The sequence below is a fragment of the Thauera sp. SWB20 genome, from assembly GCF_000831325.1.
Taxonomy (GTDB): domain Bacteria; phylum Pseudomonadota; class Gammaproteobacteria; order Burkholderiales; family Rhodocyclaceae; genus Thauera; species Thauera aminoaromatica.
Genome location: NZ_JTDM01000014.1, coordinates 112,625 through 224,221 on the forward strand (window position 1 = coordinate 112,625; position 111,597 = coordinate 224,221).

General features: G+C 68.2%; 107 protein-coding genes, 2 CRISPR repeat arrays and 1 riboswitch (2 of these 110 only partly in view). Of the genes, 50 read left to right on the plus strand and 57 right to left on the minus strand.

The window, feature by feature from the left end; translation table 11 throughout:
- The 8 genes from PO78_RS05480 to PO78_RS05515 all read left to right on the plus strand — a co-directional run.
- Positions 1–572, plus strand: partial view of a potassium transporter Kup gene (locus tag PO78_RS05480; RefSeq protein ID WP_012584515.1) — the final stretch only. 1,291 nt of this gene lie to the left of the window's left edge; 572 of the gene's 1,863 nt are visible here — the last part of the coding sequence; the start codon falls outside the window, past its left edge; it ends in the stop codon at positions 570–572.
- 119 nt (positions 573–691) lie between these two features.
- Positions 692–2,005, plus strand: coding sequence for a glutamate--cysteine ligase (gshA, locus tag PO78_RS05485; RefSeq protein WP_043742592.1), 1,314 nt, complete (start codon positions 692–694; stop codon positions 2,003–2,005).
- A 49-nt stretch (positions 2,006–2,054) separates the two neighbouring features.
- Complete coding sequence (gene gshB / locus PO78_RS05490) at positions 2,055–3,011, plus strand: glutathione synthase (protein ID WP_004323530.1); 957 nt, start codon at positions 2,055–2,057, stop codon at positions 3,009–3,011.
- The gene (locus PO78_RS05495; RefSeq protein WP_004323532.1) at positions 3,002–4,036 is read left to right on the plus strand and encodes an FAD:protein FMN transferase; all 1,035 of its coding nucleotides are present in this window, start codon (positions 3,002–3,004) and stop codon (positions 4,034–4,036) included. Before gshB ends, PO78_RS05495 begins: the two co-directional genes overlap by 10 nt.
- A gap of 30 nt (positions 4,037–4,066) precedes the next feature.
- Positions 4,067–4,774 carry a YhcB family protein gene (locus PO78_RS21850; RefSeq protein ID WP_197068737.1) on the plus strand — a complete coding sequence of 236 codons (708 nt, stop codon included), beginning with the start codon at positions 4,067–4,069 and terminating at the stop codon, positions 4,772–4,774.
- A 64-nt stretch (positions 4,775–4,838) separates the two neighbouring features.
- Complete coding sequence (locus PO78_RS05505; protein WP_043742595.1) at positions 4,839–5,726, plus strand: DUF6279 family lipoprotein; 888 nt, start codon at positions 4,839–4,841, stop codon at positions 5,724–5,726.
- 49 nt (positions 5,727–5,775) lie between these two features.
- A complete protein-coding gene (locus PO78_RS05510) occupies positions 5,776–6,657 on the plus strand; it encodes a DMT family transporter (RefSeq protein ID WP_004328264.1) in 882 nt (293 codons plus the stop codon).
- 124 nt (positions 6,658–6,781) lie between these two features.
- Positions 6,782–7,390, plus strand: coding sequence for a 2-hydroxychromene-2-carboxylate isomerase (locus PO78_RS05515; RefSeq protein WP_043742598.1), 609 nt, complete (start codon positions 6,782–6,784; stop codon positions 7,388–7,390).
- Between the two features lie 323 nt (positions 7,391–7,713).
- Here the strand turns inward: PO78_RS05515 and PO78_RS05520 are convergent, their stop codons facing one another.
- Positions 7,714–8,448, minus strand: coding sequence for a hypothetical protein (locus PO78_RS05520; protein ID WP_156147775.1), 735 nt, complete (start codon positions 8,446–8,448; stop codon positions 7,714–7,716).
- 126 nt (positions 8,449–8,574) lie between these two features.
- Between PO78_RS05520 and PO78_RS05525 the strand changes: the two genes are divergently transcribed.
- Positions 8,575–10,506: an ATP-binding cassette domain-containing protein gene (locus tag PO78_RS05525; RefSeq protein ID WP_043742764.1), complete on the plus strand. Its 1,932-nt coding sequence runs from the start codon at positions 8,575–8,577 to the stop codon at positions 10,504–10,506.
- Positions 10,507–10,716: 210 nt separating this feature from the next.
- Here the strand turns inward: PO78_RS05525 and PO78_RS05530 are convergent, their stop codons facing one another.
- Complete coding sequence (locus PO78_RS05530) at positions 10,717–11,904, minus strand: HD-GYP domain-containing protein (RefSeq protein WP_043742601.1); 1,188 nt, start codon at positions 11,902–11,904, stop codon at positions 10,717–10,719.
- A 178-nt stretch (positions 11,905–12,082) separates the two neighbouring features.
- On the opposite strand from PO78_RS05530, the gene thrH reads away from it, so the two are divergent.
- The 4 genes from thrH to PO78_RS05550 are packed head-to-tail and all read left to right on the plus strand — an operon-like array spanning position 12,083 to position 14,230.
- On the plus strand, positions 12,083–12,691 hold the full coding sequence (gene thrH, locus PO78_RS22160) for a bifunctional phosphoserine phosphatase/homoserine phosphotransferase ThrH (RefSeq protein WP_043742604.1): 609 nt from the start codon (positions 12,083–12,085) through the stop codon (positions 12,689–12,691).
- Positions 12,692–12,737: 46 nt separating this feature from the next.
- Entirely contained in the window at positions 12,738–13,613 is an 876-nt protein-coding gene (purU, locus tag PO78_RS05540) for a formyltetrahydrofolate deformylase (RefSeq protein ID WP_043742607.1), read from the plus strand.
- A gap of 37 nt (positions 13,614–13,650) precedes the next feature.
- Positions 13,651–13,998, plus strand: a complete 348-nt coding sequence (locus tag PO78_RS05545) for a cupin domain-containing protein (protein ID WP_043742610.1) — start codon at positions 13,651–13,653, stop codon at positions 13,996–13,998.
- A complete protein-coding gene (locus PO78_RS05550) occupies positions 13,991–14,230 on the plus strand; it encodes a hotdog domain-containing protein (RefSeq protein ID WP_043742613.1) in 240 nt (79 codons plus the stop codon). The genes PO78_RS05545 and PO78_RS05550 overlap by 8 nt, the downstream gene beginning before the upstream one ends.
- Before the next feature lie 35 nt (positions 14,231–14,265).
- Here PO78_RS05550 and PO78_RS21855 read toward each other — a convergent pair whose 3' ends face one another.
- Both PO78_RS21855 and PO78_RS22785 read right to left on the minus strand, forming a co-directional pair.
- On the minus strand, positions 14,266–14,628 hold the full coding sequence (locus tag PO78_RS21855; RefSeq protein WP_052484368.1) for a hypothetical protein: 363 nt from the start codon (positions 14,626–14,628) through the stop codon (positions 14,266–14,268).
- Positions 14,629–14,645: 17 nt separating this feature from the next.
- Positions 14,646–14,783 carry a hypothetical protein gene (locus PO78_RS22785; RefSeq protein ID WP_156147777.1) on the minus strand — a complete coding sequence of 46 codons (138 nt, stop codon included), beginning with the start codon at positions 14,781–14,783 and terminating at the stop codon, positions 14,646–14,648.
- A 343-nt stretch (positions 14,784–15,126) separates the two neighbouring features.
- Here PO78_RS22785 and PO78_RS05560 point away from each other — a divergent pair, with 343 nt between their 5' ends.
- Positions 15,127–15,408: a hypothetical protein gene (locus tag PO78_RS05560; protein WP_156147778.1), complete on the plus strand. Its 282-nt coding sequence runs from the start codon at positions 15,127–15,129 to the stop codon at positions 15,406–15,408.
- Between the two features lie 111 nt (positions 15,409–15,519).
- Positions 15,520–17,739: direct repeats of the CRISPR family, unit length 37 nt; unit sequence GTCTCAATCCCTTTGATATCAGGGCATCAGTCCGGAC.
- Positions 17,740–17,875: 136 nt separating this feature from the next.
- Positions 17,876–19,237, plus strand: a complete 1,362-nt coding sequence (locus tag PO78_RS05565; RefSeq protein WP_004300513.1) for an IS1380 family transposase — start codon at positions 17,876–17,878, stop codon at positions 19,235–19,237.
- A gap of 233 nt (positions 19,238–19,470) precedes the next feature.
- A CRISPR array of direct repeats spans positions 19,471–21,190; the repeat unit is 37 nt; unit sequence GTCTCAATCCCTTTGATATCAGGGCATCAGTCCGGAC.
- 119 nt (positions 21,191–21,309) lie between these two features.
- Here the strand turns inward: PO78_RS05565 and cas2 are convergent.
- The 20 genes from cas2 to PO78_RS05665 all read right to left on the minus strand — a co-directional run bounded on the left by cas2 (position 21,310) and on the right by PO78_RS05665 (position 38,901).
- Positions 21,310–21,639, minus strand: coding sequence for a CRISPR-associated endonuclease Cas2 (gene cas2 / locus PO78_RS05570; protein WP_043742619.1), 330 nt, complete (start codon positions 21,637–21,639; stop codon positions 21,310–21,312).
- Positions 21,630–22,430 (minus strand): CRISPR-associated endonuclease Cas1, encoded by an 801-nt coding sequence (locus PO78_RS05575; protein ID WP_004359741.1) that lies wholly within the window; start codon positions 22,428–22,430, stop codon positions 21,630–21,632. The genes cas2 and PO78_RS05575 overlap by 10 nt, the downstream gene beginning before the upstream one ends.
- A gap of 2 nt (positions 22,431–22,432) precedes the next feature.
- A complete protein-coding gene (cas1, locus tag PO78_RS05580; protein ID WP_004359743.1) occupies positions 22,433–23,416 on the minus strand; it encodes a CRISPR-associated endonuclease Cas1 in 984 nt (327 codons plus the stop codon).
- 4 nt (positions 23,417–23,420) lie between these two features.
- Entirely contained in the window at positions 23,421–23,705 is a 285-nt protein-coding gene (locus PO78_RS05585) for a CRISPR-associated endonuclease Cas2 (RefSeq protein WP_004359746.1), read from the minus strand.
- 124 nt (positions 23,706–23,829) lie between these two features.
- Positions 23,830–24,249: a type II toxin-antitoxin system VapC family toxin gene (locus PO78_RS22790; protein WP_004359749.1), complete on the minus strand. Its 420-nt coding sequence runs from the start codon at positions 24,247–24,249 to the stop codon at positions 23,830–23,832.
- Positions 24,246–24,494 carry a ribbon-helix-helix protein, CopG family gene (locus tag PO78_RS05595; protein ID WP_004359751.1) on the minus strand — a complete coding sequence of 83 codons (249 nt, stop codon included), beginning with the start codon at positions 24,492–24,494 and terminating at the stop codon, positions 24,246–24,248. Before PO78_RS05595 ends, PO78_RS22790 begins: the two co-directional genes overlap by 4 nt.
- Before the next feature lie 96 nt (positions 24,495–24,590).
- Positions 24,591–25,556, minus strand: a complete 966-nt coding sequence (gene cas6 / locus PO78_RS05600; protein ID WP_043742626.1) for a CRISPR system precrRNA processing endoribonuclease RAMP protein Cas6 — start codon at positions 25,554–25,556, stop codon at positions 24,591–24,593.
- A gap of 12 nt (positions 25,557–25,568) precedes the next feature.
- Positions 25,569–27,056, minus strand: coding sequence for a CRISPR-associated protein Csx16 (csx16, locus tag PO78_RS22165; RefSeq protein ID WP_082047693.1), 1,488 nt, complete (start codon positions 27,054–27,056; stop codon positions 25,569–25,571).
- Complete coding sequence (csx16, locus tag PO78_RS05610) at positions 27,053–27,382, minus strand: CRISPR-associated protein Csx16 (RefSeq protein WP_043742629.1); 330 nt, start codon at positions 27,380–27,382, stop codon at positions 27,053–27,055. Before csx16 (PO78_RS05610) ends, csx16 (PO78_RS22165) begins: the two co-directional genes overlap by 4 nt.
- A 37-nt stretch (positions 27,383–27,419) precedes the next feature.
- Entirely contained in the window at positions 27,420–27,833 is a 414-nt protein-coding gene (locus PO78_RS05615; protein WP_043742632.1) for a type II toxin-antitoxin system VapC family toxin, read from the minus strand.
- The gene (locus PO78_RS05620; protein ID WP_043742634.1) at positions 27,830–28,075 is read right to left on the minus strand and encodes an AbrB/MazE/SpoVT family DNA-binding domain-containing protein; all 246 of its coding nucleotides are present in this window, start codon (positions 28,073–28,075) and stop codon (positions 27,830–27,832) included. Before PO78_RS05620 ends, PO78_RS05615 begins: the two co-directional genes overlap by 4 nt.
- A gap of 174 nt (positions 28,076–28,249) precedes the next feature.
- Positions 28,250–29,257 (minus strand): RhuM family protein, encoded by a 1,008-nt coding sequence (gene rhuM / locus PO78_RS05625; RefSeq protein WP_043742767.1) that lies wholly within the window; start codon positions 29,255–29,257, stop codon positions 28,250–28,252.
- A gap of 5 nt (positions 29,258–29,262) precedes the next feature.
- On the minus strand, positions 29,263–30,630 hold the full coding sequence (cmr6, locus tag PO78_RS05630; protein WP_043742636.1) for a type III-B CRISPR module RAMP protein Cmr6: 1,368 nt from the start codon (positions 30,628–30,630) through the stop codon (positions 29,263–29,265).
- A gap of 1 nt (position 30,631) precedes the next feature.
- Positions 30,632–30,994, minus strand: coding sequence for a type III-B CRISPR module-associated protein Cmr5 (cmr5, locus tag PO78_RS05635; protein ID WP_043742638.1), 363 nt, complete (start codon positions 30,992–30,994; stop codon positions 30,632–30,634).
- 2 nt (positions 30,995–30,996) lie between these two features.
- Positions 30,997–31,911 (minus strand): type III-B CRISPR module RAMP protein Cmr4, encoded by a 915-nt coding sequence (gene cmr4, locus PO78_RS05640; RefSeq protein ID WP_043742640.1) that lies wholly within the window; start codon positions 31,909–31,911, stop codon positions 30,997–30,999.
- A gap of 21 nt (positions 31,912–31,932) precedes the next feature.
- The gene (locus PO78_RS05645) at positions 31,933–33,084 is read right to left on the minus strand and encodes a type III-B CRISPR module-associated Cmr3 family protein (protein WP_043742642.1); all 1,152 of its coding nucleotides are present in this window, start codon (positions 33,082–33,084) and stop codon (positions 31,933–31,935) included.
- Positions 33,081–36,131, minus strand: a complete 3,051-nt coding sequence (gene cas10 / locus PO78_RS05650; RefSeq protein WP_043742644.1) for a type III-B CRISPR-associated protein Cas10/Cmr2 — start codon at positions 36,129–36,131, stop codon at positions 33,081–33,083. Before cas10 ends, PO78_RS05645 begins: the two co-directional genes overlap by 4 nt.
- A 3-nt stretch (positions 36,132–36,134) precedes the next feature.
- Positions 36,135–37,196: an RAMP superfamily CRISPR-associated protein gene (locus PO78_RS05655; RefSeq protein WP_043742646.1), complete on the minus strand. Its 1,062-nt coding sequence runs from the start codon at positions 37,194–37,196 to the stop codon at positions 36,135–36,137.
- 77 nt (positions 37,197–37,273) lie between these two features.
- On the minus strand, positions 37,274–38,395 hold the full coding sequence (gene csm6 / locus PO78_RS05660) for a CRISPR-associated ring nuclease Csm6 (protein WP_043742649.1): 1,122 nt from the start codon (positions 38,393–38,395) through the stop codon (positions 37,274–37,276).
- A gap of 83 nt (positions 38,396–38,478) precedes the next feature.
- Positions 38,479–38,901 (minus strand): Lrp/AsnC family transcriptional regulator, encoded by a 423-nt coding sequence (locus tag PO78_RS05665; protein ID WP_004359791.1) that lies wholly within the window; start codon positions 38,899–38,901, stop codon positions 38,479–38,481.
- A 144-nt stretch (positions 38,902–39,045) separates the two neighbouring features.
- Here PO78_RS05665 and PO78_RS05670 point away from each other — a divergent pair, with 144 nt between their 5' ends.
- From PO78_RS05670 to PO78_RS05690, 5 genes are all read left to right on the plus strand, one after another.
- The gene (locus PO78_RS05670; protein WP_043742652.1) at positions 39,046–40,134 is read left to right on the plus strand and encodes an ornithine cyclodeaminase; all 1,089 of its coding nucleotides are present in this window, start codon (positions 39,046–39,048) and stop codon (positions 40,132–40,134) included.
- A 201-nt stretch (positions 40,135–40,335) separates the two neighbouring features.
- A complete protein-coding gene (locus PO78_RS05675; protein ID WP_043742655.1) occupies positions 40,336–41,736 on the plus strand; it encodes an aspartate kinase in 1,401 nt (466 codons plus the stop codon).
- Between the two features lie 246 nt (positions 41,737–41,982).
- A complete protein-coding gene (locus PO78_RS05680) occupies positions 41,983–43,779 on the plus strand; it encodes an acyl-CoA dehydrogenase C-terminal domain-containing protein (protein ID WP_043742658.1) in 1,797 nt (598 codons plus the stop codon).
- Positions 43,780–44,002: 223 nt separating this feature from the next.
- Positions 44,003–44,494, plus strand: a complete 492-nt coding sequence (locus PO78_RS05685; protein ID WP_043742661.1) for a thioesterase family protein — start codon at positions 44,003–44,005, stop codon at positions 44,492–44,494.
- Positions 44,495–44,501: 7 nt separating this feature from the next.
- Positions 44,502–44,864, plus strand: coding sequence for a cupin domain-containing protein (locus PO78_RS05690; RefSeq protein ID WP_043742663.1), 363 nt, complete (start codon positions 44,502–44,504; stop codon positions 44,862–44,864).
- 61 nt (positions 44,865–44,925) lie between these two features.
- On the opposite strand, the gene PO78_RS05695 is transcribed toward PO78_RS05690, so the two are convergent.
- From PO78_RS05695 to PO78_RS05730, 7 genes are all read right to left on the minus strand, one after another.
- On the minus strand, positions 44,926–45,633 hold the full coding sequence (locus PO78_RS05695) for a PEP-CTERM sorting domain-containing protein (RefSeq protein ID WP_043742665.1): 708 nt from the start codon (positions 45,631–45,633) through the stop codon (positions 44,926–44,928).
- Positions 45,634–45,952: 319 nt separating this feature from the next.
- Complete coding sequence (locus PO78_RS05700) at positions 45,953–47,314, minus strand: IS1380 family transposase (protein WP_004357889.1); 1,362 nt, start codon at positions 47,312–47,314, stop codon at positions 45,953–45,955.
- Positions 47,315–47,700: 386 nt separating this feature from the next.
- A complete protein-coding gene (locus PO78_RS05705) occupies positions 47,701–48,480 on the minus strand; it encodes a bestrophin-like domain (RefSeq protein ID WP_043742667.1) in 780 nt (259 codons plus the stop codon).
- A gap of 175 nt (positions 48,481–48,655) precedes the next feature.
- Entirely contained in the window at positions 48,656–48,889 is a 234-nt protein-coding gene (locus PO78_RS05710) for a hypothetical protein (protein ID WP_043742768.1), read from the minus strand.
- A gap of 460 nt (positions 48,890–49,349) precedes the next feature.
- Positions 49,350–50,576 (minus strand): ammonium transporter, encoded by a 1,227-nt coding sequence (locus PO78_RS05720; protein WP_004326123.1) that lies wholly within the window; start codon positions 50,574–50,576, stop codon positions 49,350–49,352.
- A gap of 110 nt (positions 50,577–50,686) precedes the next feature.
- Positions 50,687–51,025 carry a P-II family nitrogen regulator gene (glnK, locus tag PO78_RS05725; protein ID WP_004326122.1) on the minus strand — a complete coding sequence of 113 codons (339 nt, stop codon included), beginning with the start codon at positions 51,023–51,025 and terminating at the stop codon, positions 50,687–50,689.
- A 29-nt stretch (positions 51,026–51,054) separates the two neighbouring features.
- A complete protein-coding gene (locus tag PO78_RS05730) occupies positions 51,055–51,759 on the minus strand; it encodes a TorF family putative porin (RefSeq protein WP_004326120.1) in 705 nt (234 codons plus the stop codon).
- A gap of 423 nt (positions 51,760–52,182) precedes the next feature.
- Between PO78_RS05730 and PO78_RS05735 the strand changes: the two genes are divergently transcribed.
- From PO78_RS05735 to metH, 11 genes are all read left to right on the plus strand, one after another.
- Positions 52,183–52,434 (plus strand): accessory factor UbiK family protein, encoded by a 252-nt coding sequence (locus tag PO78_RS05735; protein WP_004326118.1) that lies wholly within the window; start codon positions 52,183–52,185, stop codon positions 52,432–52,434.
- Positions 52,435–52,705: 271 nt separating this feature from the next.
- A complete protein-coding gene (locus tag PO78_RS05740; RefSeq protein ID WP_041589606.1) occupies positions 52,706–54,208 on the plus strand; it encodes a YifB family Mg chelatase-like AAA ATPase in 1,503 nt (500 codons plus the stop codon).
- A gap of 66 nt (positions 54,209–54,274) precedes the next feature.
- On the plus strand, positions 54,275–55,492 hold the full coding sequence (locus PO78_RS05745; protein WP_052484369.1) for a multidrug effflux MFS transporter: 1,218 nt from the start codon (positions 54,275–54,277) through the stop codon (positions 55,490–55,492).
- A gap of 175 nt (positions 55,493–55,667) precedes the next feature.
- Positions 55,668–56,507 (plus strand): ABC transporter ATP-binding protein, encoded by an 840-nt coding sequence (locus PO78_RS05750; protein ID WP_043742671.1) that lies wholly within the window; start codon positions 55,668–55,670, stop codon positions 56,505–56,507.
- Positions 56,507–57,211, plus strand: coding sequence for an ABC transporter ATP-binding protein (locus PO78_RS05755; RefSeq protein WP_043742673.1), 705 nt, complete (start codon positions 56,507–56,509; stop codon positions 57,209–57,211). The genes PO78_RS05750 and PO78_RS05755 overlap by 1 nt, the downstream gene beginning before the upstream one ends.
- A 15-nt stretch (positions 57,212–57,226) precedes the next feature.
- Positions 57,227–58,096 carry a branched-chain amino acid ABC transporter permease gene (locus PO78_RS05760; RefSeq protein ID WP_004310394.1) on the plus strand — a complete coding sequence of 290 codons (870 nt, stop codon included), beginning with the start codon at positions 57,227–57,229 and terminating at the stop codon, positions 58,094–58,096.
- A complete protein-coding gene (locus PO78_RS05765) occupies positions 58,096–59,040 on the plus strand; it encodes a branched-chain amino acid ABC transporter permease (RefSeq protein ID WP_043742675.1) in 945 nt (314 codons plus the stop codon). The genes PO78_RS05760 and PO78_RS05765 overlap by 1 nt, the downstream gene beginning before the upstream one ends.
- A gap of 93 nt (positions 59,041–59,133) precedes the next feature.
- The gene (locus tag PO78_RS05770) at positions 59,134–60,339 is read left to right on the plus strand and encodes an ABC transporter substrate-binding protein (RefSeq protein ID WP_043742677.1); all 1,206 of its coding nucleotides are present in this window, start codon (positions 59,134–59,136) and stop codon (positions 60,337–60,339) included.
- 285 nt (positions 60,340–60,624) lie between these two features.
- On the plus strand, positions 60,625–61,116 hold the full coding sequence (bamE, locus tag PO78_RS05775) for an outer membrane protein assembly factor BamE domain-containing protein (RefSeq protein ID WP_043742679.1): 492 nt from the start codon (positions 60,625–60,627) through the stop codon (positions 61,114–61,116).
- Between the two features lie 13 nt (positions 61,117–61,129).
- Positions 61,130–61,753, plus strand: a complete 624-nt coding sequence (locus tag PO78_RS05780; RefSeq protein WP_043742681.1) for a hypothetical protein — start codon at positions 61,130–61,132, stop codon at positions 61,751–61,753.
- Positions 61,754–61,799: 46 nt separating this feature from the next.
- Positions 61,800–61,874, plus strand: a riboswitch (S-adenosyl-L-homocysteine riboswitch).
- A gap of 75 nt (positions 61,875–61,949) precedes the next feature.
- Positions 61,950–65,648 (plus strand): methionine synthase, encoded by a 3,699-nt coding sequence (gene metH, locus PO78_RS05785; RefSeq protein WP_043742683.1) that lies wholly within the window; start codon positions 61,950–61,952, stop codon positions 65,646–65,648.
- A 102-nt stretch (positions 65,649–65,750) separates the two neighbouring features.
- On the opposite strand, the gene fghA is transcribed toward metH, so the two are convergent.
- Both fghA and PO78_RS05795 read right to left on the minus strand, forming a co-directional pair.
- On the minus strand, positions 65,751–66,599 hold the full coding sequence (fghA, locus tag PO78_RS05790; RefSeq protein WP_043742772.1) for an S-formylglutathione hydrolase: 849 nt from the start codon (positions 66,597–66,599) through the stop codon (positions 65,751–65,753).
- Between the two features lie 14 nt (positions 66,600–66,613).
- On the minus strand, positions 66,614–67,726 hold the full coding sequence (locus PO78_RS05795; RefSeq protein ID WP_043742685.1) for an S-(hydroxymethyl)glutathione dehydrogenase/class III alcohol dehydrogenase: 1,113 nt from the start codon (positions 67,724–67,726) through the stop codon (positions 66,614–66,616).
- A gap of 119 nt (positions 67,727–67,845) precedes the next feature.
- Between PO78_RS05795 and trxA the strand changes: the two genes are divergently transcribed.
- A complete protein-coding gene (trxA, locus tag PO78_RS05800; protein WP_004310378.1) occupies positions 67,846–68,223 on the plus strand; it encodes a thioredoxin in 378 nt (125 codons plus the stop codon).
- 30 nt (positions 68,224–68,253) lie between these two features.
- Here the strand turns inward: trxA and PO78_RS05805 are convergent, their stop codons facing one another.
- Positions 68,254–69,171 (minus strand): LysR family transcriptional regulator, encoded by a 918-nt coding sequence (locus PO78_RS05805; protein ID WP_004310377.1) that lies wholly within the window; start codon positions 69,169–69,171, stop codon positions 68,254–68,256.
- A gap of 154 nt (positions 69,172–69,325) precedes the next feature.
- On the opposite strand from PO78_RS05805, the gene PO78_RS05810 reads away from it, so the two are divergent.
- The 3 genes from PO78_RS05810 (at position 69,326) to PO78_RS05820 (ending at position 71,324) form a co-directional block, all read left to right on the plus strand.
- The gene (locus PO78_RS05810; protein ID WP_004310375.1) at positions 69,326–69,718 is read left to right on the plus strand and encodes a TerB family tellurite resistance protein; all 393 of its coding nucleotides are present in this window, start codon (positions 69,326–69,328) and stop codon (positions 69,716–69,718) included.
- 80 nt (positions 69,719–69,798) lie between these two features.
- On the plus strand, positions 69,799–70,272 hold the full coding sequence (locus tag PO78_RS05815) for a phosphate-starvation-inducible PsiE family protein (protein WP_004310373.1): 474 nt from the start codon (positions 69,799–69,801) through the stop codon (positions 70,270–70,272).
- Between the two features lie 140 nt (positions 70,273–70,412).
- Positions 70,413–71,324 (plus strand): bestrophin family protein, encoded by a 912-nt coding sequence (locus PO78_RS05820; RefSeq protein ID WP_040829102.1) that lies wholly within the window; start codon positions 70,413–70,415, stop codon positions 71,322–71,324.
- Positions 71,325–71,336: 12 nt separating this feature from the next.
- Here PO78_RS05820 and PO78_RS05825 read toward each other — a convergent pair whose 3' ends face one another.
- Positions 71,337–72,281 carry a ribose-phosphate diphosphokinase gene (locus PO78_RS05825; RefSeq protein WP_004310369.1) on the minus strand — a complete coding sequence of 315 codons (945 nt, stop codon included), beginning with the start codon at positions 72,279–72,281 and terminating at the stop codon, positions 71,337–71,339.
- A 278-nt stretch (positions 72,282–72,559) separates the two neighbouring features.
- Between PO78_RS05825 and PO78_RS05830 the strand changes: the two genes are divergently transcribed.
- Positions 72,560–74,182 (plus strand): SulP family inorganic anion transporter, encoded by a 1,623-nt coding sequence (locus tag PO78_RS05830; protein WP_043742688.1) that lies wholly within the window; start codon positions 72,560–72,562, stop codon positions 74,180–74,182.
- Here the strand turns inward: PO78_RS05830 and PO78_RS05835 are convergent.
- From PO78_RS05835 to PO78_RS05845, 3 genes are all read right to left on the minus strand, one after another.
- On the minus strand, positions 74,170–75,393 hold the full coding sequence (locus tag PO78_RS05835) for an exo-beta-N-acetylmuramidase NamZ family protein (RefSeq protein WP_043742690.1): 1,224 nt from the start codon (positions 75,391–75,393) through the stop codon (positions 74,170–74,172). The genes PO78_RS05830 and PO78_RS05835 overlap by 13 nt on opposite strands.
- Positions 75,394–75,397: 4 nt before the next feature.
- Positions 75,398–76,018 carry a DOMON-like domain-containing protein gene (locus PO78_RS05840; RefSeq protein ID WP_043742774.1) on the minus strand — a complete coding sequence of 207 codons (621 nt, stop codon included), beginning with the start codon at positions 76,016–76,018 and terminating at the stop codon, positions 75,398–75,400.
- Positions 76,019–76,269: 251 nt separating this feature from the next.
- A complete protein-coding gene (locus tag PO78_RS05845) occupies positions 76,270–77,175 on the minus strand; it encodes a PEP-CTERM sorting domain-containing protein (protein ID WP_231570628.1) in 906 nt (301 codons plus the stop codon).
- 241 nt (positions 77,176–77,416) lie between these two features.
- Between PO78_RS05845 and PO78_RS05850 the strand changes: the two genes are divergently transcribed.
- Together PO78_RS05850 and PO78_RS05855 are read left to right on the plus strand one after the other, a co-directional pair.
- On the plus strand, positions 77,417–77,821 hold the full coding sequence (locus PO78_RS05850) for a hypothetical protein (RefSeq protein ID WP_004304834.1): 405 nt from the start codon (positions 77,417–77,419) through the stop codon (positions 77,819–77,821).
- Between the two features lie 103 nt (positions 77,822–77,924).
- Positions 77,925–79,232 (plus strand): tryptophan--tRNA ligase, encoded by a 1,308-nt coding sequence (locus PO78_RS05855; RefSeq protein WP_043742694.1) that lies wholly within the window; start codon positions 77,925–77,927, stop codon positions 79,230–79,232.
- 42 nt (positions 79,233–79,274) lie between these two features.
- On the opposite strand, the gene PO78_RS05860 is transcribed toward PO78_RS05855, so the two are convergent.
- A complete protein-coding gene (locus PO78_RS05860; RefSeq protein WP_043742776.1) occupies positions 79,275–81,866 on the minus strand; it encodes a penicillin acylase family protein in 2,592 nt (863 codons plus the stop codon).
- A 347-nt stretch (positions 81,867–82,213) separates the two neighbouring features.
- Positions 82,214–83,065: a LysR substrate-binding domain-containing protein gene (locus PO78_RS05865; protein WP_004304840.1), complete on the minus strand. Its 852-nt coding sequence runs from the start codon at positions 83,063–83,065 to the stop codon at positions 82,214–82,216.
- Between the two features lie 132 nt (positions 83,066–83,197).
- On the opposite strand from PO78_RS05865, the gene gcvH reads away from it, so the two are divergent.
- The 7 genes from gcvH to gcvT all read left to right on the plus strand — a co-directional run bounded on the left by gcvH (position 83,198) and on the right by gcvT (position 92,417).
- Complete coding sequence (gcvH, locus tag PO78_RS05870) at positions 83,198–83,566, plus strand: glycine cleavage system protein GcvH (RefSeq protein WP_004304841.1); 369 nt, start codon at positions 83,198–83,200, stop codon at positions 83,564–83,566.
- Between the two features lie 40 nt (positions 83,567–83,606).
- Positions 83,607–86,489, plus strand: a complete 2,883-nt coding sequence (gcvP, locus tag PO78_RS05875) for an aminomethyl-transferring glycine dehydrogenase (RefSeq protein WP_043742696.1) — start codon at positions 83,607–83,609, stop codon at positions 86,487–86,489.
- A 12-nt stretch (positions 86,490–86,501) separates the two neighbouring features.
- Positions 86,502–87,026 carry a glycine cleavage system protein R gene (locus PO78_RS05880; protein WP_043742698.1) on the plus strand — a complete coding sequence of 175 codons (525 nt, stop codon included), beginning with the start codon at positions 86,502–86,504 and terminating at the stop codon, positions 87,024–87,026.
- 118 nt (positions 87,027–87,144) lie between these two features.
- Positions 87,145–88,536 carry an alanine/glycine:cation symporter family protein gene (locus tag PO78_RS05885; RefSeq protein WP_043742700.1) on the plus strand — a complete coding sequence of 464 codons (1,392 nt, stop codon included), beginning with the start codon at positions 87,145–87,147 and terminating at the stop codon, positions 88,534–88,536.
- Between the two features lie 66 nt (positions 88,537–88,602).
- On the plus strand, positions 88,603–89,856 hold the full coding sequence (gene glyA, locus PO78_RS05890; RefSeq protein WP_004304852.1) for a serine hydroxymethyltransferase: 1,254 nt from the start codon (positions 88,603–88,605) through the stop codon (positions 89,854–89,856).
- Positions 89,857–89,872: 16 nt separating this feature from the next.
- Positions 89,873–91,252: an L-serine ammonia-lyase gene (locus PO78_RS05895; protein WP_004304854.1), complete on the plus strand. Its 1,380-nt coding sequence runs from the start codon at positions 89,873–89,875 to the stop codon at positions 91,250–91,252.
- Between the two features lie 31 nt (positions 91,253–91,283).
- Positions 91,284–92,417, plus strand: a complete 1,134-nt coding sequence (gcvT, locus tag PO78_RS05900) for a glycine cleavage system aminomethyltransferase GcvT (protein WP_004304856.1) — start codon at positions 91,284–91,286, stop codon at positions 92,415–92,417.
- A 102-nt stretch (positions 92,418–92,519) separates the two neighbouring features.
- Here the strand turns inward: gcvT and PO78_RS05905 are convergent, their stop codons facing one another.
- From PO78_RS05905 to PO78_RS23505, 5 genes are read right to left on the minus strand one after another with little or no spacing between them, the layout of a single operon-like run.
- Positions 92,520–93,446, minus strand: a complete 927-nt coding sequence (locus tag PO78_RS05905) for a CysB family HTH-type transcriptional regulator (RefSeq protein ID WP_043742702.1) — start codon at positions 93,444–93,446, stop codon at positions 92,520–92,522.
- Positions 93,443–94,540, minus strand: coding sequence for a sulfate/molybdate ABC transporter ATP-binding protein (locus tag PO78_RS05910; RefSeq protein WP_043742704.1), 1,098 nt, complete (start codon positions 94,538–94,540; stop codon positions 93,443–93,445). Before PO78_RS05910 ends, PO78_RS05905 begins: the two co-directional genes overlap by 4 nt.
- Positions 94,537–95,445, minus strand: coding sequence for a sulfate ABC transporter permease subunit CysW (cysW, locus tag PO78_RS05915; protein ID WP_043742706.1), 909 nt, complete (start codon positions 95,443–95,445; stop codon positions 94,537–94,539). The genes PO78_RS05910 and cysW overlap by 4 nt, the downstream gene beginning before the upstream one ends.
- A gap of 1 nt (position 95,446) precedes the next feature.
- Positions 95,447–96,283, minus strand: a complete 837-nt coding sequence (cysT, locus tag PO78_RS05920) for a sulfate ABC transporter permease subunit CysT (protein ID WP_004304864.1) — start codon at positions 96,281–96,283, stop codon at positions 95,447–95,449.
- Positions 96,283–96,408 (minus strand): hypothetical protein, encoded by a 126-nt coding sequence (locus PO78_RS23505; RefSeq protein ID WP_269429723.1) that lies wholly within the window; start codon positions 96,406–96,408, stop codon positions 96,283–96,285. The genes cysT and PO78_RS23505 overlap by 1 nt, the downstream gene beginning before the upstream one ends.
- 274 nt (positions 96,409–96,682) lie before the next feature.
- On the opposite strand from PO78_RS23505, the gene PO78_RS05925 reads away from it, so the two are divergent.
- The 5 genes from PO78_RS05925 (at position 96,683) to PO78_RS05945 (ending at position 100,979) form a co-directional block, all read left to right on the plus strand.
- A complete protein-coding gene (locus PO78_RS05925; RefSeq protein ID WP_004304866.1) occupies positions 96,683–96,940 on the plus strand; it encodes a hypothetical protein in 258 nt (85 codons plus the stop codon).
- 118 nt (positions 96,941–97,058) lie between these two features.
- Entirely contained in the window at positions 97,059–97,379 is a 321-nt protein-coding gene (locus tag PO78_RS05930; protein ID WP_004304869.1) for a c-type cytochrome, read from the plus strand.
- A 10-nt stretch (positions 97,380–97,389) separates the two neighbouring features.
- A complete protein-coding gene (locus tag PO78_RS05935; RefSeq protein ID WP_004304871.1) occupies positions 97,390–98,673 on the plus strand; it encodes an NAD(P)/FAD-dependent oxidoreductase in 1,284 nt (427 codons plus the stop codon).
- Between the two features lie 41 nt (positions 98,674–98,714).
- Positions 98,715–99,563: an EAL domain-containing protein gene (locus PO78_RS05940; protein WP_043742708.1), complete on the plus strand. Its 849-nt coding sequence runs from the start codon at positions 98,715–98,717 to the stop codon at positions 99,561–99,563.
- Between the two features lie 18 nt (positions 99,564–99,581).
- Entirely contained in the window at positions 99,582–100,979 is a 1,398-nt protein-coding gene (locus tag PO78_RS05945) for an FAD/NAD(P)-binding protein (RefSeq protein ID WP_043742710.1), read from the plus strand.
- 70 nt (positions 100,980–101,049) lie between these two features.
- Here PO78_RS05945 and PO78_RS05950 read toward each other — a convergent pair whose 3' ends face one another.
- The 12 genes from PO78_RS05950 to sfnG form a co-directional block, all read right to left on the minus strand.
- Positions 101,050–101,253, minus strand: coding sequence for a hypothetical protein (locus tag PO78_RS05950; protein ID WP_231570630.1), 204 nt, complete (start codon positions 101,251–101,253; stop codon positions 101,050–101,052).
- 88 nt (positions 101,254–101,341) lie between these two features.
- Positions 101,342–102,556, minus strand: a complete 1,215-nt coding sequence (locus PO78_RS05955) for an MFS transporter (RefSeq protein WP_231570631.1) — start codon at positions 102,554–102,556, stop codon at positions 101,342–101,344.
- Positions 102,553–102,702 carry a chromate resistance protein ChrB domain-containing protein gene (locus PO78_RS22170; protein ID WP_004304881.1) on the minus strand — a complete coding sequence of 50 codons (150 nt, stop codon included), beginning with the start codon at positions 102,700–102,702 and terminating at the stop codon, positions 102,553–102,555. Before PO78_RS22170 ends, PO78_RS05955 begins: the two co-directional genes overlap by 4 nt.
- 36 nt (positions 102,703–102,738) lie before the next feature.
- Positions 102,739–104,085 carry a chromate efflux transporter gene (gene chrA, locus PO78_RS05960; protein WP_004304884.1) on the minus strand — a complete coding sequence of 449 codons (1,347 nt, stop codon included), beginning with the start codon at positions 104,083–104,085 and terminating at the stop codon, positions 102,739–102,741.
- Between the two features lie 79 nt (positions 104,086–104,164).
- Complete coding sequence (locus PO78_RS05965; RefSeq protein ID WP_043742712.1) at positions 104,165–104,914, minus strand: ABC transporter permease; 750 nt, start codon at positions 104,912–104,914, stop codon at positions 104,165–104,167.
- Positions 104,915–104,919: 5 nt separating this feature from the next.
- Complete coding sequence (locus PO78_RS05970) at positions 104,920–106,158, minus strand: ABC transporter substrate-binding protein (protein ID WP_043742713.1); 1,239 nt, start codon at positions 106,156–106,158, stop codon at positions 104,920–104,922.
- A gap of 16 nt (positions 106,159–106,174) precedes the next feature.
- Positions 106,175–107,023, minus strand: a complete 849-nt coding sequence (locus PO78_RS05975) for an ABC transporter ATP-binding protein (RefSeq protein ID WP_052484370.1) — start codon at positions 107,021–107,023, stop codon at positions 106,175–106,177.
- Positions 107,020–108,105, minus strand: coding sequence for an acyl-CoA dehydrogenase family protein (locus PO78_RS05980; RefSeq protein ID WP_004302310.1), 1,086 nt, complete (start codon positions 108,103–108,105; stop codon positions 107,020–107,022). The genes PO78_RS05975 and PO78_RS05980 overlap by 4 nt, the downstream gene beginning before the upstream one ends.
- A complete protein-coding gene (locus PO78_RS05985) occupies positions 108,102–108,662 on the minus strand; it encodes a carboxymuconolactone decarboxylase family protein (RefSeq protein WP_004302312.1) in 561 nt (186 codons plus the stop codon). Before PO78_RS05985 ends, PO78_RS05980 begins: the two co-directional genes overlap by 4 nt.
- Positions 108,663–108,856: 194 nt before the next feature.
- Complete coding sequence (locus tag PO78_RS05990) at positions 108,857–109,699, minus strand: amidohydrolase family protein (protein WP_004302314.1); 843 nt, start codon at positions 109,697–109,699, stop codon at positions 108,857–108,859.
- Positions 109,696–110,844 (minus strand): FMNH2-dependent alkanesulfonate monooxygenase, encoded by a 1,149-nt coding sequence (ssuD, locus tag PO78_RS05995; protein ID WP_043742715.1) that lies wholly within the window; start codon positions 110,842–110,844, stop codon positions 109,696–109,698. Before ssuD ends, PO78_RS05990 begins: the two co-directional genes overlap by 4 nt.
- A 14-nt stretch (positions 110,845–110,858) precedes the next feature.
- On the minus strand, positions 110,859–111,597 hold the 3' portion of the coding sequence (gene sfnG / locus PO78_RS06000; RefSeq protein ID WP_043742717.1) for a dimethylsulfone monooxygenase SfnG. It continues 374 nt past the right edge of the window; the window shows 739 of its 1,113 coding nt (coding positions 375–1,113); the start codon falls outside the window, past its right edge; the stop codon is at positions 110,859–110,861.

Sequence of the window (111,597 nt, forward strand, 5' to 3'; positions counted from 1 at the left end):
TCTCGTTCACCGTGCTCACCACCTGGCGCCAGGGGCGTCGCCTGGTGCAGCAGGAGATCGCCGCCCAGGGCCTGCCGCTGAACGTGTTCATCGACATGGTCGGGGAGGTGCATCGGGTGCAGGGCACGGCGGTGTTCATGACCAGCACCAAGGATGGCGTCCCCGCCGCGCTGCTGCACAACCTCAAGCACAACCAGGTCCTGCACGAGCGGGTCGCGCTGGTGACCGTGGAGACCGCCGACACCCCGCATGTGAGCGAGCTCGACCGCATCTACCTGCATCGCATCAGGAACGGGTTCATGCGCGTGATCGTGCGCTACGGCTTCATGGAGGATCCCGACATCCCGAGTGCGCTGAAGCACTGCAGCCGCTTCGGCGAATCGTTCGAGATGATGGAGACCACCTTCTTCGTCTCGCGCGAGACGGTGATCCCCAGGCTCAGCCGCAGGCTGTTTTCCGACTGGCGGGCGCGGCTGTTCGCCTTCATGTCCAAGAACGCCACCAGCGCGACCGACTTCTTCCGCATCCCCAACAACCGGGTGGTCGAACTCGGCACGCAGTTGGTGATCTGACGCGGCCACGCGCCATCGGGGCGGCCGGAAGGCGCCCCCGGGCTTTGGTGTAACATTCCGGCCAAAGCATCGGCTGCCGCCCGCCGGGTGGCGGCCCCCTCACGAGAGACACCCAATCCATGGTTCCGCACCTCACCACCGCGCTTACCGGCCCCCTGCTGGAGCTGGAGCGCCAGTTCCTCGACAACGCCTGCGACATCGAAAAGTGGTTCCGTACCCAGTGGCAGGACCACATGCCGCCTTTCTACGGTTCCACCGACCTGCGCAACTCGGGCTTCAAGCTCGCGCCGGTCGACCTGAACCTGTTCCCGGGCGGCTTCAACAACCTCAACGACGTCTTCATGCCCCTGTGCGTGCAGGCGGCGCAGGCGGCGATCGAGCGCATCTGCCCGGACGCCAGCAAGCTGCTGTTGATCCCCGAGAACCACACCCGCAACCAGTTCTACCTGCAGAACGTCGCCAAGCTGGCGTCCATCCTGCGCCTCACCGGCCTCGACGTGCGCATCGGCAGCCTGCTGCCCGAGATCGCCGCGCCGACCGTGCTGGAACTCGCCAACGGCGCCACGCTGACCCTGGAGCCGCTGCGCCGCAGCGGCAGCCGTATCGGGCTCGACGACTTCGATCCCTGCGCGGTGCTGCTCAACAACGACCTGTCTGCGGGCATTCCGCAGGTGCTCAAGGGCCTCGACGAGCAGTGGCTGATCCCGCCCCTGCATGCCGGCTGGCACAAGCGCCGCAAGTCGAAGCACGCCGAGTGCTACGACCGTGTCGCGCGTGAGTTCGCCGCCGCGATCGGCATCGATCCGTGGCGGATCAACCCCGAGTTCGGCGTGTGCGGCCAGATCAACTTCCAGGAACGCACCGGCGAGGAGTGCCTCGCCGCTCAGGTGGATTCGCTGCTCACCCGCATCCGCGCCAAGTACAAGGAATACGGCGTCACCGACGAGCCCTTTGTGGTGGTCAAGGCCGACGCCGGCACCTACGGCATGGGCGTGATGACGGTGAAGGACGCCTCCGAGGTCGTCGGCCTCAACCGCCGCCAGCGCAACAAGATGGCGGTGGTGAAGGAAGGCCTGCAGGTGCACGAGGTCATCATCCAGGAGGGCGTGCACACCTTCGAGACGGTGGAGGACGGCGTCGCCGAGCCGGTCGTCTACATGATGGATCACTACGTGGTGGGTGGCTTCTACCGCGTCCACACCGAGCGCGGCCGCGACGAGAACCTCAACGCGCCGGGCATGCACTTCAAGCCGCTCGCCTTCGACACCAGCGGCACCATGCCCGATGCCGCGCAGGGGCCCGATGCGCCGCCGAACCGCTTCTACGCCTATGGCGTGGTGGCCCGCCTGGCGCTGCTCGCGGCCTCGGTGGAGATCGAGGAGACCGCCCCGGGCGAGGAAGAGGATGCAGGTGGAGACGCCCTGGCGGCCTGAAGTCTCGCGCCGCCTCCGACGGGAATCGACACGAACCGGTGATGAATCCATGACCCGCAAGCTCAAGCTTCTTTTCATCCTCGACCCGCTCGAGGGTCTCAAGGCCTACAAGGACTCGAGCATCGCGATGATGCGCGCCGCCGCGCGGCGCGGGCACGAGGTGTGGGCGCTGCAGCGCGCCGGCCTCACCTGGCGCGAGGGCGTGGTGGTCGGCACCGGCTGCGTGGCGCTCGCGGTGTGCGACGACGACGCGGCCTGGTATCGCGCGGGCGAGGCGCAGGCCCTGCCGCTGGCCGCCTTCGACGCGGTGCTGATGCGCCAGGACCCGCCCTTCGACTTCGAGTACGTCACCGCCACCTGGCTGCTCGAGCGCGCGGCGCAGGCCGGCGTGCGCGTGTTCAACGACCCGCGTGCGGTGCGCGACCACTCCGAGAAGATCGCGATCACCGAATTCCCGCAGTTCACCGCGACCACGCTGGTGGCGCGCGACCCGGCGGACATCCACGCCTTCATCGACGAGCTCGGCGACGTCATCCTCAAGCCGCTTGACGGCATGGGCGGCAGCCAGATCTTCCGTGTGCGCGCCGACGACCCCAACCGCAACGTGATCGTGGAGACGCTCGCCCACGATGGCACTCGCACCATCATGGCGCAGCGCTACCTGCCGCAGATCGTCGACGGCGACAAGCGCGTGCTGATCATCGGCGGCGAGGTCGTGCCCTTCGCGCTCGCGCGCATCCCGCGGGCGGGCGAGACGCGCGGCAACCTCGCCGCCGGCGGGCGCGGGGTGGCGATGGCGCTCACCGCGCGCGAACGCGAGATCGCCGGGTTCCTCGCGCCGACGCTGTGGGCGCGCGGCCTGCTGATCGTCGGCCTCGATGTGATCGGCGGCCACCTCACCGAGATCAACGTCACCAGCCCCACCTGCATGGTCGAGATCGCCGCGCAGCAGGGCTTCGACGTCGCCGGCCTGGTGATCGACAAGCTGGAGCGTGCGTGCGGCTGAACCTGCGCATCCTTGCATTGGCCGCGTGCGCGCTGCTGCTCGCGGCCTGCTCGCGCGCGCAGGTCTTCCATCACGAGGCCTACGTCTTCGGTACCCGGGTCGATGTCGCGGTGTATGGCGAGAACCAGGCCGAGGCCGACCGCGCCGCCGCCGCGGTGCTGCGCGAGTTCGACCGCCTGCATCGCGCGTACCACGCCTGGGAGCCCTCCGAGCTCACCGCGCTCAACGCCGCGATCGCGCGCGGCGAGGCCGCCACCGTGTCCGACGAGCTCGCCGCGATGCTGAAGGACGCGCAGGCGATCGCCGCCACCGGCGACGGGCTGTTCGACCCTGCGCTCGGCGGCCTGGTCGCGCTGTGGGGCTTCCACACCGACACCTTCGTGCCGCAGCGCCCCGACCCTGCCAAGCTGCAGGCCCTGCTCGCCGCGCACCCGTCGATGGCCGACCTCGTCCTCGACGGCAATCGGGTCGAGAGCCGCAACCCGGCGGTGCAGCTCGATCTCGGCGGCTACGCCAAGGGCTACGCGCTCGACCGCGCGGCGGCGATCCTGCGCGCGCAGGGCGTGGCCGACGCGCTCATCAACATCGGCGGCAACGTCATGGCGCTCGGCGCCAAGGGCGACCAGCCCTGGCGGATCGGCATCCAGCATCCGCGCGCGCCCGCTCCGCTCGCCACCCTGCCTTTGTACGCCGGCGAGGCGATCGGCACCTCGGGCGACTACCAGCGCTACTTCGAGCTCGACGGCGAGCGCTACGCCCACCTGCTCGACCCGCGCACCGGCCAGCCCGCGCATGGCACGCAGTCGCTCACCGTCCTGATCACGCCGCGCGCCAATGCCGGCACGCTGTCGGATGCACCGAGCAAGCCCGCCTACCTCGCCGGAGATGGCTGGCGCGAACAGATCCGCCGCTTCGGCATCGAACATGCACTGCGCGTGGCTGCGGACGGCCGCGTCGAGGTCACCCGCGCGTTGCGCGCGCGCCTGCAGTTCCCGTCGCCGGTGGAGGCGACGGTGGTCGATTGAGATCCACAAAGGAGGGAGGACAACATGGACATGACCCCGCAAACCGCCTGGCTGCTCGCCATTTCCGCCGTCGTCATCGTCGGCGTGATCGCGTTCTTCGTCGGGCGTTCGAGCGCCGGTACCAAGGGACGCATCGACGAGCTCGAGGCCGAGCTGGCGCGCAAGGCCGAGGAGGCCGAGCGCTACCGCAAGGAGGTCGACGCCCACTTCGACAAGACCGCGACCCTGTTCGTGTCGATGGCCGGCTCCTACAAGGAGCTCTTCGAGCACCTGTCCGCCGGCTACGACAAGCTCTCCGGCGCCTCGGCGCGCGAGCGCTTCCAGGAGCGCGTCGATGCGCTGCTGCCCCGCCGCGTGTTCGAGCCCGCCGCGGCCGGCGCGCTGCTCGCGGGGGGAGCGGCGGGCGCTGTTGCGGGTGCGGACCCCGCGGAGCCGACGGGATCGAGCGCGGATGCAGTGGTCGGGCCCGCGCCGGTCAGCGTGGTGGATGCGGCCCCTGTTCCGGAGGCGGAGGGTCTCGCCGAATCCGTCCCGCCAAGCGTCGGGGCGACTTCCGGAGTGTCTGCGGACGAGGCGGAGAAGGCTGCAGCCGAGTCGGTCGCCGCACTTGCCGGAGCCGAGGAACCCGGAAGTGCTGGCGTCGATGCGGATGCCGCGGAGCGCGCCCGTCGTGCCGAGGGGGCGGCCGCCGAGACCGTCGGCGAGTCGGGCGCCGAGTCCCGCGGCGAGACGCGCTGAGCGGGGCGCGCGCGAGCGGACGGAGCGGGCGAACTTGCCCGCTGCCGGTGCGGTCACAAGCCCCATGTCCGCCCGTGCGCTCCACCGTCTCTTCCTGATCGCCTGCAGCGCGTTGCTGCTCGTCGGTTGCGGTCTGCGTTTCGCGTACTCGCAGCTCGACTGGCTGCTGCCTTGGTATCTGCGCGACTACGTCACGCTCGACGCCGGCCAGCGTGGCGAATTCGACCGCCGTCTGGCCGGCCTGCTCGACTGGCACTGCCGCAGCCACCTCCCCGAGTACGTCGCCCTACTGCGTGCGGCGAACGCGACGCTGGCGGCCGAGCGCGTCGAGCCTGCGCAGCTCGAACGCTTCCTCGAGCGCGGAGAGGCGCTCTGGCGCGAGATCGTCGGGGAACTCGAGCCCGAGCTGCGCAGGCTGGCGGCCGGCCTGGGCGACGAGCAGGTGGAGGAGCTCGCCGCCGCCTTCGTCCGCCGTGGCGAGGAGGCGCGCGCGGAGTTCCTCTCCGGCGACGAGTCCGCGCAGCATGCCGCCCGCGTCGAGCGCATGGAGGAGCGCCTGCGGCGCTGGTTCGGCCGCATGACGCCGGCCCAGCGCGAGCGCATCGCGGCGTGGAGCCGGGCGCTGCAGCCCACGACCGAGGCCTGGCTGGAGGATCGCGCGCGCTGGCAGGCCGAGCTGCTCGACGCCTTGCGCGTGCGCGCGGACGCCGCCGCCTTCGCCCCCCGCCTGGCGCAGGCGCTGGCGCCGCGCGAGGCGCGCTGGAGCGCGCAGCATCGCGCGGCGGTCGCCCACAACCGCGCACGCACGCTGGAGCTGCTCGCCGAACTGCATGCATTGTCCAGCGCAGCACAACGCCGCCAGCTGCGTGACGAGATCGACATGCTCGCCACCCAGTTCGCGGGCATAAGCTGCGCCGAACCGGCTCGCGTTTCCGCGGCTGGCGGCCGATAATCGCGCCCTTCGTCTACCGCCGCCCGCGCCCTGGTGCGGGCTCTCCCGCATGCACAAGACCGAACTCGACCGTCTCGCCATCGGCCTCATGGTGGTGCTGTGCTCGATCTGGGGCCTCCAGCAGGTTGCCATCAAGCTTGCCAGCGCCGGCATCTCGCCGGTGTGGCAGGCCGGCCTGCGCTCGATCGGCGCCACGGCGATCGTCGTCGTTTGGGCGCTGTTGCGTGGGGTGAAGCTCTTCGAGCGCGACCGCAGCCTCGCGCCCGGCCTGCTCGCCGGGGCGCTGTTCGCCGGCGAGTTCGCGATGATCTTCCTCGGCCTGCAGCACACCAGCGCCTCGCGCGGGGTGATCTTCCTGTACACCGCGCCCTTCTTCGTCGCCCTCGGCGCGGTCTGGCTGCTGCCGCAGGAGCACATGCGGAGGCGGCAGTGGATGGGCATGGCGCTCGCCTTCGTCGGCGTGCTCGCGCTCTTCGGCGAGAACCTCTTCGCCGCCACCGAGGGCGCCTGGGTGGGCGACCTCATGCTGCTCGGCGCCGCGCTGCTGTGGGCGGCGACCACGCTGACCGTGAAGGCGAGCGCGCTGGCGCGCGCATCGGCCGAGAAGACGCTGCTCTACCAGCTCGGCGTGTCGGCGCTGGTGCTGCCGCCGCTCTCGCTGGCGATGGGCGAGCCGGGCGTGTTCGCGCCCACGCCCATGGTGTGGGCCAACCTCTTCTTCCAGGCGGCGATCGTCGCCGGCGTGTCGTATCTGGCCTGGTTCTGGCTGGTGCGCGAGTATCCGGCCACGCGCCTGTCCTCGTTCTCCTTCCTGACCCCGGTGATGGGCGTGCTCGCCGGCGGGCTGATCCTCGGTGAGCCGCTCACGCCGGCGGTGTACGCCGCGCTCCTCCTCGTCGGCAGCGGGATCTGGGTGGCGAACCGGTCGTAGCGTGACCGGCTGCCCGGCTGCACTCCACTCTCTTGCGCGTGCGGGCTTGGCGCCCCGCGGTGGGGCGGGGCGCGGGGCGATCGCCTATAGTGACGGCGTCCACCGTCTTCCGAGGAGCCTCCCCATGTCGCGACCCGTCGTCGAGTTCTGGTTCGAGTTCGCCAGCACCTATTCCTACCTGTCGGTGATGCGCATCGAGCGCGCAGCGGCCGCGACCGGCGTGGACATCGAATGGAAGCCTTTCCTGCTCGGGCCGGTGTTCCTCGCGCTGGGCTGGAACGACTCGCCCTTCAACATCTACCCGCCCAAGGGGCGCTACATGTGGCGCGACCTGGAACGTCTGGCGGAGAAGGAGGGCCTGCCCTTCCGCCACCCCAGCCGCTTCCCGCGCAACGGCCTGCTCGCCGCGCGGGTGGCGCTGGTGGGGGTGGAGGAGGGCTGGGTGGCGCCCTTCGCGCGTGCGGTGATGAGCGCGAATTTCGCCGAGGACCGCGAGATCGGCGAGGATGCGGTGATCGTCGAGATCCTCGGCGCGCTCGGCCTGCCCGCAGCGGAGCTGATGGCGCGCGCGCAGGCGGATGCCAACAAGCTCGCGCTGCGCTGCCAGACCGAGCGCGCAGCCGAACTGGGCCTGTTCGGGGCGCCGAGCTTCCGTGTCGGTGAGGAGTTGTTCTGGGGCAACGATCGCCTGGAGGATGCGCTCGCCTGGGCGTGCCGTGCCGATCGCCGGTAGGCGCGACGCGAGTCGCGAGCGGGCGGTTCGACGGCTGCGGCGCCGGTCCGGGGGCCGTATCGCGACTTGCGTCGCTCCTACCGGGGTTTCGGGATCCGCGTCGGTTTCTTTTGGGAGCGACGCGAGTCGCGAGCGGGAGGTTCGACGGCTGCGGTGCCGGTCCGGGGGCCGTATCGCGACTTGCGTCGCTCCTGGCGGGGTTTCTGGATCCGTGTCGGTTTCTTGTGGGAGCGACGCGAGTCGCGATCGGGGCGCGAGCACGACTTGCGTCGCTCCCGCCGGCGCCTCGCCGAGGGCCCTCGATTGCGGGCTTGCGGCAGGTCTTACTTCTTCCCCGCCTGCTCCTGCTCGTACTCGCGCAGGCGCTTTTCGTAGCGCGCGCGGTCTTCCTCGGCCTGGCGGGCGCGGCGGGCGGCGGCGTCTTCGGCATCGCGGCGCGCAGACGCGCGCTCGGCGTCCTGGGCCGCACGCTGGCGGGCCGTGGCGGCTTCGGCCTCGCGGCTGGCCTCGACGCGCTGGGCGCGGATGCGCTCGGCTTCGGTAGATGGCGCGATCGTCGCGTCCCCGCTCGGCCCGGAAGGGGCCAGGGGGGAGGCGGCGGGCGGGGCGGCAGGTGGGGAAGGGGGGCTGGGGCGTTCGCCGGCGGCCGGCTTGGCCGCTGCTGCGCGTTGGCGCTCCGCCAGGGTGATGCCGCGGCTTTCGGCTTCGAGCTCGCGGGCACGCCGGATCGTCTCCAGGCGCTGCTTCTTCGCCTGGTCGATGCAACGGTTGACGAGGAACTTCTCGTAACAGCCCGGCACGGTGGCCTGGTAGGTGGCCTCGGCTTCGGCGCGCAGCGCCTTGCCATCGGCTGCGAGCGCCTCCGCGCGGGTACGCTCGGCGGTGCGGGCGGCCTCGTCCGCGGTCTGCGCGTGGGCGGGCAGGATCGTGGAGGCGAGTAGCGCCGCGCACAGGCCGGGCATGATGGAGCGGTGGGCGACGACGAGAGACAGGGAGCGGATACGGATCATGCGTGCGGTTTCCGGATTCGGGTGGCCGAGCGGGGCGATCGAAGACATTCATCGCGTTGCCGCGGCCGAGTGGTCGGCTCGGGTTTCCGGAATGCGTGTTCCTGCTTCGATCGAGCCGGCGCGTAGAATAGCGCCTTTGCAACCGCCCGCGGCCTGCCGGCCGTGTATCCGTTCGTGATCAGTCTTCGTAACTTGCGCCTCGCGCGCGGCGCCAAGGTCCTCATCGAGAGCGCCACGCTGCAGATCCACCCCGGCTGGAAGGTCGGCCTCACCGGCGCCAACGGCAGCGGCAAGTCCAGCCTGTTCGCCATGCTGCGCGACCAGCTCCATCCCGACCAGGGCGACCTCGACCTGCCGCCCGGCTGGGTGATCGCGCACGTCGCCCAGGAAACCCCCGGGCTGGCGCAGCCGGCGATCGACTACGTGCTCGACGGCGACGCCGAGCTGCGCCGCATCGAGGCCGAGCTGGCCGCGGCCGAGGCGGCGCACGATGGTTCGCACATTGGTGAGCTCCACGCCCGCCTGCACGAGATCGGCGGCTATGCGGCGCGCGCGCGCGCGGCGGCCCTGCTCGACGGACTGAGTTTCCTGCAATCCGACATCGAGCGCCCCGTGGCGGACTTCTCCGGCGGCTGGCGCATGCGCCTGAACCTGGCGCAGGCGCTGATGTGCCGTTCCGACCTGCTGCTGCTCGACGAGCCCACCAACCACCTCGACCTCGACGCGGTGATCTGGCTCGAGGCCTGGCTGCGCGACTACCGCGGCACGCTGCTGCTGATCTCGCACGACCGCGAGTTCCTCGACGCCTGCGTGACCCACATCGCCCACATCGAGCAGCAGAAGCTCGCGCTGTACACCGGCGGCTATTCCGACTTCGAGCGCCAGCGCGGCGAGCGCCTGATCCAGCAGCAGGCGATGTTCGAGAAGCAGCAGCGCGACATCGCGCACATGGAGGACTACATCCGCCGCTTCCGCGCCAAGGCCACCAAGGCGCGCCAGGCGCAGAGCCGGATCAAGGCGCTCGAGCGCATGGAGCGCATCGCCGCGGCGCACGTCGACACGCCGTTCAGCTTCGCCTTCCGCGACGCGCCGCCGGCGCCCGACCCCTTGCTGCAGATCGAGGACGGCGCCGTGGGCTACGGCGACAAGACGATCCTGGAGCGCATCACGCTGACCCTGCGCCCCGGCGAGCGCGTCGGCCTGCTCGGGCGCAACGGCGCGGGCAAATCGACGCTGATCAAGCTGCTCGCGCACGAATTGCAGCTCGCCAGTGGCCGCCGCCTCGAGGGCAAGGGCCTGGCCACCGGCTATTTCGCCCAGCATCAACTGGAAACGCTGCGCCCGGACGAGTCGGCGCTGCAGCATATGGTCAGGCTTGATCCGCAGACCCGCGAGCAGGAGCTGCGCGACTACCTTGGCGGCTTCGACTTCCGCGGCGATGGCGTCGGCGGCACCTCCACTCCGGCGACCACGCCCTGCGGGCCGTTCTCGGGCGGCGAAAAATCACGACTCGCGCTGGCGCTGCTGATCTGGCAGCGCCCCAACCTGTTGCTGCTCGACGAACCGACCAACCACCTCGATCTCGAGATGCGCCACGCGCTGACCATGGCGCTGCAGGACTACGAGGGCGCGATGGTGCTGGTGTCGCACGACCGCGCGCTGCTGCGCGCCACCTGCGACCGCTTCCTGCTGGTCGACGGCGGGCGCATCCAGCCCTTCGACGGCGACCTCGACGACTACCGCGACTGGCTCGCCAGCCGCCGCGCCGAAGTTGCCGCGGCCGCTGCCTGCCCCGACCAGGCCGCCGACAAGGCCGCGCGCAAGGCCGACCGCGCCCAGGCCGCCGCCGACCGCCAGGCCCGGCTGGCCGCACGCCGGCCGCTGGTGAAGGAGCTCGAGCAGATCGACAAGCGCATGGCGGCGTGGAACAAGGAGAAGGCCGAGCTCGACGCCCGGCTCGCCGACCCGGCGCTGTACACCGGGCCGCAGGCGGGCGAGGTGCCGGCGCTCAACAAGCGCCAGGCCGAGCTCGCCGAGCGCATCGAGGAGGCCGAGCTGCGCTGGCTGGAACTGCACGAGGCGCTGGAGGCGATCCCGGCGGATTGAGCGGGGGATCGCGACTCGCGTCGCTCCTACGGGGGCCGACACGGCGTCGGGGGCGGTGCAGGCGCGAGACGGCGTCGGGAGGCGATGTGGGAGCGACGCCAGTCGCGATGACCGCGTCGCAGCCCGCCGACGCGCATCGTAGCCGGGCGTCCCGATCGCGACTTGCGTCGCTCCTACCGGCGCTTGCGAGGCTTTGCGGTCGCTGCGGCCCTACTGGGGCAGCCAGCGCGCCGGGTCGATGTTCCAGGCGGCGAAGTCCTCATGACCGACGATGCGGTCCTGCGACCGGCGCAGATCGAGGTCTTCCGGCTGCAGGTAGTGGCCGGCGGTGTGGAAGATCACCTTCACCCGCGGCAGGGTGGGCTTGTCGGCGTTCTGCGCCTGCACGACCGCGAGGCGCCTGCTCTCCAGGCGCACCAGTGCGCCGGTGGGGTAGATGCCCACCGAGCGGATGAAGGCCTGTACCAGGCGCGGCTCGAAGTGGTTCGACGACCACTCCAGCAGCTTGCGCAGCGCCTCGGTGGGCGGCATGCCCTTGTGATAGACGCGCTCCGAGGTGATCGCATCATAGACATCCACGATCGCCGCCATGCGCCCGCGCAGGCTGATCGCCTCGCCGGCGAGCCGGTTGGGGTAGCCGCTGCCGTCGTAGCGCTCATGGTGCTCGGAGGCGACCTCCAGCGCGATCGGGCTGATCCCGGGGGTCGCCATCAGGATGAGCTTGCTCTGCACGACGTGGCTCTTCATGCGCTCGAACTCGGCCTCGGTGAGCTTGCCCGGCTTGTTGAGGATCTCGTCGGGGATGCGCGCCTTGCCGACGTCGTGGAGCAGGGCGCCGATGGCGATCTCGCGGATGGTCTCGCGCGGCAGGCCCAGTGTGCGCGCGAAGGCGGTCATCAGCGCGCACACCGACACCGAATGCTGAAAGGTGTAGTTGTCGTGCTGCTTGAGGCGGGCCAGCGGCAGCAGGGCGTCGGCGCTGGCGAAGATCGAGTCGACGATGCGGGCCACCAGGGGCTCGACCTTCTCGATCTCGATCTGGCGGCCGAGGCGGACGTCGACCAGCAGGTTGCGAACGATCTCGTTCGCCTCGCGGTGCAGGTTGCGGGCGCGCTCCGGGGGGCTGGTGGCCTTCGAGGCGGTATGCACCGCAGGCGGGGGCGGGCCGGCGAGGTCCGGCCGACCCGGCGCGGTGGCCGCAGGCGCGGCGTCGGGATCGAGGCCGCGCGTGGTGTCGATGCTGACCTCGGCGACGCCCAGAGCACGGATCCTGGCGACGTCGTCCGCATCCGCCACCAGGAAGCGGTTGCGCACGAAGTCGTGCTGCAGCCAGCCGCAGTGGAGGTCGTGGACGTACATGCCGGGCCGCAGCCGGGTGACGGGGATGAGCTTGATCACACTTTCGCGTCGGTGTTTTCTGCACGCATTATTGCAAGCGGATGAGGGGCGCGTCACGGCTTGTGCGAGGGGGCGCCGAGTCCGGTCGCGACGGGCGAGGTTTTCCGGGGCAGCGCTCGATGTCGGGGGCAGGCTGCTAGAATCCGGGCTTTCCCCAACCTGCCTCCAGGAGTCCGCGGTGCGTATCGTCTGTCTCGACCTCGAAGGTGTGCTCGTCCCCGAAATCTGGATCGAATTCGCCGAGCGTACCGGCATCCCCGAGCTGCGCCGCACCACCCGCGACGAGCCCAACTACGACACCCTGATGAAGTACCGCCTGGACATCCTCGCGCACAAGAAGCTCGGCCTGCCCGACATCCAGGACGTCATCGCCAGCATGGGGCCGATGCAGGGCGCGCGCGCGTTCCTCGACGACCTGCGCGACACCTACCAGGTGGTGATCCTCTCCGACACCTTCTACGAGTTCGCCAAGCCGCTGATGAAGCAGCTCGGCATGCCCACGCTGTTCTGCCACAGCCTCGAGGCCGACGCCGAAGGCATTCTGGTGAACTATCACCTGCGCATGCCCGACCAGAAGCGCGAGGCCGTCAAGCGCTTCAAGGAGCTCAACTTCAAGGTCGTGGCCGCGGGCGACTCCTACAACGACACCGCGATGCTCGGCGAGGCCCACGGCGGCATCCTGTTCCATCCGCCCGAGAACGTGGTGCGCGAGTTTCCGCAGTATCCCGTGGTGCGCGACTACGACGCGTTGCGTGCCGAGATCGACAAGGCATTCGCGCGCGTCTGACCCCGCTCCGCCCCTCACTCCTGACGCCTCGCACCTCACGCACCCCATGCACCGCCAACGCTTCTTCACCCTGTCCGCCTCCTGCCCCGACCGCGTCGGCATCGTCGCCAAGGTCTCCGGCTTCATCGCCGAGCACAAGGGCTGGATCCTCGAGACCTCGCTGCACGCCGAGCCGCCGCAGGAGGGCGAGGCGGTCGGGCGCTACTTCATGCGCATCGAGATCCGCGCCGACTCGCTGCCCTTCCACCTCGCCGAGTTCCGCGACAAGTTCCGCCCGCTCGCCGAAGAGCTGGAGATGGACTGGAAGATCACGGATTCCGCGGTCAAGAAGCGCGTGGTGGTGCTGGTGAGCAAGCAGGAGCACTGCCTCTACGACCTGCTCGCGCGCTGGCAGTCGAAGGAGCTCGACATCGAGATCCCCTGCGTGATCTCCAACCACGACACCTTCCGCGGCTTCGTCGAGTGGCACGGCATCCCCTTCCACCACGTGCCGGTGAACGCCGACAACAAGGCCGCCGCCTACGCCGAGGTGCAGCGCATCTTCGAGGAGGTGCGCGGCGACACCATGGTGCTGGCGCGCTACATGCAGATCCTGTCGCCCGCGCTGTGCGCCGCCTACCCGGGGCGCATCATCAACATCCACCACAGCTTCCTGCCCAGCTTCGTCGGCGCCAAGCCCTACCACCAGGCGTGGACCAAGGGCGTCAAGCTCATCGGCGCCACCTGCCATTTTGTGACCGCCGACCTCGACCAGGGCCCGATCATCGAGCAGGACGTGATCCGCATCGACCACTCCGACGCGGTCGAGGACATGGTGCGCTACGGCAAGGACATCGAGAAGACCGTGCTCGCCCGCGGCCTGCGCTACCACCTGGAGGACCGGGTGCTGGTGCATGGGAACAAGACGGTGGTGTTTCGCTGATAAGGGCAAGTTGAGGCCGGCAGCGGGTGCTGATTCGATGACCGACCCAATTGCGCGCCCTGCGCAGGGCAATCTGTTCGCCAGCCTGCCCGCTGCCAGCGACGGCGAACGCTTCGAAACCCTGTTCGCCAACGCCGTCTGCTGCGTCGAGCGCATCGTGTCCTTCGGTCACGCCAGCCCGCCGGGGTTCTGGTACGAGCAGGGTGAGGACGAATGGGTGGTGCTGCTGGTCGGTTGCGCCGTGCTCGCCTTCGCCGACGGGCACGTGCTGGCACTGCGTGCAGGCGACTGGGTGAGCCTGCCGGCGCGCTGTCGCCATCGCGTCGAATCCGTGTCGCAGGATGCAGTCTGGCTGGCGGTGCATTGCCGCGCAGACAATGCGTGAGCGCCCGAAACGCCCGGGCGCGGAATTCATCAATGCTTACGGTGACCGCCGCCCCGGTTCGCGGCGCATCGATCTGCGCATCGACTACCTGCGTCCCGGCATCGGCGAGCGCTTCGTGCTCGAGGCCGAGGTGCTGCGCCTGGGCTCGCGCGTGGCGTCGACGCGGATGAGCTCTCTCGATGTCGAGGGCAAGCTGCTGGCCAGCGGGGCGGCAGCGTACATCGTTTCGTAAAAGCGGTGCCCACGGCCTGGCGCACCCGGTTGAAATCAGCGCTGGCAGTAAAGTACCGCGCCTGCGCCTGCGACCAAGCTCGCACCCCCGACCACCAGCGTGACCGGTGCGGTCACCACTGCCGTGGCCGTCCCGAGCACCCCCAGCGTGCCGGCGACATAGCCGCCCGAAGCGGTGCTGACGATCATCGCGCCCGAACTGTGAACCACCGCGCCGACACCCGTCAGCTTCAGCGCGCCCCCCACGGTCGCCGTGACCGTTGCCGCAGCCGCGGCTAGCTTTGCGCCTGTGCCTTGCACTCTGTCGCACCAGCCCGCATGGGCGTAAGGGAGCGAACCGAATGCCAGCGTCGCCGCGATCAGACCCCGGCAAGCGAGTGCGCGATGCGATTTTTTCATTCTCCCTCTTACCTCCGTCAGCGAGTGAACTTGTGACCGTGCATCAGCCACAACAGGCCCGCAACAAAGGCGGCAGCCAAGCCCATGACAGCGACGCGCGCGAGCAGAGCCATCAGCACGATGACGAGAACTACGGTCAGGATCGTTTTCGGCATTGCGGGCTCCGGTGGGGCTGACGCGGCGGGGACGTCGACCGTTCTTGGTCGGCGTCTCGGTGGGGCGTAGTTGCAAGTGGGTTGCGCCTCGGCCATGGCCCCGCGCCAGGTGGGCCAAGTATCCGCTTGCTTGCCAAGCTGTCGTCGAGCGGCAAGCTTGCGGGCGCGCGCATCGCGTTCTGGAATGGGCAGAGTGTGGGCCATCCCGACAACGAGGCCCCCGCTCATGCCCCGCCGTAACAGATCGAATCGCCGAGCTCAGGCGCCCGCGGGCTTGCTGGGCGCGGTGCGCCGCAGTCGAGGCACCAGCAGCCTCCTGGCCGACGCAGCCTGGACCGGTTTCATGCTGCGCATGGAAACCTTCCGCGCCAGGGAGAGCTTGCTCGACGCCAAGGCCCAACTGGATGGGCGGCCCACCACCGGTTGGCGCCGGAGGCTCGGCTGGCTTCGTCGCGGCGCGGTCGCGTTGCTGCTGGCCCTGCTCGAGCTGCTTTGGAGCGGACTTGTCGCGGCGCTTCTGCCCCTCCTGATCGGCGTGGTCTACCTCGTGGTCTTCGTCATCGTCGCCGTGCCGCTCTACATGGCGCTCGGCTACTTCCTGTACCGGATGTTGGTCGTCTGGTAGCGCGCCCGGGTGCGCTGGTATACGGCGCGGCCTTCGAGGTGCCGCACCGCCCCGCGCCGTGGTCGTGCGCTGCAACGCACGGAAACCCCATGCGTTGGCGGGAGCGGCCGCCTCTCAATCCCTTTGATATCAGGGCATCAGTCCGGACGCAGCAGATCTGCGAAGGCGGCGGCCTCATGGGGTCTCAATCCCTTTGATATCAGGGCATCAGTCCGGACGCTACGCACGCGCACAAGACGCGGCTCAAGCGCGCAGTCTCAATCCCTTTGATATCAGGGCATCAGTCTGGACTGCCACGCGCTTCCAGACCGGTCACGCCACCTGGTCTCAATCCCTTTGATATCAGGGCATCAGTCCGGACCATCCCGAAGATGCGCCGCGCCTACTTCATGGGTCTCAATCCCTTTGATATCAGGGCATCAGTCCGGACTCATGGAATGGATCAAGCTGACCGACAGGATGCCCGTCTCAATCCCTTTGATATCAGGGCATCAGTCCGGACAGGATCGTTCATAAGCATTCATCGGTGAATGGTCTCAATCCCTTTGATATCAGGGCATCAGTCCGGACAAAAGGTGTTGCGTGACAATGCGCTCAGGATCATGGTCTCAATCCCTTTGATATCAGGGCATCAGTCCGGACCAATCGTATTTTCCACGCCCTCAAGAGGCACCACGGTCTCAATCCCTTTGATATCAGGGCATCAGTCCGGACCTATGCGGGCAACAAACGGATGGAGCGTAAGCTGTCTCAATCCCTTTGATATCAGGGCATCAGTCCGGACGCCGCGGATCTGGCGAAATGGGAGGCAAATCAGGGTCTCAATCCCTTTGATATCAGGGCATCAGTCCGGACGGCGCTTGACGCGATCAAAGCTGCTGAAGACAAGGCGTCTCAATCCCTTTGATATCAGGGCATCAGTCCGGACACTTCCTCGTCGGCGACCCGACGACGCTGCAAGTGTCTCAATCCCTTTGATATCAGGGCATCAGTCCGGACAGACGAGTCTTGAGACTTTCAGGAGTATTGAGGTCTCAATCCCTTTGATATCAGGGCATCAGTCCGGACCCATCGGTTCCTTCACCCGCACGGTCGATCTCGCGTCTCAATCCCTTTGATATCAGGGCATCAGTCCGGACAGCTGATTCGAGATGGGGCGCAGGCAGCGTGCAGTCTCAATCCCTTTGATATCAGGGCATCAGTCCGGACAACCGCATGCCGCAAAGGTTTCGAGACGAGACCGTCTCAATCCCTTTGATATCAGGGCATCAGTCCGGACAGACTGAAGAGGTTGAGGAAGCGCCGAAGGCAGTCTCAATCCCTTTGATATCAGGGCATCAGTCCGGACGGCGAGAAAATGCCATAACCGACCCGGATAATTGGTCTCAATCCCTTTGATATCAGGGCATCAGTCCGGACGACCATGCCGACCTATGTCGGAGTAAAGGGGTATGTCTCAATCCCTTTGATATCAGGGCATCAGTCCGGACGAATCGTTCCTGATCCGACGAAGAATGCGACAAATGTCTCAATCCCTTTGATATCAGGGCATCAGTCCGGACTCCTCGTGCTGGTGGGTACTGACATCGTGGACGTCTCAATCCCTTTGATATCAGGGCATCAGTCCGGACAGCAACAGCGTCGAAATTGACGGACGAAACGAGCGTCTCAATCCCTTTGATATCAGGGCATCAGTCCGGACCCACGCCACCGATGCCTGTGTGTCCGGCCTTCGGTCTCAATCCCTTTGATATCAGGGCATCAGTCCGGACGTCGGGCAGCGGCAAGACCACCCTGCGCCGCGTCTCAATCCCTTTGATATCAGGGCATCAGTCCGGACTCTATCGCGTCCTCAACGGTGTCGAGAAGGCCCAGTCTCAATCCCTTTGATATCAGGGCATCAGTCCGGACGTGCGTGACGGTGACGCATCACGAACCGGAGAGTCTCAATCCCTTTGATATCAGGGCATCAGTCCGGACCCACGCCACCGATGCCTGTGTGTCCGGCCTTCGGTCTCAATCCCTTTGATATCAGGGCATCAGTCCGGACTTCTCGCCCAACCTCGTCTTCGAGGTTCTGGGGTCTCAATCCCTTTGATATCAGGGCATCAGTCCGGACGAATGAGCCCCGAGAAATACGGCACCAGCGACCAGTCTCAATCCCTTTGATATCAGGGCATCAGTCCGGACAACAACCTGGTCGAAACGCAGTTCGAAAGCCGCCGTCTCAATCCCTTTGATATCAGGGCATCAGTCCGGACGCGCCGCGGACAACTCGTGGATCAGCGTGTGTTGTCTCAATCCCTTTGATATCAGGGCATCAGTCCGGACGTGGATCCGGGCGCGTTCCAGGCCATGCGTGAGTCTCAATCCCTTTCCTGAATCCGTGTTCGTTTAGCCGGAAATCCAGCCTAACGCATTGATGTAATTGTACAATTACGCATCCGACTCATTCACCCAACCGACCATGCCGCGCTTCGAAGTCAAGCAATCCGCCAAGCTCAACCTGACCTCGTACTCGGGCCTGGCGCTGATCGGGCAGTGCTGCCAGGCGGCACAGGTTCAGGCGGTGATCGACCCGAGGCTGCCAGTGTCGCAGGGCATGCTGAGCTCGGATCTGGTCAAGTCGGTGGTCGGGCTGCTGAGCCTGGGCAAGAGCGACTTCGAGGCGATCGAGCCGTTTCGCGGCGACCGCTTCTTCAAGGAAGCGCTCGGGCTCGCCAAGGTGCCCGGCAGCGTGTGGATGCGCCAACGGCTCGATGCCCGCGCGGCCGAGCTGCGCGAGCTGACCGACGAGCTGAGCCTGCGCCTGCTCGAGCGCACCGAGGCGCCGATCACGGCGCACAAGGGCTACGTCTGCGCCGACCTGGACACCTTCGTGATGGACAACTCCGACACCAAGAAGGAAGCGGTCAGCCGCACCTACCAGGGTGTCGACGGCTACACGCCGATCGCGCTGTACCTGGGCAACGAGGGCTGGAACCTCGGCCTGGAACTGCGCGCGGGTTCGCACCACTCGGCGCTGGAGACGGAGTATTTCTTCGAGCGCGCGCTCCCGCGCCTGCGCCGGGTGTGCGCCGCCGATGCGAAGCTGCTGTGGCGCGCCGATAGCGGCTTCGATAGCGCGCGGCTGCTGTTCGCGCTGGCCGACGAGCGCGATCGCTGGGCCGAACTCGGGCGTTCGTTCGATTACCTCACCAAGTGGAACCCGCGCCGCCAGGACAAGACCGCCTGGGTGGATCGGGCCGAGGCCGCCGGTGCGTTCGAAGAAGCGCGCGTGGGCAAGCGGGTGGGGCTGCTGGACCTGAAGATCGATCGTGCCTGGAAGAAGGCCAAGCGCACGCTGCGCCTGGTGGTGCGGGTGACCGAGCGCACCATCGACAAGAAGGGCCAGCACCTGCTGGCGCCCGAGATCGAGATCGAAGGCTGGTGGACCAGCCTCGATGGGGCGATGGCCGAGGTGATCGAGCTCTACAAGCACCACGGCACGCACGAGCAGTTCCACTCCGAGATCAAGACCGACCTGGACCTCGAGCGCCTGCCCTCGGGTAAGTTCGACACCAACGACGCGGTCGTGCATCTGGCCGCATTCGCCTACAACTGCCTGCGCCTGATCGGCCAGCTCGGGCTGGCCGGCGAGCTCTCGCCGATCCGCCACCCGGCCAAGCGCCGGCGCATCAAGACGGTGCTGCAGGAGGTGATGTACCGCGCGGCGAAGTTCGTCGAACACGCCCGGCGCCTGGTGCTGGACTTCGGGCGCGGCGTGGCCGCGCATGTGAAGGTGTTCACCACGGTGCAGGCGCGACTGTGCGCGGTGGCTTCGCCGTGATGCAAATCCGGCGGCCGAATTCTCCGAATCGAGGCCATTTCGCTGCGGCGGAAGGGCGACGGCCGCGCGGGAGAAGGGAAATGACATAGCGCACCCGCCGGAAGCCCGGCTCGCCGGCGCTCCGGGCCATGAAAGGACGGCGCTCGGGGCTGCGGTGAGCTGAGATTGGGAGTCAGGCAGCAGAAGAATCATGCGCTGGGGCTCGCGGAGCGGGTATGCGCTGTAGAGAACACGGATTCAGGCCTTTGATATCAGGGCATCAGTCCGGACCAAGCGAGCGCCTCATCATCGTGCGCTTTAAGAGTCTCAATCCCTTTGATATCAGGGCATCAGTCCGGACCTACACTCCTGATGAGCTCCTTTACCCTGCAACTGTCTCAATCCCTTTGATATCAGGGCATCAGTCCGGACGCGTAAAGACGTTGCATCTTTCGTGCGCGAGCATGTCTCAATCCCTTTGATATCAGGGCATCAGTCCGGACAAAGATTGGGCTGAACGGTGTTTGCCCCGCCGAAATGTCTCAATCCCTTTGATATCAGGGCATCAGTCCGGACGGCAACGGCAGCCAGCTCGCAGCCTCGGGCAACGTCTCAATCCCTTTGATATCAGGGCATCAGTCCGGACTCAATACCTCGCCACCCGCTAACCATGTCGGGCCGTCTCAATCCCTTTGATATCAGGGCATCAGTCCGGACGCGATGGTGAGCAAAGGCCCACAGTAGGATCGTGTCTCAATCCCTTTGATATCAGGGCATCAGTCCGGACGAGAGTCACCATGCGCAGCTTTACCCAAAAGATGAGTCTCAATCCCTTTGATATCAGGGCATCAGTCCGGACCCAGCGCAGAGCGTCAAGGACGTCATCATTGATGACGTCTCAATCCCTTTGATATCAGGGCATCAGTCCGGACCCCAAGCAGCTCCACTTCGCTCGAACCCGAGGTCTCAATCCCTTTGATATCAGGGCATCAGTCCGGACGACAAGCTCGCCCAGCCTGCTGCGGTGGAGGGTCTCAATCCCTTTGATATCAGGGCATCAGTCCGGACGCTTCGTGGAAGGAGCCCCGCTTGGGGCTTGGGCGTCTCAATCCCTTTGATATCAGGGCATCAGTCCGGACGACACCTCCGACAGAGGTGTCGTTTTTCAACGAAGTCTCAATCCCTTTGATATCAGGGCATCAGTCCGGACAAGGAGCGCCCGGCGAGTCGATGTTCAAGCTGGGTCTCAATCCCTTTGATATCAGGGCATCAGTCCGGACTTGATGGCTGAAGATATCGATCATCGCCAGTTTGTCTCAATCCCTTTGATATCAGGGCATCAGTCCGGACGACCGACGTTGATCGCTCCGTTCTTGATCGCTGGTCTCAATCCCTTTGATATCAGGGCATCAGTCCGGACACGCGGGAACCGGCCAAGTGGTCGTGTGCGACCCGTCTCAATCCCTTTGATATCAGGGCATCAGTCCGGACACATCGACCACAACACCCTCACCGCCAAGACCGTCTCAATCCCTTTGATATCAGGGCATCAGTCCGGACGTTGGCCTGTCCGCTTGCTGCCCGGATGGCTGTCTCAATCCCTTTGATATCAGGGCATCAGTCCGGACTGCATCCGCCGCGCATTACTAACTGGTTTCTGAGTCTCAATCCCTTTGATATCAGGGCATCAGTCCGGACAGTGACGTACGTTCGGGATGAAGACGGCCGCCCGGTCTCAATCCCTTTGATATCAGGGCATCAGTCCGGACAGCTCTGCTCGGCCGCCCCGCTCGGGTGGTTGTGTCTCAATCCCTTTGATATCAGGGCATCAGTCCGGACCCGGGTCCATGAACGAACCTTCGGGCAGCGTCTCAATCCCTTTGATATCAGGGCATCAGTCCGGACGTCAAAGCCGATGGATTTGCGGCGCACGCCGCGTCTCAATCCCTTTGATATCAGGGCATCAGTCCGGACTGCTCGCACGAAAAACGACTTTGCAATCAGCTTCTTGGTGAGGGGGCTCCCAAGAAACGTCGAGCCCGGGAGAGCGGATTGTCACGGTCGTGTCTGCGCGGTTCAGTGCCGAGATGGTATCACCGGCCCGCGGCCTGAAGCAGCACTTGCAGGGCTGGCGAAGTGGGCGACAGCAGGAAGGTGTCGCCGGGCAGGCTGCCGCGGCCGATGGTGTCGATGCTCAGGGGCTCCGGCAGTTGATAGGCGCGGACGTCGTCAGTGCCGGCGTCGATGCGGGTTTCGATGTCGGCCATCAGGCGACCCATCTGCGCGGCGCTGCCCTCGAAATGGAAGACCGAGTACTGCACCGGGGTGGCCTGCCTGACCAGGAAGCGATGCAGGCGGACCAGGCGCCTGGGGTTGGTGATGTCGTAGGTGATGAGCCAGCCGCGCGGCGTGTTCAGTGCCATGTCTCGACCTCCCGTGCGAGGTGGCGCTTGAGGTCGCCAAGGTGGTGCAGCAGGCGGTCCTCGCGTCGGTGTGCCCAGGCTTCGAACAGACGGGCGACGACGAGGCCGTGCTCGGCGCCGGCGGGCAGTGCGCCGCAGTCGAGGTTGAGCTCGGCCCACAGCAGCGCGGCGAGCTCGGTGGCGAGTTCGAGCCGGGTGGCGTCGAAGCCCCAGTAGCAGCCGTGCAGGCCCTCGCGATGGAGGCGGTCGATGGCCAGCGCGTGGCACCAGGCTTCGGCGTTGGGGTCGAAGACCTGCGGGTGCACGCCGTTGTAGACATATTCGCGCTTGAGCTCCTGGAAGCGGAGCGCGTCCAGGTCGTGGCCGGTCTCGGCCGCGCGCTTTGCGCAGGTGGTGAGCGTTTCGAGTCTGCGGCGCGCCCGCCAGTTGGCGAAGCGTTGCGGCCAGTCGGGTAACTCGAGGTAGGTCTCGATCAGCGTGGAGAAGGGTAGCGGCTGTGCGTAGCGTGTCTGCGTGCTGCCCAGGGCGTGACCATGGCCGTCGACCCAGGTGATGGGCACGCCTTCGGCGAGGCAGAGCGCGAGTGCGCCGCCGCTCCACGTCAGGTGGCGGTTGCAGATGATGCGGCAGATGCGGGCGAGCGGAAACCGCATCGGCGCGCCGACTTCGGGGCGCAGGATCAGGTGGTCGCTGCCGGCATCCATGCGCGCCGGCTTGGCGCTCATGAGATAGAGCGGCTTGCGCGCGGGCAGATCGATGGGCGCCTGGCGACGCTGGGCAAGGGTCGGCATGGTCAGAAGTCCTCGTCGTCCTCGAAGTGTTCGAGCCAGGGCTCGCCCTGCGCACGCAGCTGCGCGGCGAGGCGGGCGCAGCGCTGCCGCAGCCAGCGCCGGGGCAAGGGGGCGAACTGTTCCCAGCCGGCGTAGAAGTGGCCGCGGCCGGCCTTGCCGATCAGGCAGGCGCCCTTGTCGGTGCCGAAGTGCTCGGGGCGCAGCTGGGCGGTGTTGAACTGGCGCCAGATCCAGTCATCCACCGCCGGGCGCAGTGGCTCGATGAGGTCGCAGGCGAGCGACTCGCGGCCGAAGGCGGGGCGGTGGTAGAAGCCGAGCAGCGGGTCGAGGCCGGCGGCGTGGGCGGTGCGCACGGCCTCGAAGTGCAGCAGGGTGTAGGCGAGCGACAGGCAGGCGTTGACCGGGTCGCGCGGCGGGCGGCGGTTGCGGCCGGTGAAGTCGAGTTCGGGCGCGAACAGCGCGGTGTAGCCGTGGAAGTAGGCGCGCGCGGCGCTGCCTTCCAGCCCGCGCAGGCGTGCGCAGGCGGTGCCGGGCTCGGCGGCCTGGGCGAGCGCGTCGGCGATGCCCTTGCGGGCGTTGAACAGGGGCTTGCGCACGTCCGGCCGGCGCGCCTCGGCGCGGGTGAGTAGGCGGTGCTGCCGACGCAGCTTGGCGACGACGAGCCGGCGTGCCCAGTCGTCGCAGAAGGTATCGTCCATGGTGCGCTGCGCCTGGGCGAGGCGAACGGCGGCGTCGTTGTGCGCGGGGCCGAGCACGATGGCGACCTGGCGGCCGGCGCGCGGGCTCAGCAGCAGGGTGGCGGCGCCGGCTTCGGCGAGCTTGAGCAGTACCGCGGTGTCGAGTTTGGTACGCGCGCCCTGGATGACGACGCGGTCGATCAGGCGCAGCGGCACGGTCTGGCTGCGCGTGCCGTTCTCGTACAGGGCGAGGGCGCCGTCGGCGATGCGTACTTCGAGGTCGGCGCGGTCGAGCAGCAGCGTGGCCATGGTCTCACCCCACGTAGAAGTAGTCGGGATCGGCGGGCTGGGCGGCAACGCCCAGCGCATAGGTGCGGGCGCTGGGGTCGAGGCGCAGCAGGAAGAAGCGGTCTTCGTCCTCGTTGAGCAGCAGCGCCATGTTGTGCAGCAGCTCGAAGCGCTCGCCGCGGGTGAGGAAGACCTCGTGCACCGACTTCTGCCCGCCGGTGGTGTAGCCGCGCACCAGTGCAAGCGCGGCGGCGAGGCGGCGCGGGCTGGAGACGTCGTAGGCGGCGAGGTAGAAATCGCGCTGCGGCATGGCGGGCATCCGGTGAGGGGATGGCGCCAGTGTGATCAGCCGTGCGGCGGTTGTCCGGGGCGGCAAGCTTGCGGCTGCGCGCCACGTGGCGGCTTGCCGGGCGAGGGCGCCGGGGCGAGGCGCGTTACGCGTGGGGCGACATGACGGGGATTGTCTTGCGGCCGTGGCGCCGGTAGATGCCGAAATCGCTGTCGAGGGTCAGGATGCTGCAGGGCTCGAACAGCTCGGACATGCGCACGAGGCATGCGTCGGCCAGCGAGGCGGGCACATTGTCGCAGCGCTCGAACAGCTTGCGCACGGGCGCGATCTGCGATTCCAGCGACAAGGCGATCTGCACGGCGCCGCGTTCGAGCAGCATGAGCGCACGAGCAGGGTCGAAGCCGGCGCGGGCGAGCAGGAAGCAGGTTTCCGCAACGACGGCCTCGCACGTCAGGAAGGGGCCGGGGAATTGTCCGAACCGCGCCTTGGCCCATTCGTGGTGCGTGTCGTCACGGCACAGGAGTGCGACCCAGGGGCCGGTATCGAGAAGCAACCGGTGGTTCATCGGCGGCCGAAGTCGTCGAGGTGGCGGGGGTTCGATGACAGGTCTGCAGGTCCCCCACTGAAGCAGCCGGCAAGGTCGCCGACCAGGTCGAGGGCTGAGGGTGTCGACGTGGCGGTGGTGCGCTGGCTCAGGTAGCTCGCGAGCGCGCGCCGCATCACCTCGGACTTGCTGAGATGCTCGCGCTCGCTTGCCAGCACGAGCGCCCGTTCCAGCTCGGGATCGATCTTGATGGAAATGGTGTTCATCTTGCGTAATACCGGCAGCGGATTGGTATTACGCAGTGTGGTTGTACGGTGGCAGCACGACAACCCGAATGCTTCAGGTTATCCGGCTGATGCGTGTCAGGGCTGAAGCGCGTAGCCGCCCATGCCCATGGTGGCGTTCTTGCCCACGTGCAGCCACTGGCCCAGCCACAGCCAGGGCAGCAGCGGGGCGAGGTCGCCCTCGAGGGTCCAGTGGCCGATGGCGCCGCCGAGCGTCATCTCCTGCTGCTGGCGGCTGGAGTAGCGCGACCAGTCCTGCCAGCGCAGCGCGGGCTGGTGGGCGAGGGTTTCGGCGTGGCGCACCAGCGCGGGCGCGTCGGCGACCAGGCCGGGGCGGCCGGCGTGGAACTCGGCGAGCAGGCTGATCCGGCGCAGCAGGTCGGCCACCAGCTTGCGCGGGGTGAGCGCTGCCGGGCGCAGTGGCTTGCCCTGCTGCTGCAGGCGCATCGGGGTGTGGATGGCCAGCGTCAGGCGGGCGGGCGCGGTGTGCACCGCGGCTGCGGGCGGGGCCAGGTGCGCGTCGTGCGCTGCGATGGCGGCGTCGCCCGGCTGCCAGATGGGGATGAAGGTGTGGGTGCCGCGCCAGGGATCGGCCGGCTCGTCGTCGGTGCGCTGCCACTCGATGCGCTCGAGCACCCCGCGCGCACGCTCGCGCCCGAGCCCGCCTTCCAGCGCGCGCTGCAGTGCGAAGCTGACCAGCGGCAGCTGCGCCACCGCGCGCCCGAATAGCACGAGCCCGAACTGCAGCGTGCCGCCGGCATCGATCTGGCGCGTGCCGAAGGCGGGCGGTTCGACCACGTAGGGGTTGGGCACGTGGCTGAAGTTCTGCATGGCGTGCTCGGCTGGCGCGGGGGTCTCGAAGATGGCCGGATACGGGCAGGTGGCGCGCAGCGGGCAGCCTTCGCAGGTGGGGGCGTCGGTCATGCAGGCGACGCGTCGCAGCGAGGCGCCGAACTGCCCGCGCAGCAGCGAGCCGGCGTAGTCGGGCAGGCGCAGCGGGGCGTGCAGGCGGAAGGTGAAGCGGTAGCGGGCGAGGGGGAGCATGGTGGGGCTGGGTCAGGCGTTCATCCATTCGCGGACGAGTTGCTTGAGCTTGGGCAACTCGCCTGCGCTGACGACTCGGATGCGGTACTGGCGGGCGCGCTCAGCGCTCTTGGCGTCGACACGGGTCTGGGTCGTGAGCAGGATCTTTTCGGCAAAGCGGCCTGCGGCGTGTTCGCCGAGTACCTCGAGGCGATTGAGAATGCTCTGGCTCTTGCCCTCGTCGCCAAGCTGCGCGCCGGTCTTGCATTCGATGATGAGCATGCGGTTGCGGTGTACGAAGACCGCATCGAGCTCGTTCAGCGGGTAGCGGTCCTGGCGTGTCTGCTCGATCGGATCGATCTTGACGCCGATGTCGAAGCGGGCACGTTTGATGAGGCCTTCGCCTTCGAGCTCGCGGCCGACCGACCAGCAGTACTCCTCCAGCCAGCCGCCGCGCAGGTAGCTCGCATAAGCCGCTGGGACGCGCGCGCGACTGCCAGCATCCTCCAGGAGCCCCGCCGCGGTAAGTCGCTTGATGGCGTCTTCTTCCGCCTGATCGCTCGGTGGCGCGAGGTTGGGGCTCTGGCTGGCCTTGTTGTTCGGCTCGTAGTAGGCCGCAGCACCATTCAGCTTGCGGATGAAGTTCTCGAGTTGGCTCGCTTTGCCGGCCAGCCATTGGGTCATCCCACGGCGTTTGTCGAGCGCCATGCCGTCACGCGGTTCGTTGCGGACGCTGAAGCCCTGCGCCGCGAGGTAAAGCTTGACGTTCAGCAGGTCGGGTGCCAGCGCCACCGCCGCTTTGCCGGGTGGGTGAAGTGTCTCCAGGCTATCGTTCGCGGTATCGCAATAGATGGCTTCGCACCAGGGACGCAGCGCCTGGAGCAGGCCGATGCTCATGAGCTTGTTGCCACCGGTCAGGTTGACGATGAAACGATGATCCGGGTGCTCGGCGCGCAGGCGTCCGATGAGCGCGTTTCCCCAGGCGATGATCGCTGTCACATCGTGGTCTGGTACGTCCTCGACAAGGTCGATCCGTGTGAAGCCGCTCTGCGCGAGTGCGTGTCGCAGGCGCTTTTCTGCGCCCTTGCGCTTCATCTCCGTGCTGACCAGCAACACACAGCGGTCAGGGGTCATGCTTTCCACCCGCGTCGGAAGCAGGTTCTGCAGGCTCTGGTCGGAGACGATGCACAGATGAGTGAGCTTGCGCGCCCGTGTTGGCGTCACGCTGGCACGCTGAATGAAGAATTCTTCCAGGCGAGCATTGCAGGCTCGCATCTCTGCGGCCGATAGTTCCTTGCCGCGCAATTCGGGGCTGAGGTCGAGGGTCAGGTGCTGGTAGCGACCGCCGCGCTCGCAAATCCGCGCGGCGAGCTGTGCGGGCAGGGTGCCGATCACGATTTCCCCCACCTGGACGGTCTCGGGGTCGTAGTCGGCCGCGATGCGGCTGCCTTCTTCGAGCAGTCCTTCTTCACGGGCCCAGTCGATGGCGCCTTGGTGGCGGGTGACGAATGTCGTTGTCAAAGCGACGCTTCCTTGTTTGGTTGGGTGTCGCACAGGCCTTCGGGGCGAACCTCGTAGCCCTCGATGCGCGCGCCGTAGGCGTCGAGTTCTTCGGCCGACAGCTCACGGCCGCGTGCTGCAGCCGGAAGATCCAGGGAGAGGTTGAGGTAGCGCGCGCCGCGTGCGCAGAGCTGCGCAGCGAGATGCACGGGCAGGATCCCGATCACCGAGTCGCCGGGCGCGATGCTGGTGGGGTCGAGGTGGGCGACATGGCGGTCGATGTGCAGGCCCTGACGGGCGGCCCACTCGACGGCGCCGGGGTGGCGGGTGACGAACCAGGTGGTCATTACGCGGCGCTCATGGTTTGAACCTTGCGCATTCCATTCAATTCGTACCCGGACGAATGCAGCGGATGTCGAGTTGCAGCGCATCGGCAACATCGAGCCACGCGCGGTCGGCGGTATGCACCTGAACCTTCAGTCGCTGCGCGGCTGCCAGGCAGAGCCGGTCGCCCAGGCTGAGACCGTGCGCCCGCGTGACCGGGCGCATCCAGCCCGCAGCCGCGCCATCGTCGGCGGATGTGTCGATGACCGTGTAGCCGATGCTCGTGACGATGTCGCGCACGGCGTCCGCGGCGACGCCGCGGTCGAGCGCCTTGGCGATGATCTCGGCATGGTTGGCGGCCGGCACCAGGCAGGGGGCGCCCGCCTGAAGCAGTGCATCGATTGCTTCTGCGCCGGGCTCGCCGTTCAGCCAGGCCAGCACCGCCGAGGCGTCGAGGATGACAGGCGCGCTCATTCGCGCGCGGCCTCGGCGCGTCGCTCGGCGATCAGTTCGTCGGCGGGTGACGGTGCATCGGCCCGCACATAGCGACGAAATAACGCTCTCGCGCGTTGCAGTTGTGCCTGTCGGCTGGTGATCCTTGCCTCGCCGTCGAGCAGTTCGAACAAGACGGTGTCGCCCTCCTTGAGACCGAGGGAGCGGCGGATCTCGGCTGGAATGACAACACGGCCACCGTCTGACATTTTCATGTAATGCATGATCGAATCTCCAGACTTATTGCGTGATGTCAGTATAGGCAGTGTAGGACGCCAAATCGTTCAAACGAACCGCTCTGGCTCTTGCTGGGCGACACGGTGGTGCGCAAGGTCGCGGGCGGCAAGAGGGCAATCGCCCCGCGACAGCGCTGAAGCTGTGGACGACGAACCAGGTGGTCACGCCGCCTCCCCGGCGAGCATGTTCATGATCAGCCGGATCAGCACGTCCTTTTCCTCGGGCCGCGACTGCGCGACCAGCAGCGACAGCGCGGCGAGGCCGACGTCATTGACGACCGGGGTGCCGTCGTCGGTGAACAGGCGGCCGTTGCGGTGCAGAAAGCCGGCGAACAGGAAGGCGCCGATGCGCTTGTTGCCATCCGAAAATGGATGGTTCTTGACGACGAAATACAGTAGATGCGCGGCGCGGGATCCCAGCGTGGGGTAGGCCGGCTCGCCGAACACGGTCTGGTCGAGGTTGCCGAGCAGGGCGGCGAGGCCGTCCTCGCGTTCGTTGCCGAAGAGCATGCTGGCCTGGCCCTTGGCCATCAGGTCGGCTTTCAGCGTGGCGATGCCGGCGCGCGCTTCGGCCACCGGCGGCAGCTCGCCGCCGGCATGGCCGCGTGGGTCGGTGAGCAGGCCCTCGTCGTAGCGTTGCAGCCACAGGAAGGTCTGCGTGTAGCGGACGACGATCTCGGCCAGGCCGCTGCCGGCGTCGTGCGCCAGTTCGGCGTTGGATAGCGTGCGCCGCACCAGCAGCAGCGCGGCTTCGAGCTCGCGCGCGTTGTGCTCGAGGCGCTGGCGGTCGAGGGTGTAGCCGCGGGTGAGGTGGTCCTTGAGGATGCGGGTGGCCCATTGGCGGAAGCGGATGCCCTCGCGGGACTTGACGCGGTAGCCGACGGAGATGATGAGGTCGAGGTTGTAGTGTTCCTGCTGCCGCTCGACCGCGCGTCCGCCTTCATTCTGAACCGTTGCAAAATTTGCAACGGTTGCGGCGCGCTCGAGTTCGGCTTCGGCGAAGACGTTACGGATGTGGCGGGAGATGACCGACTTGTCGCGGCCAAAAAGGGTAGCGAGCTGCGGGAGGCTGAGCCAGACGTTGTCCCTTTCCAGACGTACGTCGATCTGGCCGGAGGGGGCTTCGAAGATGGCGATGTCGGTCGCCGGACCAGGCGCGCGGGCGTGCATGCTGATCAAGCTCCGCGCACGGTTGAGAGAACCTGCTTCATTGCCTTGTCTGCCTTGCCTTCGACCTTGAAATGCCGGCTCAGGCGCCGTTTGATGGCAGTGGCGAGCGCTTCGCGCTCGGCGTTGGCAAGGCCGTCAAGAGTGGGCGCCTGCGCGGCCAGTCTGTCGAGCAAGGCCGGCCATTCCTGGCGGGAAGTCTGCTGCATGATCGGGGTCTTTGTCCGAGGGTCCTGCGGCAGGCGCGCAAGTTCGAGATCCAGCTCTGCAAGCAGCCGTGCGTCGGGTGGCAGTGCGGCGCGCTGGCGGGCGTCTTCTTCCGCCTGGCGCTGGGCTTCGATGCGCGCCCGCTCGGCCGCTCGTGCCGCGGCAGCAGCCGGGTTCTCGTGCATTGCGCCATAGCCGACAGCGGTCTTGGCGCCGAATCCGAGCCAGTCGAAGGCGTGGCGGAAGGCAGCGTCGAGCAGCGTGCGCCAGCGTTCGTCGGCGGCGAGTGCGGGGGCGAGGCGGCGCAGATGTGCGAGGTCGCACTGGACATGGAATACGAAGCGTGCGCCCGGCGGCACGGTGAGAAAGCTGATCGGGTTGGGCTGCCCCGATTCATGTGGCGTGGTGCTGCCCGCCTGCGCTTTCTGCTGGTAATAGTGCGACTGGTGCGGGGTCATGATCTCGACCGCCAGGCTGTCGCCTGGGATCTGCGGAATCACGTCCCAGAACGTCAGCGTGCCGCGAACGTGGTTGCTGTCGCCATCCGGTGTTTCGCGGCCGAACAGTACGTCGAGCGAGGTCAGCATGACCGGGCGCTGGCGTTTGTCCAGCACGGCCTTGCGGTGTTCTGGCCCTCCGGTCATCAGTGGATAGCGGGGCGTATCGTCCCAGCCTGCGGGGTCATCCCAGCCTCCCGCGGCCAGTTCCCGCGCAGCCTGGCGCAGCACGCCCTTGACGCCACTGCCGGGCAGGTAGGGCAGTCCGTAGGGGTTGAGGAAGGCGAAGCCGTTCTCCAGCGGGTGCTCGTTGCCCAGCCCGGTGGTGAAGGGGGCAATGCTGAGTGCGTCCAGGGTGAATACCGGGTTTGAACAAGCGGCAAGTGCCGCGAGCGTGGTCTGGCGAGACGAAAGCCCATCGAGCATCCGGCGGTCGCCGTCGCTGATCCGCGCGGACTCGCGTAGGGCCGAGGTCTTGTTCTCGTCCTTGAATGCACGCTCGACGCGGTCGCGCCCTGCGGTCCGGTAATTGACGTCGTGAGTGGTCCAGAGGCATTCCCGGCTGCGGCTGTCGATGCCCCAAAGGCGCAGATACATTCCGAAGCGCAACGCGGGTGAAGCGGTGGAAAAGTCCTGATTGGCGAGATAGCGGGGCACGGCGGCGATCGGCATGTCAGTCTCCGTTGCGGCAGGCCGGGGCGATCTGGCGCAGCCACTTCAGCCAGGCGAAGGCCTCGGCGGTGATCGCCTGGAAACGGCTGGCGTCGTTCATCTCGACCAGCGTCTTCATGAAGCCATCGAAATCCCGCGGCGTCCGGCATTGCTCGCCAAGCCAGTCGCGCAGGTGCGCGCCAAGCAGATCGTGCCGGCCGCCCTTGCCGTGCAGGAAGGCCATGACCTGCATCAGTCCGCTGTTCATGATGAGGGCGGGCAGACCCTTGGCGTCATTGACGTAGTCGCCGGGGTAACGGGCGACACCTTCGCGGGCCTTGTCCCAGGCATGTTGGGCGCGCCGTTGTTCGGTTGTCATGGGCATGATCAAGCCTCCGCCAGCTTGGCCACGATCAAGCCGCGGCCGGTGGTCACGTCGCCGCCGATCTGCAGCAGCTTGCAGTCGAGCGCTCCGCGGACCTGGGCCATCACCGCTTCGGCGGGCGTTTCCGGGCTCTTACCGGTGCGCGTCCTGCTTGCCAGCATGGGGGCGACCAGCAGGGATTCGGGCGGCAGGTTTTCGGTGTAGAACAGGCCGCCGGGGTCGGCTGCGCCGGTATCTGCGTCGATGCGGACATGCGCTTCGACCAGCATCGCGTGCTCGGCGAAGTAGCCGAAATCGGTGTCGGAGAGCACGACCAGGTCGGTGGCGAGCTTGCTGCGGAAGAAGTCGTAAGCCGCTTCCGGCGGGAGTGCTCGCCGGGCGAGGTCATCCGCGAGCCCGCCCAGCGCTTTCGATGCCTTGGCGGTGTATTCGAAGGCTTCCAGGTGCAGCTTGTCGCCATTGAGCAGCGCGGGGTTGGTGACCAGGCATTGCCCCTCCGCGACCTCGAGCGCGGGCCATTCGGCGCGAATGCCGATCAGTCCGAGCAGGCGGCGGGCACGGGCCAGCGCCTGCGGGCAGGTGGCATGGACGTAGCCGCCGCGCAAACTGCGCACCGGCAGGGCGACGAGCTGGGCGTCGCCGAAGCTGATGGCGCCGGCGTGCAGTTCGCTCGCGCCGGCCTCGGGCCCGAAGAGGCGGTCGATGACCTTCTGCAGCGTGGCTTCGTCGCCCTCCTCGCGGGCGAGCGCGAGGTAGCCATGGCGTACCGCGCCCTTGATGCCGGAGCCGGCGAAACAAGGGTGCTGGGTGTGGCGTTCACGCTGGATGGGGTTGTCGATGACGCCCACGGCCTGGCCAGCACCCATGTGCACCGGGCTGACGGCATACAGAAACAGCGCTGCGTGTTTTTCGAACATGTCTTGTTCCTCGTTCTCTGATCAGTTCCAGACTGCAAGGGTGCAGCGGTTGAAGCCTTCGGCGCGACGTTGCGGATCCTCGCAGGTCTCGCTCCAAAGGCCGTGTTCGGCAAGCTTGCGCAGCGCCTCTTCGCTGGCTTCGAGTTCGTCGAGCCAGTACACGCTGCCGGTAGGCGCTGTGCGTTGCGCCGCCTTCGGGCGCCATTGGGCGAGATCCCAGCCAGACACGGTTTCGTACCGAGGTACGGCGGCACATGCCAGCCGGGCGCGTACCCCATGCAGTTCGAACCGATAGCTGCCGTCGGCGGTCGGGGTGGCACCCAGCGGCAACCAACCCAGCGGGAAGATGCCGGGTGAAGTGAGGACCAATCGGCAGCGCCGGTTCACGCTCAGGGCCGCATGGTCGGGTGCGGGCAGCGTCGCGTTGGCGGTTGAGAGGGCTGCCGCCCGCCCGTCGCCGCCGAGGCGAACGGTGCCTTTGCTCGGTGGGGTCGCGCCGGATACGGCAGTCAGGAAGCCCACCCCGGGCCGCATCGAAATGGCTTGGACGCTGAATAGCCGGCCGTCGGCGGCACGCCGTGTCGCCGCGTCCAGGCCGATGCCGACGCGGGGGTCGATGCGCCAGAGCGCCGAGGAAGGCACGCAGTGTTCCGGCGCGAGCTGGCGTCCGATCAGGTAGCTGCGCCAGCCCTCCGTGGTCAGCCAGTAGCCGGATTCCGCCTTGCCGCGTTGCGCTTGGCCAAGGATGGGAATGTACGGCAACGGGTATGAATGGACGAAGCCTGCCGGCGGTGCGAGGGGTGTGAGCTGGCGGACCTGCGGCTTGGAATACGTGCCGGCCAGCGCTTGTTCGATCACCACGTCTGCGGGCGGGGCAAATAGCGCTTCCACGGTGTCGTCCGATCCACGCCGGGCGAGGTGGAAGGCCGTGATCCTGAAGCTGCCCGGCTGTGTGGGTGTGCCCAGTATGGGGTGCGCGAGCGCGCCGCGTGCGAAGGCTGTAAGGTCGGCGCCTTCATCGGCAAGCATGCGACTGCGCAGGGCACCGGCGGCGACCGAAGGCCATGGCGGCACGAGCGACTCCCCGTGGCTGCCGGGGGCGCCGAAGAGCTTGTTGCCGCGCAGGAAGAGTACATCCAGCGGCTCGAGAAAGCGTAGGGAGTCGGGGGTCATGAGCGGGCTCCGGCGCGGGTTTCCCGGGCGAGGAACTCGCCCACGGTGAGAAGGTTCTGCAGCCAGGGCAGCGGCGTGTCCGACGCGCGAAGCGCCACTTGGACAAGCCGGGCCGCAAGCTGCGGCGCCTTGGTCTTGTCTTCGGAGTTCGATGCCTGGCGGGCAAGCTGGTAGGCGAGGAGCGCCTCGAGCAATTGCGGCTCGGATTCCGGGTCGGGCAGATCGACGAGCCATTCGAGGGTGTTGTAGACCGCACGGCGCGAAACCCCGCTGGCACGCAGGTAGTCGATCAGTGCCTCGAGCACGACGATCGCGTCGCCCCACTTCGCGGTGAGATGAAGCGCTCCGCCCGAGCGTTTGATGACCGTGAGCGAGAAGGCGTCACGGCCACCCTCGTTCTTGGCGCGTTGTTCCGCGGTGCGAAGTTCGCCCAGTACCGCGCCAAGCGGGGCCTGGTGATGCGCGATGACCGCGCCGCAGCTGGCGGTGGCGTGTTCGCCCATCATGCGCATCAGTCGTCCGTCGAGCCAGGCAAAGCCATTGCGACAATGCAGCGTTCCGCGCGTCCGGCGTAGATCGCCCCAGTCTCCGGTCTTGTCTTCGGGTAGGGTGCCGGAGTAGGCGTGTCGGAGCCGCTGTGCGCAGGGCAGCAGGTCGGATACAGGCAACATCGCCAGCACGTCGTCGCCGCCGGCGTAGATGACGCGACCGAGGTGTTCTTCCTCGACCACGTGGCGTACCACGGTCTGCGAAAAATCATTGAGCGCCCCGGAAATCGCCAGATGCCGGTTCGGTGACACCGGACGCTGCTGCGCACCGTACTGGCGGATCAGCGGCTCGCCTTCGGCATGCTGTTCGAATCCCCTGCGCACATCAGGGTGGAAGCTGTCGATATAGCGGATCTGGTTGGCATCGTCCCCGGAGAGGATTGCGCCCATGCGGTCGCCGTCCAACATGATCAGCGCGTAATAGGTCTCGAGGCGGATGCCCTCGCCTTTGTCTTTATCCGTACCCATCGCGAGCGTAGAACGAACCAGGCTTTGGACCTGTTCCAGTGCCGTATCGTCGCTCGCATCGCGTGCAGCCTCAAGCAGACCGGGCAGGCGTTTGGCATCGGCAAGCGCGGGGCGCCCGGCGTGCGCCGTGGCGAGCTTGCGCGGCAGCGCAACGCTCTCCGCACCGTGCCTGCTGCAGGCCGCGCCGAGCTCGGCAACCGTCGGGCCGTCCCGTTTCAGCCATTGGTCGAGCTGGTGAGCCAGCGCCATGGTGTGGGTGGATACGACGAAGCGACCTACTGGCAGGCTCGCGCCATCTTCCGTGGCGGCCAGGGCCTTGCCGACCTCTTCTGCGAAGATCGTCGGCCACAGGCGCTTGATCGCCGGCAGTGCTGACAAATGCTCGCCATTTTTTGCCCATGCGGGTTTCCTAGCTGCGACTCGCGCCCAAAGGGTGTCCGTCTGCTGGCGGTAGGAGTGCTGCAGTTGCGCGCGGTCGGTCGTGAGCCACTCTGCCTCGCCAGTCAGGGCGCAGCGCCAACCCTCGTGGATCCGCTGGCCGAACTGCCGTACCGACTTCGCTGCGGCCAGCGCACGTTCGACAAGATCGTAGATCGCCGGATAGAGCACTCCGGGCTTGGGCGCGAAAAAGCACGTGCCGTCGCGCCAGTCGAGTTCCTTTTGCAGGATCTTCCAGGCGGGTGTCGCGAGAAAGCCGCAATCTTCGCCCTCGTTCGCGCCGAAGAAGGGCGCCATTGCGGCCGACAGCGCGCATGTGTCGAGATCCGTCTGTTTGGTCTCGTTGCGCGGGGAAGCGAGCGAGAACGGCACCGCGGCCCAATGCACTTCAGGAAAGCCTTCGAGCTGGTCCCGCATCTGTGCGTAGGGGACGTCGGCGTGCTCGACGTCGTACCCGGCGGTTGCGAGCAACCGGGATACGACATCGTCGCCCAGCCTGCGCAGCCATTGGCGAACGCTCTGCTCCACCGCTTCGGCAATCTGGCGAGCGCGGCCGGCCGGTACCACGGCGACGAAGCGGTTGGGCAGCGCCGCGGAGAACAACGGATTGGCGTCAGTGGCGCCCTTGTTCCAGTTGCAGTCATCGAACAGCGCATCGGGCAGGCCCATGGTGTCGCGCAGCCAAAGGTCGACCTGCGGGATGCCGCGCAGGCGTGGGAACAGGATCGCATCCGGTCCGAGCTGTTCGCACACCGGGCGCATTGCCTCCCAGGCCAGCCGCGACAGCAGGTGTGAGCCCGCCCAAAGGTCGGAGGTGCTGCGTGCGGCGGCGATGAAGGTCTGCACCGGGCCGATCGAGAGCGACAGCAGGGCGACTTCGCCGTCGGGATCGGCGGCAAAGGCGCCGGCAAAGGCCGAGGTCAGGTCGAGGTGGTCCCAGATGGAGTGGTCCGGAATGCGGGTGTCCGCCGGAAGCAGATGCCATAAGGCGCCGAGCTTGCCGTTGTCTTCGCTTTCGCGAAGCTCGGGGCCGAAGCGCCAGAGGGTCAGCAGCGTCTTGCGTTGGTCCTGGGAGATGGATTGGCCGGCACCGAGGACTGCTAGCAGGCCCGCAAAGTGATCGAAGCTGCGTTGCTTGAGATCGGCAAGATCCGTTTCCGCCAGACCGCCCGAGGCACCCAGATCGAACTGCGCACCCGTCAGCGGGTGGATGAGTACGGGGCGTCGGGTCCAGCGTACCTGTGCCCAAGGCGCTACGGCGATGGTCTTCTGTTCCCCTTGCCGCGTCGTCACGGTGATGCTTTGCATCGGCCATTGTGGGCGGTCGGCGCCCGCCGCCCACCAGTCGGCACGTTGCACGTGGCGGTAGATCGAGCGAGGAAGACCGGTGCCGAACAGGGTGCTCGCCAGTGCCTGGTCGTTGTCCGGGTCGATGCTTTCGCCGTCGATCGAGTCCAGGCCCAGCAGGCGGGTGAGCGCCCGGCTGGTGCCGCCTTCATGCCCGGCCGGATCGCGCAGCAGGACCAGTGCCTTTTCCGCCGGATCGTGAAGGCGCGCGGCGAGCTTGGTCTGCCACAGGATGTCTTGCGTCATGGATTACTCCGGGATGCGGGTGAGGTCCTGGCGGTTGTCCAGGAACTGATGAACGCGTTGCCAGACGGACTCGATGGTCTGCCGGTCGGGCCGGAAAGTAGCGGACGGGAGGCAGGGTACGTGGAAGATCACGCCGACACGCGCGGTCTGCGATATGGGCCGCAGCTTGAAGCGCAGGCTGTTCGGCAGACGGAGATTTTCCCTGTCCCAGGCTCGTACCTTGTGCGTCGTGACCGGGTAGCTGAGCCAGTGGCGATCATGGATCTCGCCGTCGGGACGCTCTCGGGGGAACTCGAACGCTGTCCGCAGCCTGATCTTGATGTCGGCCAGCGTGCGCATCAACGACCGCCAATCGTCGTTTGGCGAGGTCTGCCAGATGAGGGGGGCGCCCTTGGCGTCGCTGCCGAGGGCGTGAGGCCAGTCGAGGCCGAGGCAGTCACGCCAGGGGCGTAAGGGCACGCGACCGGCCAGTGCTGGGCCGCCTTGCGCGGTGCACAGGGAGAACGAGCCCCAGCCGTTGCGGCTGCGGCCGCCAAGGGTGCCGTAGCGATCCATCAGCCACAGGGCGTGTTCGATCAGCGGCGAGTCCTCTTCCGGATAGGCGAGGGAAAGGATGGTGGATTCGTCGGCCTGGATCGCGGCATTCCTCTTGAGTCTCGTTTGATTCTGTTCCACGAGGAGAGGGCCGAAGCCCAGATAGGCATGAGGTCCGACGGCCCGCTTGGCCTCGGGATGGTGGACGGTTCTTTGCTCAACTCCCTCCCACGTCTTCAGCCGACCAAGGTCCCAGCGCGCCAGCCGGATGCGGACAGCGCCGCGGCGGGCATGGACTTTCGCACCGGTTTCGTCGACATCGTCGTCCAGCCAGGCGTGGCCGAAGAGCCGCCCCTCGACGTGGCGCATTTCGTTTTCACGAACGCGGAATCCGTTCTGCATGGCGAACGCCACGCGCCACCATTGTCTGAGCAGCGCCTTGATCGGCGGGGTGCGCCACTGGCCGTTCTGGTCTGCATTGCCCAGGAAAGCGGGGGAGTTGAAGCGGATCTGGAGCGTCGTCGTTCTCATGTCGAGGCCTCGGTGGAATGCCAAGATTCTACGCAAAGGGCGTAAGCATGCCCATTTGGAAAGATTGTGGTCGTGCGCTAGCGCACGATCCGGACCGCCTCGGCCTCCAGCCCCAGCCTATACCGATGCGGCCTTCTGCCGCCGTCGTCGATCAGGTAGGGGCCGGCCGCGGCGCCGAGTTCGCGGGTGAGCGCGCTGCGCAGCTTCGACAGCCGCGACGAGAAGTAGCTGCCGTCCATGCCGCCGCGCAGGGCGTGCTCGGCCGAGCTCATGTCGCGCATGGGGCCGACGATGGCGCGCAGCTCGCGCAGGTAGCGTGCGGCCCAGGCCATGTCCGGGACGTCCTTGGGCGGTGCGGGCAGGGCGGGCTCGCCGGCGAGCGCGCGCCGCGCGAAGACCGCGAGGATGGCCAGTTCGGCCGGTGGCAGGCGGAAGCTGCGGCCGGCGGCGCGGACTTCGCGACGGCCGAGGTCGATCTCCAGGCGCGCGGGGCCGAGGGTGGCGCGCGCGGCGTCGACCGTCGCGTTGAAGCTGGCGCGGCCGTCCAGCAGTGCGCTCGGCAGGCCGTGGCGCAGGCTCACGAAGGGGATCTCGGCCAGGCTGACGCGGGCGTCGCGCGCGTCGGCCAGTTTCTTGTCCGCGGTCTCGATGACGTTCTCGTAGGGGGTGGGGTAGAAGAACGACCAGGTGTTCTCGAAGGGTTCCGAGACCAGCACGTGCGAGAGGCGGTCCTGCGGGCGGCCGAAAAGCGACAGGGCGTAGCCGAGGAAAAAGCCCATGGTCTTGCGTCCGCCGGCGATCGAGACGTGGAGGGCGGTGTCGGGATCGGCGGTGAGGGTGCGCACCTGCTCGGTGATGAAGTCGGCGCAGGCGAGGTTGTCCTGCGGGCTGCGGATGTCGCTCATGGGCCGACCGTCGGTGTCGCGTAGTACATGGATGTGCGTGGCGTCGAAGGCGATCGGCGGTAACGCGTAGTCGAGGCGTAGGCGATGGAACCAGCCGAGCTTGTCCGAGAGCAGCGCGAGGCGGGCACGCTCGGCGCCTTCGGCGGTGGTGACGAGATGGATCTCGGTGGGGATGAAGGGCGTGTCCGTGGCGATCGCGAGCGCATAGAGCGTTTCGGTGACGATCTGCGGCGACAGGCCGGTGACGGCGAGCAGGATACGGCGGGAGCTGGTGCGGGGGGCTTCGGCTTGCATGGTTGGGCGACCGACCGGATGGACAATGCCGTGGTTATAGTCGAAAACACGGCCCGGCAAGCGTACCGCAAGCTTGCCGAAGCTCAGACCCGGTAGGTCTTCAGGTGGATGCTGGTCTCGCTGCTCTGGATGCCCTTGATCAGGCGGATGCGCTCGAGCACCGTCGACAGCTCGGTGAGGTTGGCCGCGCGCAGGCCGACGAGCAGGTCCCAGCGGCCGTTGGTGTCGTGCAACTCGGCGACCGCGGGTTCGCCGAGCAGGCTGGCGATCACCGCGCGCGTCTCGTTGCCCTCGACCGCGATGCTTGTCCAGGCGTGGATGTCGTGCGGCTGCGCGTCGGGGCGCAGGCGCACCGTGTAGCCGACGATGATGCCCTGGTCCTCCAGGCGGGTGATGCGATTGGTGACCGTGCCGCGCGAAACCTTGAGCTTGTGCGCGAGCGCGGCCACGCTCAGGCGGGCGTCGTTGCGCAACAGGCCGATCAATTGGTGGTCCAGGGTGTCCATTCGAGCATTCCGTCAATTCGACCTGGCAATTGTGCCTATGAACTGACATTTTCGATACAGAGTTGCGTATTCTGTCTGGCAAGGGATTCCGTCAAGATACTGCCATCGCAGCATCACACCGAACAACGAGGACGGAGACCCGACATGAGCGCCACCACCGCCAAACGCCTGAACACCCAGTACCTGAGCGCCGAGCGCGTCGCCGAGATCGTGCGCCGCAAGGGGCTGGCCAACTGCATCGCCGGCGTCGCCAGCTACATCCGCCAGGACTTCCTGCGCTGGAACGATTTCGACAAGTGCGCCCGCGTCGCCAGCCACTCCGACGTCGGCGTGATCGAGCTGATGCCGGTGTCCGACGCCCGCAGCTACGCCTTCAAGTACGTGAATGGCCACCCGTCGAACCATCGCTTCAACCTGCCGACCGTCATGGCCTTCGGCGTGCTGGCGGACGTGGAGACCGGCACCCCCGACCTGGTCAGCGAGCTGACCCTGACCACCGCGATCCGCACCGCCGCGATGTCCGCGGTGGCCGCGCGGGCGCTGGCGCGCGAGGACGTGCGCAGCATGGCGCTGATCGGCAACGGCGCGCAGAGCGAGTTTCAGGCGCTCGCCTTCCACCACCTGCTGGGCGTCGAGGTCTTCCATCTGTTCGACGTCGATCGTTCGGCCACCCGCAAGCTCGCCGCCAACCTCGAGCGCATGGGCCTGGCCTGGCGCGCCTTCGACAGCGTGCGCGAGGCCGTGCGCGGCTGCGACATCGTGACCACGGCGACCGCCGACAAGACCAACGCCACCATCCTCACCGCCGACATCATCGAGCCGGGCATGCACCTCAATGCCGTGGGTGGTGACTGCCCGGGCAAGACCGAGCTGCACGCCGACGTGCTGCGCCTCGGCCCGGTGTTCTGCGGGTTCGAGCCGCAGTCGCGCATCGAGGGCGACATGCAGCAGATGCCCGCCGATTTCCCGGTCACCGAGCTCTGGCAGGTGCTCGCCGGTCGTGTCCAGGGGCGCACGAGCGCGGCCCAGGTCACGATCTTCGACTCGGTCGGCTTTGCGCTGGAGGACTATTCGGCGCTGCGCTACATGCGCGACCTCGCGCTGGAGTCGGGCATGGGCGAGCGGCTGGCGCTGATCCCGGAGCTGGACGATCCGAAGGACCTGTTCGGCTTCATCGCCGCGGAGCCGCCCGTTGCGGCTGCATCGGGCGCGGCGACGGTGGCTGCCTGCTGAGCCCGTCGGCGGGCGGCTCGGTTCCGGGCGCAGTCGCCCGCGGGCAGCGTTTCTGGTGGCCTGGACGAGAAAATCGCGCCGAAGTGGCGCCGATTTCGTCCGCGGCTATGTCCATTTCCGCGCCAAAACAATACGATGACGGGTTTCGGTCGGTCTCTAATCAGAACTGGAATACACGTCATGCAAAGCTCGGGAAAACGGATGATCTCGGTTGAAAAGATCGGTGGCACCTCGATGTCGGCCTTCGGGGATGTGCTGCGCCACATCATGCTCTACGACAAGGCGCGCATCCTCGGCCGCATCTACGTGGTGTCGGCCTATTCCGGCGTGACCAACCAGCTGCTGGAGCACAAGAAGACCGGCGAGCGCGGCATCTACGCGCTGTTCGCGGAAGGCGCGGACTACCACGGCGCGCTCGACGCGCTTGCGGCCAGCCTCAAGAAGCTCAACGCCGGCTTCGCCGAGCTCGCCCTGCCGCTGGATGTCGCCGACGCCTTCGTCGACACCCGCATCGGCGAGGTCAAGAAGTATCTCGACGCGATGCAGCACGTGCTCGCCAGCGGCTACATCCGCCGCCAGGACGTGCTGCTCGCCGCGCGCGAGGTGCTGGCCTCGGTGGGCGAGTCGCACAGCGCCTTCAACAGCGTGGAGATGCTCAAGGCCAACGGCGTCAATGCCATCCTGCTCGACCTCGCCGGCTTCCACGACGACAAGGCGTGGACGATCGACGAGCGCATCCACAACAGCTTCAAGGGCCTCGACCTCGACAACAGCGTGATCGTCGCGACCGGCTACACCAAGGGCACCGAGGGCATCATGCGCGAGTTCGACCGCGGCTACTCCGAGGTCACCTTCAGCAAGATCGCGGTCGAGGTGCGCCCCGCCGAGGCGGTGATCCACAAGGAGTTCCACCTCTCCTCGGCCGACCCCAACATCGTCGGCCTGGAGAACGCGGTGATCGTGGGTGCGACCAACTACGACGTCGCCGACCAGCTCGCCGACGTCGGCATGGAGGCCATCCACCCCAAGGCGGCCAAGCCGATGGAGCTCGCCGGCATCCCGATCCGCCTCAAGAACACCTTCGAGCCCGATCACCCGGGCACGCTGATCACCAAGGACTACGTCGGCGAGCGCGCTCGCGTCGAGATGGTGACCGGCAGCGACAAGGTGACCCTGGTCGAGATCCACGACCCCAGCATGGTCGGCACCGTCGGCTTCGACCTCGGGATCATGGAGATCTTCTTCAAGCACGATGTCTCCTACATCCTCAAGGCGACCAACGCCAACTCGATCGCCCACGTGCTGTGGGAGAGCTCGGTGACGCCCGAGCTGGTCGCCGAGCTCGAGGCGCGCTACCAGGTGGTCACGGCCAAGCACAGCGCGATCGTGTGCGCGATCGGCTCCAACATCAGCATCCCCGGCGTGCTCGCGCGCGCGGCGCAGGCGCTCGCCGACGCGCAGATCAACGTGAACTGCGTGTCGCAGACCCTGCGCCAGGTGAATATGCAGTTCATCATCGAGCGCAGCGACTACAAGAAGGCGATCATCGCCCTCAACCATTCGCTGTGCGTGACGCCCGGGGTGCCGGTGCCGCGCGCCTGAACGCGCCGCGGCGCCCGTGGGGCGTCTTGAAGGAAGAAAAATGGGCGGCCTGCGGGCCGCCCTTTTTCTTCCGTCCGTCTTGCGCACGCGCAGCCTCCGGATGCGGCGGGAACCCTGGGAGACAGGTGTGGTTCAAACGGTCGTTTGACAAGCCCTTATGTCAGTATAAAATTAAACGAACGTTTGATTTAGTGCCGCGGCCGCCTTCGGGCGGCCGCGGCCGATTCCACCCGAAGGAGACCCGCGATGCCCCAGTACGCCCCGCCCTTGCGCGACATGCAGTTCGTCCTCCATGAGGTTCTCGACGCCGTCGGCCAGCTCCAGGCCTGCCCGCCGCACGCCGAACTCGATGTCGACACCTTCAACGCCGTGCTGGAAGAGGCCGGCAAGTTCGCTGCCGGAGTCGCCTTCCCGCTCAACCTCAGCGGCGACACGGAAGGCTGCACGCTCGATCGCGTCACGCACGAGGTGCGTGCGCCCAGGGGGTTCAAGGAAGCCTACGCGCAGTACGTCGAGGGCGGCTGGCCGGCGCTCGCCTGCGCTCCCGAGCACGGCGGCCAGGGCCTGCCCTTCGTGCTCAACCAGTGCCTGTACGAGATGCTCAACAGCGCGAACCAGGCGTGGACCATGTATCCCGGCCTGTCGCACGGTGCCTACGAGGCCCTGCATGCGCACGGCTCGCCGATGCAGAAGGCGACCTACCTGCCGAAGCTGACCAGCGGCGAATGGACCGGCACCATGTGCCTGACCGAGCCGCACTGCGGCACCGACCTCGGCCTGCTGCGCACCAAGGCCGAACCGCAGGGCGACGGCAGCTACCGCATCACTGGCGAGAAGATCTTCATCAGCGCCGGCGAGCATGACCTTGCGGCCAACATCGTGCACCTGGTGCTCGCCCGCCTGCCCGACGCACCGGCCGGCAGCAAGGGGATCTCGCTGTTCGTCGTCCCCAAGTTCCTGGTCAATGCCGACGGCTCGCTCGGCGCGCGGAATGGCATCCATTGCGGCGGCCTGGAGCACAAGATGGGCATCCATGGCAACGCCACCTGCCAGATGGTGCTCGAGGACGCGGTCGGCACCCTGGTCGGCGAGCCCGGCAAGGGCCTGCAGGCGATGTTCGTGATGATGAACGCCGCACGCCTCGGCGTGGGCAACCAGAGCCTGGGCCTGACCGAGGTCGCGTTCCAGAACGCGCTCGCCTACGCCAAGGAGCGCATCCAGATGCGCAGCCTGACCGGCCCCAAGGCGACGGACAAGCCGGCCGACCCGATCATCGTGCATCCCGACGTGCGCCGAATGCTCCTCACCGCGAAGGCCTGGGCCGAAGGTGCGCGCGCGCTGCTGTGCTTCTGCGCGGTGCTCGCGGACAAGGAGTTGCACCACCCGGACGAGAAGGTGCGCAGCGACAGCGCCGATCTGCTCGCACTGCTGACCCCGATCGCCAAGGCCTTCGTCACCGACAACGGCTTCGCTGCCACCAACGAGTGCCTGCAGGTCTTCGGCGGCCATGGTTACATCAAGGAATGGGGCATGGAGCAGTTCGTGCGCGATGCCCGCATCAACATGATCTACGAGGGCACCAACACCGTGCAGAGCCTGGACCTGCTCGGTCGCAAGGTGCTCGGCAATAGCGGCGCCACGCTGAAGAAATTCGCCCGCCTGGCGGGGGCGCTGGTCGAGGCGGAGGGCGTCAACGAGAAGATGGCCGAGTTCATCGATCCGCTCGCCCAACTCGGCGAGCAGATGACCAAGTTCACCACCGAGATCGGCGTCAAGGCGCTGCAGAATCCGGACGAGGCGGGCGCCGCGGCCGTGCCCTACCTGCGCGTGGCCGGTCATCTGGTGTATGGCTACTTCTTCGCCCTGATGGCTTCGGTGGCGTTGAAGAAGATCGCTGCCGGCAGCACCGACCCCTTCTACACCGCCAAGCTGCAGACCGCGCGCTTCTACTTCGCGCGCCTGTTCCCCGAGACCACGATGCTGATGCGAGCCGCGCGTGCCGGCAGCGCTGCACTGATGGACACCGACGCGGCGTTGGCCTGATCGCCCGGGCCGGCGCGTGTCCCGACCCCGATGCGTGCAGTGCGTTGCCCCGACGGCTGCGCTGCAACCATCCGCGCCGCGGGATCGTTACCATGTGCGTCGGTCGGGGTTCGGGCGTGGCGGGGAGACCCCGAGCGCGCCTGAGCCTCAAGCTGTTTGCCGAGCCCCGAAGCGTGTCTCCCACGCCCCGGGGCTCCGCCATTTTCCGCAATGGAGCGCATCGATGTCGAAACACGCCAGTCCGCCGGGTTTCCCGGTCCAGTTCGAGCCGGAGTTCATCGTCGGCGTCCGCGAGATCTTCGAGCAGAAGATCGCCTTCAACGCGCTGCTCGGCCTGCAGATCGACGACATCGGCGGCGAGCGCGTGCATGGCCGCATCGCGATGCGCCACGAGCTCGTCGGCCATTTCGTGCATAACCGCATCCACGGCGGCGTGATCGCCGCCTGCCTCGACGCCATGGGCGGTCTCGCGGTGATGGCCGCGATCGGCGCCCGCCACCTCGACGAACCGCCCTTCCAGCGCCTGCACCGCTTCTCCAAGCTCGGCACCATCGACCTGCGCATCGACTACCTGCGCCCCGGCATCGGCGAATCCTTCCGCATGGACGCGGAGGTCCTGCGCCTCGGTTCGCGCGTCGCGTCGACGCGGATGAGCTTCCTCGACGCTGACGGCAAGCTGCTCGCCACCGGCTCGGCAGCGTACATCGTCTCGTGAGCGGGGAATGAGCGCCGAGGTCGGGACTGCCGGGCGCGGCAATCTCTTCGCCGCGCTGCCGCCGCCCGCCGGCGGCGAGATCTTCCAGACCCTGTTCGCCAATCCGTGCTGCCGTATCGAGCGCATCGTCTCGCACGGCCACGCGAGCGCGCCCGGCGAGTGGTACGACCAGGATGGCGACGAGTGGGTGCTGCTGCTGGCGGGCGCGGCGGTGTTGCGCTTCGAGGGGGGCGACGATGACGGCGACGACGTGAAGCTGAAGGCCGGTGACTGGCTCGTGATCCCGGCACATCGGCGTCACCGCGTCGAGTCCACCTCGGCGGATGCGTTGTGGCTGGCGGTGCACTGCGCAGCCGACCCCGCAAAGTGAAACGGCCCCGGGCGAACCGCCGAGGCCGTGGTGTCAAACCGCCTGCACTGCGACGCGTGTCTCAGGCGCGCTTGCGGCGCAGCCCCAGCCCCGCGAGGCCGAGCGCGATCAGCGCGATCGACGCCGGTTCCGGCACCGCCTGCACGCCGACGCCGAAGTCGGCAGCGTCGATGAAGTTGCCGACCGAGGGGCTGCCATTGGCGGTGCTGATGGCCTGATACGAGAAGCGCGTGGCATTGCCGAGGGTGCTGATCGGCGCCTCACCGGCGCTGGTGTAGAACGCCCAGGCGGTGTTGCCGGTCGAGTAGTCCTTGGAGAACAACACCGTGTCGTTGCCACCGCCGAGCAGGTTGTCCAGGCCGAGGTCGGTGATCATCATGCGCATCGTGTCCACCCCCGAGCGGCCGCGGTGGGCGAACTCGAAGCCCACGACGCTACCTGCGGCGATGCCGAACACGTCCTGGTACAGGGTGGCGAACTGGGTGGCGTTGATCTCGGCGAACTGGCGCCCCTCGTAGGCGGGCACCGGGCCGCCGCTCACCGAGCTGAAGTTGTTGCCCCAGATCTCGATCTGGTTGTCGGTGGCGGTGGTTTCCCAGCCGGGTACCGCCGACTCGTTGAACAGCGCCCAGCTGGCGTCGGCGACGAAGGGCGTCCCCGTTCCGGTTTCGAAGCCGCCGTTGATCAGGCTGGCGTGGGCGGTGCCCGTCGCGGCCAGACCGCCGATCGTGGCGAGGGTGGTGAGGAGGCGGGGGAGCGAGGCGGACATGGGTGGTTCCTTTATTTTTGGGCGACACGTTTGGTGACGGGTGTCGACGCGAGAGGTCGGCCCCGGAGTTTCTATCACCTGAATCCGTGTTGTCTTCAGCGCGTACCCGCTCCGCGAGCCCCAGCGCATGATTTTTCTGCTGCCTGACTCCCAATCTCAGCTCACCGCAGCCCCGAGCACCGTCCTTTCACGGCCCGGAGGCCCGGCGAGCCGGGCTTACGGGGGGTGCGCTACGTCATTTTCCTGCTCCCACGCGGCCGTCGCCCTTTCGCCGCAGCGAAATGGCCTCGATTCGGAGAATCCGGCCGTCGGATTTGCATCACGGCGAAGCCACCGCGCACAGTCGCGCCTGCACCGTGGTGAACACCTTCACATGCGCGGCGACGCCGCGTCCGAAGTCCAGCACCAGGCGGCGGGCGTGTTCGACGAACTTCGCCGCACGGTACATCACCTCCTGCAGCACTGTCTTGATGCGTCGGCGCTTGGCCGGGTGACGGATCGGCGAGAGCTCGCCGGTCAGCCCGAGTTGGCCGATCAGGCGCAGGCAGTTGTAGGCGAACGCGGCCAGATGCATGACCGCGTCGTTGGTGTCGAACTTGCCCGAGGGCAGGCGCTCGAGGTCCAGGTCGGTCTTGATCTCGGAGTGGAACTGCTCGTGCGTGCCGTGGTGCTTGTAGAGCTCGATCACGTCGGCCATCGCCACTTCGAGGCTGGTCCACCAGCCTTCGATCTCGATCTCGGGGGTCAGCAGGTGCTGGCCCTTCTTGTCGATCGTGCGCTCGGTCACCCGCACCACCAGACGCAGCGTGCGCTTGGCCTTCTTCCAGGCACGGTCGATCTTCAGGTCCAGCAGCCCCACCCGCTTGCCCGCGCGCACTTCCTCGAAGACGCCGGCGGCCTCGGCCCGGTCCACCCAGGCGGTCTTGTCCTGACGGCGCGGATTCCACTTGGTGAGGTAGTCGAACGAACGCCCCAGCGCTGCCCAGCGATCGCGCTCGTCGGCCAGCGCGAACAGCAGCCGGGCGCTGTCGAAGCCGCTGTCGGCCCGCCACAGCAGCTTCGCATCGGCCGCGCACACCCGGCGCAGGCGCGGGAACGCGCGCTCGAAGAAATACTCGGTCTCCAGCGCCGAGTGGTGCGACCCCGCGCGCAGCTCCAGGCCGAGGTTCCAGCCCTCGTTGCCCAGGTACAGCGCGATCGGCGTGTAGCCATCGACGCCCTGGTAAGTGCGGCTGACCGCCTCCTTCTTGGTGTCGGAGTTGTCCATCACGAAGGTGTCCAGATCGGCGCAGACGTAGCCCTTGTGCGCCGTGATCGGCGCCTCGGTGCGCTCGAGCAGGCGCAGGCTCAGCTCGTCGGTCAGCTCGCGCAGCTCGGCCGCGCGGGCATCGAGCCGTTGGCGCATCCACACGCTGCCGGGCACCTTGGCGAGCCCGAGCGCTTCCTTGAAGAAGCGGTCGCCGCGAAACGGCTCGATCGCCTCGAAGTCGCTTTTGCCCAGGCTCAGCAGCCCCACCACCGACTTGACCAGGTCCGAGCTCCGCATACCCTGCGACACCGGCAGCCTCGGGTCGATCACCGCCTCGACCTGTGCCGCCTGGCAGCACTGCCCGATCAACGCCAGGCCCGAGTAGGACGTCAGATTGAGCTTGGCGGATTGCTTGACTTCGAAGCGCGGCATGGTCGGTTGGGTGAAAGGCTCGGATGCGTAATTATACAATTACATCAATGCGTTAGGCTGGATTTCCGGCTAAGCGAACACGGATTCAGGTATCAGATCTTAAGCAATGATCGCGCCAGCACGCGCGGCAGAAGGTCACAGCGCCTTGATTCCAGTGGGAAATGGGCCTCTGGAGAGGAATGCACGGGCCATCCCGGGCGTGCTCGAGTTGCCGCAGTGTCAATTTTTCCGACAGCCATCGACCGGGGGCGGCCGGGTCCATCGCGACGGATTCGCCGTTTGCCCGATCGGGTGTCGCAAGGCGCAGCAGGGCCTGTAGCGCAAGCGGGGGCGGCGGGACTTCGACACTGCGCCGCAACGGCAGGGCCGACCGGCGCTTCAGCGCTTCAGCGCTCCAGTGCGTTTGCGACCGCGACGATCGGCGCGGGCGTGACCGAGCTCGGCTGCTGGAAGGGGTTGCCCTGGATCAGCACGATGGCGGCGGTGGGGGCCGCGGCGAGCGCGAACAGCAGCACTGCCGCGAAGGCCGCGCGCGGGCGTTCGAGGTGGGCCATGGCCACCGAGACCAGGGTCAGGAAGCCCAGGAAGGCCATTCCCAGCCACTTCAGCGGGTTGACGTGGGTCTGGCTGAGGGCCACGCGCAGGTCGTGGTCGGAACGGATGTCGCTCGCCTTGCGCAGCAGCAGGGCCTGCACGTTGGCGCCCGCGGCCTCGGCGAGCGCGGGGGCGGCGAGCAGCGCCAGCAGCGCGTCGGCGCGGGCGAGCACCTCCGGCGCCTCGCTGCGGCGCGCCAGCTGGGTCCATTCGGCGGCGCTGGCGTGGGCGTAGCCGGCTGCCGCCGCGCGCAGCTCGCCGCCGAGCGGCTCGGGCAGCGTGGCGGCGAGCGCGCCGATGCTGCGCAGGCCGTCCGCCTCGCGATACACCGCGCTCATCGCGCGGTCGTGCGCGCTCCAGGTGTCGTTGGCGAGAAAGGCCAGCACCAGGCCGAAGAGCACGCCGAGCGCGTTCATGAACGGGGGCGCCACCCCCTGCAGGGACTGCATCCATCCCGCCCAGCGCGAGCGCATCATCACCCACTGGATCAGGAACACGGCGGCGAGGGTGCCGAAGAAGGCGACGAAGGCGAGGCCGTAGTGGTCGTAGCTGTGCCAGTCGGAGAAAAGCATGGAGGTTCGGGAGGTGCGTTCGGCAGGTCCTCGCAGTCTACCCGTCCGATCGCGCCCCGCCCATGCTCGGGGGCGGTCGCAGCAGCGCGTGCAGGGCTTCGGCCGAAGGCCGGGCGGTGGTAGAAGCCGAGCAGCGGGTCGAGTCCCGCTGCGTGCGTGCTCAGTCCGTCCGGACCTACGCGCAGGGCGACATCAGCGAGATCGTCTTGCGGCCGAGGCGTCGGTAGATGCCGAAATTTCTGCCGAGAGTCAGGATGCTGCAGGGCTCGAAGAGCTCGGACATGCGCAAGAGACAGGCGTCGGCCAGCGAGGCTGGCACATTGTCGTCGCGTTCGAACAGCCTGCGCACGGGAGCGATCTGCGACTCCAGTGACAAGGCGATGTGCACGGCGCTCCGTTCGAGCAGCATGAGTGCCCGGGCGAGGTCGAAGCCGGCACGAGCGAGGAGGAGACAGGCCTCCGCGACCACCGCCTCACAAGTCGGGAAAGGTCCTGGGTATTGCGCAAACTGCGCCTTGGCTCATTCATGGTGCGTGTCATCACGGCAAGGCAGGGCGACCCAGGGGCCGGCATCGAGAATCAGCCGGTAACGAGTGCGGCGAGGGAAAGCAGGCGGAGAGGGGCGATCTTGTGACGCATGGGGCGTTGCCTCGGGGTGGATTGGACCCCGGGGATTCTCCCGATGTCATCGTGCGGAGGGTCGAACGGCAAGCTTGCGGTGTCGGTGCCGCTGGCAGGCTTGCGCTGCGCGAATGCCGGCAGGGCGTTGCGCCCGATCGCTTCCATTGGGGGCGCGCCAAAGAAAAACGGCGCCCCGAAGGGCGCCGCGAGTGGATCGGAACCGGAGGAGCACGGTTCCGCAAGCCGGCTCAGTAGCGGTAGGCGGTCTCGCCGTGCGCCGTGGTGTCGAGGCCCTGACGCTCCTCGTCTTCCGGCACGCGCAGCCCGACCAGCAGGTCCGCGACCTTGTAGGCGACGAAGGCGACCACGGCCGACCACACGATGGTCACGAGCACGCTCCAGGTCTGGATCCACACCTGCGAGGCGATCGAGAAGTCCTCGGCGCCGGTGCCGCCCAGGCTGGGCGCGGCGAACACGCCGGTGAGGATCGCGCCGACGATGCCGCCCACGCCGTGCACTCCGAACACGTCGAGCGCGTCGTCCGCACCGAGCATGTGCTTGAGCCCATTCACGCCCCACAGGCAGATGAAGCCGGAGAGGGTGCCGATCACGATCGCGCCCATCGGGCCGACCGAGCCGCAGGCCGGGGTGATCGCCACCAGGCCGGCGACCGCACCCGAGGCCGCGCCCAGCATCGAGGGCTTGCCCTTGATGAGCGCCTCGCCGAGCGACCAGGCGAGCACCGCGGCGGCGGTGGCGACCAGGGTGTTGATGAAGGCGAGCGCGGCGCCGGCGGTGGCTTCGAGGTTGGATCCGGCGTTGAAGCCGAACCAGCCCACCCACAGCAGCGAGGCGCCGACCATGGTCAGGGTCAGGCTGTGCGGTGCGAGCGCCTCACGGCCGTAGCCGATGCGCTTGCCCACCATCCAGGCGCCCACCAGACCGGCGATGCCGGCGTTGATGTGCACCACGGTGCCGCCGGCGAAGTCGAGCGCGCCGTCTTCGAGCAGGTAGCCGCCCGGACCCCACACCATGTGGCAGATCGGCAGGTAGCACAGCGTGAACCAGATCACCGAGAAGATCAGCACCGCGGAGAACTTCATGCGCTCGGCGAAGGCGCCGACGATGAGCGCACCGGTGATGCCGGCGAAGGTGGCCTGGAAGGCGATGAAGGCGAACTCGGGCAGCTTCACGGTCTCGGTGAAGGTGTCGGCGAGCGTCTCGATCGTCACCCCGGACAGGAAGACCTTGTCGAGCGAGCCGATGAAGGGGCTGGCTTCGGTGAAGGTCAGGCTGTAGCCGTAGATCGCGAACAGCAGGGCGTTGAGCGAGAACACGGTCATGACCTGCATGAGCACCGAGAGCATGTTCTTGGCGCGCACCATGCCGCCGTAGAACAGCGCCAGGCCGGGCAGGGCCATCATCAGCACGAGCAGCGTGGAGGTCATGATCCAGGCCACGTCGCCCTTGTGCACCTCGGCCACGGCGGCCGCGGCCTCCTGGGCGAAGGCGCCGCCGGAGACGCCGGCGAGCAGGGCTGCTGCCGGCAGGTATGCGAGGAGTTTTCTCATTTTGCGTTGCTCCCTTACAGCGCGTCCGGGCCGGTCTCGCCGGTGCGGATGCGGATGGCCTGCTCGAGTTCGAAGACGAAGATCTTGCCGTCGCCGATCTTGCCGGTGGCGGCGGACTTCTCGATCGCTTCGATCGCCTGGTCGAGGATGTCGTCGGGGATGGCGGCCTCGACCTTGACCTTGGGCAGGAAGTCGACGACGTACTCGGCGCCGCGATAGAGCTCGGTGTGGCCCTTCTGGCGGCCGAAGCCCTTGACCTCGGTCACGGTGATGCCCTGCACGCCGATGGCCGAGAGCGCCTCGCGGACCTCGTCGAGCTTGAAGGGCTTGATGATTGCAGCGATGAATTTCATGTCTTTCTCCGGTTCCGGATGGGCGATGCTCAGAAGCTCTTGGCGATCGACAGGATCACGCGCTCGTCGGCGAGGTCGGCATTGTCCACGTCTGTGTCGACGTAGTGCAGGCCGAAGTTGAAGCCGCCGAACTCCTTGGTGACGCCCAGCTTCCAGTCGGTGTAGTCGTCCTGGCCCTTGATGTCGCTGTAACCGACGTGGGCGGCGAGGGTGAAGCCGCCGCCGACATCGACCGCGGCGCCGAGGTCGTAGTACTGGCTGCCGTCCGACTTGTCGTAGCCGAACAGGTCGGTGAAGGCGTACGAGTACTTGAAGGACAGGAACTCCCACGACAGGCCGACATAGCCCTCGAGCGTGTTCGGGCTGTTGTAGGGCTTGGGGTAGCTGCCGGGGTAGTAGTACTGCAGCAGGCCGACGTCGTAGCCGATGGCGCCGACCGTCCCCTTGTAACCGCCGTAGAGGTCGAGCTCGAGGCTGTTGCTGACGTCCGTGTTGGCGTCCGACAGCCACGACACGTTCGAGCCCCACACGCCGGCGTACAGGCCGCTGTCGTGGGCGTAGTCGAAGCCGCCCTGCAGCGCGGGACGCTCGTCGGTCTGGCTCCAGCCGCGGTAGGCGTAGTCGGACACCAGGCCGACGTTGGCGGTGAAGGGGCCGTCGCCGGCATGGGCGGTGCCGGCGGTGGCGATCGTGGCGAGGATGGCGAGCGCGGTGGCGAGCGGTTTCGTGTGCATGGTCATCTCCTGACGAGGTTTGGAAAGTTCGCGACGAGACTCCCTAAGCACGTGGCGTGCCAGGGTGCGGAAAGCCCGGTGATTCCTGGGTTTCCGCTTGTCGGCGGGCGGATCTTGCTGCGCTGCGGCAGGGATGGGCGCGCGATTTCGGGGCGTTGCGCACCAATGTGGTGCGTCATTCGTGTTGTGCGAGCGATGGTTGACGGTTCTTGGCGCCAGATCGCGACTTGCGTCGCTCCTACGAAAACCTTCGCCCACCCCTGCGTCGCCCGGGCTCCCGCCGGAGCGACGCAAGTCGTGATCACGGCAATGTCGCGCGCACCGCGCCTGCGCCGATCGTGTGCGGCGGGCCGCCGGCGCTCCAGTCGGCAGGGGCGTGCGTGCTAGACTCCGACGCCTCTGCAACCCGGAATCCACGCCATCATGAGCACGCCCCGCATCCTCGACGAAATCGGTGCCCGCCTCTCCGAACTCGCCGCCAACAGCCCCGTCCGCGACATCGAGAAGAACGCCAAGGCCATGCTCGGCTCGGCCTTCGGCAAGCTCGACCTGGTCACCCGCGAGGAATTCGAGGTGCAGCGCGAGGTGCTCGCGCAGGCGCGGCGCAAGCTCGCCGAGCTCGAGGCGCGCGTCGCCGAACTGGAAGCGAAGCTGGCCGGCGGCGACAAGGCCTGATCCAGCTGCGTTTCCACACGCTGCATTCGCGTCTGGCGGCGCTCCTGCGGAAACCGGCAAGGTTCCCGGAAACCTCGTAGGAGCGGCGCCAGCCGCGAACGGACGGTGGGTGGCGATGGGCGTCGCGACACGCTGGATGCTGCGTTCGCGTCTGCATGAAACACCGTATGCGTCTCGTGACCGAATGCCCCCGGTCCCGCGTTCCGCATATTTCTTTGTCATCGACCGCGGCTCCGCTAGACTGACGATTCCTTTCCGTCCGGAGTCGCAGATGTCGCTCGCCCTCGTTCATGCGCGCGCGCTCGACGGGATCGAGGCGCCCCCGGTCACGGTCGAGGTCCACCTGGGCAACGGCCTGCCCCAGTTCCATCTCGTCGGCCTCGCCGACACCGAGGTGCGCGAGGCGCGCGACCGCGTGCGTGCGGCGATCCAGTCGGCGCAGTTCGAGTTTCCCCAGCGCCGCATCACCGTCAACCTCGCGCCTGCAGACCTGCCCAAGGAGGGCGGGCGCTTCGATCTCGCGATTGCGATCGGCATCCTCGCCGCCTCCGGCCAGGTGGCCGAGCGGCTGCTCCCGCGCCTGGAGCTGTGCGGCGAGCTTTCGCTGAACGGCGGATTGCGCCCGGTGCGCGGGGTGCTCTCGGCAGCGCTCGCCGCCGCGCGCGCCGGACGCGCGCTGGTGCTGGCGCCCGCCAATGCGGCCGAGGCCGCGCTCGCGCGCAGCGCCACCGTGCTCCCGGCCGACAGCCTGGGCGCGGTGTGCGCGCATCTCAACGGACACACCCGCCTCGAGCCGGCGCTCGCGGCGGCCCCCGAGGACGAGGACGCCGCCGGGCTGCCCGATCTCGCCGATGTGCGCGGTCAACTGCAGGCGCGGCGTGCGCTCGAGGTCGCCGCGGCGGGCGGGCATTCCCTGCTGCTGTTCGGACCGCCGGGTACCGGCAAGTCGATGCTGGCGCAGCGCCTGCCCGGCGTGCTGCCGGCGATGGATGAGGACGAGGCGATCGAGGCCGCCGCGGTGGCCTCGATCGAGGGGCGCCTCGATCCGCGCAGCTTCCACCGCAGACCTTTTCGGTCGCCGCATCACTCGGCCTCGGCGGCGGCGCTGGTGGGCGGCGGCGCGGTGCCGCGCCCGGGCGAGATCTCGCTCGCGCACCACGGCGTGCTGTTCCTCGACGAGCTGCCCGAGTTCGACCGCCGTGTGCTCGAGTCCCTGCGCGAGCCGCTCGAGACCGGCACCGTCACGGTGTCGCGCGCGCGCCGGCGCGCCGAATTCCCCGCCCGCTTCCAGCTCGTCGCGGCAATGAATCCCTGTCCCTGCGGCCATCTCGGTGATCCGCGCCGCGCCTGCCGGTGCACGCCCGAGCAGGTGGCGCGCTACCGCGGGCGGCTGTCCGGCCCCTTTCTCGACCGCATCGACCTCACCGTCGAGGTGCCTGCAATCGCGCCGGAGGTCCTGCTCGAAAGCCCGCCGGGCGAGCCCTCCAGCGCGGTGCGCGCGCGGGTGGCGGCGGCGCGTGCGCTGCAGGCAACGCGTCAGGGCTGTCCGAACGCCCGCCTGCCGGCCGGCGAGGTGGAGCGCCACTGTCGCCCCGATCCGGGCGGCGAAACCCTGCTGCGCCAGGCGATGCAGCGGCTCGACCTGTCGGCGCGGGCGTATCATCGTGTCCTGCGCGTCGCGCGCACGCTCGCCGATCTCGCCGGCGCGTCCCGTCCGGGGGCAGCCCAGGTGGCCGAGGCGATCCAGTACCGGCGCAGCCTCGACTCCCGCTGAACGACCCCGCGCCCCGTGCGCCGTCGGCTGCGGACGACGACACCAGGAGTCCGCCCGAAGGCGTACATGATCCGACCGCTCACCCACGCCCGCCTCGCTTCGCTGCTGGCAGCCCTGTCCTCGATCGGCCCGTTCGCGATCGATGCCTATCTGCCCGCCTTTCCGGCGATCGCGGCGGCGTTGGGCGCGAGCCGGCTGGAGGTGCAGCAGACGCTGACGATCTACATGGTGGCGCTCGCGTCCATGGTGCTATGGCACGGTGCGCTCGCCGACCGTTTCGGGCGTCGCCGCGTGCTGGTCGCGTTGACGGTGGTGTTCGCGCTCGCCTCGCTTGTGTGCGCGCTGGCGCCGAGCATCGAGTGGCTGTGGTTCGGGCGCGCCCTGCAGGGGCTGAGCGGCGGCGCGGGCATCGTGGTCGGGCGTGCGGTGGTGCGCGACCTGCACGAGGGGCCGCAGGCGCAGCGCCTGATGTCGCGGGTGATGCTGATCTTCGCACTCGCTCCGGCGCTGGCGCCGATGCTGGGCGCGGGCCTGCTCGCGCTCGCAGGCTGGCGGGCGATCTTCTTCTTCCTCGCCCTTTTCGGGCTCGCGCTCGCGTGGACGACGTGGCGCTTCCTGCCCGAGACGCTCGCCGAGGAGGACCGCCAGCCGCTGCATCCGCGGCCGCTGCTGCGCGCCTACCTGGCGATCTTCCGCCACCCGGCCTTCATGCTGCTGGCGCTCGGGGTGGCGTTGAACTTCAACGGATTCTTCCTCTATGTGCTGTCGGCACCGGTCTTCATCCTCGAGCATCTCGGTCTCGGCAGCGGCGGCTTCGTCTGGCTGTTCGGTCCGGCGGTGGGGGGCATGATGATCGGTTCGGTGCTCTCCGAGCGCATGGCGGGGCGCTGGTCGCCGGTGCGCACCGTGGGCTTCGGCTTCGTTCTGATGTTCGCTGCGGTGGTCGCCAACGCCGCGGTGTCGGGCCTGCTGGTGCCCGGGGTGCCGGTCTCGGTGCTGCCGATCGGCTTGTTCAGCTGCGGCATGGCGGTGGCGATGCCGAGCATGAGCCTGCTCGGGCTGGAGATCTTTCCCGAGCGCCGCGGCATGGCGTCGAGCTGCCAGAGCTTCCTGCAGATCGGCTTCAACGCCGCGAGCTCGGCGCTGGTGGCGCCGCTGCTGTGGTCGAGTCCGCTCGGGCTGGCTTCGGGGATGGGCATGTTCGCCGCACTCGGGCTGTGTGCCTGGGTGGCGTGGCGGCGGTTGGCAGCGTGCGGGCACCCGGCCGGCGACGGGACGGCTTAGCGAGAGGGCGCCGCGGCCGTAATGGTTGGCCCTTATTTTTGTCGTGCGCGCCTTCGGCTAAGGTCACGCCTCGCTCTGGAATGCCGCGCCTGCCGACTGCCCAGCGCGCGCAGTGGCTCTGTTGCGCCGGCACTCCAGTCCTCCCGCTCTTCTCGCCGCAAGGAATCGCAACGCTATGCTCGAAGTGGACGGCCTCGTCAAAGCCTTCGGCGGCTTCCGTGCCGTGGACGGCTGCACCCTGCGGGTGGGCAAGGGCGAGATCCTCGGCCTCATCGGCCCCAACGGTGCGGGCAAGACCACGCTGTTCAACCTGGTCGCCGGCGCCCTGCAGCCCACCGCGGGCACCATCCGCTTCCTCGGCGAGGACATCACCGCGCTGCCCACCGACGCGCGCTTCCACAAGGGTCTGGTGCGCACCTTCCAGATCCCGCATGAGTTCCACAATCTCACTGCGCGCGAGAACCTCATGATGGTGCCGCCTGCGCAGCCGGGCGAGAACCTCTTCGCCAACTGGTTCGCCGCCGCCAAGGTGCGCGCGGCCGAGGAGGCGGTACGCAGGAAGGCCGACGACACGCTCGCCTTCCTGGAACTGACCCACGTCGCCGACGAGCGCGCGGGCAACCTGTCCGGTGGGCAGAAGAAGCTGCTCGAGCTCGGCCGCACGATGATGACCGACGCCAGGCTGGTGCTGCTCGACGAGCCCGCCGCCGGTGTCAACCGCACGCTGCTGCGCAAGCTCGAGGAGAAGATCCTCATCCTCAACCGCGAGCGCGGCTATACCTTCATCCTGATCGAGCACGACATGGAGATGATCGAGAAGCTGTGCCACCCGGTGGTGTGCATGGCCGAGGGCAAGGTGCTGATCGAGGGCGATTTCCGCACCGTGCGCTCCGACTCCCGCGTGCTCGAGGCCTACCTCGGCGAGACCCCGACCGCGGTCGAGCGCGAGGCCGCCGAGCACGACCCCAAGGTCGAGGAACTGCGCGAGCAGGAACTGCACCGGGAGGACCTGTGATGGCGCTGCTCGACATGAAGGCCGTGCGCGGCGGCTACGGCGACGCCGATATCCTGCACGGGGTGACGATGACGGTGGGTGAGCGCGAGATCGTCGTCATCGTCGGCCCCAACGGCGCCGGCAAGTCCACCGCGATGAAGTCCGTGTTCGGCCTGCTCACGATCCGCGGCGGCAGCATCGTCTTCGACGGCGAGGACATCACCGGCTGGGCGCCCGACCGCATCGTGCAGCGCGGCATCTGCTACGTGCCGCAGGTGGACAACGTGTTCCGCGAGATGACGGTGCACGAGAACTTCGAGATGGGCGCCTTCCTGCGCCGCGGCGACCTCTCCGCCGCCTACGACCGCATCTACGGGCTCTTCCCCGACCTCAAGGCCAAGCGCCGCAACCTCGCCGGGGATCTCTCGGGCGGCCAGCGCCAGATGGTGGCGATGGGGCGTGCGCTGATGCTGGACCCCAAACTCCTCCTTCTTGACGAGCCGACCGCCGGCCTGTCGCCCAAGTACATGGAACAGATCTTCCAGATCACCCGCGACGTGCGCGATGCCGGTGTCTCCATCCTGCTCGTCGAGCAGCATGCCAAGCAGGCGCTCGCCTTCTGCGACCGCGGCTACGTGCTCGCCACCGGCGCCAACCGCCACGAGGGCACGGGTCAGGCCCTGCTCGCGGATCGCGAGGTGGCCGAAATGTTCCTCGGCGGCTGAGGGAGTCCGGCGCACATGAGCTTCATGGACTTCCTCAACTTCCACATCGTGCCCGGCGTCGTGCTCGGCTCGATCTACGCGGTGGGCGCGATCGGGATCACGCTGGTGTTCGGCATCCTGCGCTTCTCCCACTTCGCCCACGGCGACATGGCCACGCTGGGCGCCTTCGTTGCGCTGGCCCTGGTCACCGCCGGGCTCACCCCGTGGGCGGCGCTGCCGATCGCGATGGCGGCGGTCGCGGTGGTGGCGATCGTCGTCGACAAGCTGTTCTACGACTACCTCAAGGCACGGCCCAAGATCATGACCGTGATGGCCTCGCTCGGCGTCGCGCTGATGCTGCGCGCGGTGGTGCAGGTGGTGTTCGGCGTCGATCCGCGCACCTACGCCAGCGGCATCGTGCGCCCGGACGAATACTTCGGCATCCTGCTGCGCGACCGCGAGCTGTACACGCTGGCCGCGGTGGTGGCGATCGTGATCGGGCTGACCCTTTTCCTGCGCCATTCGCGCTGGGGCAAGGCGATGCGGGCGATGTCGGACAACCCCGACCTCGCGCGGCTTTCGGGCGTGGATAACCGCAAGGTCACCATGCTCACCTGGGCGATCGTCGGCGCGCTGTGCGCGGCCTCGGGCTTCATGCTCGGCATCAACAACGAGCTGCACTCGATGATGGGCTGGCAGGTGCTGCTGCCGATGTTCGCCGCCGCCATCCTCGGTGGTGTGGGTCGGGTCGAGGGCGCGGTGCTCGGCGGGCTGATCGTGGGCATCGCCGAGGAGCTGTCGATCTTCATCCTGCCGGCGCAGTACAAGGCGGCCACCGCCTTCGCGCTGCTGCTGCTGATCCTGCTCGTCCGCCCGCGCGGCCTGCTCAACGGCAAGGTGCTCTGATGGATCTGCTCGGACTCGCCAACTACGCGGTCTTCATGGCCATCCTGATCGGCATCTACGCGCTGCTCGCGCTCGGGCTGAACATCCAGTGGGGCTTCACCGGCCTTTTCAACGCCGGCATCGCGGGCTTCTTCGCGGTCGGCGCCTACACCTCCGCGATCCTCACCAGCCTGCCCGCCACCGGCCGGCTGGGCGGTTACGAGCTGCCGCTCGTGGTCGGCTGGCTGGCGGCGATGGCGGCGGCGGCGCTGATCGCGTGGCCGATCGGCAAGATCTGCCTGCGCTTCCGCTCCGACTACCTCGCCATCGCCACCATCGGCATCGCCGAGATCATCCGCCTTGTGATCCGCACCGAAGGCTGGCTCACCGGCGGCGTGCGCGGCGTCACCGGCGTGCCCCGTCCCTTCGGCGACCTCGACTACATGCCCTCGCAGATCGCCTACCTGGCGATCGTCGCCACCCTGGTGCTGATCGCCTACCTGCTCGTCGAGCGCCAGGTGAAGGCGCCGTGGGGGCGCATGATGCGGGCGATCCGCGACAACGAGCTCGCCGCCGCGGCGATGGGCAAGCAGGTCGAGGCGCGCCGGCTGCAGGCCTTCGTGTTCGGCTCGGCGCTGATGGGGCTGGCGGGCGCGCTGTTCGTGCACTTCAACCGCTCGATCACCCCCGAGGCGATCGACCCCATGATCGCCACTTTCCTCATCTGGATCATGCTGATCCTGGGCGGCTCCGGGAACAACCGCGGTGCCATCCTCGGCGCGGCGGTCATCTGGATCATCTGGTCGGTGTCCGAGCTGCTCACCGACCGCCTGCCCACCGAGGTCGCGGTGCAGGCCAAGTATGTGCGCGTGTTCATCATCGGCCTGACCTTGCAGCTGGTGCTGCGCTTCCGCCCCGAGGGCATCCTGCCCGAGCGCCAGGCGGGTTCGCCGCCGCATCGTTGAGCTGCGCGCGACCGTGACCAGAACTTCGTGGCGGGCCCGCGGCGGGCCCGCATCGTCCATCAGGTGCTTCGGCACATTCAGGAGGTGACAAAGGTGAAGAAAAGAACAGTCGCAGCAGTGGTCGGCGCCATGCTCGGCGCCGCGGTCGTCGCCGCACCGGCCCACGCCCAGGACGTCAAGCTCGGCCTGATGGCGGCCATCTCGGGCCCGATCGCGGCGCTCGCGCCGCCGATGGCGGCGGCCTCCAAGCTGGCGGTCGCCCACGTCAACGAACAGGGCGGCATCCTCAAGGGCGGCAAGCTCGAGGTCGTGCTCGGCGACAGCGCCTGCAACCCGCAGAACGCCACCGACGTCGCTACCAAGGCGGTGAACATCGACCGCGTGATCGCGGTCGTCGGTCCGGCCTGCTCGGGCGCGGTGCTCGCCTCGGCGAACTCGGTGACCATTCCCGCCGGCGTTCTGATGATCACCCCTTCCGGCACCTCGCCCGAGATCACCAAGCTCAAGGACAAGGACCTCGTCTACCGCACGCTGCCGTCCGACGACTACCAGGGCCGCGCCCTGGCGCGCACCCTCAAGGCGCGCGGCATCGCCAAGGTGGCGGTGGCCTACCTGAACAACGATTACGGCAAGGGCCTGGCCGAATCCTTCAAGTCCGAGTTCGAGGCCAACGGCGGCACCATCGCCGGCTATTCGGGCCACGAGGAGGGCAAGGCCTCCTACCGCTCCGAGCTGGCCACGCTCGCCCGCGGTGGCGCCGACACCTTGGTCATCTTCGATTACGGCGATGGCACCGGCCTGAGCATCCTGCGCCAGTCGCTCGAGAACAACTTCTTCAAGACTTTCGTCGGCGCCGACGGCATGAAGTCCGAGGGTCTGGTCAAGGCGATCGGCGCGGCCAACCTCGGTGGCTTCTTCGTGTCCGCCCCGGTGGGCGAGGCCTCGGCCTCGCTCGACAACTTCAACAAGGCCTTCAAGGCCGCGGGCGAGAACATCGACGCCGTGTTCGCCACCACCTCCTACGACGCAGCCTTCCTCGCCGCGCTGGCGATCGAGAAGGCGGGGGGCGACAAGACCAAGCTGGCCGAGTCGCTGCGCGCGGTGGCGACCGCGCCCGGCGAGCCGATCCTGGCGGGCGAGTGGGCCAAGGCCAAGAAGCTGATCGCCGAAGGCAAGGACATCGACTACAAGGGCGCCGGCGGCGACCACGAGTTCGATGCCGCCGGCGACGTGCCGGGCAACTACGCCTTCTTCAAGGTCAGCGGCACGGGCTACGAGTCGATCGCCGACATGAAGTGATCGCATCCCGCCCGGATGCCGGGCGGGTCCCCTGGCAATGCACGCCATTCGCGGCTGCCGCCGCTCCGACAGGAAACCTGAATCCCGGGTTCGTGCAGGAGCGGCAGCAGCCGCGAACCCTTGCAGCGGCTGCGCGCGATTGCAAAGCGTCACTTTTCGCCAATTGCAAAACGGGCCGCCATGGTCGATGCTGGTGGCGTCGATCCGCTTCCGGCAGGGTTTTTGCGCGTGGCCGGGGCATCGCGGCGGCGGCTGGCACATGCCGTCGATCACCGGAGAACCAACATGAAGCGCTTCCTCGCGTGGCTGTGCGGGCTGCTGTCCGCAATCGGCATCACCGCCTGCGACTACATCAACGTGAAGGAACTCCAGCCGGGCGTTTCCACCTCCGCCGAGGTGCGCGAGCGCTTCGGCCCGCCACACATGGAATGGCGCAACGAGGACGGCTCGCTCACCTGGGAGTTCAGCCGTCAGCCGGAGGGGATCGAGTGCTTCATGATCACCATCGGCCCCGACCAGATCCTGCGCCGCATCGACCAGGTGCTGAACGAGGAGACCTTCGCCAAGGTCCAACACGGCATGAATGGCGACCAGGTGCGTCGCCTGCTCGGCAAGCCGGCGTCCAGCCAGTTCTTCCAGCTCAAGCAGGAGACGGTGTGGGAGTGGCGGATCTCGCGCGGTCCCGACGGCACGAACGATCCGGTCTTCTTCACGGTGTCGTTCAACAACGAAGGGCGAGTGACCGGAACCGGAAGACATACCCAGTACAAGCGTTAGCAGGGAGGCCTCGATGTATTTCTCCAGCACCCCGTCCGTCCGCGCCCAGGCTTCACCGCTGTGCTGGCTGTGGCCCGTATTGCTGGCCGTCCTGCTCGCAGGTTGCGCGAGCTTCGAGCCGCCGCGTCCCTACACCACCGAGGCCGAGGCCCTGTCCGCGCGCGGTGAGCCCACGCGGCGCTGGAACAACGACGACGGCACGGTCACGCTGGAGTATTCCACCCAGCCCAACGGTCGCAGCTGCCTGATGGTGCAGGTCGACCGGGGCGGGATCGTGCTGCGCCAGTGGGATGCGCTCGCCCCCGAGAATCTCGCCCGCGTCGAGCGCGGCATGGACAAGGAGCAGGTCTCGCGCCTGCTCGGCACCCACCGCTCCGAGCAGCGCTTCCGCAACTCGGGCGAGGAGGTGTGGGACTGGAACATCCGCAACGACGGTCCTGGGATCGCCGTCCTGTTCAACGTGCACTTCATCGACGGCAAGGTGGTGCGGACCAGCCAGACCTACGTGTTTCCGCGTGACGGCGCCGTCCTCGGGGGCTGGAGCGGCTACTACGGCCATCCCTGGGGTTGGGGCATCGGCTGGGGTTACCCCGGCCCCTTCTTCCCGCGGCCGTTCGGGCACCCCTTCTTCTGGTAGGCCGCCGCCCTTGGCAGCGGGCGCATGCTGCCGATAGAATCCTGGGCCTGCCGAGGAGCGCTGCGACCCCCTGATCGATCCGGGGCCAGGCTCGGCAACCGATCAACGGCGCTCACAAACCTTCAGCCGGTTTGTGGCGCCGTTCGCATTTGTGCGTGGCGTTGCCCGGCGACCGTCGAACGACCGAGGACATCCCATGCAAGCCGACCGCAGCATCGAACTCCGCCAGCTTCTCGCCGAGCGCATCCTGATCCTGGACGGCGCCATGGGCACGATGATCCAGCAGGAGAAGCTGGGCGAGGCGGACTACCGCGGCGAGCGCTTCCTCGACCACCCCAAGGACCTCAAGGGCAACAACGATCTGCTGGTGCTCACGCGTCCGGACGTGGTCGCCGGCATCCATCGCGCCTACCTCGAGGCTGGCGCCGACCTCATCGAGACCAACACCTTCAACGCCACCCGCGTGTCGCAGGCGGAGTACGGCCTGGAGGCGCTGGCCTACGAGCTCAACGTCGAGGGCGCCCGCCTGGTGCGCCGGCTGTGCGACGAATACACCGCAAAGGACCCCGCCAGGCCGCGCTTCTGCGCCGGCGTGCTCGGGCCGACCTCGCGCACGCTGTCGATCTCGCCCGATGTGAACGATCCCGGCTACCGCAACATCAGCTTCGATGCGCTTGCCGACGACTACTACGCCTCGGCGAAGGGCCTGCTCGAAGGCGGTGCCGACATCCTGCTGATCGAGACCATCTTCGATACGCTGAATGCCAAGGCGGCGGTGTTCGCGATCGAGAAGCTGTTCGAGGACCTCGGCCGGCGCTGGCCGGTGATGATCTCCGGCACCATCACCGACGCCTCGGGCCGCACGCTGTCGGGCCAGACCGCGGAGGCCTTCTGGAACTCGCTCGGCCACGCGCAGCCGATCAGCTTCGGCCTCAACTGCGCGCTCGGCGCCGACCAGCTGCGCCAGTACGTCGAGGAACTCTCCACCGCCTGCGACACCCACGTGTCCGCCCACCCCAACGCCGGCCTGCCCAACCCGCTGTCGCCCACCGGCTACGACGAGACGCCCGAGCACCTCGCCGGCCAGATTCGCGAGTGGGCGCAGAGCGGCCTGGTGAACATCGTCGGCGGCTGCTGCGGCACCACGCCGGCGCACATCGCGGCGATCGCCGAAGCGGTCCGGGGCCTGGCGCCGCGCGCCGTGCCGGTGCTGGAGAAAAAGCTGCGCCTGTCCGGGCTGGAGCCCTTCAACGTCGGCGGCGACAGTCTTTTCGTCAACGTCGGCGAGCGCACCAACGTCACCGGTTCCAAGGCCTTCGCGCGCATGATCCTCGAGGGCCGCTTCGACGACGCGCTCGCGGTGGCGCGCCAGCAGGTCGAAAACGGTGCCCAGGTCATCGACATCAACATGGACGAGGCGATGCTGGATTCGGTCGCCGCCATGGAGCGCTTCTGCAAGTTGATCGCCACCGAGCCCGACATCTCGCGTGTGCCGATCATGCTCGACTCGTCGAAGTGGTCGGTGATCGAGGCCGGCCTCAAGTGCATCCAGGGCAAGGGCGTGGTCAACTCGATCTCGATGAAGGAGGGCGAGGCAGAGTTCCTGCGCCAGGCGCGGCTCGCACGCCGCTATGGTGCGGCAGTGATCGTGATGGCCTTCGACGAAAAGGGTCAGGCCGACACCTTCCGCCGCAAGACCGAGATCTGCGAGCGCGCCTACAGGCTGCTGGTGAAGCCGGTGGCCGAGGGCGGCGCCGGCTTCCCGGCCGAGGACATCATCTTCGACCCCAACATCTTCGCCATCGCCACCGGCATCGAGGAGCACGACAACTACGCGGTCGACTTCATCAACGCGGTGGCCTGGATCAAGGAGAACCTGCCGTACGCCAAGACCTCGGGCGGGGTGTCGAACGTGTCCTTCAGCTTCCGCGGCAACGACCCGGTGCGCGAGGCGATCCACACCGTGTTCCTCTACCACGCGATCAAGGCCGGCTTGTCGATGGGCATCGTCAATGCCGGCCAGCTCGGCGTCTATGACGAGCTCGCGCCCGAGCTGCGCGACAAGGTCGAGGACGTGGTGATGAACCGCAAGCCCGGGGCGGGCGAGGCGCTGGTCGAGTTCGCGCAGACGGTGAAGGGCCAGGCCAAGGAGTCCGCGCAGGACCTCGCCTGGCGCGAGTGGGCGGTCGAGGAGCGCTTGAGCCACGCGCTGGTCAAGGGCATCACCGAGTTCGTCGTCGCCGATACCGAGGAGGTGAGGGCGAAGCTGGAGGCCGCGGGCAAGCCGCCGCTGGCGGTGATCGAGGGCCCGCTGATGGCCGGCATGAACGTGGTCGGCGACCTCTTCGGCGCGGGCAAGATGTTCCTGCCCCAGGTGGTGAAGTCGGCGCGCGTCATGAAGCAGGCGGTGGCGCACCTGATCCCCTACATCGAGGCCGAGAAGCTGCGCACCGGCGCCAGCAGCAAGGGCCGTATCGTCGTCGCCACGGTCAAGGGCGACGTGCACGACATCGGCAAGAACATCGTCGGCGTGGTGCTCGGCTGCAATGGCTACGAGGTGATCGACCTCGGCGTGATGGTGCCGGCAGCGAAGATCCTCGAGGCGGCGAAGGAGCACGGCGCGCAGGCGATCGGCCTGTCCGGCCTGATCACGCCCTCGCTCGAGGAGATGGCCCACGTCGCCGCCGAGATGAAGCGCCAGGGCTTTTCCGTGCCGCTGCTGATCGGCGGCGCCACCACCAGCCGCAACCACACCGCGATCAAGATCGCGCCGCACTACGATCAGCCGGTGGTGTACGTGCCCGACGCCTCGCGTGCGGTGGGCGTGGTCACCGCGCTGCTGTCCGAAGGCCGGAGCGAGGCCTTCAAGGCCGAGGTCGCCGCCGACTACGAGAAGATCCGCGCGCTGCACGCCAACAAGAAGGGCATGCAGTTGGTGAGCCTCGAGGCTGCGCGCGCCAACGCCTTCCGCGTCGCCTCCGAATACCAGCCGCCGCGCCCGAACATGCTGGGCGTGCAGGCGATCGACGTCGAGCTCGGCGACTTGGTCGATTACATCGACTGGGGCCCCTTCTTCCAGACCTGGGACCTCGCCGGCCGCTTCCCCGCCATCCTCGACGACGCGGTGGTGGGCGAGACCGCGCGCAACGTCTTTGCCGACGGCAAGGCGATGCTGGAGAGGATCGTCGCCGAGGAGTGGCTGCAGGCGAAGGCGGTGTTCGGGCTGTTCCCGGCCAACGCGGCGGGGGACGACATCGAGATCTACACCGGCGAGGACCGCAAGCACCTCGCCATGGTCTGGCACGGCCTGCGCCAGCAGCACGAGCGCCCGGCGGGCAAGCCGCACTGGTGCCTGGCGGACTTCGTCGCGCCCAAGGAATCCGGCGTGCCGGACTGGATCGGCGCCTTCGCGGTCACCGCCGGCCTCGGCATCGAGGCCCGGGTCGCAGAGTTCGAGGCCGCGCACGATGACTACCACGCCATCATGCTGAAGAGCCTGGCCGATCGCCTCGCCGAGGCCTGCGCCGAGTGGCTGCACGAGCGCGTGCGCCGCGAGTGCTGGGGCTATGCCGCCGACGAGACGCTCGGCAACGAGGCCCTGATCCGCGAGGAGTATCGCGGCATCCGTCCCGCGCCGGGCTACCCGGCCTGCCCGGACCACACCGTCAAGGGCCCGCTGTTCGAGCTGCTCGGCGCGCGCGCGCGCATCGGCATGGACCTCACCGAGAGCTACGCGATGACGCCGGCGGCGGCGGTGAGCGGCTTCTACTTCGCCCACCCCGAGAGCCACTACTTCGCCGTCTCCAAGATCGGCCGCGACCAGCTCGAGGACTGGGCGCGCCGCACCGGCATGGAGGTCGACGAGGCCGCACGCTGGCTGGCGCCGCTGCTGTGAGAGGGCGCTCGTCCCGCGGCCCGCTTCGCGCCTTGCGGCGCGCCTACGGAAGACGCGCGAGAATCTTCGTGTAGGCGCGCGGCAAGGCGCGAACACGGCGCTTCAGCCGCGCAGCGCGGCGGCGTGGTGGCGCAGGTGCTCGTCGATGAAGCTGGCGATGAAGTAGTAGCTGTGGTCGTAACCCGCCTGCAGGCGCAGCGTGAGCGGGTGGCCGGCGGCGGCGCAAGCGGTGCGCAGGGCCTCGGGGCGGAGCTGTTCGGCGAGAAAACCGTCGGCTTCGCCCTGGTCCACCAGCAATGGCAGGCGCTCGCTGGCGCCGGCGATCAGCGCGCAGGCATCCCATTCGAGCCAGCGCGCGCGCTCCGCGCCGAGGTAGCGCGAGAACGCCTTCTCGCCCCAGGGGCAGGCACTCGGGTTGGCGATCGGCGCGAAGGCCGACACCGAGCGGTAGCGCCCCGGGTTCTTCAGCGCGCACACCAGCGCGCCGTGCCCGCCCATCGAATGCCCCGAGATCGCGCGCGCGTCGCTCACCGGAAAGTTCGCCTCGACGAGCGCCGGCAGTTCCGTCACCACGTAGTCGTACATGCGGTAGTGGCGGCTCCAGGGTTCCTCGGTCGCGTTCACATAGAAGCCCGCGCCCAGCCCGAAGTCCCATGCGCCGTCCGGGTCGCCCGGCACCCCGGTGCCACGCGGGCTGGTGTCGGGCGCCACGATCGCGATCCCCAGCTCGGCGGCCAGGCGCTGGGCGCCGGCCTTCTGCATGAAGTTCTCGTCGGTGCAGGTGAGCCCCGACAGCCAGTACAGCACCGGCACCGGGCCGGCCGCGGCCTGCGGGGGCAGGTAGATCGCGAACACCATGTCGCAGCCCAGCGCCGCCGAGCGGTGGCGGAAGCGGCGGTGCCAGCCGCCGAAGCTGCGGTTGGCGGCGATCTGCTCAGGGGCGGTCGACATCGCGGTCTCCGCCATCAGTACAGGATCACCGAGCGGATGCTCTTGCCTTCGTGCATCAGGTCGAAGGCCTTGTTGATGTCCTCCAGCCCCATGCGGTGGGTGATGAAGGTGTCGAGCGGGATTTCGCCGCGCTGCGCCATGTCGACGTAGCCGGGCAGCTCGCTGCGCCCGCGCACGCCACCGAAGGCCGAGCCGCGCCACACCCGCCCGGTGACGAGCTGGAAGGGGCGGGTGGAGATCTCCTCGCCCGCGCCGGCCACGCCGATGATCACCGACTCGCCCCAGCCCTTGTGGCAGCACTCCAGCGCCGAGCGCATCACCTTGACGTTGCCGATGCACTCGAAGGAGTAGTCCACGCCGCCGTCGGTGAGGTCGACGATGACCTCCTGGATCGGGCGGTCGTAGTCGAGCGGGTTGATGCAGTCGGTGGCGCCGAGCTGGCGTGCGATCTCGAACTTCTCCGGGTTGATGTCGACCGCGACGATGCGCCCGGCCTTGTTCATGACCGCGCCGATGATCGCCGACAGGCCGATGCCGCCGAGGCCGAACACCGCCACGCTGGCGCCGGCCTCGACCTTGGCGGTGTTGCGCACCGCGCCGATGCCGGTGGTGACGCCGCAGCCGAGCAGGCAGACCTTGTCGAGCGGGGCGTCCTTGCGGATCTTCGCCACGCTGATCTCGGGCAGCACGGTGTATTCCGAGAAGGTCGAGGTGCCCATGTAGTGGAAGATCGGCTTGCCGTCCTTGCTGAAGCGGCTGCTGCCGTCGGGCATCAGCCCCTTGCCCTGGGTGGCGCGGATGGCCTGGCAGAGGTTGGTCTTGCCCGACAGGCAGAACTTGCACTTGCCGCATTCGGGCGTGTACAGCGGGATCACGTGGTCGCCGACCGCCACCGAGCTCACGCCTTCACCCACCGCCTCGATGATGCCGCCGCCCTCGTGGCCGAGGATGGCGGGGAAGATGCCTTCCGGATCCGCGCCCGAAAGCGTGTAGGCGTCGGTGTGGCAGACCCCGGTGGCGACGATGCGTACCAGCACTTCGCCGGCCTTGGGCGGGGCGACGTCCACTTCGGTGACTTCGAGCGGCTGTTTGGCAGCCCAGGCGACGGCGGCGCGGGAACGGATCATGGGATTTCCTTTTCGATTGGGTCCAAACGGTTATTCTAGGCGAAATGCCCGACCGCTCCGTGACCCATGCGGTCGCGCGACGTATCATCGCCCTTCGCTAATATTGAATGGAGCCGCAGATGGCCACCCTCGAACTCACCGCCGACAATTTCAACGACACCGTCGCGCACCACCCGATCGTGTTCCTCGACTTCTGGGCGGCCTGGTGCGGTCCCTGCCGCAATTTCGCGCCGACCTACGAGGCGGCGGCCGAGGCCAACCCCGACATCGTTTTCGGCAAGGTCGACACCGAGGCCCAGCAGGATCTCGCCGCGGCCTTCCAGATCCGCTCCATCCCCACCATCGCGGTGATCCGCGAGGGCGTCATGGTGTTCCGCGAGTCCGGCGCGCTGCCCGCGAACGCGCTGAACCAGGTGATCGAGGGCGTGCGCGGCCTCGACATGGACCAGGTGCGCGCCGAGATCGCCCAGCAACAGGCGGACGCGCAGCAGGGCTGAACGACCCCGGCGAGGGATTCCGGCCGACCCTCAGGCCCGCGGCGCGGGCGTCAGCGCGCGCGAGGCCGCGTTGCGGATCGCCTGCATGGCCGGATGCGAGAGCCGGCGCTCGGTGGTGATCGCATAGATGCGCGCGCGCACATCCGGCACCTCGCCGAGCAGGCGCACCCCGTACTGCCGGCACACGTAGTCGGCGATCGTGGTGGGGGCGGCGAACACGCCATCGCCGGCCTGGCCGAAGGCCTTCATCAGCGCGCTGTCGTCGAATTCGGCGACGATCGCCGGGCGGATGCGCATGCGCTCGAACCACTGCAGCAGGGCGCCGCGATGGGCGACGTCCTCGCCCGGCAGCAGGAAGGGCGCGCCGTCGAGCAGGCGCGGAAAGTCGCCCTGCAGGCGCCCGGCCAGTGCCGGCGCGGCGAACACGCTCAGCGTGCTCTCGCCGAGCAGGTGCTCGTGGCCGCGCACGCTGACTTCGGGCGGGATCGGGCGGTCGGCGATCACCAGGTCGAGGCGGTGCACCGCGAGCTCGGCGAGCAGCTCGGACAGCGGCGACTCGCGGCACACCAGCCGGCCCGGGCGCTCCAGGCGCAGCGCCGGCTCGATCAGGCGATGCACCATCGACTTGGGCATCGAGTCCGGGATGCCGATGCGGAAGGGCAGGCTGCGGCGCAGGCTGTCGTCGCGCAGCGTCTCCACGATCTGGTCGCCGAGCGCGAAGATCTCCTCGGCCTGGCCCAGGATGCGTTCACCCGCTTCGGTCAGCGCCAGGCGACGGCCGCTGCGGCGGAACAGGGTGACGCCGAGCGTGCCCTCGAAGGTGGCGAGCTGGGCGCTGATCGAGTGCGGCGCCAGCCCGAGCACCCGCCCGGCCTCGGCGATCGTGCCCACGCGCGCCACCGTCCAGAAATAGCGCAGGTGCTTGTAGTTGAGGTCGCTGCTGCCCATGATTTTCAGTTCCGTCGAAAAAATCGATCGATCGACTAATCGTAGTCGACTTTTTCGGCGGAGGCTTCTCCCTTAGTCTGCACTCGTCGGCTGCGGTGCTTCTCCGGGGAGCGCGCGGCGACGCCAGAGACCGCATACGAAAGGAGACCACGCCATGCGCCACTACGAAACGAACAGCACCCCGGCGGCCGCCCGCCTGCTCGCCCTCACCGTGCTCGCCGACGGCGGCCTGGACCGCAACGAGGTCGACACGATGATGCACGCCGACCTCGCCCGCAGGCTGGGCATCGGCAGCGTGGAGTTCGAGCGCATCCTGCGCGAATACTGCGACGACCTGCTGCTGAGCGCGCACTACCTCGACGGCGTGCGCCTGAAGGTGGCCGACGAGGTGCTCGACCTGCTGCTCGAGGACATCGCCGACCCCAGGCTGCAGCAGGCCCTGTTGCGCACGATGCAGGACATCGTCAGCGCCGACGGGGTCGAGACCTCGGCCGAGGTCGAGGTGCTCGCCCGCGCGCTGGAAAAATGGGGCTCGCGCCCGCACTAGGGCACGCCCGAACGAACCCGGTGGCGAGCCGGGTCGGAACATGATCCGGCGCGCTCGCCACCACCGCCACGGAGGCAGTCATGGGGGAGATGAGGCACGGGCCCGGCAAGGCCCACGACAACCATCTGGGCGATCGTGTCGACGATCCCCTGATCGACCGCCTGCACTGGATCATCCGCCAGGCGATCCGCGTGCTGGCGGTGCTGATGGTGGCGGTGATCCTGTGGACCGTCGCGGACGTCGTCCTCGTGCTCTACGAGAAGCTGTCCGATCCGCCCTTCCTGCTGCTCGACCTCAACGACATCTTCGTGGTCTTCGCCGCCTTCCTGGCGGTGCTGATCGCGATCGAGATCTTCGTCAACATCACGCTCTACCTGCGCGACGACGTCATCCACGTCAAGCTGGTGATCGCCACCGCGCTGATGGCGATCGCGCGCAAGGTGATCGTGCTCGACCTGTCGACGCTGGAGCCGATGTACCTGTTCGCGATCGGCGTGATCGTGCTCGCGCTCGGCGTGACCTACTGGCTGGTGTCGGCGCGGCCCGGCGAGTGAGGGGGGACGCGGGCACCGCAGGCCCGTCGGTCGCGGCCGGGACCGGACGCCGAGGGCGTCGGTTGCGATCGAAATTGCTCCCCCTCGCCGCGAAGCTGTCAGAATCCACGCCTTTGCGCCTCGCCCCGCGCCCGCCCGTCGTGATCGTCCGCCCTCGTCCGCACTGGATTCACCTTCTCTTCGTCCGCCGCGGCTCCTTGTTGCCGCGCATCTTCTCGCAGCAGCTCTTCGTGCTGTTGCTGTCCTGCGCGGTGGTGCTCGCGCACGGCCAGCTCTTCCACGTCAAGGTCACGCTGACCTCCGCGCCGTTCTCGCTGATGGGGGTCGCCCTGGCGATCTTCCTCGGCTTTCGCATCAACGCGAGCTACGACCGCTACTGGGAAGCGCGCAAATTCTGGGGCGTCGTGCTGGTCGAGGCGCGCAACCTGTCGCGGCATGCCCTGACCCTGACGCGCGCCGACGTCGATGCCCGCCCCTTCGTGCTCGGCCTGATCGCCTTCGCAAGCACGATGCGCAACCAGCTGCGCGGCCGTCCGCGCGACGAGGGGCTCGAAGGCCTGCTTCCGGACGCGGTGCTCGGACGCGTGCGGAGTGCCCGCTTCGCACCCGCGCTGGTGCTGCTGTGGCTCGGCCAATGGGTGCGCGACCGGCGCGAGGCGGGCTGCCTGCCGCCGATGCTGGCGCAGCACATGGAGGGCTCGCTCGACGCGCTGTCGGCCGCGCTCGGGGGCTGCGAGCGCATCGCCAACACGCCGCTGCCATTCACCTACACGGTGATCCTGCACCGCAGCTCGTACACGTACTGCATGCTGCTGCCCTTCGGCCTGGTGGATACGACGGGCTGGATGACGCCGCTGGTGGTGGGTTTCGTGTCCTACACCTTCTTCGCGCTCGAGGCGCTCAGCGACGAGATCGAGGAGCCCTTCGGCACGATGACGAACGACCTGGCGCTCGATGCCATCGTCGCCTCCATCGACGCCAGCCTGCGCGAGCTGCTCGGCGACACGCCGCCGCCCGCGCCGCAGCCGGATGGGGATTTCGTGCTCAACTGAGCGCGCTCCCGCTCACTCGAACAGCGCGCCCACGCTCTGGCCGCTGTGGATGCGCTCGATCGCCGCGGCGAAGAGCGGTGCGACGTTGAGCACGGCGAGCTTGTCGAGACGCTTGTCTTCCGGCAGCGCCACGGTGTTGGTGACCACCACCGAGTCGATCGCCGCCGCGCGCAGGCGCTCGATCGCCGGTCCGCACAGCACGCCGTGGGTGGCGGCGGCGTGGATGCTGCGCGCGCCGGCGGCCTTCAGCGTGTCCACCGACGACACCAGGGTGCCGGCGGTGGCGATCTCGTCCTCGAAGATCACCACGTCGCGCCCGGCCACGTCGCCGACCACCGCACCCTGTTTGACCGCCGTGTCCGACACGCGGCGCTTGTCGATGATCGCCATCGGGATGCCGAGCTTCTCCGAGAAGCGCCCGGTGCGCTTGGCGCCGCCGGCGTCGGTGGCGACCGCGACCATGTTCGACAGGTCGTGGCGGTTGCGGAAGTGCTCGGCGATCAGCGACACCGCGGTGAGGTGGTCGACCGGAACGCTGAAGAAGCCGTGCACCTGGTCGGCGTGCAGGTCCATGGTCAGCACCCGGTTCGCCCCGGCGGTCTGCAGCAGATCTGCGATCAGCCGTCCGGTGATCGAGATGCGCGGCGCGTCCTTCTTGTCCGAGCGTGCGTACGAGTAGTAGGGGATCACCGCGGTGATGCGCTGCGCCGAGGCGCTGCGCAGCGCGTCGAGCGTGATCATCAACTCCATGATGTGCTCGCTCACCGGCTCGGTGAAGGACTGCACGACGAAGACGTCGCGTTCGCGCACGTTCTCCTGGATCTGCACGCGCAGGTTGTCGTTGGAGAAGCGCGAGATGTCGATGCGGCCCGGGCGCAGGCCGAGGCGGTTGCTGATGTCGCACGCGAGCTCGCGGCTGGCGTTGCAGGCGAAGATCTGCAGGCCGTGCTTGATCATCGGTGGAGGCTCCTGTGGTGGGTTCGCGCAGCGCCGGATCGGGGGCGCGGGCCGCGGTTTCGGGCGCAGGCGCAATGCTACGGGAAGAGGGCGGCCGGGGGCGAATCAGGAAGCTGAATGCTTCCCGAAGCGAGGCTTCGCCGAAGCGCTCTAGGGCAAGTGGCGGGGGCTTGCGGCGCGCCGCTTTTTGCCACATCGTTGTACAAAACACGGCGGTCGGGGACAGCACCCACGAACCCGTCCGAGCCGCCCGGACGAGACTTCGATTCGAGGCGCTCATGAATGCGCAGGCTTCGGCGCTCGCCCGTTTGCGCGGGGACTTCTTCGGCGGCCTCACCGCCGGCATCGTGGCGCTGCCGCTCGCGCTCGCCTTCGGCGTGGCCTCCGGCGCAGGGGCCGCGGCCGGGCTGTACGGTGCGATCGTGCTCGGCTTCGTCGCCGCGCTGCTCGGCGGCACCCGCATGCAGATCTCCGGCCCTACCGGGCCGATGACCGTGGTGTTCGCCTCCGCGCTCGCGGTGGTGGGCGGCGATGCCGCGCTGGCGATGGCGGCGGTGCTGGTGGGCGGGTTGGTGCAGATCGGCCTCGGCGTGCTGCGCACCGGCGGGCTGGTGCGCTTCATCCCCTATCCTGTGGTCTCCGGCTTCATGAGCGGCATCGGCGTGATCATCGTGCTGCTGCAGAGCGCGCCGCTGCTCGGCGTGGCGCCGGCGTCCTCGCCGCTGGCCGCGGTGCTCGCGCTCCCGGGCGTGCTCGCCAAGGTGAACGCCGAGGCCCTGCTGCTCGGCGGGCTCACCCTGCTGATCGTGTTCCGCACCCCGATGACGGTGAGCCGGATCGTGCCTGCACCCCTGGTCGCGCTGGTGGCGATGAGCGCGCTGTCCGCCGCCGCCGACCTGCAGGTGCCGGTGATCGGCGACATCCCCGCCGGGTTGCCCGTACCGGCGCTGCCGAGCTTCACGCTGGAGACCTGGACCACCGTGCTGCTGCTCGGCATCACCCTCGGGGTGCTCGGCAGCATCGACAGCCTGCTGACCTCGCTGGTCGCCGACTCGATCACGCGCACCCGTCACCACTCCAACCGCGAGCTCGTCGGCCAGGGCATCGGCAACCTGCTGTGCGCCTTCGTCGGCGGCCTGCCGGGCGCTGGCGCGACCATGCGCACGGTCATCAACATCAAGTCGGGCGGGCGCGGCCGTGCCTCGGGCGTGGTGCACTCGCTCTTCCTGCTCGCCCTGCTGCTCGGGCTGGGGCCGCTCGCCGAGCGTATCCCGCTCGCGGTGCTCGCCGGCATCCTGATCAAGGTCGGCGTGGACATCCTCGACTACCGCATGCTGCGCCTGGTGCGCACGGCGCCGCGCGCCGACGTCGCGGTGATGGCGGCGGTGTTCGCGCTCACCGTGCTGGTGGACCTGATCGTGGCGGTGGGCGCCGGCGTGATCCTGTCGATGGCGCTGATCATCCACCGCCTTGCCCGCCAGAGCAGCCTGCGCGTCCGTCCGCTCCCCCATGCGGAGGAGGGCGGTCAGACACCCGCCGGTGACGAGCTCCCCGGCCTCGACAGCGGCGTGCGCGTGATCGAGATCGAGGGCGCCTTCTTCTTCGGCTCGGCGAGCCAGCTGCTCGACCGCGTGGACCAGGTGATCGGTACCCGCGTCGTCGTCTTCGACTGCAGCCGGGTGCCCTTCATGGACCTGTCGGCGCAGTTCGCGCTGGAGGAAATGATCGAGGGCCTCCAGGCGCAGTCGATCGCCGCGCGCGTGGTGGTGCCGCCCGAGATCCACGCCCAGCTGCTGCGCCTGGGTGCGCCGCAGCTGCCCGCCGCGATCCTGCACGACGAGCTCGACGCCGCCCTCGCCGAGGCGCGGCGGCTGGCCGCGGCGAGGCCTCAGCCGGGGTAGAGCAGGAAGGGCCGGCGCGTCTCGACCCACGCCGCCTCGTCGGGGCAGGCGAGCGCGTCGAGCATCGCGGGCGTCGCCGCCGGGTCGTCCACCCACTCGCGCAGCAGCGGCGAGCCGTTGATCAGGTCGATCGCGAGGCGCCCGTGTTCGTACTCGTAGGGAAAGTCGCGCCACAGCGGGTAGTCGGGCCACAACCGGCGGATGGCCTTGAAGGCGAGCGCCTGCACCCGCCAGGGACGGAAAGCGGCATGGTCGTAGTGCGCCGGGTCCTCGACGTGGATGTGCACGCCGTTGCACAGTTTGGCTGCGTGCTTGTGGAAGGTGGGCTCGAACCAGCACTCGCGCAGCACGCAGCCGGCGAGCCACTCGGGCGCGAGCGCGCGCATCTCCGTGACGAGCGCGCGCGCGTCGACATCGGGCGCGCCGAAGAGCTCCAGCGGGCGAGTGGTGCCGCGCCCTTCCGACAACGTCGTGCCCTCGAGCATCACGGTGCCGGCGTAGGCGCGCGCCATCCACAGGTTGGGGGCGTTGGGGCTGGGGTTGACCCAGCTGCGCTCGCCGAGCGGCCAGCCGAAGCCGGGGGCGGCGTCGGGGTCCCAGCCTTGCATCTCGATCACGCGCAGTTCGACGTCCAGCTTCAACGTGGCGACGAACCAGTGCGCGAGTTCGCCCATGGTGAGTCCGTGGCGCATCGGCAAGGGCCCGGCGCCGACGAAGCTCTCCCAGCCGTCGCGCAGCAGCGTGCCTTCGACCGGCCGCCCGGCGGGGTTGGGGCGGTCGAGTACCCATACCGACTTGCCGAGGCGGGCCGCTTCTTCGAGCACGTAGCGCAGCGTGGTGATGAAGGTGTAGATGCGGCAGCCGAGGTCCTGCAGGTCCACCAGCAGCACGTCGAAGCTGTCCATCATCGCCGCGGTCGGGCGGCGCACCTCGCCGTACAGGCTGAACACCGGGATGCCGAGCAGCGGGTCGGTGTAGTCGGGCGACTCCACCATGTTGTCCTGCTTGTCGCCGCGCAGGCCGTGCTGGGGGCCGAAGGCGGCCGTCAGCTGGAGCCCGGGCAGGGCCGCGAGCGCGTCGAGCGAATGCACCAGCGCGCGCGTGACCGAGGCCGGGTGGGCGAGCAGGGCGACGCGTCTGCCCGCCAGCGGGCGGCGCAACGCGGAATCCTCCAGCAGGCGGTCGAGGCCGAAACGGACCGGTTGCGCCATGGCTTCAGGCTGCCTTCTGCGTCGTGGTGGCCAGGGTCAGCACGAAGGTGTCACGGGCATGGAAGTCGGGTTGCGCGGCGGAGTGGCGCAGCGCCCAGTATTCGAGCATGCCGTCCTTGCGTTCGACGACCGCGGCCAGGCTCACCTGCAGGTCGCTGCCGGGCGGCACCGCCGGCAGCAGCTCGGCGGGCACGCGGGCCTCAAGCACCAGGCCGTCGTCGGTCTGGTCGAAGAGGACCTCGGGCTTGGCCGCGGGGATGTAGTCCTCGATGCGCTCGCGCCAGGCGCGGAAGCCATAGATCGCCCACTGTCCCGAGGGCGAGAAGTTGTATTCGCGATAGCCGGCCTCGCCCGGCACGCCGAGGAAGACCTCGAAGCAGGTGTGCTTCCACAGCTCGTCGGCGGGGCCGGGCGTGGCCGGTGCCGGGATCGCGAGCTGGGCGGGGCGGCTCTCCTCGAGGCGGAACTCGAACACCGCGCCGCCTTCGGGGAGGGCGAACATGGTGGCGAGCAGGCGGCCCACCGGGCCTTGCCAGGGCGCTTCGGCGTCCGGGCTGGTGGGGTGGGGGCGCAGGCCCACGGTGATGATGGGGACGCGGGGACGTTCGGTAAGAGGCTGGGTCACGATGTCGGCTGGAAATGAGAGGCTGGCGACGAGGGGCAGGCAGGCCGGGCGGTGCGGGGGGATGCGTACCCGGGGCAAGTGCGCATGCGGCATGAGACGCGCAATGTTAACGCGTTCGGCCGGCCGCGCCCACGGCGCTTCGGCCGGCCGGGCATTTCGTGCGTGCTTGCCGGCCGGTGGGCGTGCATCCGCGGAGTGGATGCGCAGAGGGCGCCGGGTGTCGCCCCGGACCCGCGCGGCACCCGCCAGGGTCAGCCGCGACGCCGCAAGCCCAGGCCGACGAGGGCGAGGGCGAGCAGGCCCAGCGAGCCGGGTTCGGGCACCGCATTGGTCGCGGGGACCGGATCCGGGCTTGTCGCAGGGTCGCGCACCCACAGCGTGACGTGGGACAGCCCCGCCGGGTTGCCGCCTCGGTTGATCAAGGTCTCGGTCAGATCGTAGCTGCCGAACCAGTTCAGCAGCGGGTCGCTTGCCTTCGGTGTCGCAGCATCGAAGAGTGCGGAGGTGAAGCTGTACAGGGCGAAGCCGTTCCCTGCCTTGAACGAGATCGCGAACTGGTCGATCCAGTTGCCTCCAAGGACGGAGGCGGCGCGCCGTGCCGCTTCCGCATCCGGCGTGAAGGACCACGTTCCCTTGCCGGCACTGGTTTCGGTCACGCTGAAGAAGGAGTCGAGGACCACCGAGCGGTCACCGCCGATCGCGCTCGGGGAGAACTGCCAGCGCCCGCCCTGTGTTTCCGACTTGCCCAGCATGATCCAGCCCGGGTCGTCGGCCGTGCCGTCGCCGCGCAGGTCCTGGAGCGGGTAGTGCTCGCTGATGAAGGCCCCGCCCGGGAACAGGACCGACTTGCTGCCCATCTGGGCGCCGCCGTTGAGCAGTCCGTCGCCCGCGTAGCCGAGATTGGTCTGGGGGTAGTGGCCGTCGTTGCCCATGAAAGCGCCTGCACAGGCGGCGGCGCTGACCGGCAGGGTGTCGAGCGGGATCGGGGCAAGCGCCGCGTCCCGCGTCGTTCCGCTGTAGATGCTGACGCCGGTCACCTTCACGTCGCTGAGTTGGCATACGGCGGCTTGAGCCGTGCCCACGGCGGACAGGGCCAGGGCGAGGAGCAGGGTTTTCATCGGTTCGGTCGTCTTCTCTATCGAGCTGGTCGTGTGCATGCAGTCGCCCCACGGGATGGGAGGGTGGGATGTGCCTGAAGGGTCGCCGAGATCCGCTCGAATGACTGTGACAATTTCCCCACCTTTGGTAAAGATCGCGTCTAAAGGAACGCAAGATCCACGTAAATGCTGCGCGGGCGGTGCGACTGCGTCACCCGCTTGCAGTCCGATCCTTGCCTCCCCGCGGGGAGCCGGGAACAATGCGGAAGCCTGATTCGGGCGGTTCCCGGAGTCGCACCCAATGATGAAACCTTGCAAACGCGTGTTCGCCGCCCTTGCCCTGCTTGCGCTCGCCGCCCCGGGATGGACGCAGCCGGTGGTGGACGATGCGCCCGTGCTCCGGCTGGAGTGCGGCGGCATCGGGCTCGAGGAGTCCGAGCGCATGCGCGCCGAGATCGGCATGCATGCGCTGACCGTGTTCTTCTCCACCACCGCGGGCGGCTGGGTCACCGACGTCGAGACGCGGGTCGACGAGCCGCTCTCCGGGCAGCGCGTCGAGGCGTCCTGCGGGCCGATCGGTCAGGTCGATGTGCCCGCGCCGGGGCGCTACCGGATCTCCGCGTCCTATGCCGGCGCGCGCCAGGAACACTGGGTCGATCTCGTGCCGCAGGGCGGTGCGCGCCTTTCGCTGCGCTGGCAAGAGTGAGCGCAGCGAGAGATGCGCACGCCGCCGTAGCGCATCCGCCTTATCCGCACGCGTCGAAGCCGTTAAACTCGCGCTCCCTGACCATTTCGAGCCGGAGCGATCCATGTCTGTCCAGCGCGTCCTCACCGGGATCACCACCTCGGGCACGCCCCACCTCGGCAACTACGCCGGCGCCATCCGCCCGGCGGTGGCCGCCAGCCGCCAGCCCGGCGTCGAGAGCTTCTACTTCCTGGCTGACTACCATGCGCTGATCAAGACCACCGACCCGCTGCGCGTGCAGCGCTCGACGCTGGAGATCGCCGCCACCTGGATCGCCGCCGGCCTGGACACCGATCGCGTGTGGTTCTACCGCCAGTCCGACATTCCCGAGATCCCCGAGCTCACCTGGCTGCTCACCTGCGTCGCCGGCAAGGGCCTGCTCAACCGCGCCCATGCCTACAAGGCGGCGGTGGACAGGAATACCGCCGAGGGTGTCGATCCGGATGCCGGGGTCAACATGGGCCTCTACATGTACCCGGTGCTGATGGCCGCCGACATCCTGATGTTCAAGGCGCAATCGGTGCCGGTCGGGCGCGACCAGATCCAGCACATCGAGATGGCGCGCGACATGGCGGGCAGCTTCAACCACCTCTACGGCGAGCACTTCGTGCTGCCCGAGGCCGCCATCGACGCCTCGGTCGCCACCCTGCCCGGGCTGGACGGCCGCAAGATGAGCAAGAGTTACGACAACACCATCCCGCTGTTCGCGCCCACTGCCGAGCTGAAGAAGCTGATCTTCTCCATCGTCACCGACTCCAGGGCGCCGGGCGAGCCCAAGGATGCCGACGGCTCGGCGCTGTTCCAGCTTTACCAGGCCTTCTCGACCGCCGAGGAGACGCGCGCGATGCGTACCGCCTTCGACGAGGGCATCGCCTGGGGCGAGGCCAAGCAGGCGCTGTTCGAGCAGATCGAGGCCGCGGTGGCGCCGATGCGCGAGCACTACCTGGCGCTCGTCGCCGAGCCGGCGCGCATCGAGAAGCATCTGCACGAGGGCGCCGCCAAGGCGCGCGCGATCGCCACCCCCTTCCTCGGCGAGCTGCGCCGCGCGGTGGGCCTGCGCAATCTTGCCAGCGTGGCGGGCGAGGCCAAGGCCGAGAAGGCGAAGACCGCACAGCCCCAGTTCAAGCAGTACCGCGAGGCCGACGGCCGCTTCCACTTCAAGCTGGTCGACGCTGACAGCCGCCTGCTGCTGCAGGGCGAGGGCTTCGCCTCGCCGCGCGAGGCGGGCGCGGTGGTGGCGGCGCTGAAGGCGGGCACTCCGTTCGCCGTCGAGGGTGCGAGCATCGTGGTCGATGGGCAGACGGTCGCCACCCTGGCCGAGGATGTCACCCCGGACGCGCTGAGCGAGGCCCTGGCGGCGTTCGCCGCCTGAGCCTGCAGCCCGGCCCTTCGAGGCCGGGCGATTCGCGCTCGATCAGCGCTTCGGCAGCACCAGCCGCTCGACCGACTGCGTCGCGCGCCGTACGTCTCGCGCCGACCATGGCAGAGCCTTGCGGCCGAAGGTGTCGAACAGCTCGAGCTGATCCGCGTAGTGCTGCGAGCGCATCCCCTGCAGGTCGATGAAGCCGCTCTGACCCGGCCCTAGCACATCCCAGGCCCGCACTGCGCCGCCGCCCAGCGCCACCATGTTGTTCTCGGTACCGCGGTTCATCACCACGTGCGTCTGCGCCCCCTCGATCTCGAGGGCCTGCGGGATGCCCATGAAGTTGTTGGTGAAGTAGCGCAGCCGCGCGACCGGCACCTTCCAGTTCGCCGGCGCCGCGCCGCCGTACTCCGCGGCCAGCTTGTCCGCCGCCTGGCCGAGCGCCTCGCGCACGACGTCGAGCGCGTCGCGACCGTTGAGAAAGTCGTACTGCTGCGGCACGCTGGCCGACTTGCCGCGCAGCACCTGGTAGAGCAGCTTGGTGCCGACCTGGATGTTGATCGAGCCGGCCGGCGGACGGTCGGGCGTCGGGTAGCCGGTGGCGCCGAAGTAGCGCATGAAGTCCGCCGGCACCTCGTCGGCGAACGTCGCCTTCAGCATCGCACCCAGCCAGGCATCGAGGATGGCCGGCGCAGCATGATCGTAGACGCCGTCACGGTTGTCGTCGGCGTTCATGCCGTCCCAGTCCTGCAATGCGGCGACCAGCGCCTTGCGCGCATCGCCCACGGGCAGCGGCGCGACCGCATCACGCAGCACCGGCAGGAAGTAGCGCGCATTGACGTCGGCCAGGCTGGTGGGTTTGAGCAGGCTCCACATGCCCTCGGCGTCCATGGGACCCTTTGCGCGCAGGCGCTCCTCGAGCTCGTTGAGCCGGTCGGCGGCGCCCCACGACAGCCAGATCATGTCCGGGTTGGGATAGCCCTTGATCGGCGGGTTGTTCCAGTTGGCGATGTAGCCCTGGCGCGGGTTGTAGATCTTGGGGTTGGTGTCGAAGGAGAGCAGGCCGTTCCAGTCCATTTCGCCGGTGCCCGGCACCGGCAGGCGCAGGTCGTGGCCGGGCTTGCGTTCCGGATACTTGCCGGTATGCGCATAGCCGATGTTGCCGTCGGCATCCGCGTAGTACCAGTTGATGGTCAGCGCGTGACGTTCGGCCTGCTTCAGCCATTGTGCCCAGTTCTGCGACTGACCCTTGCGCGTCCACGCCATCAGCGACTGCAGTTCCAGCCCGTCCCAGGTGCGCTGCTTGGCGTAGGCCACGCCCCTGGCCGGGTCGGACTTCACCACCATGCCATGCACCGTACGGAACACGTCGAGCGTCACCGCTTCGCCGCCCTTCACCGCGATCGTTTCGGTGCGCTTTTCCATCGTGCGCCACTCGCCCTTGTGCTGGTAGCGCGTCGGGTCGGCAGGGTCGAGCTTCTCGACGAAGATGTCCACACCGTCGCCAAAGCCGGCGGTGGAGCCCCAGCTGATACGCCCGTTGGTGCCGAACAGCACGCTCGGATAGGCGAACGGCGTGTTGCCCACCAGATCGAAGCCGGCGCCGTGCAGGCCGATGCCGTAGGTGTAGGCCGGGGAGAACCAGCCGAACTGGGGGCCGTTGAGCAGGATGGAGCTGGCTCCGCGCGCAAGCTTGCGGCCGATGATCCACATGTTGCTCGCCGCCGGGAAGCCGGCCTGGCCGGTCATGCCCAGCGTACCCAGTTCGGCCAGCAGCAGCTCGCGCTGCGCTTCCGGCGTTCCGCCGGCCAGCGCGCCGTCGGGCGTCTTCGCCAGGCGGGCCAGCGTGGGCGGTACGTCGTCGTAGCGCGGCAGCGCATAGGCGAGGGGCGCAGCGGCGGCCCGAGTCGCCAGACTGACCGCGTATTCGCCTTCCTCCGGCGCGATCGTGGTCGGCGTCTCGGGGTCCACGATCCACTTCAACTGGTCGAAAATCTGCTTCCCCTTCGCCTCGCCGTGCTTGTCGATCAGCGCAGTGCGCAGCGCGAGGTTGTCGAGTTCGGTGTTGAAGTCGGAGAAACGGTTCGCCATCGTGCCGACGAACACCATCGCCACGTCATATGCGGTCCACGGCCCCGGCTCGAAGCCGAAATCGCGGAACTGCTTCGGCATCCACGTTTCGGGATCGGCCTTCACCCTCGCCAGCCAGGCATTCATGCCCGCCGCGTAGCCCTCGAGAATGTCGCGGTCGGCCTTCGGCAGGCGTGCGATCTGCCCATGGATGGAGGCCGGCCAATAGTTGGCACGGGTGGCCTTGTCGAAGGCGAGGAACTTGTCGCCCAACACCTCGGCGACCGTGCCCTGGGTGCTGCGCCGCGCCATTTCCATCTGGAACAGGCGGTCCTGCGCCACCGAATGGCCGTAGCCGTAGAACAGGCCGAATTCCGAGTTCGCATAGACGTGCGGAACGCCGTAGGAGTCACGCCGAATCGTCACGGTATCGGCTGTGCCCTTCGCCGCCACCGCAGGGCGAACCGCGGACTCTGCGAACGACGAGGCGCAGGGGAAGGAGAGGCCGCCGAGTGCGACGGTGATGGCAAGAAGCGAGCCCGCCGCGCGGCGAGTCCGAGCGTGATTTTGCATGTTGTCTGTCTCCTTGCCCGGTGTCGGCAGCGTTCGATCGCGACCGTCGGGCTTGTGCATTTTCTGGTTTCGATTCCCGTCCGATCGATCGGAAACAGAGAGCAGGTTATTGAGTGATCAAAGGCCTGTCCAGCGCGCCCTCCTCGGGCTTCGAAGCGGTGCCGAACGCAGGCGGCGCCACCAGGATGCCGGATGCCGAATCGGTTCGACCGGGGGCTCGTGCAGCGCCCGGCTCATCACCTCGATGCGTCCGTCGTCGTGCTCGATGCGGGCGCTGCAGGTCTCGACCCGGTTGCTGCAGGTCAGGGCGCGGATGCCGCCGATGTGGCGAGTCGAGCGGGCCTTGCTCAGCCGAAACTGCACGCAACGTACTCGGCCAGGCAGTCGGCCGCTTCCGACGCGTTCTCGCGGCTGCCGTGCACGCACACGTCGAGCGCGCCCATTTCGGGAAAACCTTCCCGCTCGCCCAGCCTGCGCACACCCGTCGGCACGGTGCTCTCCGCCAGCAGGGTCACGCCCAGCCCCGCGCGCACCGCGGCGAGGATGCCGCTGTAGCTGGAGCTGGTGTAGGCGATCCGCCAGCCACGGTCCAGCCGTCCCAGGGTCTGCAGGATGCGGTTGCGATAGATGCAGGGGGGCGGGGCCAGCACCAGCGACAGCGGCTGTTGCTCGTGACGCGCGTGGTCCACGCTGCCGATCCACACCAGCGGTTCGGTATGGACCTGGGTGCCCCCGTCCGACTGACCCTGATCGTGCAAGGCGATGACGAGGTCGAATTCGCCCTTCTGCTGGCGCTCGAGCAGGTTCTTGCTCAGGTCGCAGGTGACCTCGAGGGTCACGCCAGGGTGCGACTGTGCGAACTTGCCGAGGATCGTCGGCAGCAGCGAGGCCATGTATTCGTGCGGAGCCCCCAGGCGCACGCATCCCGCCACCCGTGGTCGGCGCAGGCTCGCCACCGCCTCGTCGTTCAGGGCCAGCAGCCGGCGCGCGTAGCCGGCCAGCGTGGCGCCCTCCTCGGTGAGCTTGACGCGGTGGGTGCCGCGCTCGAAGAGCTGGGCGCCGAGCAACTCCTCCAGGCGCCGCATCTGCAGGCTGACCGCCGATTGCGTGCGTCCCACCGCGTCGCCTGCGCGCGTGAAGCTGCCCAGATCCACGGCTTTGATGAAGGTGCGGAGAAGCTCCGTCGGCAGGTTCAGCATGGGCTCGAGTGCATTTATAAGATTAATTATTTCATTTCAACTATCAACTTTGCAAATGGAGTCGCGCCGTTAAGATGCGCCCTGCAACCGCGATCCGCGGCCTGTCCGATCAATTCGAGTGTGGGAGACATCATGAGCATCCTGAAATTTACCGAAGACCACGAATGGCTGCGCATCGAGGGCGACAGCGCGACCGTCGGCATCACCGACTACGCGCAGAACGCGCTCGGCGACATCGTCTTCGTGCAGTTGCCCGACGTGGGCGCGAGCTTCGCGCGTGGCGACGAGGCGGCGGTCATCGAGTCGGTCAAGGCCGCCGGCGAGCTGAAGATGCCGCTGGCCGGCACCGTCCTGGAGGTGAATCCGGCGCTGGTCGATGCGCCCGCCACGGTCAACGAGGATCCGCTCGGCGCAGGCTGGTTCATCCGCATCCGCCTCGACGATCCGTCGGCGGCCGACGCGCTGCTGGACCAGGCCGCCTACGAGAAGCTCACCGCCTGATCACGCCCGCCTGCTCGACCCTAAACGGACCGCCCTCGCCATGAACATCCACGACACCCGCTTCCCCGCGACGCTCGCGCAGCTCGAACAGCGCGACGACTTCGTCGGCCGCCACGTGGGCCCGGACGCCGCCGAGACGCGCGCCATGCTCGACGTGCTCGGCCTCGACTCGCTCGACCAGCTGATCGACAAGGTCATCCCCGCCTCCATCCTGTCGGCTGCACCGCTGGCCCTGCCCGAAGGCCGCAGCGAGCCCGAGACGCTGGCGCTGCTGCGCGCGATCGCGGGCACGAACCGGGTGCTGCGCTCGTTCATCGGCACCGGCTACCACGACACCTTCACGCCCACGGTCATCCTGCGCAACGTGCTCGAGAACCCGGCCTGGTACACCGCCTACACCCCGTACCAGCCCGAGATCTCGCAGGGCCGCCTGGAAGCGTTGCTGAACTTCCAGACCATGGTCACCGACCTCACCGGCCTGGAGATCGCCAACGCCTCGCTGCTCGACGAGGCCACCGCCGCGGCCGAGGCCATGGCCTTCTGCCAGCGCCTGTCGAAGAGCAAGTCGAAGGCCTTCTTCGTCTCGCGCGACTGCCACCCGCAGACCATCGAGGTGGTGCGCACCCGCGCCGAGCCGCTCGGCTTCGAGGTCATCGTCGGCGACGCCGCGACCGAACTGGCCGCGCACGAGGTCTTCGGCGTGCTGCTGCAGTATCCGGCGAGCACCGGCGAGGTGGTCGACCACGCCGCCATCGTCGCTGCCGCGCACGACAGGAAGGCGCTGGTGGTGGTCGCCGCCGACCTGCTGGCGCTGACGCTGCTCAAGCCGCCGGGCGAGTTCGGCGCCGACGTCGCCATCGGCTCGACCCAGCGCTTCGGCATCCCGATGGGCTTCGGTGGTCCGCACGCGGCGTACTTCGCCACCCGCGACGAGCACAAGCGCGTGATGCCCGGGCGCGTGGTCGGCGTGTCGATCGACAGCCACGGCAACAAGGCCTACCGCCTGGCGATGCAGACCCGCGAGCAGCACATCCGCCGCGAGAAGGCCACCTCCAACATCTGCACCGCGCAGGCGCTGCTCGCGATCATGGCCAGCATGTACGCCTGCTACCACGGCCCGGCCGGGCTGACGACGATCGCGCGCCGGGTCCATCGCCTCACCGCGACCCTGGCTGCCGGCCTGCGCCGCCTCGGCATCGACGTGCCGACGACGGCCTTCTTCGACACGATCACCGTGCGTGTCGCCGACGCCGCCGCGGTGCATGCCGCCGCGCGCGCAGCGGGCATGAACCTGCGCGAGATCGACGCCGGCACGGTCGGCATCGCGCTCGACGAGACCACCCGCCGCGCCGATGTCGAGGCGCTGTGGGCGGTGTTCGGCAGCGGCGTCGCAGCGCCCGACTTCGATGCCGTCGAGAGCCTGGTGCAGGAGGCGCTGCCGGCCGCGCAGCTGCGCAGCTCCGCCTTCCTGACCCACCCGGTGTTCAGCGCCTACCAGTCCGAGACCCGCATGCTGCGCTACCTGCGCAGCCTGGCCGACAAGGACCTCGCGCTCGACCGCACGATGATCCCGCTCGGCTCGTGCACCATGAAGCTCAACGCCACCACCGAGATGATCCCGGTGACCTGGCCCGAGTTCGGCGGCCTGCACCCCTTCGCACCGGCCGACCAGACGCAGGGCTACGCCCAGCTCACCGCCGAGCTCGAGCAGATGCTGTGCGCCTGCACCGGCTACGACGCGGTGTCGCTGCAGCCCAACGCCGGCTCGCAGGGCGAATACGCCGGCCTGCTGGCGATCCGCGCCTATCACGCCAGCCGCGGCGAAGGCCACCGCGACGTGTGCCTGATCCCGAGCTCCGCGCACGGCACCAACCCGGCCACGGCGAACATGGCCGGCATGCGCGTGGTGGTGGTCGCCTGCGACGCCAACGGCAACGTCGACGTCGCCGACCTCAGGGCCAAGGCGGCGCAGCACGCCGACCAGCTCGCCGCGATCATGATCACCTACCCGTCCACCCACGGCGTGTTCGAGACCGCGGTGCGCGAGATCACCGACATCGTGCACGCCCACGGCGGCCAGGTGTACATCGACGGCGCCAACCTCAACGCCATGGTCGGCCTGTGCGGCCCGGGCCAGTTCGGCGGCGACGTCTCGCACCTGAACCTGCACAAGACCTTCTGCATCCCGCACGGCGGCGGCGGCCCGGGCGTCGGCCCGATCGGCGTCAAGGCGCACCTCGCCCCCTTCCTGCCTGGCCACGGATCGGTGGGCCTCGAGGGCATCGGCGCAGTGGCGGCCGCGCCCTGGGGCAGCGCCAGCATCCTGCCCATCACCTGGACCTACATCACGCTGATGGGCCGCGAGGGCCTGCGCCATGCCACGGTGACGGCGATCCTCAACGCCAACTACATCGCACAGCGCCTCGAGCCGCACTACCCGGTGCTCTATCGCGGCGAGAACGGCCTGGTCGCGCACGAGTGCATCCTCGACCTGCGTCCGCTCAAGGACAGCACCGGCATCACGGTCGACGACGTGGCCAAGCGCCTGATGGACTACGGCTTCCACGCGCCGACGATGTCCTTCCCGGTGCCCGGCACGCTGATGATCGAGCCGACCGAGAGCGAGTCGAAGGCCGAGCTCGACCGCTTCTGCGACGCGATGATCTCGATCCGCGCGGAGATCGCCAAGGTCGCCAGCGGCGAGTACGACCCCCGGGACAACCCGCTGGTGAACGCCCCGCACACCGCCGAAGCCATCGCCGGCGAGTGGTCGCACCCCTACAGCCGCGAGCTCGCCGCCTATCCGGTGGCCAGCCTGCGTGGCAACAAGTACTGGTCGCCGGTCGGCCGGGTGGACAACGTGTATGGCGACCGCAACCTGGTGTGCGCCTGCCCGCCGCTGTCCGATTACGAACAAGCCTGAGGAGCCCCGCACATGAACGTCCCTTTCATCGTCACCCTGGTCGGCGAGGATCGCCCGGGCCTGGTCAACGCGCTCGCCGAGTGCGCGGCCGCGAACGGCGCCAACTGGTTGGACAGCAGCATGGCGCACCTGGCGGGCAAGTTCGCCGGCATCCTGCGGCTCGACGTGGCCGCAGCGGACGCCGATCGCCTTGAGGCGGCGCTGCGCGCGCTGTCGTCCGCCGGCCTGAGCCTGAGCATCGAGCGCGGCACCAGTGCGGCCGACGCGACCGGCGGCGAGTTGATCCGCATGGAACTGCTCGCCCACGACCGCCCCGGCATCGTGCGCGACATCTCCTCGGTGCTGGCGCAGCACGGCGCGAGCATCGAGCGCATGGACAGCGCCTGCGAGAGTGGCTCGTTCAGCGGCGAGGCGATGTTCCGCGCCGAGCTCGAGCTGCGCGTACCGGCCGGCGTGTCGCCCGCCGCGCTGCAGGCGGCGCTCGAGGCGCTGGCCAACGAGCTGATGGTCGATCTGAAGCTGGAGGCGAAGGTTTGAGCTGACCGAGCACCTCCGCCCGCCCGTGTGGGCGGACGCACCGGCCCGAGCGGGACATCAAGGCGCAGCAAGCGTCGCGCCCGGCGAGCCCTAAAACGACAATAAAGACGGAGACACCATGCAGTTCATCAACGACTTCTTCAGCTGGCTCAATGGCATCGTCTGGGGCGTGCCCATGATCGTGCTGATTCTGGGTACCGGCCTCTACCTGCAACTCCGCCTCGGCTTCATGCCGATCTTCAAGATTCCCTACGGCTTCCGCATGATCTGGAAGAGCCGGGCGCCCGGCGCGAAGGCCGAAGGCGAGATCACGCCCTTCGCCGCGCTGATGACCGCGCTGTCGGCCACCGTGGGCACGGGCAACATCGCCGGCGTCGCCACCGCGATTGCGGTCGGCGGCCCGGGTGCGCTGTTCTGGATGTGGATGACCGCCTTCGTCGGCATGGCCACCAAGTATGGCGAGGTCGTGCTCGCGGTGAAGTACCGCGAGGTCGACGACAAGGGCGAGCACGCCGGCGGCCCGATGTACGCGATCAAGAACGGTCTCGGCAAGCACTGGCGCTGGCTGGGCACGGCCTTCGCCATCTTCGGCGGCCTGGCCGGTTTCGGCATCGGCAACATGGTTCAGGCCAACGGCATCGCCAGCGCGGTGCACAACGCCTTCGGCGTCGACACCTGGGTCACCGGCGTCGTGCTCGTCATCCTCACCGGCGCGGTGGTGCTGGGCGGCATCAAGCGCATCGGCGCGGTGGCCGAGTGGCTGATGCCCTTCATGTGCATCGGCTACATCCTGTGCGTGGGCGTGATCCTGTTCGTGTTCGCCGACCGCATCCCCGATGCCTTCGCCACCATCTTCACGCAGGCCTTCAACCCCACCGCGGCGACCGGCGGCTTCCTCGGCTCCACGGTCATGATGGCGATCCAGAAGGGCGTCGCGCGCGGCATCTTCTCCAACGAGGCCGGCCTGGGCACCGCCGGCATCGCGCAGGCCGCGGGGGCCACCAGCAACCCGGTGTTCTCCGGGCTGATCGGCATGATGGGTACCTTCATCGACACCATCATCGTGTGCACGATGACCGGCCTGGCGATCATGGTCACCGGCGTGTGGACCTCGGGTGCCTCCGGCGCGGTGCTGAGCTCGCAGGCCTTCGAGGCGGCGATGCCGGGCGTGGGCAAGTACCTGCTCGCCGCGTCGCTGGCGGTGTTCGCCTTCACCACCATCCTCGGCTGGGCCTACTACGGCGAGAAGTGCTGGGAGTATCTGGTCGGCACGGTCAGCGAGAAGCCCTTCCGCATCCTGTGGACCATCGCGGTGTTCTTTGGCGCCACCCTGAGTCTCGACTTCGCCTGGCTGGTCGCCGACACGCTGAACGCGCTGATGGCGATCCCCAACCTCATCTCGCTGCTGCTGCTGTCGCCGGTCATCGTCAGCCTCAGCCGCGAGTACTTCGCCAGCGGTGGTGCCGATGGCGAGGATGCCCGCGCGGCGGGCGCGCGCCCGGGCCGTTGAGCTTCCCTCGATGGGCGGGGTGTCGCGCATCCCGCCCGTCGTACCCCATCCCTTCAGGAGACTCCCATGTTCGACAAGCACATGCAGATCGACGGCTACGATGCCGAACTCTGGACCGCCATCGAGGCCGAGCGCCAGCGCCAGGAAGACCACATCGAGCTCATCGCCTCCGAGAACTACGCCAGCCCGCGCGTGATGCAGGCGCAGGGCACGGTGCTCACCAACAAGTACGCCGAGGGCTACCCCGGCAAGCGCTACTACGGCGGCTGCGAGCATGTGGACGTGGTCGAGCAGCTCGCCATCGACCGCGCCAGGCAGCTCTTCGCGGCCGACTGGGCGAACGTGCAGCCGCACTCGGGCTCGCAGGCCAACGCCGCGGTGTATCTCGCGCTGTTGCAGCCGCACGACACCATCCTCGGCATGAGCCTCGCCCATGGCGGCCACCTCACGCACGGCGCCAAGGTGAACTTCTCCGGCAAGATCTTCAACGCGGTGCAGTACGGCGTGACCGACGACGGCGTGATCGACTACGACGCGCTCGAGGCCCAGGCCGTCGAATGCAAGCCGAAGATGATCGTCGCCGGCTTCTCGGCCTACGCCCGCCACCTCGACTTCGCGCGCTTCCGCGCCATCGCCGACAAGGTCGGCGCGCTGCTGTTCGTCGACATGGCCCACGTTGCCGGCCTGGTGGCCGCCGGGCTCTACCCCAACCCGGTGCCTTTCGCCGACATCGTCACCAGCACCACCCACAAGACCCTGCGCGGCCCGCGCGGCGGCATCATCGTCGGCCGCGCCAACCCGGACATCGAGAAGAAGATCGCCTCGATGGTCTTCCCCGGCACCCAGGGCGGGCCGCTGATGCACGTCATCGCCGCCAAGGCGGTGGCCTTCAAGGAGGCGCTCGAGCCTGCGTTCGCCGAGTACCAGAAGCAGGTGATCGCCAACGCGCGCGCGATGGCGGGCGTGTTCGTCGAGCGCGGCTACAGGATCGTCTCCGGCGGCACCGACGACCACCTGTTCCTGGTCGACCTGATCGCCAGGGGCATCACCGGCAAGGCCGCCGACGCAGCGCTGGGTGCAGCGCACATCACGGTGAACAAGAACACCGTCCCCAACGACCCGCAGTCGCCCTTCGTCACCAGCGGCATCCGCATCGGCACGCCGGCGGCCACCACGCGCGGCTTCGGTGTCGCCGAGGTCACCGAGCTCGCCGGCTGGATCTGCGACATCCTCGACGACATCGAAAACCCGGCGGTCATCGAGGCGGTGCGGGCGAAAGTGTCGGCGCTATGCGCCCGCTTCCCGGTGTACGGGCGCTGAGCGCGGAGGCGTCGCCATGGCCATCAGCGTCTTCGACCTGTTCAAGATCGGCATCGGGCCGTCGTCCTCGCATACGGTGGGGCCGATGCGTGCGGCGCAGGTGTTCGCGAGCGGGCTCGCCGAGGCCGGCCTGCTCGGGCAGGTCGGCGGCGTGAAGGCCGAGCTCTACGGTTCGCTCGGCGCCACCGGCAAGGGCCACGGCAGCGACAAGGCGGTGCTGCTCGGCCTGGAGGGCGAGGTCCCCGACCGGGTCGACCCCGACCAGGTCGATGCCAGGCTCGGGCGCATCCGCGGCGAACGCCGGCTGCTGCTGGCCGGCACGCATGCGATCCCGTTCGTCGAGCGCGAGCATCTGCTCATGCATCGCCGCCAGGTGCTCCCCTATCATCCGAATGGCATGCGGATCACCGCGTTCGACGCGGCCGGGCGGGTGCTGGCGAGCAAGGTGTACTACTCGGTCGGCGGCGGCTTCGTCGTCGATGAGACCGCCGCCGGCGCCGACCGCATCGTCGTCGACACCACGCCGCTTGCGCACCCCTTCCGCTCCGGCGCCGAGCTGCTCGCGCAGTGCCGCGACAAGCAGCTCTCGATCAGCCAGCTCATGCTGGAGAACGAGCGCGCGTGGCGCAGCGACGCCGAGACCCGCGCGGGCCTGCTGCGCATCTGGGACGTGATGCAGCTGTGCGTGCGCCGCGGTTGCGAGCGCGAGGGCATCATGCCGGGCGGCCTGAAGGTGAGGCGGCGCGCGGCCGAACTGTACCGCAAGCTCTCCGCCAACCCGGAGGCGAGCCTGCGCGATCCGCTGACGACCATGGACTGGGTCAACCTCTACGCGCTTGCGGTGAACGAGGAGAACGCCGCCGGTGGGCGCGTCGTCACCGCGCCCACCAACGGCGCCGCCGGCATCGTGCCCGCGGTGCTGCACTACTACAGCCGCTTCGTGCCGGGCGCGAGCGAGGAGGGCGTGATCCGCTTCCTGCTCACCGCGGCGGCGATCGGCATCCTGTACAAGGAGAACGCCTCGATCTCCGGCGCCGAGGTCGGCTGCCAGGGCGAGGTCGGCGTGGCGTGCTCGATGGCGGCCGGCGCGCTCGCCGAGGTCCTCGGCGGTACGCCGGAGCAGGTCGAGAACGCGGCCGAGATCGGGATGGAGCACAATCTGGGCCTGACCTGCGACCCGGTCGGCGGCTTGGTCCAGGTGCCTTGCATCGAGCGCAACGCGATGGGCTCGATCAAGGCGATCAACGCCGCGCGCATGGCGCTGCGCGGCGACGGCACCCACTTCGTGTCGCTCGACAAGGTCATCAAGACCATGCGCGACACCGGCGCCGACATGAAGCTGAAATACAAGGAAACCGCGCGCGGCGGCCTCGCCGTGAACGTGATCGAATGCTGACCACCCCCTGCCACTGCACAAAGGACACACGATGAGCGACCACGACTCCGCCGCGCCCATGCTGCGCACCCCGCTGTACGACCTGCATGTCTCCCTCGGCGCCAGAATGGTGCCCTTTGCCGGCTACGAGATGCCGGTGCAGTACCCCGACGGGATCCTCAAGGAGCACAACCATACCCGCAGCCAGGCCGGTCTCTTCGACGTCTCGCACATGGGTCAGGTCATGCTCGTCGGCCCCGACGCCGCGGCAGCGCTGGAAACCCTGGTTCCGGTGGACATCGTCGACCTGCCCGTGGGCATGCAGCGCTACGCGCTCTTCCTCAACGAGCGGGGCGGCGTGATGGACGACCTGATGGTCGCCAACTTCGGCGACGGCCGGCTGTTCGTCGTCGTCAATGCGGCCTGCAAGGAGCAGGACATCGCACACATGCAGCAGCACCTGTCTGGCCGCTGCAAGGTCGAGGTGCTGGCCGACCGCGCCCTGCTGGCGCTGCAGGGGCCGGCGGCGGGTGCGGTGATGACGCGCCTGGCGCCCGAGACCGCAAGGATGGTGTTCATGAACACCGCCACCGTCACCCTGGTCGGCGCCGAGTGCTACATCAGCCGCTCGGGCTACACCGGCGAGGACGGCTTCGAGATCTCGGTGCCGGCCGACAAGGCCGAGGCGCTGGCGAAAGAGCTGCTGAGCCACCCCGAAGTCGCCCCGATCGGCCTGGGTGCGCGCGACTCGCTGCGCCTGGAAGCCGGCCTGTGCCTGTACGGCCACGACCTCGACCAGAACACCTCGCCGGTGGAGAGCAGCCTGCTGTGGGCGCTGTCCAAGGTGCGTCGCGCCGATGGCGCACGTCCGGGCGGCTACCCGGGTGCTGCGGTGGTGTTCGAGCATATTGCCCAGGGCGTGGCGCGCAAGCGCGTGGGCCTGCGCCCGAACGCGCGCGTGCCGGTGCGCGAGGGCGCCGAGCTGGTGGACGCCGACGGCCGCAAGGTCGGCGTGGTGACCAGCGGCAGCTTCGGACCGACGCTCGAGGCGCCGGTGGCGATGGGCTACGTGGAGAGCGCGCTCGCCAAGCCGGGCACGCAGCTTGCCGCGATGGTGCGCGGCAAGCCGGTGCCGGTGGAGGTCGCGAGCACACCCTTCGTGCCGCAGCGTTACCACCGCGGCTGAGACCCGGTGGCGGGGGCGCCGCGCTTGGGGCACACCAGGCCCGCCGCCCCGGCGCCGCGCTTGCGCGGACGATGGGCGGGCGCAGCCGACCCAGGCGGTTCGTCAGCCGCCGCCGCCCACCGCTTCGGCCACCACGGCCTCGGTCAGCTCGGGCGCGCACAGCTCGATGAAGCGGTAGGCGAAGCCGCGCAGGTAGTGGCCGCGACGCACCGCGATGCGGGTGACGTTCTCGGCGAACAGGTGGTCGCTGTCGAGCTTGCGCAGGCCCGGGTCGCGCGCCGGGTTGAAGGCCATCGAGGCCAGGATGCCCACGCCCAGCCCGAGCTCCACATAGGTCTTGATCACGTCGGCGTCGAGCGCCGACATCACCACGTCGGGCGTCAGCCCGGCGCGGGCGAAGGTCTGGTCGATGCGGGTGCGGCCGGTGAAGCCCTCGTGGTAGGTGATGAGCGGATGCGTGGCGATCGCCTCCAGGGTCAGCGGGTGCGCTTCTTCGAGCGGGTGCCCGGCGGGCACGACCACCGCGTGCTGCCAGCCGTAGTAGGGGAAGGAGGCCAGCTCCGGCACCTCGGCCAGCGCCTCGGTGGCCACGCCGATGTCGGCCTCGCCGTCGAGCAGCATCTGCACGATCTCGTGCGGGCTGCCCTGGTGCAGCTTGAGCAGCACGCGTGGGTAGGCGCGTTTGAAGGCCGCCACGACCTTGGGCAGCGCGTAGCGCGCCTGGGTGTGGGTGGTGACCACCGTGAGCTGGCCTTCGTCGCGCCCGCGGTACTGGTCGGCCAGGCGCTTGATGTTGGCGGCGTCGAGCAGCATGCGCTCGACCATCACCACCAGCTCCTCGCCGGGTGGGGTGAGGCCGAGCAGGCGCTTGCCCTTGCGCACGAAGAGCTCGATGCCGAGCTCGTCCTCGAGGTCCTTGATGTGCTTGGACACCCCGGACTGCGAGGTGAACAGCGCGTTGGCCACCTCGGTAAGATTGAACCCGCGCCGTACGGTCTCGCGGATGATGCGCAACTGCTGGAAATTCATCGGGCGGCTCCGGCCGTCGTGGCGGCCTGTCGCGATTCGAACAGGCTCAGGTGCGAGGGTAGCAGGCGCACGGCCTGTCCTTCCGCGAGACCGAGGCGGTCGACGCGCTCGCGTGTGATCTCCACCTCGAAATGCTGGCCCTGGGCGCCGTTCAGGCCATCGAGTTCGACGCGCGCCGTGATCCCGAAGGCCAGGACGCGGCTCACCCGTGCCGCGATGCCCTCGCCCGCGCCGGCGTCCGGCACGATGTCGAGTTCGTGCGGGCGGGCGAAGGCCAGCACCTCGGCGCCCTCGCCGAAGCCGCGCGCCTGCTGTGGCAGGCGCGCGTCGCCGACGCGCAGGCCCTCGCCGTCGACGCGGCCGTGGAACAGGTTCACCGCGCCGAGAAAACCATATACGAAGGGCGTCGCCGGTCGGCGGTAGACCTCTTCCGGCGTGCCGATCTGCTCGACCGCGCCCTGGTTCATCAGCACCACGCGGTCGGCGACTTCGAGTGCCTCTTCCTGGTCGTGGGTGACGAAGATCGAGGTGACGTGCAGCTCGTCGTGCAGCTTGCGCAGCCAGCGCCGCAGCTCCTTGCGCACCTTGGCGTCGAGCGCGCCGAAGGGCTCGTCGAGCAGCAGCACGCGCGGCTCCACCGCGAGCGCGCGCGCGAGCGCGATGCGCTGGCGCTGGCCGCCGGAGAGCTGGGCCGGGAAGCGGTCGGCGAGCCAGTCGAGCTGCACGAGGTCGAGCAGCGCGTGCACCTTCTCGGCGATCTGCTTCTCCGTCGGCCGCTGGCCGCGCGGCTTCATGCGCAGCCCGAAGGCGACGTTGTCGAACACGCTCATGTGGCGGAACAGCGCGTAGTGCTGGAACACGAAGCCCACCTGGCGATCGCGCACATGCGTGCCCGAGGCGTCTTCGCCGTCGAGCAGCACCTGGCCGGCATCGGCCTGCTCCAGCCCGGCGATCACGCGCAGCAGCGTGGTCTTGCCGCAGCCCGAGGGGCCGAGCAGCGCCACCAGCTCGCCGGTGGGAAAGTCGAGCGACACGTCGTCGAGGGCGACGAAGCTGCCGAAGCGCTTGTGGATGTTGCGAACCTGGATGCTCATGGCTGTCCTTCGTGAATGTCGTGTTGCGTGTGCGCGGCGCGGTGCTCGATCCAGGTCTTGATGCCCAGGGTGACCAGCGCCAGCAGGGCGAGCAGCGAGGCCACCGCGAACGCGGCGGCGAACTGGTACTCGTTGTAGAGGATCTCGACGTGCAGCGGCAGCGTGTTGGTCTCGCCGCGGATGTGCCCGGACACCACCGACACCGCGCCGAACTCGCCCATCGCGCGTGCGTTGGTGAGGATGACGCCGTACAGCAGGCCCCACTTCACGTTGGGCAGGGTGACGTGCCAGAAGGTCTGCAGGCCGTTGGCGCCGAGCACCACCGCGGCTTCCTCTTCCTCCTTGCCCTGCGCCTGCATCAGCGGGATCAGCTCGCGGGCGATGAAGGGGAAGGTCACGAACACGGTGGCGAGCACGATGCCCGGCACCGCGAAGATGATCTTCACGTCGTGCTCCGCCAGCCACGGCCCGAACCAGCCCTGAGCGCCGAACACCAGCACGTAGATCAGGCCGGCGATCACCGGCGACACCGAGAAGGGCAGGTCGATGAGCGTGATCAGGAAGTGCTTGCCGCGGAACTCGAACTTGGCGATCGCCCACGCCGCGCACACGCCGAACACCAGGTTCAGCGGCAGCGCGATCGCCGCGGCGAGCAGGGTCAGGCGCAGCGCGGACAGCGCGTCCGGGTCGACCAGCGCGCTGGCGTAGGTCTCCCAGCCCTTGCGCAGCGCCTCGACGAAGACCGCGATCAGCGGCATCAGCAGGAACACCGCGAAGAAGGTGAGGGCGGTGCCGAGGATCAGCCACTTCACCAGCGCCGTCTCGCGCGTCGCCGCGCGCGCCTCGAAGCGCGTCTGACCGATGGCCTGGGCCGCGCCCAGGCGGAGTGTGGTGGCGCCGGCCATGTCAGCGGTCCCTCCCGGTTCGTTTGGCGGTCCACGCCTGCAGGCCGTTGATGAGCAGCAGCAGGGTGAAGGACAGGATCAGCATCACGGTGGCGATCGCGGTGGCGCCGGTGTAGTCGTACTGCTCGAGCTTGGTGATGATCATCAGCGGGGTGATCTCCGACACCATGGGGATGTTGCCGGCGATGAAGATCACCGAGCCGTATTCACCCACCGCACGCGCGAAGGCGAGCGCGAAGCCGGTCAAGAGCGCCGGGAACACGATCGGCAGGATGACGTGGCGGAAGGCCTGCCAGCGCTGCGCGCCGAGGCTGGTGGCGGCTTCTTCGAGTTCGGTGTCGAGGTCTTCCAGGATGGGCTGCACCGTGCGCACCACGAAGGGCAGGCCGATGAAGACCAGCGCCACCAGCACGCCGAGCGGCTTGAACGCGACCTGGATGCCGAGCGGCTCGAGGAACTGGCCGATCCAGCCGTTCTTCGCGTACAGCGCGGTCAGCGCGATGCCGGCCACCGCGGTGGGTAGCGCGAAGGGCAGGTCGACCAGGGCGTCGATCAGCTTCTTGCCGGGGAAGGAGTAGCGCACCAGCGCCCATGCCAGCATCAGCCCGAACACGGCGTTGATCGCGGCGGCGAGCAGGGACATGCCGAAGGACAGCTTGTAGGAGGCCACCACCCGCGGTGCGGTGACGACGTTCCAGAACTCGGCGAAAGTCAGCTCGGCCGTCTTCAGGAACACCGCCGCGAGCGGGATCAGCACCAGCAGCGACAGGTAGGCGAGGGTGTAGCCGAGCGTGGGCCCGAAGCCGGGCAGTACGCGGAAGGTCTTGGCGGTGGACATCAGCCTTGCTCCACGATCGGCTCGAAGCGGTGGGCGTGGCGGGCCTCGCGACCGTCTCGGCGATTGGCCCGGCGCGTGGCGCTGGCGCGGCAGCGGACGGGTATCGGGCGGGCTTTGCGAGCCATGTCGGACTCCTTTCAAAGGGGATGAAAGCGAGTCTAGTCAGTTGCTGCAGGGCAAAAAAATAATAAAAACCGCGTTGCTTATTCGCTTTTCTGCTAATCGAACCCTCGTGCGATCCGGCTGGCCAGCGTCCTGCGGCGAATGGCGCGGCTTCGTGTGGTGCGGACTCCTCCCGCGCGACGGTCACTCGTCCGCGCCGCTGCTTGCATACAATGCGGGTCCCGCCTTGGGGCCGGTCCCGGCCCGAGCTGGCGAGACCTGATCAAGGAGCACGTAGTGACGGACTTCTTCGGCAATTTCCTGCTGGCGCTGCTGCTGGTCGGGCTGATTCGCTTTCTCTACGCCGTCTGCGCGCTGCTCGTGCGCACCCGCGATGGTGGAAACATCGCCTTCGCGATCGCCTTGCCCGTCGCGCTGCTCTACATCGCGGTGCGCAATCCCGTGCCGGTCGGCAGCTGGGCGGGGCTGGGGGCCGGCACGGTCCTCGGTGCGGTGCTGCTGCTGGCGTTCGCACGCTGGAGACGTCGATCCTGAGAGGGGGCGGCGCGGGCCTGGTCTGCGGGCCAGGATAACTAAGCAGAATTTCTTCTTTCAGTTTCGGGGGCGGATCAGCGAGCATCCGCCTCGTTCAACCCCTGCGGAGAGAACCGACATGCCCATCGCAACTCGCGCACTCGCGGCCCTTGCGGCCGCTGCTGCGCTCGCTTTGCCCTTTTCGGTGCAGGCCGCGCCCGACGATCGCCCTGTGCGCGTATGGGCGGCCGCCTGCGCGGCCTGCCACGGCACCGACGGTCACGCCCAGGCCGGCATGACGAGCCTTGCAGGACGGAACGCCGACGAGCTCTACACGCTGCTCATCGAGTTCAAGCGCGATGTGCGCCCGGCGACCGTCATGCATCAGCATGCCAAGGGCTACACGGATGAAGAACTGCAACGGCTGGCGCAGTGGTTCGCCGCCCAGGCAAAGCGCTGAGGAGGCGGGCATGAGCACAATCGATCGTCGCGGTTTCATCCGGTCGGCCGGTGGCCTGGCCCTTGCGCTCGGTGCCGGCGTGGGCGTCGGCGCATGCGCGACCCCCGTCGGCCGCGCCGCGCCGGGGCGCGTCGTCGTCATCGGCGGCGGCTTCGGCGGCGCCACCGCCGCCAAGTATCTGAAGAAGTGGGAGCCCCGCCTCGAGGTGACCCTGGTCGAGCGCAACCAGAACTTCGTCTCCTGCCCGATCAGCAACCTGGTGCTGGCGGGTGTCAAGCGGATCGAGGACATCACCCTCGCCTACGATGGCCTGGCCCGGTACGGCGTGCGCCTGGTGCGCGACGAGGCGGTGGCCATCGACGTGGACAAGCGCGAAGTCCGTCTGGCCAAGGGCGATCCGCTGCCCTGGGACCGGCTCGTCGTCGCGCCCGGCATCGACTTTCTCTACGAGCAGATCCCGGGCCTGAACAACGCCGACGCCCGGCAGCAGGTGCTGCACGCGTGGAAGGCCGGTGCGCAGACCGTGGCGCTGCGCAAGCGCCTGGAAGAACTGCCGGATGGCGGGGTCTTCGCGATCTCGATCCCCAAGGCGCCCTACCGCTGCCCGCCCGGGCCTTACGAACGCGCCAGCGTCGTCGCCCACTACTTCAAGCAGCACAAGCCGCGCTCCAAGGTGCTGATCCTGGACGGCAACCCCGAGATCACCTCCAAGAAGGCGCTGTTCCTGCAGGCCTGGGAGGAGCGCTACAAGGGCATCATCGAATATCGCCCCGACAGCGTGCTGCAGGACTTCGACGTGCGCGCCAATGTCGGGAAGTTCGAGTTCGAGAGCGTCCGCGCCGAGCTCTTCAACGTCATCCCGCCGCAGCGCAGCGGCCTCATCGCCAGCCCCTTCGCCAATGTGGGCGGGCGCTGGGCGGGGGTCGATTTCCGCAGCTTCGAGTCGACCGCGGTGCCGGGCGTGCACCTGATCGGCGATGCCATCGCCACCGCGCCCGGGATGCCCAAGTCGGGCTTCATGGCCAACAACCACGCCAAGGTGGCGGCGGATGCGGTCATCGCCAGCCTCACCGGGCTGGAGCCGAACCCGACGCCGATCATCGCCAACACCTGCTACAGCTTCGTCTCCGACCGCGACGTCGTGCACGTGGCGTCGATCCACAAGTTCGACACGCAGGAGAACACGCTGCTGCCGGTCAAGGGCGCGGGCGGGCTGTCGGCAGTGGCCAACGATCTGGAAGGCAAGTACGCGCTGGCGTGGGCACGCAACATCTGGGCCGACGCCTTGACCTGACAGGTGGGCCCGATCGGGCCCGTGCATGAGGAGACCAGAAAATGGATCAAGATCCGGGCGGACCATCGCGCGCGCTGGCGGAGCGTACCCGAGTCTTTCTGGACCGCCTGCCACTGGCGCGGGATGGCGGGCGGCGACTCCGCCGTCTGCCGGAAGGTGGTGTGGTCGGCGACTGGTTCGGCTGCGAGTTGTCGAGTGTCTTCCAGCCTATCGTCATCCCCGGCACCGGGGCCATCACGGGCTACGAGGCCTATCTGCGCATCCTGGGCAGCGGCGAGCGGTCGCTTTCGCCGTGGACCCTGTTTTCGGCCAACGCCGACGACGACCGCCTGATTGCGCTCGATCGTCTGGCGCGTACCGCGCATGCGCTGAACTTCGTGACCTCGGTGGACCGCGACAGCCTGTTGTTCCTCAACGTGCACGGGCGCCTGCTCGCCGCCGTCAGCGGCGATCACGGTGCCGCGTTCCGCAAGGTGGTCGATGCCCTCGGCCTGGCGCCGGAGCGCATCGTCATCGAAACGCCGCTCGCTGCCAGCAGCCAGCCCGAGCTGCTCGCCTTCGTGCTGCGCAACTACCGCAACAATGGTTTCCAGGTGGCGATCAACGTCGATTCGCCGATGCAGTGGCAAGCGCTCTCCAGTCTGGTGCCGGCTCAGTTCGTCAAGATCGACAGCGCGCGACTGTTCATTGCCGACGACTGGCGGGCGCGCCTGGAATGGCTGGCAACGCTGCGCGAGCGTGCGGACATCGTCGTCACGCGGCTGGAGCGCAAACTGGACGGTGCCCTGCCCGAGGGCGTGCACCTCCAGGGCCATGCCTATGGCCTGCCGGCGCAGCGGGCGGCGATCATGCGCGCCGAACGCCATGTGCTGGACCGCTTCGCCTTCTGAGTCACCGAGAGTCGAGCAATGGCCGCATCGTGTCCGCAGGAAATCTTCATCATTGGCGGTGGCTTCAGCGGTACGCTCACCGCCGTCCATCTGCTGCGCGAGGCGAGGCCGGGGCAGTTGCGTGTCACGCTGATCGAACAGCATCGGCGTGCCGCGCGCGGGTTGGCGTACCGCATCTGGGACGACAGCATGCTGCTCAACGTGCCGGCGGGCAACATGAGCGCGCTCGCCGATGAGCCGGGGCATTTCCTCGCCTACTGTCGCGACATCGATCCCGCGTTCAATGAGGGATCGTTCGTGCCGCGGCGGCTTTTTGGCGACTATCTCGAGCACACGCTGCAGGTCGCCGAGCGGGGGAGCCGCACGCCCTTCACCCGCATTCGCGCCCAGGCCGTTGCGGTACGCCGAAAACAGGCCTCGCCACTTCTGCAGATCGAACTGGACGATGGCGTCACGCGGCAGGCCGATCAGGTGGTGCTTGCACTCGGGCATCTGGGCGCGCAGCCCTTGCACTTCGCCGATGCCCTCGCCGGCTCGAGTCGCTATATCGGCAACCCATGGGATTATGCGGCGATGGACCAGATCCCCGCGGGCGGACCTGTTGTGGTCCTTGGCACCGGACACACCGCGATCGATGCCCTGTTTCGTCTCACCAGTCGGGACGATGAGCGCAAGGTGTTTCTGCTGTCGCGACGTGGTTTGCTGCCAAAGGGCCACCGTACGCTTCCGCAACCGCCGCCAACGACGACTTTCCCGGGCTATCTCGAAGACCTGCCGCCGACCACCTTTGCCTACTTGCGAGCCATACGGCGCCAGGTCCGCCTTCGGCAGCGCCAGGGCTGCAACTGGCGCGACGTCGTCAACGCCTTGCGCCCGCATACGCCGGAGATCTGGCGCCGCCTGCCGGAGATGGAGCGCCGGCGTTTTCTCTCGCGTGTAGGCCCGTGGTGGGACATCCATCGCCATCGCCTGGCACCCACCGCTTACCGGCGCCTGCGCGGAATGCTGGCGTCCGGTCAGGCCGCGGTCGTTGCGGGGCAGGTTCTGCAGATGCACGAGCACGGACCGGGCGTGCGGGTCATCGTCAGGCCGCGTGGCGGGAGCGAGGCGCGCGAGTGGGACGTCGCCGCGGTGGTGAACTGCACCGGGCCTGACTACGACATCGACCGTCTCACCGCTTCGCCCTTGGTCGCACAACTGCGCGACGAGGGCTACGTGCGCGCGGATCCTCTGCACATCGGCATCGATGTGGACGCCGGCTACCATGTGGTCGGTGCAGACGGTCTCAAGGTCTCGGGCCTGCACTACGTCGGGCCCATGCTTCGCGCGCGCTACTGGGAGGCCATCGCGGTGCCCGAACTGCGGCGACACGCGCACAACCTGGCGCGTCACCTGCTGACGCCGGGGCAGGCATGAGCCACAAGTAGGCGGCTTCTTCCTGCCGGCGCAGGGCCCCTCAGAGCAGGGCCCCTCAGAGCAGGGCCCCTCAGAGCAGGGCCTGAACGAGCCCGACGGTGGCGCATGCCGCAATCACCTTCATGACATCCTGCTTGTACTTCCACAGCGCGATGAAGGCCGCTGGCGAGATCAGCGCGTAGAGCCACTCGAAGCCGCCGCAGAACGGTGCGGCTTCGGTCGCGCGCGGGAAGATCACGTGCCAGCCGAAGAACGGCGCCAGGTTGAGGATCACCCCCACCACGGCGGCGGTGATGGTGTCAGCTCACGAAACGGAAAGAATCGTTCGTCAGGGCGCGCCATGTGCTTACGCACAAGCACTCTCAAGAGGAGGGTTTCTCGTACTTCCGAAACGCGCGCCAGAGTGCAAAGTCATAGGCGATCTTGAGCAGCCCGCAGGTCACCAGCGGCGCCGCCAGCCAGCCGGCGGCGAACAGGGCACCGCCGATGGCGGGGCTCGCTGCAGCGGCGAGGCTCCTGGGAACGGTGGTGAAGCTCGCCGCTGCGGCGCGCTCGGACGGCGTCACCACCGCCATGACGAAGGCCGAGCGCGTCGGCACGTCCATCTGCGACAGGGCGCTGCGCAGGAACAGCAGCGCGAGCGCCTCCGGCAGGCTATCGGCGAAGGCAGCGAGGATCAGGCAGACGCTCGACGGGATGTGGGTAAACACCATCGTGTTGATCAGGCCAATGCGGCGCGCCACCCAGGGGGCGGCGAGTTGGGAGCCGGCCGACAGCAGCCCGGCCCAGAAGAAGAACTGGCCGGCGGCGGCGAGCGAGAGGCCGAAACGCTCGAACAGCCAGAGCGCGAGCAAGGTATTGACGATCAAGCCTCCGGCGAAGGCATCGACCGAGAACAGCGCCGCCAGTTTGACCACGATGCCGCGCGAAGGCCCCAGCGGCGCGGGCGACGCATGCTCATGCACGGGGTGGTCCGGCAGGGCGCGATACAGGACGAAGATCGCGACGCCGGTTAGCCCGTAGGCGACGAACATCAGGCGCAACGCGTCGATCGGGGCCAGGCCGGCATCCGTCAACACTTGCGGGATCACTGTCGCCAGCGAACCGGTCGCGGCACACAAGGCGCCGACGAAGGTGTAGCGCGCGAACAGGAACGTGCGCGCCTCGCCTTGCGCCGATTCGGCCAGCCGCGCATGCTCCAGCGGCAGGAAGACGCTGACGTCGCCGGAGCTCGGGTTCATCGTACCGACGAAGGCGACGATCAGCAGCGGCCAGAAGGCGCCGATACCGCCCAGGCCGGCCAGCAGCAGACCCGTGGCGGCCATCAGGCAAGCAGCGGCGAGGAGTAGCCGGCGCTGCGGGAAACGATGTCCCCACTGCCCGACGGCCAGGGTCGCCAGCGCCGATCCGAGCAGGGTGACGGTGCTGATCAGCCCGACCTCCCACGTGCCGAACCCGAGCGTGAGCAGATAAACCGGCAGCAGAATGGCCACAAAGCCGTCGGTGAAGGCCCGCAGGGCGCGGCCGATCAGCAGCAGGCGCGCCTCGGGCGCGGTTCCCGCGGGCAGCAGCATCATTTCAAACAGCGCAGGCGAGGGACCTTCTTCAGCACGTCGCCAGCCGGCACGTAGAGGAACTCGGGAGCCTCATCGATGAAGCGCGTGACCAGCCAGGGGCAGGCGATCCGGTCGATCTTGGGGCGTTCGCGGGTGACCCATTGCATGTTCCATCCTCCATTTCTGGAAATGCGGCGGAGTCGTCACGCCAGGTACGTGTAAACGAGGCCGATGGCGGCGCAGGCGCCGATCACTTTCATGATGTCCTGCTTATACTTCCACAGCGCGATGAAGGCCGCCACCGAGATCAGCGCGTAGAACCACTCGAAGCCGCCGGAGAACGGCGCGGCGTCGGTGGCATGGGGGAAGATCACGTGCCAGCCGAAAAAGAGGGCCAGGTTGAGAATCACGCCCACCACGGCGGCGGTGATGCCGGTGAGCGGCGCGGTGAACTTCAGGTTGCCGTGGGTGGATTCCACCAGGGGTGCGCCGGCCAGGATGAAGACGAAGCTGGGCAGAAAGGTGAAGAAGGTGGCCACCGAGGCGCCCACGAACCCTGCCAGCAGCAGGGCGTCGGGACCGAAGATCTCCTTGGTCCACGCGCCGACGAAGCCGACGAAGGACACCACCATGATGAGCGGCCCCGGCGTGGTTTCGCCCAAGGCCAGGCCGTCGATCATCTGCGTGGCGGTCAGCCACTGATAGTGTTCGACACCGCCCTGATAGACATAAGGCAATACCGCGTAGGCGCCACCGAAGGTGACGAGTGCCGCCTTGGTGAAGAACTCCCCCATGTCCTGCAACACCGGGTGGCCCAGCAAGGCCATGGCCACCGCCCAGATCGCCAGCGCCATCACCAAGAGGGTGATGAGATAGGACCAGCGAAAGCGCGTATGGGCGATGGGCGGGGTGTCGTCGTCGATGAGGGCCGGCCCGTAATTCTTGTCCGAGGCGCCGTGCCCGCCGCCGACCTTGAATTTGTCCGGGGCCACCTTGCCGCCGATGAAACCCAGAATGCCGGCCGCGACGACAATGTAGGGAAAGGGCACGCGGAAGACGAAGATCGCGATAAAGGACAGGGCCGCCAGCGCCCACAGGATGTTGTTCTTCAGCGCGCGCGAGCCGATGCGCCAGGCGGCGAACACCACGATGGCCACCACCGCCGGCTTGATGCCGTTGAACACCCCCTGCACGAAGGTGAGATCGCCGAAGGCCAGATAGACGTACGTGAGCGCCGCGAGGATGAAGAGAGAAGGCAGCACGAACAGGACGCCGGCGACGATACCGCCCCAGGTGCGGTGCAGCAGCCAGCCGATGTAGATGGCGAGTTGCTGCGCCTCGGGACCGGGCAGCAGCATGCAGTAGTTGAGGGCGTGCAGGAAGCGGTGCTCGGAGATCCAGCGCCGTCTCTCCACCAGCTCCTGATGCATGATGGCGATCTGCCCGGCGGGGCCGCCGAAGCTGATGAAGCCGAGCTTCAGCCAGTACAGGAAGGCCTCGCCGAAGGTGGGAAGGGCGGGGCGCTGTTGCGGCGGGGGTGCGGCGTTCATTTTGCGGAGCCCTCATTGATTGGCCGCGATGGTCGCTGAATCAGCGCGTCACGGGGGCGCCCCACCCCTCCCGGAGCGCTCAGCGCTTGTGCAGCCAGTGCTGGTAGAGCCAGCGCGCGGCGTAGTCGAGCGCGAAACCCAGTGCGCCGATGATCAGGATCGCCGCCATCAGATCCGGATAGGCGAGGCGGTCGCGGGCGTCGAGGATGAAGTAGCCCAGACCGGCCGACACGCCGAGCATCTCCGCCGGCACCAGGATGATCCAGATGATGCCGATCGCCAGCCGTACCCCGCTCAGGATGTGGGCAACGATGCCGGGGAGTACGACGCGGAAGATCGTCTCGGAGCGTGTTGCCGACAGGCTGCGCGCCAGCATCAGCCAGTTGCGGTCGAGCTGGGCGACGCCTGCCGCCGTGTTGAGCAGGATCGGCCATACGGCAGCGAAGGCAAGCAGGAAGTACACCGGCGCATCGCCCACCCCCAGCACCATCACCGCAATCGGCATCCACGACAGCGGCGAGATCATGCGCAGGAACTGGAACAGCGGCGTGGTCGTGTGCGCGAACGCCCGTGACACTCCGGTGAGGATGCCCAGTGGCACGCCGATGGCGAGCGCCACCGCGAGACCAACGGCAACCCGCTGCAGGCTGACGCCGATGTGATCCCACATCAGCGGATCAACGACCAGGCGGCCCAGGGCGCGCAGCGCTTCCACCGGGGCGAAGTTTGCGAGGATCGGCGTCTCGGTCGCCAGCAGCAGCGTGGTCGCTGCCCAAAAGGCGGCAACCAGCCCGAGGCCGAGCACAGGCAGTATCAAGGGTGCAGACATGCGCTTCAGGCCACGATGGTTTCTTGCCGCAGCAGGTTGGCTGGCAGACCGAAGGCCTGCGGGCCGCCCACCGCGGCGATCGCCTCGCGCACGAAGCGCTCATCGACCAGATCGCGGGCAACGAAGGCGGGGTCCAGCTTGGCCAGGAAGCTGGCATCGCCCTCGACCTTGGTGGTGAGCAGACTGCGCACCAGTTCTTCCGTGTAGGACGGGAAGGGGTAGGGCTGGAAGTCGACACGGCGCTGGTGCCAGCCCTTGTTGCGGGCGACGCCGCTGTCCTCGTAGGCCGTGTAGTCGGTGGCGGACAACACCTTGGCCAGCACCTCGACCGAGTGCGGCGTGTAGCGGTTGTCACCGGAGGTGGCAAGCAGCTTGGCGGCGTCGAGCTGGTTGCTGCGCGTCCACAGTTGCGCCTTGACGATGGCGGTGGTGACGCGCTGCGCCCACTGCGGGCGCTCGGCGATGTCGCGCTCCGCAAGAAAGGTCACGCAGCAGGCGTGGTCCTTCCACACGTCGCCGGAGAAGCGCAGCACCTTGCCCACTCTGTTGATCTCCGCCGCGGCGTTGAACGGGTCGGCGACGATGAAGCCGGCGATGCCCTTGCCCGCCAGCGCCGACACCATCTCCGCCGGCGGCAGCACGACCAGGTTGACCTCGTTGGCCGCGATCGAACTGCCGCGCGGCCGGGTCACCGCGGTCAGGCCGTTCGCAACCAGCAGCTTCTGCAGCAGGATGTTGTGGATCGAGTACCAGAACGGGATCGCCACCGTCTTGCCGCCGAGGTCCGCCACCGTGTTGATGTCATGCGCGACGGTGAGCGCCGAGCCGTTCATGTGGTTCCAGGCCACCACCTTGGCCGGGAACCTGGTGCCATAGCGCACCCACAAGGTCGTCGGCGACAGCAGGTGGATGACGTTCACCTGGCCGGAGACGAAGGCCTCGACGATCTGTGCCCAGCTGCGGAACAGGCGCGGCGCCTCGGTGCGCAGGCCTTCGGCCTCGAACAGCTTGCGTGCATGGGCGACCAGCAGCGGCGTGGCATCGGTGATCGGCAGATAGCCGATCTTCACCGGCACATCGTCGCCCGTACTGGCTTGAGCCATGGCGTCGCCCGCGCGCAGCATGGGCACGGCCAGGCCGGCGCCGGTCAGGGCGGACAGGCGCAGGAAGTCGCGGCGGGTCATGCCGCAGCCGCAGTCGGACGACAGGCAGATGTGCGGGCGGGCGGCGGGGTTGTAATTCATGGTTTCTGGCCCCTGTTCAGGAATGGGTAGGTGTTGGCGCCGCTGCAGATGTGGAGGCAGCGCCCTCAATCGTCGCGCGCAGGGCGGCCAGGATCTGCATCCGCAGCGTGGTGACCGCTTCGGCGTGGTCCTCACGCGGATGCGGGATGTCGACGGCCCACTCGCGGTGGATGTGGCCGGGCTTGCCGGCCATCAGCAGGATGCGGTCGGCCACCAGGATGGCTTCGTCGATGTCGTGGGTCACGAGCAGCACTGCCGCATGCCAGCGGTGCACGACGTCCACCAGCAGGCGCTGCATCTCGGCACGGGTGATCGCATCCAGCGCCGAGAAAGGCTCGTCGGCGAACAGCAGCTCCGGCTCGCGTGCCAGGGCGCGGGCCAGCGCGACGCGCTGGGCCTGCCCGCCCGACAGCTCGGCGGGCCACGCCTGCTCGCGTCCGGCCAGCCCCACGGCGGCCAGCGCCGCGTGCACGCGCGCCTTGCGGGCGGACGCGGCGATGGCGGGCTGGTGCTTGAAGTCGAGGCCGAAGCTGGCGTTGTCGAACACGTTCAGCCATGGCAGCAGGCTGGCCTGCTGGAACACCAGCGCACTGCGCGGATGCGGGCTACTGAGGGCTTGGCCAAGAAAGCGCACGTCACCGCTGCTTGCCGCCTCCAGCCCGGCGAGCACGCGCAGCAGGGTCGATTTGCCGCAGCCACTGCCGCCAAGCAGGCAGACGATCTCGCGCCGGCCGATGCCGAGCGAGACGTCCGCGAAGGTCGGGGCGGATTTCGCGTAGGCGAAACACAGGCCCTCGGCGTCGAGCACCCGTTCCCGCGCGGCGTTGATCGCCAAGGTGGTCGCCAGCGGCTGCGGCGCGTTCATGCTGCGCAGGCTCCGGCCTGCCTGGCGAGTTCGCCCTGCAACTGCGTCAGGCTGGGGGTGATGACCGGGATGAAGGCGCCTTCCACCCAGCGCCGCGCGAAGTCGCGATGCTGGTCGCGCAGGTAAGCCCGCCCACCACTGGCGTCGAGCTCCAGGCCCAACGCGGTCTGGGCGATCTCGGCGAGGCGGATGCGAATTCGGAACAGCGCCGCCGGCTCGCTCACGAAGCGGCCGCTCGCCAGACCCTCGCGCACGGCGCCCACGAGTCGCTCCAGTTCGGCCGACACTTCGCCGACGCGCGGCAGCAGGATGGCGTGCGCGCCCTTGCCCTGCTCGGCAGCGGTGCGTAGCGCGATGCGTGCGAGGCCGATCGACATGCCCAGTTGCAGCGACAGGAAGGCCGGACGCACGCCGGGGCAGAAGCTGCGCGCGTCTTCGTGCAGCACATGCTCCGGCCCGATATCGGCGGCGCGAATGTCGATGGCCGCGGTGTTGCTGCCACGCAGCGCGACCAGATCGAGGTCTGCGCTGCGCGTCACGCCGGACTCGCTGTCGGTGATGGCGACCACCATCGGTGCCGCCCCGTCGCTGCGCGCGACTGCGGCGGCGACGATGAAGCCGGCCTTGCGCAGGTTCGTCACCCAGGGCAGCCGGCCGTCGAGTTGCCAGCGCTCCCCCTTGGCCGTGGCGTTCAACTGCAGCGACTCGATGCCGGAGAGGAACTTCATCGCGTTCGACAACCCGGTGGCGCCGGCGAACTCGCCCGCGAGCAGCGCCGGCAGCCAGCGCTCGCGCAGCGCCGCGTTGGGCGACTGCAGCAGGTACTCGATGAAGGTGCGCTGCCCCCAGCACACGAAGGCGGCGGTCAGCGAGCGCTCGGCGATGGCGGCGATTGCCTCGACGCCGTCGAAGGTGTCGCCGCCGTCCCCGCCCAGCGCCTGCGGCACGCCGATGCGAAACAGCCCGCGCCGGCCCAGCTCCGGAACGAGCTGGTCGGCGTCGGCGTTGCCAAGGTTGTAGGCCTCGGCGTTGATAGAGAACCAGCTCAGGTCTGCGTCGACCGCATCAATGCGCGCATTCATGGTTGCAGCACTCCGGGGCGGAAGTCCTGCAACTGCGGGTTGATCTCGCTTGCGGCGAGGTTGTTGGCGAAGTTGCACAGCGTCGCCAGGCTGATGCCGAGCACCACTTCCAGCGCCTGCGCCTGGGTGAAGCCGGCGTCGAGGAAGGCCTTCAGCTCGCCATTGCCGACGTTGCCGCGGCTGACGATCACCGCGCGGGTAAAGGCGACGAGGGCGTCGTAGCGCGCAATGCCGGTGATGCCGCGCTGCTGCAGGGCGACCACCGTGGCGCGGTCGAAGCCGGCCTTCTTGAGCGCGATCGCCGAGTGGCCGCTGACGCAGAACTCGCAGCCATGCACGCTGGCGGCGGTGATCTGCACCACCTCGCGCTCGGCCAGGGTCAGGCTGGCGCGGCCATTGATCTCGCCGACGGTGAAGTAGGTCTCCACCGCGGTGGGCGCGTTGGCCAGCACGCCGATCAGGTTGGGCACGAAGCCGTTGTTGCCGAGCGCTCGTTCGATGAAGGGGCGGCTGGCTTCCGGGGCGGTTTCGAGGTTTTGCAGGGGCAGACGGGACATGGGGTTCGATCCGGATCGGGAAACGGACGCAATTGTGCTGAGCCTGCGCGACGGACCGAACCAAGAAGATCTGCTTTGCTTATCAGCGGCGAGCGCATATCCATATTGACTCTGGCGCGGTGCCGGCCACCTCCGGGATGGTCCGCAGGCGGTGGCCGGTCGCCCCAGGGGCTTGGTCAATCGCCGCCGTGTCGTTACAGCCCGAACAGCCGCGCCGCGTTGCCGTACAGCGCCTTGTCCAGCGCCGACTCGCGCAGGCCCAGCTCGAGGAAGTCGCCGATCGACTGGCGGATCGGGCGGAAGGGGTAGGACGAGCCGAACAGGAACTGATCCGCCATGAAGCCGTTCGCCGCCTCCACATAGGCCTTGCTACCGGCGACGAAGAGGTACATGTCGGGCACGAGGTGGATGTTCTCGTAGCGGAAGGCGAGGCCGATCGCCTGCGCCACGTTCGGCCACCAGCCGTGGTAGCTCACGATCGGCAGTTGCGGAAACGCCCGCGCCACGTTGGCCAGCGGCGCCGGGTCGTTGAAGCGCGGGTCGGGCGTGGTCGGGCCGGTCATCAGGAACACCGGCACGCCGAGCTGCGCGCACACCTCGTAGATCGGAAAGTACGCCGGGTCATCGACGTGGTGGGCGGGGCTGCCGAAGCCCGGTTCGATGTCGATGCCCGCCAGCCCGAGGTCGCGGATCGCGCGCTCGGCCTCCTCCACTGCGGCACGCCCCTGGATCACCGGATCGACGCCGGCGATGCCGAGCAGCTCGTCATGGCCGTGCGTGATGCGGTGGATCAGTTCGCTCGGCAGGTGCTGCGACGGCGTGTGGCGACCGACCACGACGGCCTTGCTCAGCCCCGCGTCGCGCACTTCGGCGAGGAAACCCTCCTGTGTGTGGGAACGCGTGAAGTGCTCGTCGCTGCCGCGTGTGCCCACGCGCCGGTTGAGCCAGCGCGCGGTATCGTATTCGGGTGTGCCCGGCGTGGCCCCGAAGAAGTCGTGCAGGAAAGCCGGCCGGCAGCGCATGTCGATGACTTTCATGCCGCCGCCTTCACCGCTGCCGGGGTCCTGACCGTGCTCTGGTCGAACGGGCCGCCGGTGATCACCTGATCCTGGATCGTCACCGGCGCCTTGCCTGGCAGCAGCGGGAACACCAGCTCGGCGAAGCGCCAGGCTTCCTCGAGATGCGGATAGCCGGAGAGGACGAAGCTGTCGACGCCCAGATCGGCATATTCCCTGAGGCGCGTCGCCACGGTGTGCGGATCGCCCACCAGCGCCGTGCCCGCACCGCCGCGCACCAGGCCCACGCCCGCCCACAGGTTGGGGCTGACCTCGAGCTTGTCGCGCCGGCCGCCGTGCAGCGCAGCCATGCGGCGCTGGCCTTCGGAATCCATCGTCGCGAAGCGCGCCTGCACCTTGGCGATGGTGTCATCGTCGAGGCGGCTGATGAGCTTGTCGGCCTCGGCCCAGGCTTCCTCGTTGGTCTCGCGCACGATCACGTGCAGGCGGACGCCGAAGCGGACCTTGCGCCCGCGCTTCGCCGCACGCGCACGCACGTCGGCGATCTTCTCGGCCACCGCCGCGGGCGGCTCGCCCCAGGTCAGGTAGGCGTCGACATGCTCGGCCGCGAGGTCGTGGGCGGCGTTCGACGAGCCGCCGAAATACAGCGGCGGGTAGGGTTTCTGCAGCGCGGGAAAGAGCAGTTGCGCGTCCTTCACCTTGTGATGTCCGCCCTCGTAATCGACCGTCTCGCCCTGCAGCAGTCGGCGCCAGATGGTGAGGAACTCGCTCGCCTCGTCGTAGCGCGCGTCGTGGTCGAGGAAGATGCCGTCGCCGGCCAGCTCCGCGGAGTCGCCGCCCGCCACCACGTTGAGCAGCAGCCGGCCCCGGGTGGCCTGGTCCAGTGTCGCCGCCATGCGTGCGGCGGCGGTCGGCTTGGTCAGCGCGGTGCGCAGCGCCACCAGCAGCTTGAGCTTGCGCGTCACCGGCGCCACGCTGCCCGCCACCACCCAGGGGTCGAGGCAGCCGCTGCCGGTGGGGATCAGGATGCCGTCGTAGCCCAGGTTGTCGGCGGTCACCGCGATCTGCTGCATGTATTCGATGCTGACCGGGCGGCCGGAGCTGGACTTGCCGAGGTAGCGCGTGTCGCCGGCGGTGGGCAGGAACCAGAAGATGTCGAGACTCATGTCTTTCCCTGTCCTCAGGCCGCTTCGGCCAGTTCGGGTGCCGGCTTCGCGGCAGCAGCCTTCGCCTCAAGCGCTCGCACCAGCGGCAGCACCTTCTCGCCGAAGTAGGCCACCTCTTCCTGGAAGTGCAGGAAGCCGCTCAGCACCAGATCCACGCCGACCGCCTTCAGCGCGACGATGCGCTCGGCGATCTGCTGCGGCGTGCCGATCAGGTTGGTCTTGAAGCCGTCGTTGTACTGCACCAGATCCTGGAAGGTGGACTTGGCCCAGTTGCCTTCGCCTTCCGGGCTCGCCTTGCCGGCCTGCTTCACCGCGTCGCCGAAGGCATTGACCGCCTCCGGGTCGGCCTTGTCGATGATCTCCTGCAGCACCGCCTGCGCCTCTTCCTCGGTGTCGCGGGCGATGATGAAGGCATTGACGCCGACCTTGACCCGGTGCCCGTTGGCGGCCGCCTTGGCGCGGATATCGTCGACCTGCGCCTTGATGCCTTCGACGGTGTTGCCGTTGGTGAAATACCAGTCGGACACCCGGGAAGCCATGTCGCGCGCGGCGCGCGAACTGCCGCCCTGGAAGATCTCCGGATGCGGCCGCTGCAGGGGCTTGGGCTTCAAGGTGTAGTCGTGGAAGCGGTAGAAGTCGCCCTTGTAGGTGAAGTTGTCCTGGGTCCAGATGCCCTTGAGCACCTCGATGAACTCCTGCGAGCGGCGATAGCGCTCGTCGTGTTCCAGCCAGGGCTCGCCGATGCCGTGGAAC

Excerpts from the sequence above, each read along its gene's own strand:
- PO78_RS05690 (WP_043742663.1), top strand. The coding sequence starts at position 44,502 with ATGAGCGCCGAGGTCGGGACTGCCGGGCGCGGCAATCTCTTCGCCGCG.
- PO78_RS05865 (WP_004304840.1), bottom strand. The coding sequence starts at position 83,065 with ATGCTGAACCTGCCGACGGAGCTTCTCCGCACCTTCATCAAAGCCGTG.
- PO78_RS05780 (WP_043742681.1), top strand. The coding sequence starts at position 61,130 with ATGTATTTCTCCAGCACCCCGTCCGTCCGCGCCCAGGCTTCACCGCTG.
- chrA (WP_004304884.1), bottom strand. The coding sequence starts at position 104,085 with ATGAACGCCGCACCCCCGCCGCAACAGCGCCCCGCCCTTCCCACCTTC.
- PO78_RS05880 (WP_043742698.1), top strand. The coding sequence starts at position 86,502 with ATGAACGTCCCTTTCATCGTCACCCTGGTCGGCGAGGATCGCCCGGGC.
- PO78_RS05615 (WP_043742632.1), bottom strand. The coding sequence starts at position 27,833 with ATGAGCGCGCCTGTCATCCTCGACGCCTCGGCGGTGCTGGCCTGGCTG.
- PO78_RS05575 (WP_004359741.1), bottom strand. The coding sequence starts at position 22,430 with ATGCCGACCCTTGCCCAGCGTCGCCAGGCGCCCATCGATCTGCCCGCG.
- PO78_RS05745 (WP_052484369.1), top strand. The coding sequence starts at position 54,275 with ATGATCCGACCGCTCACCCACGCCCGCCTCGCTTCGCTGCTGGCAGCC.
- PO78_RS05935 (WP_004304871.1), top strand. The coding sequence starts at position 97,390 with ATGAGCACAATCGATCGTCGCGGTTTCATCCGGTCGGCCGGTGGCCTG.
- PO78_RS05805 (WP_004310377.1), bottom strand. The coding sequence starts at position 69,171 with ATGGGCAGCAGCGACCTCAACTACAAGCACCTGCGCTATTTCTGGACG.
- PO78_RS05685 (WP_043742661.1), top strand. The coding sequence starts at position 44,003 with ATGTCGAAACACGCCAGTCCGCCGGGTTTCCCGGTCCAGTTCGAGCCG.
- PO78_RS05680 (WP_043742658.1), top strand. The coding sequence starts at position 41,983 with ATGCCCCAGTACGCCCCGCCCTTGCGCGACATGCAGTTCGTCCTCCAT.
- gshB (WP_004323530.1), top strand. The coding sequence starts at position 2,055 with ATGACCCGCAAGCTCAAGCTTCTTTTCATCCTCGACCCGCTCGAGGGT.
- cysT (WP_004304864.1), bottom strand. The coding sequence starts at position 96,283 with ATGTCCACCGCCAAGACCTTCCGCGTACTGCCCGGCTTCGGGCCCACG.
- PO78_RS22170 (WP_004304881.1), bottom strand. The coding sequence starts at position 102,702 with ATGCAATGGGTCACCCGCGAACGCCCCAAGATCGACCGGATCGCCTGC.
- PO78_RS05910 (WP_043742704.1), bottom strand. The coding sequence starts at position 94,540 with ATGAGCATCCAGGTTCGCAACATCCACAAGCGCTTCGGCAGCTTCGTC.
- PO78_RS05520 (WP_156147775.1), bottom strand. The coding sequence starts at position 8,448 with ATGTCTTCGATCGCCCCGCTCGGCCACCCGAATCCGGAAACCGCACGC.
- PO78_RS05845 (WP_231570628.1), bottom strand. The coding sequence starts at position 77,175 with ATGCACACGACCAGCTCGATAGAGAAGACGACCGAACCGATGAAAACC.
- PO78_RS05655 (WP_043742646.1), bottom strand. The coding sequence starts at position 37,196 with ATGAGAACGACGACGCTCCAGATCCGCTTCAACTCCCCCGCTTTCCTG.
- PO78_RS05740 (WP_041589606.1), top strand. The coding sequence starts at position 52,706 with ATGTCGCTCGCCCTCGTTCATGCGCGCGCGCTCGACGGGATCGAGGCG.
- PO78_RS05980 (WP_004302310.1), bottom strand. The coding sequence starts at position 108,105 with ATGAATGCGCGCATTGATGCGGTCGACGCAGACCTGAGCTGGTTCTCT.
- PO78_RS05595 (WP_004359751.1), bottom strand. The coding sequence starts at position 24,494 with ATGAACACCATTTCCATCAAGATCGATCCCGAGCTGGAACGGGCGCTC.
- PO78_RS05850 (WP_004304834.1), top strand. The coding sequence starts at position 77,417 with ATGATGAAACCTTGCAAACGCGTGTTCGCCGCCCTTGCCCTGCTTGCG.
- PO78_RS05760 (WP_004310394.1), top strand. The coding sequence starts at position 57,227 with ATGAGCTTCATGGACTTCCTCAACTTCCACATCGTGCCCGGCGTCGTG.
- PO78_RS22790 (WP_004359749.1), bottom strand. The coding sequence starts at position 24,249 with ATGAACCACCGGTTGCTTCTCGATACCGGCCCCTGGGTCGCACTCCTG.
- PO78_RS05825 (WP_004310369.1), bottom strand. The coding sequence starts at position 72,281 with ATGATCAAGCACGGCCTGCAGATCTTCGCCTGCAACGCCAGCCGCGAG.
- csx16 (WP_043742629.1), bottom strand. The coding sequence starts at position 27,382 with ATGACCACCTGGTTCGTCACCCGCCACCCCGGCGCCGTCGAGTGGGCC.
- gcvP (WP_043742696.1), top strand. The coding sequence starts at position 83,607 with ATGAACATCCACGACACCCGCTTCCCCGCGACGCTCGCGCAGCTCGAA.
- PO78_RS05955 (WP_231570631.1), bottom strand. The coding sequence starts at position 102,556 with ATGATGCTGCTGCCCGCGGGAACCGCGCCCGAGGCGCGCCTGCTGCTG.
- PO78_RS05830 (WP_043742688.1), top strand. The coding sequence starts at position 72,560 with ATGAATGCGCAGGCTTCGGCGCTCGCCCGTTTGCGCGGGGACTTCTTC.
- cmr5 (WP_043742638.1), bottom strand. The coding sequence starts at position 30,994 with ATGCCCATGACAACCGAACAACGGCGCGCCCAACATGCCTGGGACAAG.
- trxA (WP_004310378.1), top strand. The coding sequence starts at position 67,846 with ATGGCCACCCTCGAACTCACCGCCGACAATTTCAACGACACCGTCGCG.
- PO78_RS05515 (WP_043742598.1), top strand. The coding sequence starts at position 6,782 with ATGTCGCGACCCGTCGTCGAGTTCTGGTTCGAGTTCGCCAGCACCTAT.
- PO78_RS05815 (WP_004310373.1), top strand. The coding sequence starts at position 69,799 with ATGGGGGAGATGAGGCACGGGCCCGGCAAGGCCCACGACAACCATCTG.
- PO78_RS05860 (WP_043742776.1), bottom strand. The coding sequence starts at position 81,866 with ATGCAAAATCACGCTCGGACTCGCCGCGCGGCGGGCTCGCTTCTTGCC.
- PO78_RS05990 (WP_004302314.1), bottom strand. The coding sequence starts at position 109,699 with ATGAAAGTCATCGACATGCGCTGCCGGCCGGCTTTCCTGCACGACTTC.
- PO78_RS05750 (WP_043742671.1), top strand. The coding sequence starts at position 55,668 with ATGCTCGAAGTGGACGGCCTCGTCAAAGCCTTCGGCGGCTTCCGTGCC.
- PO78_RS05620 (WP_043742634.1), bottom strand. The coding sequence starts at position 28,075 with ATGCATTACATGAAAATGTCAGACGGTGGCCGTGTTGTCATTCCAGCC.
- PO78_RS05700 (WP_004357889.1), bottom strand. The coding sequence starts at position 47,314 with ATGCCGCGCTTCGAAGTCAAGCAATCCGCCAAGCTCAATCTGACGTCC.
- PO78_RS05710 (WP_043742768.1), bottom strand. The coding sequence starts at position 48,889 with ATGCTGCTCGAACGGAGCGCCGTGCACATCGCCTTGTCACTGGAGTCG.
- PO78_RS05550 (WP_043742613.1), top strand. The coding sequence starts at position 13,991 with ATGCGTGAGCGCCCGAAACGCCCGGGCGCGGAATTCATCAATGCTTAC.
- PO78_RS05940 (WP_043742708.1), top strand. The coding sequence starts at position 98,715 with ATGGATCAAGATCCGGGCGGACCATCGCGCGCGCTGGCGGAGCGTACC.
- PO78_RS05565 (WP_004300513.1), top strand. The coding sequence starts at position 17,876 with ATGCCGCGCTTCGAAGTCAAGCAATCCGCCAAGCTCAACCTGACCTCG.
- PO78_RS05835 (WP_043742690.1), bottom strand. The coding sequence starts at position 75,393 with ATGGCGCAACCGGTCCGTTTCGGCCTCGACCGCCTGCTGGAGGATTCC.
- purU (WP_043742607.1), top strand. The coding sequence starts at position 12,738 with ATGCACCGCCAACGCTTCTTCACCCTGTCCGCCTCCTGCCCCGACCGC.
- PO78_RS05695 (WP_043742665.1), bottom strand. The coding sequence starts at position 45,633 with ATGTCCGCCTCGCTCCCCCGCCTCCTCACCACCCTCGCCACGATCGGC.
- PO78_RS05510 (WP_004328264.1), top strand. The coding sequence starts at position 5,776 with ATGCACAAGACCGAACTCGACCGTCTCGCCATCGGCCTCATGGTGGTG.
- PO78_RS05855 (WP_043742694.1), top strand. The coding sequence starts at position 77,925 with ATGTCTGTCCAGCGCGTCCTCACCGGGATCACCACCTCGGGCACGCCC.
- PO78_RS05945 (WP_043742710.1), top strand. The coding sequence starts at position 99,582 with ATGGCCGCATCGTGTCCGCAGGAAATCTTCATCATTGGCGGTGGCTTC.
- PO78_RS05905 (WP_043742702.1), bottom strand. The coding sequence starts at position 93,446 with ATGAATTTCCAGCAGTTGCGCATCATCCGCGAGACCGTACGGCGCGGG.
- bamE (WP_043742679.1), top strand. The coding sequence starts at position 60,625 with ATGAAGCGCTTCCTCGCGTGGCTGTGCGGGCTGCTGTCCGCAATCGGC.
- PO78_RS05545 (WP_043742610.1), top strand. The coding sequence starts at position 13,651 with ATGACCGACCCAATTGCGCGCCCTGCGCAGGGCAATCTGTTCGCCAGC.
- gshA (WP_043742592.1), top strand. The coding sequence starts at position 692 with ATGGTTCCGCACCTCACCACCGCGCTTACCGGCCCCCTGCTGGAGCTG.
- metH (WP_043742683.1), top strand. The coding sequence starts at position 61,950 with ATGCAAGCCGACCGCAGCATCGAACTCCGCCAGCTTCTCGCCGAGCGC.
- PO78_RS05765 (WP_043742675.1), top strand. The coding sequence starts at position 58,096 with ATGGATCTGCTCGGACTCGCCAACTACGCGGTCTTCATGGCCATCCTG.
- PO78_RS05970 (WP_043742713.1), bottom strand. The coding sequence starts at position 106,158 with ATGAATTACAACCCCGCCGCCCGCCCGCACATCTGCCTGTCGTCCGAC.
- PO78_RS05585 (WP_004359746.1), bottom strand. The coding sequence starts at position 23,705 with ATGCCGCAGCGCGATTTCTACCTCGCCGCCTACGACGTCTCCAGCCCG.
- PO78_RS05810 (WP_004310375.1), top strand. The coding sequence starts at position 69,326 with ATGCGCCACTACGAAACGAACAGCACCCCGGCGGCCGCCCGCCTGCTC.
- PO78_RS05965 (WP_043742712.1), bottom strand. The coding sequence starts at position 104,914 with ATGTCTGCACCCTTGATACTGCCTGTGCTCGGCCTCGGGCTGGTTGCC.
- PO78_RS05665 (WP_004359791.1), bottom strand. The coding sequence starts at position 38,901 with ATGGACACCCTGGACCACCAATTGATCGGCCTGTTGCGCAACGACGCC.
- PO78_RS23505 (WP_269429723.1), bottom strand. The coding sequence starts at position 96,408 with ATGGCTCGCAAAGCCCGCCCGATACCCGTCCGCTGCCGCGCCAGCGCC.
- PO78_RS05755 (WP_043742673.1), top strand. The coding sequence starts at position 56,507 with ATGGCGCTGCTCGACATGAAGGCCGTGCGCGGCGGCTACGGCGACGCC.
- PO78_RS05505 (WP_043742595.1), top strand. The coding sequence starts at position 4,839 with ATGTCCGCCCGTGCGCTCCACCGTCTCTTCCTGATCGCCTGCAGCGCG.
- PO78_RS05675 (WP_043742655.1), top strand. The coding sequence starts at position 40,336 with ATGATCTCGGTTGAAAAGATCGGTGGCACCTCGATGTCGGCCTTCGGG.
- PO78_RS22785 (WP_156147777.1), bottom strand. The coding sequence starts at position 14,783 with ATGCCGAAAACGATCCTGACCGTAGTTCTCGTCATCGTGCTGATGGCT.
- PO78_RS05705 (WP_043742667.1), bottom strand. The coding sequence starts at position 48,480 with ATGCTTTTCTCCGACTGGCACAGCTACGACCACTACGGCCTCGCCTTC.
- PO78_RS05795 (WP_043742685.1), bottom strand. The coding sequence starts at position 67,726 with ATGATCCGTTCCCGCGCCGCCGTCGCCTGGGCTGCCAAACAGCCGCTC.
- glnK (WP_004326122.1), bottom strand. The coding sequence starts at position 51,025 with ATGAAATTCATCGCTGCAATCATCAAGCCCTTCAAGCTCGACGAGGTC.
- PO78_RS05670 (WP_043742652.1), top strand. The coding sequence starts at position 39,046 with ATGAGCGCCACCACCGCCAAACGCCTGAACACCCAGTACCTGAGCGCC.
- PO78_RS05985 (WP_004302312.1), bottom strand. The coding sequence starts at position 108,662 with ATGTCCCGTCTGCCCCTGCAAAACCTCGAAACCGCCCCGGAAGCCAGC.
- PO78_RS05730 (WP_004326120.1), bottom strand. The coding sequence starts at position 51,759 with ATGCACACGAAACCGCTCGCCACCGCGCTCGCCATCCTCGCCACGATC.
- PO78_RS05885 (WP_043742700.1), top strand. The coding sequence starts at position 87,145 with ATGCAGTTCATCAACGACTTCTTCAGCTGGCTCAATGGCATCGTCTGG.
- gcvT (WP_004304856.1), top strand. The coding sequence starts at position 91,284 with ATGAGCGACCACGACTCCGCCGCGCCCATGCTGCGCACCCCGCTGTAC.
- PO78_RS05735 (WP_004326118.1), top strand. The coding sequence starts at position 52,183 with ATGAGCACGCCCCGCATCCTCGACGAAATCGGTGCCCGCCTCTCCGAA.
- cmr6 (WP_043742636.1), bottom strand. The coding sequence starts at position 30,630 with ATGCCGATCGCCGCCGTGCCCCGCTATCTCGCCAATCAGGACTTTTCC.
- csm6 (WP_043742649.1), bottom strand. The coding sequence starts at position 38,395 with ATGCAAGCCGAAGCCCCCCGCACCAGCTCCCGCCGTATCCTGCTCGCC.
- cas10 (WP_043742644.1), bottom strand. The coding sequence starts at position 36,131 with ATGACGCAAGACATCCTGTGGCAGACCAAGCTCGCCGCGCGCCTTCAC.
- cas1 (WP_004359743.1), bottom strand. The coding sequence starts at position 23,416 with ATGGCCACGCTGCTGCTCGACCGCGCCGACCTCGAAGTACGCATCGCC.
- cas2 (WP_043742619.1), bottom strand. The coding sequence starts at position 21,639 with ATGGCACTGAACACGCCGCGCGGCTGGCTCATCACCTACGACATCACC.
- PO78_RS05975 (WP_052484370.1), bottom strand. The coding sequence starts at position 107,023 with ATGAACGCGCCGCAGCCGCTGGCGACCACCTTGGCGATCAACGCCGCG.
- PO78_RS05645 (WP_043742642.1), bottom strand. The coding sequence starts at position 33,084 with ATGACCCCCGACTCCCTACGCTTTCTCGAGCCGCTGGATGTACTCTTC.
- PO78_RS21850 (WP_197068737.1), top strand. The coding sequence starts at position 4,067 with ATGACCCCGCAAACCGCCTGGCTGCTCGCCATTTCCGCCGTCGTCATC.
- PO78_RS21855 (WP_052484368.1), bottom strand. The coding sequence starts at position 14,628 with ATGAAAAAATCGCATCGCGCACTCGCTTGCCGGGGTCTGATCGCGGCG.
- cas6 (WP_043742626.1), bottom strand. The coding sequence starts at position 25,556 with ATGCTCCCCCTCGCCCGCTACCGCTTCACCTTCCGCCTGCACGCCCCG.
- cysW (WP_043742706.1), bottom strand. The coding sequence starts at position 95,445 with ATGGCCGGCGCCACCACACTCCGCCTGGGCGCGGCCCAGGCCATCGGT.
- ssuD (WP_043742715.1), bottom strand. The coding sequence starts at position 110,844 with ATGAGTCTCGACATCTTCTGGTTCCTGCCCACCGCCGGCGACACGCGC.
- glyA (WP_004304852.1), top strand. The coding sequence starts at position 88,603 with ATGTTCGACAAGCACATGCAGATCGACGGCTACGATGCCGAACTCTGG.
- gcvH (WP_004304841.1), top strand. The coding sequence starts at position 83,198 with ATGAGCATCCTGAAATTTACCGAAGACCACGAATGGCTGCGCATCGAG.
- fghA (WP_043742772.1), bottom strand. The coding sequence starts at position 66,599 with ATGTCGACCGCCCCTGAGCAGATCGCCGCCAACCGCAGCTTCGGCGGC.
- PO78_RS05895 (WP_004304854.1), top strand. The coding sequence starts at position 89,873 with ATGGCCATCAGCGTCTTCGACCTGTTCAAGATCGGCATCGGGCCGTCG.
- rhuM (WP_043742767.1), bottom strand. The coding sequence starts at position 29,257 with ATGCACGCCCGCGCGCCTGGTCCGGCGACCGACATCGCCATCTTCGAA.
- PO78_RS05560 (WP_156147778.1), top strand. The coding sequence starts at position 15,127 with ATGCTGCGCATGGAAACCTTCCGCGCCAGGGAGAGCTTGCTCGACGCC.
- cmr4 (WP_043742640.1), bottom strand. The coding sequence starts at position 31,911 with ATGTTCGAAAAACACGCAGCGCTGTTTCTGTATGCCGTCAGCCCGGTG.
- PO78_RS05930 (WP_004304869.1), top strand. The coding sequence starts at position 97,059 with ATGCCCATCGCAACTCGCGCACTCGCGGCCCTTGCGGCCGCTGCTGCG.